Below are 81963 nucleotides of genomic sequence, written 5' to 3'. Positions count from 1 at the left end.
ACGCCGAACCAGCCTACATACAGGCGGTTGTCGGTTGATGTGACCCAATCGCAGAACCGTTGCCATACGTTGGCGCTTTCGCGTCTTTGTAAGGTTGTGGTCATGTTCTTATGAGTGCTTGTTTGTTTGAATTTTCGAGGTTCGAGGTAGTGATTTCTCTACCTTGATCCCAGATTAACCCATCTATTTAGTTTTGTAAAGCTTTTTCAACAAAAATTTTTTTGGCTTCCTGATTCAGCCGGGAGGCCATTTCATCTGGCGTCCGCCCAAAATGTGCAAATGGAGATGGGGTACGGTTTGCCCCCCATCGGAGCCGGTGTTGATGACAACGCGGTAGCCGTTTTGGAGTCCGGCTTTTTCTGCAACATTCTTAACAATCAGTAACAAGTGACCCAGCAGGTCACGATCCTGAGAATCGGCATCGGCAAGCTGAGGAATCGGCTGCTTGGGAATCACGAGGATGTGAATGGGGGCTTGGGGTTGAATATCTTTAAAGGCAAGTGCTAGGTCATCCTCATACACAATATCTGCGGGGATTTCGCGACGGATAATCTTGCTGAAGATGGTTTCTGTGGCTTCACTCATGTTGCTTGGTTATTTCGTTGATTAGCTGTGCTTGCAGCCATTTTAAGCCCCGACGATAAAGCTAAGCGCGATCGCGGGAACTCTAATAAAAGATTCTGTTGGTTGGCTTCTCATAAAACTTGTTACAAACTTGTTTTCTGAATGAAAACGGGTTTGGACCACGGCGAACACCAACAGTATCACCAAATAAGAGTGGGGGATTGCAATGCTGGCTAGGGTTTGGAGTGCATCTATCGTCGGTATCGATGCTGTGAAGGTGGGCGTTGAAGTCGATGTATCCGGAGGATTGCCGGGAATTGTGCTGGTAGGGTTGCCAGATACAGCGGTTCAGGAATCAAAGGAACGGGTGAAGGCGGCACTGAAGAATGCGGGTTATGCCTTTCCGATGAAAAAAATTGTCGTAAATCTGACCCCGGCAGATTTACGAAAGGAAGGACCTAGCTTTGATTTGCCCATCAGTGTGGGCATTATGGCGGCATCTGAACAGGTGAGTGCCCAGTTATTAGGAGATTACTTATTCTTAGGGGAAGTTTCCCTAGATGGGAGTCTGCGTCCGGTTGCTGGTGTGCTGCCAATTGCCGCTGCTGCCCAACGGATGGGAATTGCAGGTTTAGTTGTTCCCGCTAATAATGCGCGGGAAGCAGCAGTTGTCAAAGGTCTAGCAGTCTACGGGTTCAAAAATCTGTCTCAAGTGGCTGATTTTCTAAATGAGCCAGAGCGTTATTCGCCAGTGCAGGTGGATGGTAGAGAAGAGTTAGCCAAAACCCACTTCAGCAGTGCAGACTTAAAAGATGTAAAAGGACAAAGTTTTGCCCGCCGTGCCCTAGAAATTGCGGCGGCGGGTGGACATAACTTAGTATTTGTCGGGCCACCGGGAAGTGGGAAGACGATGCTAGCGCGGCGCTTACCAGGGATATTACCGCCATTAAGCTTTGACGAAGCTCTCGAAGTGACTCAAATTCACTCGGTCGCAGGCTTACTTAAGAATAGAGGATCGCTGGTGAGCGATCGCCCTTACCGCAGTCCTCACCACTCCGCTTCTGGTCCCTCCCTCGTCGGTGGCGGTAGTTTTCCGCGTCCGGGAGAAATATCTTTAGCGCATCGGGGCGTTTTGTTTCTGGACGAACTGACAGAATTTAAGCGAGATGTGCTGGAATTCTTGCGTCAGCCGCTTGAAGATGGCTTTGTCACTATCTCCCGCACTCGCCAATCGGTGATGTTTCCGGCTCAGTTTACCTTAGTTGCGAGTACCAATCCCTGCCCGTGCGGTTACTATGGCGATACGATTCAAGCTTGTACCTGTTCCCCTCGGCAGCGAGAACAATACTGGGCAAAGCTTTCCGGACCGTTGATGGATCGGATCGATCTACAAGTTGCGGTGAATCGCCTCAAGCCAGAGGAAATTACTCAACAACCGACTGGGGAAGATTCGGCACCTGTAAGAGAACGAGTGGAAACAGCACGCGATCGCGCTCATACTCGATTTAAAGCAGATCCATCGGTGCGTTGCAATGCTCAGATGCAAAGTGGTCATTTGCGGCAATGGTGTCAATTAGATGATGCTTCTCGCCATTTATTAGAAGCCGCTATTCGCAAATTGGGGTTATCAGCAAGAGCCAGCGATCGCATTTTAAAAGTAGCGCGTACTATTGCCGATTTAGCTAATGATGAAAACCTCAAAACCCACCACGTTGCCGAAGCGATTCAGTACCGCACGATAGATAGAATGCAGTGATATGGAAACAATCAGCCAGGACATTCTTGAAGTAGAGCGTGGCGTTATCTGTCATCAGGTAAATTGTCAGGGACGCATGGGAGCAGGTTTGGCTCTACAAATTCGCGATCGCTGGCCTATTGTCTACGAAGACTATCGCAAGTATAAGGAGCGATGGCAACTAGGAATGGTGCAGTTTGTTAAGGTTACAGATGCACCCTTATACGTTTGCAACTTGGCAGGGCAGTGGAACTATGGTCGTTCTAAACCTGCTCAAGGTATTATCTACACTGACTATGAAGCGGTGCGGACGGGACTGAAGCAAGTTAATGATTGGTCAACCGAGAATGTTCTTCCGGTTTATATTCCTTCTGGTATGTCCTGCGGGCTTGCAGGTGGAGATTGGAACATTATCCAAGTCATCATCGAACAGGAGTGTCCTCATGCCATCATCTGTCGCAAGCCAGAAGGGGGCTAGAGGCTATTTCTGTTAACAATGAAGTGATTCGTGCGCGACGATTACCAGCACGAGCGAACAGATTTATAGATAAAGAAGTAGTGGTAAAGAGAGGTTAGCGATCGCATTTTTTTGAATCAACCTTAATTTTGCCATTTCAACGGAGATGAAAACCTCAAGACCCACCATCTTGCCGAAGCAATTTAGTACCACACATTCGAGAAAATGCAGTAACTAAGATAGGTTTGTGCCCTGAAAAAGGCACAAGGTATGCATTACAATCTTAATTTCTTGATTTCTTCCAGCAGGTTTTGATACTGTTCTTTGTTTCCTTGCTGCTGAAACAAGTCAGCAGCTTTTTGAAAATCCTCAAGCGCCTTTTTCTTATCTCCTAAACTGCGGCGAGAAATTCCTCGGTCGTAATAACCGTAGGCATAATCAGGATTAATTTCGATAGCTCGATCGAAGTCTTTGATTGATTCTTGATAATTTCCAAGCCGTTGCTGAGCCATTCCTCGATAATCATAGGCGAAGAAATTCATCGGAGAAAGGCGGATTGCCTGACTATAGTCTTCTGCTGCTCCCTGATAATCTCTCAGAAATGTACGGGAAGTACCCCGCTCTAAGTAAGCTAAAACATAATTAGGGTTGCGCTGAATTACTTGGTTGTAATCCTCAATTGCTTGCTGATAATCTTTTAAATCCTGGCGGGACTTCCCTCGATATAAATAAGCTGCAACATAATTAGGATTAAGCTGAAGTGCCTGGTTAAACTCCTCAATGGCTCCTTGCTTATCTCCTTTGTCATAAAGAGTAATCCCTCGTGCGTAGTGCGAGATCGCCTTGTTAGAATTGCTACCCTGAGCCAGGTAATTTTCTGATGGGTCGGCGATCGCTACTAAAGGTGCAGTGCTGATAATTGCTGTTACTGTTACCGAGGTGGCTAAAAAGACAGATAAAAAATTCAAATTGAGAAAATTACAAGTCATCCTGAACTCCTTAATAAATCAAATTAGGGATCTTTCGACAAGAAGCATTTTTTGAGTCGCGGCATATCTGACCGTCAGTTGTACAATAAAACGGTTGTATTCTGCGACACTTGCTGTGATCGAGCGTTATACGTTGCCTGAGATGGGCAACCTGTGGACTGACACCTATAAACTGAAGACGTGGCTCCAGGTTGAAATTGCAGTCTGTGAAGCCCAAGCTGAACTGGGTTATATTCCAACCCAGGCGGTAGAGGAAATTAAGGCGAAGGCTAATTTTGACCCGAAGCGGGTGCTAGAAATTGAGGCTGAAGTCCGCCACGATATGATCGCGTTCTTGACAAACGTCAATGAATATGTAGGCGACGCGGGGCGCTATATTCACCTGGGATTAACCAGTTCGGATGTGCTAGATACAGCTTTAGCACTGCAACTGGTAGCCAGCTTGGATGTGTTGCTGGCGGGTGTGGAAGATTTGATTGCAGCAATTCGCCAGCAGGCGCAGCAGCATAAAAGTACGGTAATGATTGGGCGATCGCACGGCATTCACGCGGAACCGATTACATTTGGCTTTAAGCTGGCGGGATGGTTGGCAGAAGTATTGCGATCGCGCGATCGCCTCCAGCGTCTTCACAAAGAAATTGCTGTCGGCAAGATTTCCGGTGCAGTCGGAACCTACGCCAATATTGAGCCGAGAGTTGAAGCGATCGCTTGCCAAAAACTGGGACTCGAACCGGATACAGCATCGACGCAAGTAATTTCGCGCGATCGCCATGCCGACTTTGTACAAACTTTGGCTTTAGTGGCTGCCTCGATTGAGCGATTTGCGGTCGAAATTCGCAACTTGCAACGCACGGATGTCCTAGAAGTCGAAGAATTCTTCTCTAAAGGACAAAAAGGCTCCTCTGCCATGCCGCACAAGCGCAATCCGATTCGTTCGGAGCGCTTGACAGGGATGGCGCGGGTGGTGCGGGGTCACGCCGTCGCCGCCTTAGAAAATGTTGCCCTTTGGCACGAACGGGACATCTCTCACAGTTCTGTAGAGCGGATGATCCTGCCCGATTCCTGCACCATAACGCACTTCATGTTAGCGGAAATGACCGATTTGGTGAAAAACCTGCTGGTTTATCCCGAAAACATGGAACGGAATATGAATTGTTACGGCGGTGTTGTCTTTAGTCAGCGAGTTATGCTGACGCTGGTAGAAAAGGGAATGAGCCGCGAGGACGCCTATGCAACGGTGCAGTCTTGCGCTCATCAAGCGTGGAATAAAACCGATGGCAATTTCCACGATTTGATTGCCAAAGATAGCCGGGTGACGCAGCATCTTTCTTCAGAAGAAGTTGAGGCGTGTTTCGCTCCGCAGCATCATTTGCAGCATTTAGAGGAGATTTATCAACGTTTGGGAATTTAATATTAACCACGAAGAATATTAACCGCAAAGACGCGTTGGGGTAGCCTGCGCGTTAGCGCTTAGGACACGAAGGAAGAAAGAGAAGAAGAAAACCCTTCTTTTTCTTCCTTCGCGCTCTTTGCGTCTTCGCGGTTTATTCCTGTTCCACCCTGTACCCCAAATCTGCTAGATGTAGTCGAGACTGCCGCCATTTCGGCTGCACTTTAACAAATAACTCCAGATAAACTTTCCCCGCAATTAACTTTTGGATTTGTTCGCGGGCAGCGCTACCAATCGCTTTGAGCATCGTTCCGCCTTTGCCAATCAAAATCCCCTTTTGCGAGTCGCGTTCAACGTAGATAGTGGCGAGAAGGCGAGTAATCGTCGGTTCTTCCTCCACCCTGTCAATGGTAACGGCGACTGAGTGGGGAACTTCTTCGCGGGTTAGCAGCAAAATTTGTTCTCGAATCAGTTCCCCCATGATGAAGCGTTCCGGCTGGTCGGTAACATAATCAGGAGGATAATAGTATGGCCCTGGTTCTAGGCGATCGCTAAGTAATTGCTGCAATGCCTCAACTCCTTCTCCAGTAAGGGCTGAGAACTTCACAATCGGCCAGTTGTAGGGTTCAGCTAGCTGCGTATAACTCTCATCAATTTGTTGGGAATCTGAGGTTCGCAGGTCGATTTTGTTCATCCCCAACATCACAGGCGTCTTGGTGCGGCTAAGAATATCGACAATATAGCGATCGCCTCCTCCAGAGTCTACCGCTCCATCCACCACAAACAGCACCAAATCCACCGACTCAATGGCAATCTGGGCATTTTTCACCAACACCTCTCCTAACTGGTGGTGCGGTTTGTGAATTCCTGGGGTATCAACAAAAATCATCTGTGCCTCTGGCGTCGTCACGATACCCCGGAGTCGGTTGCGCGTCGTCTGCGCCACTGGCGAAGTGATGGCAATTTTTTGCCCCACCATATAGTTCATCAATGTAGACTTACCCACGTTGGGGCGTCCGATAATCCCAATAAAGCCCGACTTATATCCTTCCGGTGCTTTCGGAATGCTAAAAAATGCTGACTCGTCTAGGATATTTCCCTCGCCTTTATTAATTGCTGCGTTTGTCGTCGTCCCATCTTCCATGATGTTTGCGTTTTTAAAAACCCCTACATCACTGATAATACATACTCTCCTTCATTCACTGCATGATTCATCGAAATATCAAAGACTAAACCAGCGTTCTCCGCACAAACATCAATTAATTTTGGTAATTCCTGTTTATTAAAGCTAAGAATTTGATAAAGTCTTTCCCCAGCCTCAATTGAAGCACCTAGTTTGACTCTCGATTGGATCATCCCTCCGCTAGGAGCATAATATTTTTTTAGGGTGCTTTTTGAAACAAAAGTTACTTTGTGGGATGCCGTTTGCGCCAAAGGAAATTCAGGAATCGATAAAACGTCTTTCTGGGCTAAGTAATTTTTAATGCCTTGGACTCCTTTCCCCACTGATTCCGGATTCATTTGCATTCCCGAACCCAGTTCTAGCGTCCAAGATTCTTTATCAAAGACTATCGGTTTTCCTAGAGTTTCTAGCTGATTTTCTAAGGCTAACCAAGGTTTTAGGAAAGCTTCATCAAAAGCATCTCCATCATATTCATTCAGTAAAATTTCCCAATCGAGTAAGAAATACTTGGCACTTTCTTCTCTACGATGGAAGCCATATAAGTAATCTATCGCTTGATTAGAAGAGCTATGAATATCGATTACATAATCAGCATCCAAACATAAAGATTGTAGCTGATAGCGATACCGTTCATTAAAAGGCGCTCCGCTTGGAGACTTGATTTTTTCTAAGAGTTTATCGAAACTATTTTTAATTCTTTTGTAATATTCAATTTCTATAGCATCTATTTCAAAATTTATGTGGGATTTTGCAAATTCTCCTAAATCTTCACATTCCTTTTCATAGTCCCAAAAGATGCGGTTCCAGTCTTTCCCATCAAATATATTGTATCGACCTGTAGAAAAATAATGAGTCCGCTGATTGGTACTGATGGGATTGCAGACAGGAACTAGCCAGATTTCACCATTGAGCTGCGTATCCTTGATAGTAATCAAAAACTCGATTAGTTGGTGAATGACAGCATTGCCAACAATTTCTGCACCGTGCAGATTAGCTTGTAAATATGCCTTTTTACCAGGGTTAGCACCGATAAATTTATAAACTTGAATCGATAAGCGATCGCCTGAAGCTAATTGTTGAATTGGAACCGTAGAAATAGTGGGAATCATGGAAAAATTATCTTACATTAATATGCTTTGGCGAATGTAATTTGCGGCTACACAGACGAAACCTGCCTCCGCAGGTTTTAATGCTATCTCCGAAAGCAGACTTTGTTTGTATAGCCGTGATTTCTAATCACTAGGTAACTTACAAACAAATCATGTACCGGGTAAGGTACGCAAACGCTCATCTAAATGAATGCGATCGCTTAAAGCATGAAGTAATGGCCCATGAGCGCCAAACTCTACTATACTGACCGAACCCACCGGACATCCCAAGCGAAAGCGAAAGCGTCCCACATCAATTCCCAGCAAGCTACACAGCATAATTCGGATAGTAGCTTTGTGTGCAACAATCAAAACATTACCGTTGCTAAACCGCTGCTTGATTTCTTCAATCACTTGTAAAGAACGGTGAGCGATCGCTACCGCTAATTCTCCTTCAGTCGGCGGATACCAAGCTGGATCGGCAGTCCAGCGAATATAATCATCGTGATACTCCCGGTCAACGGTTTCTATAGTTTTTCCTTCCCACTTGCCATAGTTAATCTCTTTCAAACCGTCCCGCAATTCCATCTGCATCCCCACAGCTTCACACAGCGGTTTCGCAGTTGCTACGGTACGCCGCATCGGACTACAAAAAATAGCATTCCAAGGTAGGGAACGATAGGTAACAGCAAAAGCTTTTGCCATCTCTAGACCATCTGGCGTCAAATCTGGATCTATGGAACCACAGAAAACATTATCTCGACTGCGGTCTGTCTGTCCGTGGCGGAGGAAATAAAGCTTTAGACTCAAGGTAGTTTTCTCCGATTATCTGAGTTAAGGATACAACCACCTTTGGTATAACGATGTTTTTAGGCGTACCTTAGCAAAGTCTATTCGTGAGTCGTACCATCAGGCATAATTGCGCCGCCGAGCTTTGCCTTGCGATCTCCTTGTCCCAGAATTACCCCATTTATATTGGCTCCTTTCAGGTTTGCCTTTTCCAGATTTGCCCCTTCCAAATTTGCCCCACGCAGGTCTGCTAAATTAAGATTAGCCCCACTCAATTTTCCCCAACTGAGGTTAACCCCACACAGGTTTGCCCTTTCCAAATTTGCCCCATTCAAATTTGCCGGAAGTGTTAACCCAAGCAGATTTGCCCCAGCTAGATTAGCGCCACTGAAGTTTGTGCGGTCTGAAATTTGTGCGTTTTTTAGATTCACATCACGCATATCTGCCGCTGTTAAGTTTGCTCCAATTAGGTTTGCTGCCGTTAGGTTTACTGTCGTTAAGCTTGCCGCTGTTAGGTTTGCTCCATTTAAATTTGCCTCACTTAAGTTAGCTCCACTCAAATTTGCCTGAAGGAGTTTTGCACTACTCAAATTTGCCTTAGTTAGGTTTGCCCCTGTCAAGTTAGCTGTACTCAAATCGGCACCATTCAGGCTAATTGTATTTAGGTTTGCGCGGTGGAGATTCGCACCAGTTAGGTTTACTTGATTCAGGTTAGTGCCAGCCAAGTTAGCACTTTGCAGCGGCACGCTAGGAGCAATTAAGTAAGCACCTGCTTTAACAGGATCAAAACCTATCGGGAAGACAGTCGCTGCATTATAAAGTGCTTGCTGAAGCTCGACGCCCTGAAGGTTTGCCCCTTCAAGATTGACCTCAAATAGGTCTGCATTACTCAGATTGGCATTACTAAGGTCTGCATTCATCAACTTTGCATTCCTCAAGTTTGCCCTATTCAATTTAACTCCACTGAGATTAGCTGCACTCAGGTCTACCTTGCCGTACAAAGCAGCAGCGATGAGATTTATTCCAGCTAGGTTAATACCAGTAAAATCTCTTTGTCCTTCGTTATAGCGCTTCAAAAATTCTTCAGCACTGATAGGCTTTCCCTGACTCTTTTCTTCGGATAGATAAGCTTCGATTAGCAGCATATCTCCAAAATATCCCAGCAGCAGAGTCATTTTTGCTACTTTGAATTTTTCATCACTGAAAACAGCGACTGTTCGCTCTTGTTGAGCAGATGGATCAATTTTCTCCTCTTGCTCAGTCTCAGCAGCATCCGCATTTCCCAAACTATCAGATGTGTCTACCACCGATTCGCTAGACGGTTCAATTCTTGGTGGTGTCAGCGATTCCTGGTGTTGTTGCAAACAAGCGACTTGCTCAGATAGCTGCGCGATTTGCTGTAACTCAGGGCGAGTGTCGAATTGTTTTTTTAGTTCATCAAAATAGTGTTTAAGCCAGGTAATGTTTTGCTTGCGGACATTTAACCCGTTTTCTAGCCGTTCAATCCTCGAAATCAGCGACGCAATATCCTGTTCTTTGTCAGCCATATTCCTTGATTTCCAGCTAACTTACAAGTTTGGAACCCTTATTTTTATAAGCTTTACATCTAAGCCAGGATTGGGCTACCTAATAAGAACGATCACTCACAACAAAGTCCTAAACTTCTGGCTCAACCAAAACGCTTTGAACGCTGGCAAATTCCAGCGGCTCTGCCGTATCTTTTTCGACTTCTAAACACATCTCGATAGCTTCTCGAATGCGTTCCATGAGTTCACCTAAAGATTTTGCTTATATATGGCAACCAAGAATACTTCGCGCAGAAGCGACAGAGTATCCCTCAGAATCACGCTCAATAATTACGTTAAATTCTCTGCCATTTTTAGCCCTTTACCACTTCAAAAATGCGGCATCGCTTCCCTGTTCGCGCCTAATTTTTGAATCTTTCTCAAACCAAGTGATAATCTGCTCAGGTGTTAAATCTTCAATAACAACCCCGTACTCTTCTGCGATGTGTTTCAATACTCTTAAGGATGAAATTGTTAATCTTGTTATAAATTTTTCATGAGTTTGAAGCAGTGCTGAATCTACCTTAACTGCTTCTTCGTAAGTCAAAAATTGTTCTGATGGTTGCTGTGGTTGAGTCATAAATATTTTTAGTTACTGTTCTTTAATTAAATAGCCGCAGCGATGTTCTCCGTTAATAATCCAGTGCGTCCGTTCTACTTTACAATCTTGCAGAGCAGCAGCAAACATTTCTAACTCATGTCCACAAACGCTGGGGAAAGACGAGGCGACGTGGGAAATGGCACAGTTATGCTCTACCAATATAAATTGAGCATCGTTTTCCTCCAGAGGATACCACTCTGCCATGTAGCCTTCAGCTTTGCGGAGTTCAACTAATTTGGCAACGCGATCGCGCAAATTTCCTTTACCCAGTCTGACTCGATATTCCATCGCCTTGCGTTCCCAATGCTTTCGCAACACGGTACTTGCTTGCTCATAACCGAGCGTTTCTGTCAAGGTGTCTAGGAAATCAACGGCAAACTCTCCGTAACGACTGGGGAAGCGATCGCGTCCTTCTTGACTCAGCTCGTAGACGTGCTGCGGGCGTCCCATCGTCGCAGGCACCGATTGATGGACGATTAGCCCTTCTGCCTCCAAATCCTTCAGATGACGCCGAATCGCCTGCGGACTTACCTCAAAGGCGTCAGCCAGCTCCTGAGCCGTGGCTTGACCTGTTTTCAGTAAATGTTGCAAGATGTCCTGTTTGGTGGAAGGCTGCTGAGTAATCGCCATCGTCTTGCGGTAAAATTCCTACTGGACTTTGACAACATCTATGTTGCTAAAGTATTTTAAAATAGAATTAAGTAAAGCAACAAGCCTGTTGTTTTACTATTGTAGTTGCAGTTTGACTGGGCGATCTACTCCGGACGCCCATGCCCTGAGCCTGCCATCCTGAGAGATTTGTCCGAAAACACGCGAGAACACTTTTATCTATGACTGCTAGCGTTAAAACCTTAGTCAATCAGCCCTATAAATACGGCTTTGTCACTGACATTGAAACAGATAGCATTCCTCGCGGACTCAGTGAGGACGTTGTTCGCCTGATCTCCGCCAAGAAAGAAGAACCGGAGTTCATGCTAGAGTTTCGCCTCAAAGCCTATCGGCAATGGCTGAAGATGACAGAGCCAACTTGGCCTCATGTCAAGTATCCGGCGATTGACTACCAAGACATCATCTACTACTCCGCGCCGAAGCAAAAGCCCAAAAAGCTGGGCAGCCTAGATGAAGTCGATCCAACTTTGTTAGAAGCCTACGAGAAGCTAGGGATTTCGCTTTCAGAGCAAAAGCGGTTGTCTAACGTTGCCGTAGATGCCATCTTCGACAGTGTTTCAGTTGCCACAACATTTAAAGAGAAGCTAGCCAAAGACGGCGTGATCTTCTGTTCCATCTCCGAAGCTTTGCGGGAACACCCCGAACTGGTGCAGAAGTACCTCGGCAGCGTTGTGCCAGTAGCAGATAATTACTTCGCCGCCCTCAACTCAGCCGTATTCAGCGATGGTTCCTTCGTCTACATCCCCAAAGGCACCAAATGCCCGATGGAACTCTCCACCTACTTCCGCATCAACAGCGGCGATACGGGGCAGTTTGAGCGCACGCTGATTATTGCCGAAGAAGGCAGCTCTGTGTCATATCTGGAAGGTTGCACAGCACCAATGTTTGACACCAACCAGCTGCACGCGGCTGTGGTGGAACTGGTTGCCCTCGACAACGCTGAAATTAAATACTCCACGGTACAAAACTGGTACCCCGGAGACGAAAATGGCAAAGGCGGTATTTACAACTTTGTCACCAAGCGTGGGCTGTGTCAGGGAGTCAATTCCAAGATTTCTTGGACGCAGGTAGAAACGGGTTCCGCGATTACCTGGAAATACCCAAGCTGCGTGCTAGTTGGCGATAATTCCGTGGGTGAATTTTACTCCGTTGCGCTGACGAATCATATGCAGCAAGCCGATACTGGAACCAAGATGGTGCATATCGGCAAAAACACTCGCAGCACGATTATTTCCAAGGGAATTTCGGCGGGTAAGTCGGCAAATAGCTATCGCGGCTTGGTGAAAATTGGCCCCAAGGCAAAGGGTGCGAGAAATTATTCTCAGTGCGACTCAATGCTGATTGGCGATAATGCCCAAGCGAATACTTTCCCCTATATCCAGGTGCAGAATAACACTGGAAAAGTGGAGCATGAAGCTTCTACCTCGAAAATTGGGGAAGAACAGCTGTTCTTTTTCTCACAGCGGGGCATTTCGGCAGAAGATGCTATTTCGATGATGATTAGCGGCTTCTGTAAGGATGTGTTTAATCAGCTGCCGATGGAATTTGCTGTTGAAGCTGATAGGTTGTTGAGCATGAAGTTAGAAGGCAGTGTGGGATAAATGAAACTACAGATAAACACAGATAAATGCCGATAAATCATTCGTGTTTATCTGTGTTTATCCACGGTTGAATTTCTTTACTCAAAAAGGTAAGGCGGGCGTTGCCTACTTTTAGGCTGAAATAGAATAAAAAACCGCGAAGACGCTAAGGGCACAAAGGAAGAAGAGAGGAAAGATGATTATTGAAAATAGTGAGGTGATCCTATCAGTTCGGGATCTCACGGCAAATGTTGATGAAACTCCGATTCTTAAGGGTTTGAATCTAGAAGTAAAGGCGGGAGAAATTCATGCCATTATGGGACCAAATGGTTCTGGAAAAAGCACCTTTTCTAAGGTTTTGGCTGGACATCCGGCGTATGAGGTGACGGGCGGCGAGGTAATTTTTCGGGGGAAAAATCTTCTGGAAATGGAAGCCGAAGAACGTGCTAGGGCTGGGATATTTTTGGCGTTTCAATATCCTTTGGAAATTCCTGGTGTTAGTAATGTGGATTTCCTCAGAGTTGCCTATAATTCCCGTCGCAAGGCTGAGGGATTAGAGGAGTTGGATGCTTTTGATTTTGATGAGTTGGTGCATGAAAAGCTGGATGTGGTAAAGATGAATCCTGCTTTTCTTAGCCGCAGTGTGAATGAAGGTTTTTCGGGTGGTGAGAAGAAGCGGAACGAGATTCTGCAAATGGCACTGCTAGAACCAAAGTTAGCAATTTTGGATGAAACGGATTCAGGGTTAGATATTGACGCGCTGAAGATTGTGGCGGATGGTGTAAATCAGCTGGCAAATGCAGAGAATGCGATGCTGGTGATTACTCACTATCAGCGACTACTGAATTACATCGTGCCAGATTTCGTTCACGTCATGGAAGCCGGACGAATTATTACCAGTGGTGGTAAAGAATTGGCACTGGAATTGGAATCTCGCGGTTATGAGTGGGTAAGGGAAGAAGAAGCAGCTGAGGTGGGCGCAAAATGACAATTCAAGTAACTTCTATCCCCAATCCAGAAGAAGTCGGGTTAAAGTCTGCTGCGACTAATCGAGATGCCAAGCTGGTTGAGTTGTCAAACTTGTCTCACAGTCAAGAATTACAGGTACTCGATCCAGAGATGGTTGGCTGGTTGCAAGAATTACGCGATCGCGCTGCTTCCTGGCTACCTCATCTCAAGTTTCCCACCACCCGCGATGAAGAGTGGCGTGTCACAGACATCTCGCCTTTGTTAAAGTTATCTTTCCAAGCTGCGAAATCTGCGGATGTACCCCAGTCAGCAATTGAAGGATTGACTCTAGCAGAAGCAGCCGAAAGTCGTCTAGTTTTCGTTAACGGTGTTTATGCACCTGCGCTGTCATCTGTTGCTAATCTGCCAGATGGGATATTTGCCGGAAATTTAGCCCAACTGCCAATAACTTATCGCACTCGCATCGATAATTATTTTGCCCAACAAAAGGGTTTTGATGAGGTATTCACCGCCTTAAATACAGCAGGCTTAACTGATGCTGCTGTAGTGTGGGTAGCGAAGAATGTGGTAGTTGAAACACCGATTCATTTGCTGTTTCTGTCTACTTTTAGCGATCGCCCTACCCTATCTCAGCCACGCTGTTTGGTCGTCGCTGAATCTAACTCTCAAGTAACCCTAATAGAAGATTATTTGCCAGTCGGCGACTGGTGTGCGGATAAAACTCATCCGTACTTAATCAATACGGTTACAGAGATTTGGGTAGAAGACAATGCTGAAGTCCGCCACAACCGGATACAACGAGATAGTGGCGCAGCGTTTCATATTGGCAAGAGTGCGATCGCGCAATCCCGCAACAGCCGCTACACTTGCAATTCAGTGAGTTTGGGTGGCAAAATATCCCGCCACAACTTAGAAATTTATCAGTTGGGCGAACAAACTGAAACTACCCTCAATGGTTTAACCATGATTTCTGGGGAACAGATTGGCGATACTCACAGCGCCATTATTCTCAACCATCCCCACAGCACCACTCGCCAGTTACAAAAGTGTATCGTGGCTGACAAGGCTCATTCCGTCTTTAACGGTAAAGTCTTAGTTGCCAAAGCAGCGCAATTGACGGATGCGGGACAATTAAATCGTAACTTGCTGTTGTCGCCCAAAGCGAGAGTCGATACTAAACCTCAACTGGAAATTATTGCAGATAACGTGAAATGTACTCACGGTGCAACAGTAAGTCAGTTGGATGATGAGGAAGTCTTTTACCTGCAAAGCCGCGGTTTAGACAAAGCGAGTGCTAATAACTTGTTAGTTGACGCTTTTGCGATAGAAATTATCAACCAGATTCCCATCGCCTCTCTGCAAACAAGTCTCTCTCGATGTGTTGCTTGTAGAACTATCGAATAGTCTGGCATAGGTAATCGGTAATAAGTAATGTAATTTTGAAGAAATAACTTTTACCAGTTACCAATTACCAATTATCAATTACCCATTACCTTTTTACCCATGACTCTCACCAAAGATAGAACACTCGCCGATAAAGTCCGTGCAGATTTTCCAATTCTGCACCAAGAAGTCAACGGCAAACCCTTAGTTTATCTAGACAACGCCGCCACATCCCAAAAACCTCTGGCGGTGCTAAACGCAATTCGGGATTACTACGAGCAGTATAATTCCAACGTACATCGGGGTGTTCACACCCTTAGCGCTAAAGCTACAGACGCTTACGAAGGTGCTAGAGACAAAGTTGCTGCTTTTGTAAATGCTGCTTCGCGTCAAGAAATTATCTACACCCGCAACGCCAGCGAAGCGATTAACTTAATTGCTTACAGTTGGGGGATGAACAATTTGCAGCGAGGGGATGAAATCATCCTCTCCGTAATGGAACACCACAGCAATCTAATTCCTTGGCAGTTCGTGGCGCAAAGAACAGGCGCGGTGCTGAAGTTTGTAGAACTAACGCCAGACGGAATTTTTGATTTAGAACACTTCAAATCTCTAATTTCAGACAAAACTAAACTGGTTAGCACCGTTTACGTCTCTAACACATTGGGATGTATTAATCCCGTTAAGTCGATAACCGAAATCGCTCACAAATACGGTGCCAAAGTCTTAATTGACGCTTGCCAAGCTGCACCTCACATGGTGTTAGACGTGCAAGCCGTAGACTGCGATTGGCTAGTCGCCTCTGGTCACAAAATGTGCGCCCCGACTGGAATTGGTTTCCTCTACGGTAAGTTAGACTTACTGCGTTCCATGCCTCCCTTCTTAGGCGGTGGCGAGATGATTGCTGATGTATTCCTCGACCATGCTACTTATGCAGATTTACCGCATAAGTTTGAGGCAGGAACGCCATCAATTGGGGAAGCGATCGCGCTTGGTGCAGCGGTAGATTACCTCAGTGGTATTGGTATGCACAACATCCATACCTACGAAGCCGAATTAACAGCTTATCTCTTCCAACAGTTGCAGCAAATCCCAGAAATCAAAACTTATGGGCCACAACCCACCAGTACCGGAGAAGGTAGAGCCGCACTCGCTGCGTTCACCGCTGGAGATGTCCACCCTCACGACTTATCAACCATCTTAGATCAAGCTGGCATCGCCATCCGTGCCGGACATCACTGCACCCAACCTCTACACCGCTACCTGAAAGTGCAATCTACTGCACGGGCAAGTTTGTATTTCTACAACACCCATGAAGAGATTGACCTTTTCATCGCATCTTTAAAAGAGGCTGTCGAGTTTTTTGGCAGTATCTTCGGCTAAGTCAACTTAAGCCCTGGCGAATGTAATTCGCGGCTACACAAACAAAGTCCGCCTGCGCGGACTTAAAGAAATACAAGGTTTTGAAACCTGCGTAGGCAGGTTTTGTCTTGTGTAGCTGCGGTTTCAACCGCCCCTTCAAGTTTAATGCCCACCTTATCTACTATTAATAATTAGGCGAATTAAGTGATAATTATCACCTTTACTCTAGCCGAACAAAGAACCGCTATACTCACGAAGATGAATTCAGTAATTACGACTTCAGTCATTACTAAAATATCTTCTTAAATTTAGCGGATCTTTCCTACAAATGATTCTATATCATCTAACGCTTGTGCATAATTAGCAATAGGGAGTTTAACATCAATTCCATCTGGCATTGTATATTTAGACTGATTCGGAAGCTTAGACATAGGTATTCCTAGAGACGACGATACTTTACCAGATGTGTGAAAATCTTTTATATTTGAAACATAATAGTTTTCCCATTCACTAAGAGAAGTGGGCTTATCTTCACAAAGTGCAAATAATGAAGGAAATAATTTAAATTGCTCGTAGCAAAAATTAATTAGCTCTGTTCTTACGGAATCATATGCTGTCGCCACTCCATCTTTAATAGTATAGTTATTAAAAACAAACTCATAAATAACTGGCAATTTGAGAGTAAATGAATCTACTTGTTTATTAAAAGTAATGACATCATCAGCGTACCGCTTTAAAGCAGATGAAGGATATTTCCCAAAAAGCAGCATAAAAAGAGCTTTTATCCCTTCAAGTGAACTAAAATCTGCCATCATTGGAATTACAACTTTATCTGAAGATACTAAAGCCATTTGTGTGTATATAGAAAAGCTAGGATTACAATCTATAAAAACGACCATATTTTCATATTGATCTTTATCAAATTCATACTTACACAACCTTTCTATTGCTGTCATGTATTCTAACCAAGCTTTTGTATTTGCAGGATTAATGACAGCGTAGTTTAATGCTAATGAAAAAGACTCTAGAAAAGAGTCTCCTGCTATCAAATATAAATTTTCTGAAATATTAGGATTAAAAGGAGTAATGGGAACTTTATAGGAAATATTAGGTGTTCGGAAACTTGAGTTTCCCTTGAGAAGCCAATCTATGAATCCGACGATGTTTCTCCGCGTTTTTAAAGATTGTAATCTTTGATTCGTTTCATATCCCAACTTTCCTCCACCAAGCAAAAATTGAGAGATATTTGCTTGAGGGCACATATCAATAACTAAGACTTGGGTAGTTGGGTGCTTTTCCGCATAAAGCGTTGCCGCGTTGGAACAAAGCGTAGTTTTACCAACGCCACCTTTATTATTGTAAAAGGCATAAATATCAATACTCATAAGTTAATTCCTCAAATGCAGATAAAAAGGAAAAATTAATTATATCAAAAAGTCTTATCTATGGCAGTAGTGAGCGCATTCCCAACCACAACACCATTAAACAGCGATCGCATTCCACAACAACAAAATCACGGAAGCATGATCGCATTCTCCACCACAACATAAGTATTGCGATCGCATTCCCAACTCACCAGAACATAAATCAAGCGCGATCGCCTTCCCCAACCACAACACCAGCGATCACATTCCTCAACTCACTAGAACATAAATTAAGCGCGATCGCTTCTTAGTTTCAGACTAGAGGGTGATTACAGCTTCCTCCTGAACTTGACACAATCGCTACAAAGGGCTAGCAGGTCTGGTGGAGCGAAGGGAAGGGGAATGGTTATTAAATCTTGGATGGTGATTGGGGGCGTGACTCTTTTAGTAGCGATGGGGAGTAACATCATTACCCCAAATGATGTTAAGTGGTTCAAACGCCTGCAACGACCGAGGTGGTTAACGTTTGAGCCATTAATTCCGCTCATCTGGACAGTTGTTTTTATTTGCGGTGCTTGGTCAGCTTATATCGTCTGGGAACGCACCAAAAATTGGGGACTGATGGCGTTCTATCTTTTAGTAGAAATTGCAATTGTCGCCTACAACCCAATGATGTTGAGGTTACGCAGTCTAAAAGTTGGCACGATTATTGGTGCAATTGGTTCCGTTTTAGGTCTAATTCTGGCACTAACAGTCTTGCCAATTTCCGGCTGGGCGTCTCTGTTGCTAGTTCCCTATGTGTTATGGAGTCCGGTTGGAACTTTTACCACCTGGAAAATGATGAAGCTTAATCCCGACGATGCTTAGAGACGCGGACGACGCCTCCTGACCGCTTCTTACTAGGTTGAGATGAGTGGTACCAGCGCAAAGGTTTAACTTCTGCCGAAGCATCGAGTTCCATTGTTTCGCGAACTGCCTGATGCAAAATTGTTGAGTATTGCTGTGCAATAATCTCTGGCGTAAAGTTTGACTCCAAGTAGTGACGCCCTGCACGTCCCATTCGATTTACCAAGTTGGGAGAAGCCGCTAAGCTTTGAATAAATTTAGCCAAGCCGTTCGCATCTTCGTTGTTGAAGGCAGCACCACACTTGGCTTCAGAAATTAGCTGGCGAAGATAGGAATGAGGTTCGCAAATGACAGCAAGAGGACGCCCTGCGGCTAAGGCGGCGTAAAGCTTACTGGGAACAACTAATCCTTCCATTCCAGGACTAATGCTGACTAAAGACAAGTCGCAAGCGGTAAGGGAATAAGGTAAATTCTGCTTATTTTGATAGGGCAAGAAGCGACAATTGCGTAAACCCATCATGCTGACTTTATTGATGCAAGTTTGACGCTTGGCACCATTGCCAATAAAGACAAATTGAATGGGTTCATTTTCCAAGAGTCTGGCGGCTTCCAGAATTGTATCCATATCATGACAGCGCCCCATATTGCCGGAGTAGAGGACGGTAAAGGTATCAACTAGATTAAACTCTTGGGCAAACCAATTATCAGGCTTGGGAATCGGGACAATCCGATCTGGATCTGCCCAGTTATGAATTACAGAAATCTTATTGGCAACCTCCGGGCATTTGGCGGTAACGCGATCTTTCATCGAGGGGCTGAGGACGATAATTTTTTGAGCGTTTTTCCAAATGCAGCTGTTGACAAAATCCCAAAATCGAACTAACCAGTTTTGGGGGCGAACGACATTTAGTTCGACGGCAACATCGGGATATAAGTCATACAGCAGGCAAACATAAGGCACACCAAAGCTTAAGTTCGCTAAGTACCCTAGAATCGGCAAGAAGGGGGGGGCGGTCGTGAGGAGCAAAACATCGCCTCGCCCAGCCGTCTGGAGTAGATGAAGTCCAGAACGCACGCAGAATAATAACCCATTGATGGCTTTGCCGCGAATTCGCTGAGGCCACATTCGGGAAGTGCGCGATCGCTGCACTAAAACTTTATTACAATGCTCGATTGCGGGCGCAGAGTGCTTTTTGAAGGCATACCCCGGCTGTCCGGTAAAGATTTGCACCGGCAAACCGAGTTGTCCCAAGTTAGCAGCTAGCTCTTCAATCAGCTGCCCAGTTGCTGCGTAGTCTGGCGGATAAAACTGCGTAATGATAGACAGTCTTACAGGCATTAAAGGAGCCAACGATTCTCGGCTCAATGAGCTTGGCTCTGGAAACCCGCCCCTACCAATATGCTCTTCTGAAATGTTCCCGTTGCTCATGCCGCCTCGCTGACTTCGTAGGGATATCGTGTAATTTACGTTACTGCCGTGCAGGATTGACAATTCGCTCGTAGACCGGCGGATGAGCTAAAGCCAATCAAGAGCTTGAATTTTCCACGTTTTGGCGGTTAATCGCCGTGTATATAAAAATATACTTATCTATCTGCCACAAATTATCCTGCTTCCATCCGAAACCGCCTGTAAAGACTGATTAGAGACTCCCTGTAGATTGATGTCGCCTCTCCAAAGGAGGAGTCCATTTCCCACTTTTTATGCATGATGCCATTTGGTAGATAATTATTCATCAATCGGAGTTTGGAGTATCTTTCGAGCATATCAACTAGATGTAAAACAGTTCTGCCATGTATGTGATGGTTTAAAGGCAGGTAGAAGGATTGTCGATGTGCTTAGGGTGTTTAGGAGAGTATCTGAATCCGGAATCCCGCTCCAACCCTTGTGAATAAAAATTTATTCTCGAGCTTCCCTTGCAAAAGCAGGGGGATAGAGGGGATAGGGGGAGCGAGAAATCCTACTTGCCCCCTTAACGAGGGCTTTTAAGGTGAATGCAGCACCTGTTCGTAACGAGATCCGGCGCTTTCCCAGGTGTACTCTGTTTCGATGAGCGATCGCGCATTTTTCGATAACTGCTCTCGAAGATCGGGGTTTTCAAACAACTTGGCGATCGCATTCACATACTCTTCCACCCGATTAGCCCGTAACGCGCGTAACGGCACGCTTTGCCCGTCCACCGCTAATCCTTCCAAACCGCGATCGCTTCCCACTACGGGCACTCCAGCTGCCATTGCCTCCAGCGTTTTATTTTTGATCCCAAATCCTGTCCGCATCGGCACCACGCAGACGCAAGACTTGTGCAAATACTCTGCCATTGAAGGTACGCGCCCCGTAACCGTAATCCCAGGACGCTTCCCTAAATCTACAACTTCCGTTCCAGGACGAGCGCCCACCAGTTCCAGCGTCGCATCCGGATACTGCTTCTGAACCTCCGGGAACACCTCCAAACTAAAAAAGCGCACCGCATCAATATTCGGCGTGTTATCCATCGCCCCGACAAAAATTAATCGGTGTCCCCCCGGATCGGTGGAACGCATGGGAAACTGAGTAAAATCTACCCCATTCGGAATGACTTGAATTTGGACGTTGGGATTAAATACCTGAATTTGTTGCTTATCTTCCTCCGTCGTCACCACAATTGCCGAAAATTTAGAACAGTAGCGCTGCTCATAGCGGCGCAATAACGGCAAATTTAGCTTATCTCGCAATGGGTTCTCAGATGTCCCCGTTTCTAGCTGGTTTTTGCACGTCCCGTAGACAGAACTATGGATATTCACCAACGTCCGTAGCGGCGGGGTTTTTCCATCCTTGCGCCGCCACTCAGGGCGCACATAGATTTCATTCACGCAATGTTCGCAAGTAATCGCCTCAAACTTGCCAACAGCGACTGCTTCATCCACCCATTTCTGAATCTTTGGTGAGTAGAGAGACAGCACGCTGGGGGGTGTTCCCTCCTGCAAAAACGTACTGAAGCGCCGCAGCTTCCCCAACACTCCTCCTTGAGAATTTTCCCGTGGACGAGGAAAAACTACCAACTCGTCTACCCACTCTTGCAGTCCTTCTATTTCTCCGTCCGTAACATCTTTACTGCGCTGCGTAATTAGAGTAACTGCATGGCTAGACTTGAGATACTTGAGTAAATTAAACGTCCTGACTTGCGTTCCCCCTCGTGTTGGCGGATAGGGAAAGGTGGAAGAGAGCATTAAAATCTTCATCGTAGACTGAGCGTTTGGTTAGATTTTACGGAGAGGGATAATATCGATACTATAGACTTTCGCCTCATACTAGACTTGCCAGAGCGTGTCTCTACTGCGTAAAAATAATCAGTAACAACAACTTCAGCTTATGCCCAAAGTTAGCATTTCCATCCCTACCTACAATCGAGCTAGTTTGTTACCTTATGCAGTAAATAGCGTACTGGCTCAAACTTATACAGATTTTGAACTAATCATCTGTGACGATGGTTCTACTGATGACACCCCAGGAGTCGTGAGTCAATGGAACGATCCGAGAATTCGCTATATCCGCCACCCGGTTAATATTAAGCGCAGCCGAAATATGCGTTCTGGCTTTGATGCCGCTTGTGGAACTTATTTTATTAAATTTGACGATGATGATGCGTTAACGCCTGAATTTTTAGAAAAAACGGTAGTTGTTTTAGACGCTAATCCAACCATAGATTTTGTTTGTACAAACCACTGGATTATAGATGCCAGGGGAGAAAGAAATGAATTAGCTACGTTAGAAAATTCTGCTAAGTGGGGGAAGGACAAACTTAACGAGGGAATGATTCCCGATCTAATTACGGAAACTTTCCAAAAACAAAGCTTACAGGTTGGTTCTACGCTCTTTCGGATGGAGTGTTTGAAAGAAGTTGATTATATGCGCCCGGAAGCAGATGGTTGTGAGGATTTTGATTTACTGGTGAGGTTAGCGATCGCAGGCAAGAATGGATACTTCCTACCAGAATTTTTGATGGAATATCGAATGCATGGCGGTCAAACCAGTCTGAAACAAAATATTCACTTTTTAAAAGCAAAATCTTTATGTCTAAATAGTTACAAATTCCCGGAAGAACAATTAGAAAAAACCCGATTAAATAAACTTGCCGGAACCCGGAAAGCGCTGGGTTTAAGGCTGATTGAAAATGGCGAAACTTCAGAAGGACGCAAACTCCTGCAAGAATCTAGCCAAATTTTGGGAAGTTCGCGCCAAGCAAAATTAGGGATTGTGTTGTCTTATTTGCCTACCAGCTTGCGGCAATTCGCTCTCCAAACTTTTCGTCGAATCCGTCCCAAAGATTACGCCGAGCAAGTTCGAGAAGCCGCTAATTAATGAGAAAGTAAATGGGAGCGATCGCTATTAGCAGTTAACTGCAAGGCGCTGCGTTTATAATGCGTTGCGCCAATTGAAATAATGAGGTTATTAGTTACTTTTGACTGGCATCAGCTTTTTGAAGAGCTGCAATAATGTCATCTTTTTTTATCTTTGAAGGTAGCTTTATATTTCGTTCTGCCGCGAGCGTTTTTAGAGCCGCATTTGTCATTCCAGTGTAGTCCGGTTTTTTAGCCGGAGGTGTATCACCTTCCTCCGTTCCTCCCTTTCCTGGCTGATTCAGGATTGGTTGAATTTTTGTAACAAATTCATTAATATGTTCACTGATTTTGTTGCTAATCAGTTGAAGTTTTCTATCTATCAAACTCTCAATTTCAGGCAATATACTTTCAAGTTGTATTACTCCATTTGATGGTTCAACCGTATTTAAAGGCTGTGTGTCAGCAATTGGTGACTCATTATTAAAATCTCGATTTCTCAGGACTTTAACCTGATCCATGAGAACTCCCTCATTTTCTGATTCAATAATGAAAGCTCCAATCATTTCTCCTTTACGAGGATCTATCTCACGAGCCTTAACAGCGGCGTAGTATTCAAAATGTCCATTAACTACCTCATAGGATTCTAGGCTAGTTCTGCGAATAACTGGGGGATTAATAATACCTTCAGCTTTTAAAATTAACTCAGCAGTCTGATTTAACTCATCCTCTGAGAATTCTGAACGGGGAACATTAGAGTTAATTTTTTTTACTCCTACGAGCGAAGTAGATAATTTCATGCAGTTAGTCCTATTTCTCGCAAAACTTCTTCTGCTAGTAAATTAAATTCCTGAGCGGAGGTAGAATCCGGCTTGAAATCAAGCACCGAGATTGGATCTGGTATTTCCATGTTACCTACAATCTGAACTTTTTCGGTACACTTTGCCAGCTCCTCTCTTTCATAAATAACGCTTTCCATTACTTTCAAATCGTAGCGTTTGGGAATTACCTCTAAGCGCCGTGGTAAAGTATATTGAATAAATCTTGAATTCGTAGATATTTTACTAGGAAGAACACCTAATATTTCAATAGCTGGCTTATTGAGAAATTTTCTGAACTCATTATTTGTTTTAACAAAATCCTTGACGTTTACTAACCCTTGATTAGCAAAGGGTTTTAAATCAGAAGGAATAATTAGATAGTCAGCGGTGATTAGAGCAATTCTGGCATAAAGGTTTAAAGATGGTGGCGTATCAATAATTACAACATCGTATTGAGCTTCTACTGCTTTTAGTTTTTGCAGGAGCATTAGTTTACTAGAATCTTGTTGGTTTAGCTCAATTTCGTATTGCATTAAACTGATGTGGGAAGGCAACACATCAATTTCAGGGTTACTATACTGAGATTTCTTAGCAACTTCGTTTATAGGGTAAAACTCTTCTGACCTCAATAGATGACGAACATTGCAATCTTTTAGCTCATCTAGTTCTTCATCATCAAATTTTGCTAAACCTGCGGCAAAGGTAGTGTTAGCTTGACTATCTAAGTCAACAATCAGGACTTTTTTGCCTTTCTTTCTGATAGCAGCGGCTAGGTTAACAACAGTTGTTGTTTTGCCTACGCCGCCTTTGTTGTGGTAAACCGCAATTGTTTTCACAGTATGTTGCCTTTCTTGTTGAATAATTGGTGTGGATCTGAGTTGAGAATTAATTAATTCAGGTTGTAATGTTTTTTCCTCTACCAAAGGTTCATTTTGAGCGTTTTCAAGATTAATTTTGATATTAGTTGGATCTTCAGTAGTTTTTTCGTTTAAGTTATTTCTACCAATAATAGTTTTTATATTGTCTATTTTAGAGCTAATCTCTCTGCCGGAACAGTGAAATACTAGCTGAATATTATCCTGATTTTTTTTGTAAATTCTAAGTTCCTTGCCATTCGTTAACAATCCATATTCTACATTCAAACTCATTAAGTAGCGCTTGAGTCTGCCAGTATGTCTATTTAAGTTTTGATTGGGATGCTTTGCTTCCATTACAACGCTTAATGGCGAGTTGTCATCCAACACAAATGGGATGACTTGCGCTGCAAATGCCAAAAAGTCTAATCGAATACTGCCAACGGCAATCTCTTGATGCCAAGTTTCTGGAGTATATCCTAGCTGTGGCAGCAGATATTGAACGATGAGTTTACTTTCTACTTCACTCTCATTTCGGCAAAGCTCAGGGTTGAAGTTCAATTGTGTTCTTCCTCTCCACGGCACTCATTGAAACCTTAAACCTATCTGATTGTCCTCAGAGCGAGGTTTTTCGTATTAGGGTATTGACCGCTTCTTAAGGACATGGGTCAAGTTCCTTTTAAAGTTTAGCGTCTGCTCAACTGGCAGTGGCAAAAGTGATTTGGATGCGATCGCTCTGTATGTATGCCCCTATCCGAAGAAAGCGATCGCATCCTTGCACTAAACAAATTAACCCCGTTTCAGGAGAGCAGAGAAGCTGTTTTTCAGCTTATCGATCGTTGCTTGGATCGCGTTCGGTACAGATGGCTGAGGAGGAACGGCAACTTGGATTGGCTCATCTGCATATTCAGAACCCTTGAGGCGATAGCCGTATTCCAAATTGTTCTGGTTCTTGCGGAGGACGGGAAATAGACGGAAGGCTCCTTGGCGTAAGTCTTCCTGGGTGTCGAAGATGGCTTGATTAATCTTACTGGTGCGATTCACCGCTAGGGAACCGACTGGAAACCAGTTTTTTTTACCTTGGATGCGAATGTAAATATTGAATTCGGGTACTCCTTCGCCCTTCATCTTGTCGTACTTTTTGGATGCTTCGGCGCGTTTGGTGGAGCTTTTGGGAGCTTTTTTAGTTTTTTGAACTTTGCCAAATCCACTATTAGTTGTCATAGATACCGATCGCTTTTTTGTTTTATTGATAAAAGTTTACATAATTTTCAGAATTCTGGGAGAGTTGATTTCAGCGCAAGTGCTGGGCAAACGCTGTAGGGTAAGAGAAGCGATCGCGCTTATAATCGCTATTCTGGAGAGATTCCGCTTTGAGAGGCGATATCCATGACCAACGGAACACCGCGATCCCAAATCGTCGCAACTCTCATATCGCACTATTGCCTTACGACGGCGAATCCAAGATTATTATTAAGGCTGTAACAGTTGACCAGGGATTGAGTGACTGCGATTCGCTTTGTATCTAGCGGGGCGTAGGCTTGAGAGGAGCTAATAAATGGGATATGTAATTGCAACGGTAAACATGAAAGGCGGCGTCGGTAAGACGACTCTCAGTGTCAACTTGGCGACTTGTTTAGCCAAACATCATGGGAAGCGGGTTCTAGTCGTCGATTTAGACACGCAGATCAGTGCTACGCTCAGCCTGATGTCCCCACAGGACTTTGGAAAGAGCCGGAAAGAAAAACGCACGTTGAGACAACTGGTTTATAAAGCAGTTAAACCCGATAGTCCAAGCAATCTTTCAATTCAAGATATTATTCAGCCTTACGTTTGCACGGTTAAAGGGCTGGATTTATTACCGGGGGATATAGACCTCTACGATGAATTTTTAGTGTCTGAGATGCTCCATGAAAGAGCGCTAAGGGATGGCAATAGTAATTTCATTCAAGTTTGGAATGAGTTTGAAAAGCAATTAGTCAGAGGGATTTTACAGCCGGTAATTAAAGATTACGACTTCATTATTCTGGACTGCGCTCCTGGCTACAATCTTTTAACTCGTAGCGGGATTGTTGCTAGTAATTTCTACTTGCTACCAGCTAGACCAGAACCTTTATCTGTTGTAGGAATTCAACTGCTAGAAAGACGGATTAATAAGCTCAAAGAAAGCCATAATTTGGATGGCTTACTCAATCTCCGACTGATGGGAATTGTCTTTATTATGTCAGGGAATATACTCACCGGAAGATATTACCAGCAAGTAATGCAGCGAGTCACTGAAGATTTTACCCCGGCTCAAATTTTCAAAACCCGCATTCCAATGGATGTGAATGTCTCTAAGGCGGTTGATAGTTTTACCCCGGTGAGTCTCAACAACCCCAATTCATCTGGCTCTAAAGCATTTTTTAAGTTAACCCAAGAATTTTTGCAGAAGTTACAGGTTTCTGGTGGGGTGTATCAGGCTCCAGAAGCCAAGGTGAACTTAGCCAACCTCGATTAAAGATTCGTAATGAGCAGTTAACGGTGGATTAATTAATCTCCGATTTCTTGGGTAGGGGCTTTTTTATGCCATGCCCCTACTTAATCCACGTTCTGTAGGTTCCTATCGCCCCAGGATTCTCTGCTACGGACTTATATGGGTTTGGTAGATGCGATCGCACTCGTATCCTTCATCCCCACGATTCTTACTTAACTTTGTTTCATAATCTGAATAGTATCTCCCTGCAAATAGATGAATTTTGGTTTCATTTACTGGTGCTTCTGGAGATGCCTGCTAAAGTAAAAATATGAAGCTAAACAGCTTCCCTGACAGATTCTACAGCGCGGTTCACATACGACTTGAGAGGTAAAAACGCTGTTTCATTTAACATCTGTCTCATCCAACAACAGCAGCACTCATCCAGAAGGCTGATATTTCCTAAGCTAGTGACTAGGGAGCGATGCAACTAAACTTTGTAAGTTAGTGCAACTCCACGTCGAATTGCCCATAAGAGGAAATCACTTAGCGAGTCTGGTTGGAGTGCTGTTGTTGTTTTAAAGATTTACATTGAATGAATCAGCTATTTCCGAGTCTAGGAAGCGATTCAAAAATAATGCGATGCGATCGCTGGCAACCAAATGGCAGTAGCGGCAATTTATGAACTTTGCCAGCGTTGATTCACTTAGTCTTCGTAAACCGTTTCGTCTTCCTTACGCCACGCCGGATCGACAATACAGATAAACACCAACGGTTCAGTTCCGCAACTGTGAATAAATTGCTTGGCATTCGGCGGAATATACACCATATCCCCAGGTTCTACCAACTGGGTTTCATCATCAATGTGCATCTCACCAGCACCGCTAAGGATGTAGTAAACCTCGGAAGTTGTTAGCGAATGCGGTGTCGAAGTTTGTCCCACCGGCAGAATCGCGTGAGCCAAGCTGTAACGCAATTCTACCGGCTGTTTATCTGGATGCAATAACTCTCTCAAGTGAGTGGCATCACCAGCAATAAATTCCTCGCAGTCATTGAGCTTTTGAATTAGCATTCTGATTCAGAGAGTAAAAAAACACCCGCTGTAATCTTACCCAAAAATTACGGGTTTAAAGCCCCGTCCTTCTAGGGCAATTTTTCTTTGTTTATAGCCATAAGTTGCTATAAACCCGGTAGGATATTCCCATGATTGTATTAGAGTTCAAGTTAAAAGGTAGACATGAGCAGTATCGGGTCATTGACGACATGATCCGAACCGCGCAGTTTATCCGCAACAAAGCACTCCGGTACTGGATGGACAATCAAGGAATTAAGCTCTCTGACCTCTACAAACAATGTGCTGTATTAGCCAAAAAGTTTGATTGGGCAGGGAAGCTTAACTCAATGGCGCGTCAAGCCTCGGCTGAACGCGCCCTGATTGCAATTCAACGTTTCTTTGCTAATTGCGAAGCGAACTCCCCTGGGAAGAAAGGATTCCCGCAGTTCAAGAAGTGTACTCGCTCTGTAGAGTACAAGACTAGCGGGTGGAAGCTTTCTTCCGATAAGAGACACTTGACTTTCACGGATGGCTTTAAAGCTGGAACGTTTAAGTTAGTCGGCTCTCGCGACCTATATTTCTACGCTTCCGAAGAGATTAAGCGAGTGCGGGTAATCCGTCGCGCTGACGGCTACTACAGCCAGTTCTGCATTAATGTAGAACGAGTAGAAAAAATCGTTCCTACGGGCAAAGCGGTTGGGCTGGATGTGGGATTAGCCCATTTCTACACTGACAATACAGGAGAAACTGTTCCAAACCCTCGGCATCTTCAAAAAAGCGAGAAAGCTCTCAAGCGCTTGCAACGAAGAGTTTCTAAGAAAAAGAAAGGATCAGCCAACCGCCGGAAAGCCATTGATCGGCTAGGAAGAAAACACCTAAAAGTCAGTAGACAGCGTAAAGACTTCGCCGTAAAAACGGCGTTGTGCGTGGTGAAATCTAGCGATTTCGTAGCCTACGAAGACTTGCAGGTGAAGAATATGGTGAAAAACCACAAGCTTGCCAAAAGCATTAGTGATGCAGCGTGGTCACAGTTCGCCCAATGGTTGCAGTATGTAGGGAAGGTGTAAGGGAAAACAGTAGTTGCTGTTGCTCCTCAATATACATCCCAAGATTGTTCTAACTGCGGTGCGACAGTTAAGAAGTCGCTATCAGTCAGGACTCATGTATGTGGCTGTGGAACTGTATTAGACCGCGACCACAACGCCGCACTAAACATTTTGGCTAAAGCTTTAAGGCAAACAGGTATTGATTTAAATACGGCGGGGCACGCCGGAATTAACGCTTTCGGACAGACCGATCTCTACTCGCGGGTGGTGACATCAACGAGCAAATCGACTGGTTGAAGAAAGAATCTCGCGCGTTTACGCCGAGCAGTGTCAAATTGTGTCTTGAGAATGGAACGAAAAACCTGGAATTGGGCGATAGTCAGAGCAGTCAATCGCTTCTTCAGTCTGGGCAATACTCGGTTGCACGGTACACTTAAGCCGATAATCGCCGGTAAAATAGCGACAATTGCTACAGGGTACACTGTGCATTTGTTTAGCTTTGGTAAAACTCGTGGAGATCGTACTAAATAGACTCCAGCCAATCAAAAGGAGCAACATCCACGCACACAAAAAGCATAGAGGTACTAAAACTGGCTGGATTGCATGAACCAGAACGAATAAAAGTTGAAACACAGGCTATTTTTTGAGGAGGAGTGAACAGAGCTACTTAAACAAAATTATTTCACTTCCTCAGAGTTTGCCTCAAACTTAGGGATTAGTTGTAACTTTCTGTAAAGCTTAGTTTGCCTTGTCAAGGTGGCATTGTTTTGTCCCTTATCTTACCCTAAGCCCTCAAAATCTAATTCTAGGGCGATCGCGTTCCCAGTCCATCTAGGCAGATTAACCGAAAATCAAGGGTTTTGTTTGTGTGCTTGCTGTCGCTGTACGGTTTTAACCGCTAGGTTCAAGATGTAAGTTGTGCCTACATAAATTGATAGATAGACACTGGCAGAGCAGAAAGTTAAAATACACTATCCTACCAAGAAAATAATTATTTCGATTGAGGGGTCTTACACTCCTTTGGTGGTGTAAGGGGTTGTGCATCTACTGAACCGACGGACAAGAAAGATCGCTGGCGACTAGAACGGCAAGCCAAATGTTCTGCTGCCGCGAAAGGCAAAGCATTTAATCCGCAGAATCGAGCGATCGCTCTAGATTTTATGCGCGATCGCTTCGCCGATATCGCTGCTGCCGGAGAGTGTCAAAATATGCACCCATGTTTATCCCTTCATTTAGGAACGACAGTATCACCTTTCCCCTAGAACTTGCTCTCTGTCGCTCAAAGCTTGAGCGCGACCCGTCTAGGCGATATGTGGCTGAGCAACACGCTCTGATTTCCTATGACATTTCAACCAATAGCAAAAGCTATGACTTAGGCGCTCAAGGTGCATCACTGATGCCTTTACGAGAGCGAGACGTAACAGCGCTCTCAGAGCTATTTGAACGGGATGACAGCGAAGAAATTGAAGCAGATATTAACCAGAATCTTCTCTGGCTGTGGCCTGAACCTTGCTGGGATGACGAAGACCCCTTTGGTTTTTTGCAGGATTATCTTCACAAATAACTGTTAATTGTGAGTCATTAGCCCTTAGCCATAAGTATGTTGCCAAGATATGTTGCTAAGGATTAATGACTCATGAGCCATAACAGCTAAAAGGGAATGTCGTCGATATCTCCTTGAGGCGGTGGGGTAGAACGGCTGCCCGTTCGGGAGGGGACGCGGCTGGGCGGTGCTTCCTCTGTTGAAAAGTCGCCAGACATTCCCCCATCGCTGTCATCAGCAGGTGCAGATGACGGGCGACGAGAACCCATTGGAACGACATTGCTAGGAGGAGTCGATTCAACTGCCGAAGTGTCAAAATCTGTATCGATTGCCACTTTGTGAATCCGGGAAACCGTTAACTCGGCGCGTTTTTCTTTAAAACGCTCTCCCCGCTCTTCTCGTTCAGTGGTGTTCATCGTCAGGCGACCTTCAAGGACAACGCGATCGCCCTTCTTGAAACTTCCCTGAATTTCTTGCGCTAAATTGCCCCAGCCGACGACCTTCACCGTTGCCGGGGGGTCTTCGGCCCGCAGTCCAGGAAACTGTACCATCATCTCCGTAACCGCCGTTTGGGTATCCGGCGTGTAACGAAGTTGGGGTTCCCGAATAATCTCCGCCATTAAAATGCAGCTGTTCATAACTCCAAGATCCTCGCGCTGAACCGAGCGGCCTCATTCATGATAGAACAAATGTACCAAAGAAGACTCAAAAATGGGTATGGTAACGGGGAACTTGGTTATTCGCGATTAGTCATTCGTCATCAGCGAATAACCAAGGATGAAGGAGCGATCGCTCTTCACCGATTACCGATTACCTAACACCCTACACCAATTGCAATTTAACTTCCTCCACACCTTCCTCTTGGTCAACAAACGATTGAACCCGACCGCGATACTCTCGTAAGGTTTCATCAACCCAATCCCGGTCATTACTATTTGCGAAGATATGCACCTGTGGCTCACCCGCATCGGGCAACACTAGTACCCAGCTATCATCCTGGTAGTTGCAAATCTTCACTCCATCCACTAATTCCAGATGTTCGGCTGGGTGGGTTTCTACTAAATGGCGCATCAAGGCCCCTTTTGCCGTCCAGGGGCAGCGCACCGTGTAGCTCTTGTGGTAAACGCGGGGGAGATCGGCGCGGATTGCCGCTAGATTTCGCTCTTGCATCGTCAGCATCTCCATCATCTTGGCAATGCAGAACATGGCATCAAACCCCGGATGCAGCTGTGGAAAAATAAAGCCCATTTCCCCACTGCCTCCCAATACCACGTTCGGATTCGTTTGAGACGCCTCCATCAACGCCGTGGGATTTGCCTTCGTGCGAATCACCTTAGCATCGTGGCGACGGGCAATCTGTTCTACCGCACTGCTGCTATGCACCGGCACCACTACCGTTCCTCTAGGATGAGCGGTCAGAATCATGTTAACCATCAGCGCCGTCAACATTTCACCGCGAATCGGCGTACCCGATTCATCCACCAAAATTAACTGTTCTCCATTTGCGGATACCTGGACGCCAAAATTAGCTTTTAACGCTTCTACCACATGACCCAGCTGATTGAGCAACGCTTCTCGTTCTGCCGCAGCCAGTCCCGTTTGATTCAAGCTGGCATTCAGTACCACAGCATCGCAGCCAAATTTTGCCAACAGTTGCGGCAGAATGGCTCCTGAAACTGCATAAACGTAGTCAATGACTACCTTTGAGCCTGAGTTACGAATTGCCCCCGTATTGAGATGGTTCTCAAATGCCGTGCTGTAAACATCTAGCACCTGGCTGGGGTAGGCGACATTTCCAGTTTCTTGAATCTGGACTCGCCGTAAGTCTTCCTTAAAATAAGCCCCCTCAATTTTTTTCTCTTGGGCTTTCGAGATATTGATGCCCTGCCGATCAAAAAATTCGATCAAAATGTGGTCGGGTCGATCTGGATGTACCCGCACGTGGATACCCCCTGCTACCGAGTAAGTGGGAATAACCGTGCGGGAAATGGGGATTGCAGTTGCTTCTAGGTTTTGGACGTGGATGCCCACCGACATCAAACCAGCAATCAAAGCGCGACTGACCATGCGGGAAATATTCCGCTGGTCGCGGGAAATGGTGATCTGGGAACCGGGCTTTAATGTGGAACCGTAAGCTGCACCCAGTTTGACGGCAAATTCTGGAGTGATGTCGATATTTGCTAACCCACTCACACCTCGTTGCCCAAACAAATTGCGATGAGCGGTGTGACCCCAAATCAAGTTAATGTTTAATGTCGCGCCTGATTCAATTTGTTTGCTCGGCCAAACACGCACCTGGGGCGAAACTTGCGCTTCTTCCCCAACGGTAGAGAGCGAACCCACTACGGCTCCTTCCAAAACGTGCGATCGCCTATCGACTCTGGTGCCGCGACCAATCACGCAAGCCCGCAGATGCGCTTCCTCGCCAATAATCGCTCCATTCCAGACAATCGGACGCTTCAAGTTTGCGTCAGCTCCAATCGTCACGTTGTCGCCAATTGAGGTTCCTGGTTCGATATGCACTCGTGCCCCAATCCGGCAGTTATTCCCGATCAGTGCAGGCGCTTCAATTTTGGCTGATGGGTCGATATGAGTATTCTGACCTATCCACAATCCTGGAGACACTTGCTCGTAAGCAAAGTCTAATTTAACTTTTTCATGTAAGCCATCATATTGAGACTCTCGATAAGCATCTAAATGACCTACATCACACCAATACCCTTGGGCAACGTAGCCGTACATCGGCTCGTCTCTTTCTAGTAGCAATGGGAATAAGTCTTTCGAGAAGTCAGATTCTTGATTACTGGGGAGATATTGCAGGACTTCTGGTTCCAGAATGTAGGTGCCGGTGTTGACAGTATCCGAGAAAATTTCGCTAGAAGAAGGCTTTTCTAAAAACCGACGAATTCTCTGTTTTTCATCTGTAATTACTACACCAAATTCAATTGGATTTGGAACCTGGGTTAAAATCAGGGTCGCTTTTGACTTCTGTTTTTTGTGAAATTCGATTGCCTGTGTTAAATCAAAATCAGTAACGCTGTCGCCGCTAATGACTAGAAAGGTTTCATCTAGTAACTCAGCAATGTTTTTGACACAACCAGCCGTACCTAAAGGCTGGTCTTCTTCAATCGCATAGGTGATCTGCACTCCAAAGTCGCTGCCGTCCTGGAAGTAGTCTCGCATGACATCAGGGAGATAATGCAGAGTGGCGATAACCTCCGTAATTTGATGCCGCTTGAGCAGATTAATGATGTGTTCTGCAATCGGTCGATTCAGAATGGGCACCATCGGTTTGGGAAGATCGCACGTCAGCGGCCTCAGCCGCGTTCCTGAACCGCCAGCCATCAGCACTGCTCGCATAAGTCCTCCTGATTTTTTGTTATAGTACGGGCGCGGTCTTGATGATTTGAGTAGCTTAAGTCTTTTCTTTTAGTCTCCTATAACCTTGAAAATTAAGGTATCCCTCATAAGATTAGAGTGCCGCCTTGACTCTGGGCAAATCCTTTGAGGCTTTCATTTTAAAACGAATTCTAAATTTAGCGGCAGCCCCGGAATTGTGTCATTGATTTGTCCTCGATTCCTGGTATCTGCTGGCGCATCGTTCCAAAAAATTGCTTTTGTTACATCTGGTGGGTGCAGCTACAACTCAACCTCGAATAGGTTAGAACTGAATCAATGCTACTTTGCCGTGTAGCCGGAATCAATTGCGTAGTCTAGCTTACACTTGAGATAGAAGACAGGATGCTCAAATTTTCTGGGAATCCTCAGGGCGGATGTCTCCCACAGTGTTGGCAAGATTCACAGTTGCGGGTGGCGACAAAAATGCAGCCAGTTTTAATGGGTTAATGAGGATTGTTTGAATGGGTACTTTATTAGGCTTATTATTCCTAGGGGCTTATGGCTACGGCGGCTGGAGGTTCTGGAAAGGCTTTCGCCGGACAAATTTCAGCCAAGGTCGGCTCGTTCTGGCTCTCTTATGGCCTGCTTTGATAATTGGTAATAAATCCTATCGTCAGAACTTTAGAAAAGCACTCAAGGGGTAGGGGAAGAATCAAGGGTGAGGGATAAAGAACAATGAATCCTTCATCCTTTGAGCAACGCCTGTGGCTGATTGGGGGCACTCAGGAGAGTGCTGAGTTAGCAAAGGCGATCGCTCACTTCCATCTACCCTGCATTGTTACTGTCACCACAGAAGCCGCTAGAAGGCTGTATCCATCGATACTCTCCTTACAAATTTGGGTAGGTTATCTGGATGCAGCGCAGTTGGAGCGGTTTTTAAAAGAGCAAGGAATCGTGGCGATTTTAGATGCGTCTCATCCCTATGCGGCGGAGATTTCCAAGCTAGCGATCGCAACTGCCCAAAAGCAACAGATTCCCTATCTCCGCTACGAGCGTCCGGTTATTGATGCAAGCTTACAGAAGCAGCTGGTAATAGAGCTAGATAGTTTCGACACGCTTTTATCTGGAGACTACCTACAAGGGCAACGGGTGCTACTGACAATTGGTTATCGAAGCTTGTCCCGGTTCCGTCCTTGGCAAGAAAAGTCTACTTTGTTTGCCCGAATTCTTCCTTCCGTAACAGCGCTGGAAGCAGCTTTACAATCAGGGTTTACACCCGATAAACTGATTGCGATTCGCCCCCCCATCTCTACTGAATTGGAAACGGCTCTTTGGCGTCAGTGGGACATTTCCCTGGTGGTGACGAAAGCATCGGGAACTGCTGGGGGAGAGGAGATCAAGCGCAGAGTTTCCGCAGAGTTGGGCATTCCTTTAGTGGTAATTACTCGTCCAGAAGTTGCGTATCCGCAGCAAACCAGCGACTTGAAAACAGCGCTAGAGTTTTGCCAAGACATCTTTCGACTGAGTTTAGTCCGCCACAATCTTACCGAGCGTGAATCAAGCGACAATTAAAGAATGCTAGAACTACACTGCCACACCACATACTCAGACGGCACCCTTACACCAAGCGAACTCGTTAACGCGGCGATGAGTGCCGGAGTCCGCGCCCTTGCCATTACCGATCACGATACGATGAACGGCTGGGATGAGGCGTTTGCTGCTGCCGAACAGCATAACCTGGAAATTGTCCCTGGACTGGAACTCAGCACCGTTCACAACAATTGTTCCTTACATATTTTGGGCTTTTACCCGGATGCACAGAAGCTGCGAGAACCTTTAGGCGATCGCCTAGAAGGACGGAAACGGCGATCGCAACAAATGGTCGCCAAACTGGCAGAATTAGGCTACCCGATTCAGTTACCTGAATTAGGTGAAGGCATGGCACCAGGGCGTCCTCATATTGCCAGTGCCCTTGTGAAAGCTGGTTATTTTCAGTCATCGCGGGAAGCTTTCGATCGCCTGCTGGGGGATGATAAACCCGCTTATGTGCATTACGAGAAATTCTCGATTGTTGAAGGGATTGCCATGTTACGTTCTTGCGGTGCCGTGCCTGTGTGGGCGCATCCCTACCTGTTTCGAGGGGGTGATGTGAAGGAAGTGCTGAAAGAATTGGTTGCTGCTGGGTTAATGGGCGTTGAGGTTTATCATCCTAACCACAGCGCCAAAGAAATCCAAAATCTCAAAAAGTTGTGCGCTGAATATGGCTTACTGATGACAGGCGGCAGCGATTATCATGGACCCAGTCCCGATCCGAAAACTCCAGATCGCAGTACGCTGAATATGCTTCAGGTACCTTTAGATTTGCTTGAACCCATCAAACAGGCAGCGGCAAGTTTACGTTAATTTTTAATCGCTAATGTCACCCGAACAATTAGCGATTACCCATTCCCCATAACCCATTCCCCATAACAAATGGCAAGTGCCATCCTACAAGACTTTATCAACGACTTGCATCTCAAGTACAAGTCAATTCATGAAGGTGTATTGGCAAACTATATCCCGGAACTCGCCAAGGCAAACCCGGATTGGTTTGGGATATCCATTGTCACTGTGGATGGTCAACTTTATGAAATCGGCGATTGGGAACAGTTGTTTACGCTTCAGTCAATTTCCAAGGCATTTGTATACGGAATGGCGCTAGAGGATCATGGGCGCGATTATGTTGTGAAGAGGGTGGGAGTGGAACCCACCGGCGATGCTTTCAACTCAATTATTAAGCTGGATGAATCCTCAAAGCGACCGTATAACCCAATGGTAAATGCGGGAGCGATCGCTACCACCAGTTTAATTAAAGGAGTGGGGCCAACTGAGCGGTTAAACCGGATGCTGGATATGTTTCAGCGTTACGTTGGACACAACCTATTTATTGATATGTCCGTGTTCATGTCAGAGCGAACGACCGGACATCGCAACCGAGCAATGGCGCATCTGATGCTCAATTTTGGCATGATCGACGCGAAAATTGATGAGGCACTGGATTTGTACTTCCAGCAGTGTTCTTTGATGGTAAATTGCCGTGATTTGGCAGTAATGGCAGCGACTCTCGCGAACAACGGCATGAACCCCATCACTCAAGAGCGTGCGGTTGATTCCCGTTATATCAGAGATATCTTGACTGTCATGTACACTTGCGGGATGTATGACTTTGCGGGAGAGTGGGCGTATAAAGTGGGTCTTCCCGCTAAAAGTGGCGTATCGGGCGGACTAATTGTGGTGGTGCCACAGCAAATGGGTATTGCGATTTTTTCACCCCCGCTAGACTCGCATGGCAGCAGCGTCAGGGGGATTAAGGTGTCTGAGGAACTGTCAGAGCAGTTCGGGTTACATTTATTCGACTTGCAGACAGATAGATCCCGATTACTAGATACTTTGTGCAACAAGCTAGCAACTTAATCTGAATGGCACCACCGCCATGAACCTGCAAATAAATTCTATAGCTAGAAGCAATGCCAAGCTAAATCAGGCTGACTGAGGGAAAGTTGAACCCGTTTTAACAGGTTTTTGCTTTAAGCCCAAACTTTGGTTCAGGGCTTTAGTTTAAAACTTGAGTCAGTGCCATTCAACTGAACCTGAATAGCACTGATATTTAGTCGAAATTCCGCAGCCTGAACCCTCGGAGCCAAACCTACCACCCATTAGATTCTACTGTCTTAGCTTAAACTGGTAGCCTCTTGCGACTCATCAATCGCTTGAATTGCTTTGGGTTCCGAAGATTCTATACTTGAACCATAAAGGTCTACAAATCTTTGAAAAAGCCACATTGTTTCATGAGTTGAAACCCTATTTAAGCTGACTAAACGCTGTATATTTCTTTCAGCTAGTTTCTGTAGGTAGGGCAAATCTTCAAAGAGTGTCAGGCAAGAGGCAAAATGCAAGATAAATTGCAATAAAGGTCTGGGCCACTCCAAGTCGCTGTAAATGTCTACCAAGAACTTATGTTCGGTGTCGCTGAGCGGAATGGCATTGAAGATGACAACGATCCTTTTGCCATTGTAGACCGGAATGCTGAGTTCAACCGTATAGGGACTATGCAAGGTTAAGTCCACTTCAACGATAGGTTGTCTCCAAATTCTTAAAGGATTGAGTGGAGAATCTAAAACAGTTTGAAATTTTACCATTCCACCGATGGCTGTAGGCTGGAAATGGCTCACATTAATAACCCGTAAGTTATTCAGGCTAAAGTTGTGAATACTTTCCAAATGTTTTAAATTTAATAAATGATAGATTTGGCAGAGATAGGGAAAAGGTAAAATGTATTGCTGCCCTATCAAATGATAATCTTGTAATTCAAGCATTCTGGCTTGAACAGTAGATAGATATTCTTCATCCTGATAAGGATTTGCATCGGATTGATAGTTTTGGATTGTGTCTAAACCATCATTCGCTAAGGCTTGGTCTGGTCTTAAATACAGCCAACTCAGAAAAAAGAAAGAAGCTGTAAATAAGTGTATAACTTCTATCACTGATAGATAGCCATCAGCAAAGGAAGCAACTGTTCTATCGGTAAGTCCGAATAGCCAAGATGGAATTCCAAATACCCAAATTCCATTCTTGAAGTTGGTGATAAACAGAGAGATTTCTAGGTATTGATTATTGTTTATGAGTTTAAAGTCAGTGTTTTGAAGAATATCGCTAGACATAATAATTCAAAAGATTGAGATTTTTTTATTGATTTATCTTTGGCTTTGCACTTCTATAAGCTTTGCACTTCTAATAATGCTTGGCTGCTTGTATAGAAGCGATCGCTATTAGTCAGATCATCTGCTTCATCTTTTGCCTTTCGCACTGAATGCCCTCTGGAAAACTCTCCGCCACCTGTCTCAAACCTGCTTTTGCCTTGAGGTTGGTTTTAAAAGCAGCCAACTTACAAAGAAAAACGTCGCCGTGCCTAGTTGTGCGATGTCGATAACAGAAAGATATCCATCTGACAATGAAGCGATACTTCTATCAGTAATCCCAAATAGCCAGAAGGAAATACCGAAGAACCATAGACCGATTTTGAAGTTTGCTAAGTTCTTAGCAGCTTCTATGGGTTGCTGGTTATTCATCTTTTCAGCCCTTTTCCTAAAGAAACTCAATGGTCATCTAGCAATTAAAGGGCTTGAGGACTTTTGATAACTCCTGACATTCCCCTTGACACTCCCATGTTAAAAAATGTTTCATTTACTTGCCATGTGTCCAAAGAGGGAGTTCGCAAAATACCAGAGAAATCGACAAAAGGCAAGGAAAATGTATATTAAACTACTAAAAAAGCTATAACCTCGACAGCATAGAGGTTTTGCAGCCTTCAATTCAGACAAGAAAAGCGGGAAAACTGAGTTTGAAGGAAAACAGGGATATTCGTTGATAAAATCCTTGAGGACGTGATGCCGGTTTGTCGGTGTGAAGCTGAATGGCGATCGCAATTGATTTTGGAACTAGCAATACAGTTATCGCTCGCTGGAATCCAGCCCTCCAGCAACCAGAAACCTTGAGCCTACCTGGGTTATCGGTCATCGCTGGGCAGAATCCCCCCTTGATTCCCAGTTTGCTCTATGTTGAGGATGCCGCACTCTCGACGGTAGTTGTGGGGCAAGCTGTACGCGATCGCGGTCTCGATCTCACTAGCGATGCCCGCTTTTTCCGCAGCTTTAAACGAGGAATTGGGGCTGATATTCAAGGATTCCTCCCAGAATTAGATGGGCAGTTCGTTACTTTTGAGCAAGTCGGACAATGGTTCCTCAACCAGCTGATTGAGAAACTCCATGCCGTGACCCCCGATGTCGGGCAGTCTCTGGTATTAACGGTGCCAGTAGACAGTTTTGAAGCTTACCGGAAGTGGCTGGGGCAGGTATGCCAATCTCTTCCGGTAGAACAAGTGCGGATGTTGGATGAACCTACAGCCGCTGCCTTGGGCTATGGAATGAAAGATGGGGGCGTGGTACTGGTGGTAGATTTTGGCGGCGGGACGCTGGATCTTTCCCTGGTGCGGCTGGATATGACAGAAACTCAGAAGCCGCTGGGTTTTATTCTCAAATGGGGAAAAAAACAGCTAGCTGAAAAGTCAGGACAGAAGGCAAAAACTGCGCGGGTATTAGCGAAAGCTGGACAAAATTTAGGCGGTTCGGATCTAGATAACTGGGTTGTTGATTATTTTGCCAAAACTCAGGGATTGAATCCGACACCTTTGACGACACGGCTGGCAGAACGGTTAAAGATTCAGTTATCTGTGGAAACCGAGGCGCATGAGGTTTATTTCAATGATGAAACTTTTGAGAGTTACGAACTAGAACTGAATCGCGATCGCTTTGAAGCCATCCTCACAGAACACCAATTTTTTGATCGCTTAGATGAGTCGATGACTCAAGTGTTGCAGCAAGCGCGTCGGCAAGGCATCGAAGTGTCAGATATTGATGCTGTCTTATTAGTGGGCGGGACTGTACAAATCCCCGCTGTACAGACATGGGTGCAGCAATACTTTGACTCCAGCAAAATTCGTTGCGATCGCCCTTTTGAAGCGATCGCCCAAGGTGCCCTGCAACTGAGTCAAGGCGTCGAACTGCAAGATTTTCTCTACCACAGCTATGGCATCCGCTACTGGGATCGCCGGAATAACCGCCACAACTGGCATCAACTGATTAACTCAGGTCAAGCTTACCCGATGAGCCAACCTGTGGAATTAGTTCTGGGTGCTTCGGTGGAAAACCAACCCAGCATCGAATTAATTATCGGAGAGTTAGGCGCTGAAACGGGTGGCACAGAAGTGTATTTCGATGGTGATCGCTTAATCACCCGTCGTTTGGGCAGCGACCAGACATCGGTACAACCCCTCAACGACCGCCAGGGTGCCCGTACCATTGCCAATTTGACACCACCGGGATATCCAGGAAGCGATCGCATTAAACTTCTGTTTCGCGTCGATCGAGAGCGCTTCCTGCGAATCACTGTTGAAGACCTGCTGACCAATCAAACTTTATTAGACAATCAGCCTGTCGTTGAGCTGAGCTAGGTTTCCCTTTTATCAAATCCGGTTGATTACCCGCAATTAAGAAGAACCCCACCATTGAGAGAGCGATCGCCTTGGCTCCCGCTCCCACTCCGGCTCCGGCTCCCCTCCCTGCTTGCGGGGAGGGGCGGGGGGTGGGGTTCTTTGATGACGCATTTGATATTAGCCGTTACCCCTTACCGACGTACAACCACCTTTGTGCCATGTGAGGCGAAGCTGTACAACTTGCGAGCTTGAGCGACTGGCAAATTGACACAGCCGTGGCTGACTGGGGTACCAAAGCGGTTATGCCAGTATGCTCCATGAATGGCATAGCCGCCGGAGTAGTACATCGTGTAGGGCACATTGGGAACGTTGTAGTCCCTGCCTCGCATCCGAGCCGTGCGGTGCTTTGATTGAATTCTGAAAGTCCCGACGCGAGTGGGGGTAGAGCGCTTACCACTGGAAATTCGGACAGAATAAACCCGTCTTCCACCTTCCCAGGCAATTAACCGTTGCTTTGAAAGGTTTACTTCAATCCAGCGCCGTTGCGATCGCCGAGCGCGAAGACTTTTACTGGCGACTCTGGTGCGACGAACCCTGTTGCTGGCGATTCTGCTGCGGCGAACCCTGTTACTGGCGATTCTTCTACGGCGAACACGGTTGCTAGCGATTCTGCTACGGCGAACTCTGTTGCTGGAGGCTGTTCTCCGAACTCGGATGCGCTTCCTCAAGGCTCTGCGCGATCGCACGGATCTTCTCGTCGATGGCTGTTCGGCTGTCTCCCTTGCCCTGACTGACTTTGATGCTGATAGAGCGGGCGTTGACCAAGAAAACACAGTCGCAAAGATCAGGGCGATACTCGCCCAGAAGGTTCCAGAACGACGTAACCAAGCAAAGCAAATTTGGCTTTTAATGACACACCTCACTTTCGGGTTTAGGAAAGTAGCTAAGGTTAGGTTTCCCTATCTGATATTTACCTAAAACTATCTTTAGATAGATTTTGGGAACCCATTCCAGATTTTTCCATAAAAGGGGGTTCTAGAGCCAAAGAAACTATTTATTTTTATTTCCTTTGCTTCTTATTTATTTATGGACAACGACGGGCGTCCCCACCGCAGCCCAGTTAAATAGCCATTTAGAATGATTAACCGCTACATTGATGCAACCGTGGCTAACGGGAGTCCCAAAGCGGCGATGCCAATAAGCACCGTGGATGGCATAACCACCGTGGTAATACATCGTGTAAGGAACATTCGGAACATCATAATCAGCTCCGCGCATCCTGGCAGACCGATGTTTCGACTTAATCGCAAACGTGCCCGTGCGAGTCGGAGTTGAACGTTTGCCGGTGGAAACAACCACTGCATAGACGGGTTTTCCACCTTCCCAGGCAACCAGTCGTTGCTTGGACAGGTCAATCTGAATCCAGCGTTGCTCAGATTGTTGCAACTCCTGCATTTTTGCAGCCACAATTGGCTGCTTTGTTTGAGCAATCGCAGGTGCGATCGCAGCATCCAAAGCCGTAAGCGCCACCATCGCCCCAGCAAATAATGCAACTGGGCGACGCAGCAAAGTAGCAGAAATGATGCTTTTCATGGCAAATCATCTCACTCGGTGGATCGGTTAGGAGAATTCAGCAAAAAGCTCTGAGTAGCTGCTAGGAGCAACTCATGTCGGTCTTTTATTAGCTCAATCGTAACTCAGCTGGTGGAGTCATTCACCAATTGCATCAGAGTTTGAGCGCGTTTTGCGATCGCATCGCATCCAGAGGACGACGCAATGGCTTCCCAGTTTTGGGGAAATAAACTGCCAGAAAGCCCGACCGCGATCGCTCCAGCCGCTAGAAAGGCTTTAGCATTTTCTACCGTCACCCCCCCAGTCGGAATTAAGGGAATATGTCCTAATGGCCCTTGCAGACTTTTGATGTAGCTAGCACCGCCTACCGCTTGGACGGGGAAGACTTTGACACAACTGGCACCTGCTTGCCACGCCGTGACAATTTCCGTTGGAGACAGCGCCCCCGGAACCATCGGCACGCCGCTATCCGTTGCTGTCTGAATCAAGATTGGGTCAACGTGGGGAGTAAAGACGAATTGGGCACCGGCAGCGATCGCGTCTTTAAGCTGTGCCCGATTTAATACAGTACCCGTGCCAATCGTACACGCGGGTAATTCTGCACGCAAATCAGCAATCAATTCTGCTGGGTTGTCGCTATTCCAGGTAATTTCAATCAACTGCATTCCCCCAGACGCAACCGCATGAGCCATTTGGCGACCCAGCTCCATCTGCGGTGCGCGAATGACTGCGATCGCACGGTGCTTTTGCACCTGCTTGAACCACGACTGATTATACATCCTCATTTTCTACCGTTAGGCAGATTATTTTTTGAACTTATTAGATAGTATTAAATATTTTCTGTTTAAAACTTCAAGAACTTTCCCCCTTTAGAAATACCTATTTGCTATTCTTAGCTTTCTCTTAATTAAAATTTCTTAATATTTCTTGCTATCAGTTACTGCTTAAAAACTCAAGCTCAATCACTAAGCTACATTCTCAATCACCCAAGTTTAAATTTTCAACCCTTCGATTGAATGTTTGTATAACTTACTTAAGGTGAGTTAATTCAGTCGCTAGGGAGATGAAGACCAACAAAGAAATTTATAAGATGGCGAATATAGAATACTTTTGAGAGAATCGAATCATGCCTCTTTTAAAACTCACAGAATTTGATCCAAACTACAGCGAGACTTTTGAAGGAGATGACCTTCATGGAATGGGGGTCTATTCAGAAAGTAGCACCGACGATAAAATTGGAACGGTTAGCGAAATTCTGGTTGACGAGGAAGGTCACTTCCGGTATTTAGTTGTTGACCTAGGATTTTGGATTTTTGGCAAAAAAGTTCTACTGCCAATTGGTCGTTCTCGAATTGATTACGACACCGATCGGGTTTATGCCATTGGGATGACCAGAGAGCAAGCAGAAGCTTTACCAGAATTTAATGAAGCGACAGCCACTGATTACGATTACGAAGAACGGGTAAGAGGCGTTTATCGCGCTCCTTCTACAGGAGTTTCTGCTACCTCTACCACTGCAACACCTGTTGATACCTCTTACGCAGCAGGTACGCCTAGCTACGACACTTACAATCGCGATACCTACAACTATCAGCAAGAGCCAGCTTTGTACGGACTCAACGATCGCGATCATCAAACTCTCAGACTGTATCAAGAGCGACTGATTGCTAACAAAACTCGCGTTAAAACCGGGGAAGTAGCAGTTGGTAAGCATATTGAAACTGAAACTGCACGAGTTTCAGTGCCAGTTGAAAAAGAGCGAGTGGTGATTGAACGAGTCACTCCAGCAGATGCGGGAACACCTGTTGCTCCTGGTCAAGCTGATTTCCACGAAGGGGAAGTTGCCCGCATGGAAATCTACGAAGAAACTCCTGACATCCACAAAGAAGCTTTTGTGCGGGAAGAAGTCCGAGTTAAGAAAGTAGTAGACCACGAAACGGTTAACGCAGAAGAAACGATTCGTCGTGAAGAGTTAGATGTGAATACAGATGGTCAAGCTACAATCAACCGTCCTACTAACTTACCTTCCGATCGGATCTAATAAGCCCTCCAACGAGCGGTTAAATCAGTTGATTTGAGCGAATAAAAACCGTGCGGGCAGGGCAATTTATTCGCTCTGCCTGCGCCTTTAGAAGTAGCTTTGCATTTTCAAGGCCACTACCTCGCACTTGATAACCTATTTAGAAAGTCTTCATGTTTCTCAAAAACAAACAAACCGGCGATTTGATAGAAATCCTTAATGTTGAGGAGTTGTTCAATCCTAATCAGGATGCTGTTTCCGGAAAAGATCAAGCAGGGCAGGAAGAACAAGAGAAAGCTTCTTTTGAGAAGAAAGAATTGATTTTCCCTTCTGGAGAAAGCCTACCTCGTTGTTGGATGGATGCAAATTATACAACGAACTAATTTTCAATAAGTGGGTGAATGAGATTCAATTGAAGATGTTCATAGCTTGAGAAAACACGATAAAACCCAATATCTGTATGGGCGATCGAGAAAGCTAGCACATCCTAAAAGTAATTAATCTCACCTACTGAAAACGTTTAAGGATAATGGGTGTTTATTATTCAATTTTTGCTAGCTTACCTTTGATTTTAGAAAAAGGGCTGCAAATTTTGAAAGACTGATGGAGAAGGAGTCATATCATCTTTGTATTTTGTAAGTTGATTTGTAATCGTCTCAGCATTTTGTCTGTTCGGTGGGAAAATGCTGAGTCGCTCACTTCAACCGAAGATTTACTGCTGTGCTGGCAAAACGCAGGTGTTCCCGACGGAGATTCCCTTTCCCCATGCCCAATCCCGAATCTCCGAAATCTAAAATTCCCTCGGGGACAAGGACTTACTTTTTATTTTTGATAAACACCCGTTCATAAATGGAAGGGAAGAAACTGATTTTTAATTCAAGATCATTTAGGAAGTTTTGAAATGAACGATCAAACGTTGGGACAAGGGCAAGGAGCAAGGCGCAATGATATGCGGATCAATGTCTTGCTAAATAAATTGCAAAGTAAACTCAGGGATTTTGCAGTCCAGGATCGGAACAACTTGCTGTTAGGAAAAGTGAAAGATGTAAATCTTGATTCAGAGCGTCAGCTAAACTTAGTTATATCTCAAGAGGGTTTGTATCAAAACTCTCCTCTATTTCTCATCAAAAGCAAGCATATTCAGCAAGTTGACTCGTCGAGAAAAACGCTTTTTGTGGCTCTTAGTAAAGAGGAAACCCAGTATTTGCCTGAATATGTACCATCCGAACAAACGACGGGTGGGGAGCTTTTAGAAACTGCACCTACCTCAAGTACAACTGCATGGGGAGTAACAGATGCCTCGACTGCCTCTGCCATACCAACGGCTGATGAATTAAATAATCACCCAGAAGAACTGGAGCGAGATAGTATGCCAGCAGATGCTTATAATAATTTTAGTACAGAGGCAGAAGTTGTCGAGGAAGAAATCTTTCGGTTGCTAGAAGAGCGACTAATCGTTGACAACAACAAACATAAAGTCGGCGAAGTGATTGTTCGCAAAGAAATCGAAACGCGCATGGTAGAAGTGCCAGTCCGCCGAGAGATTTTAATTGTTGAACAAGTCAGCCCGGAACACAAACAACTTGCAGAAATTGATTTAGGACAAGGAGAAATTCCTAATCTTGAGCTGATTGAAGCAGCTAATTTCAACGCTAAATCTACAAGTGACTCTCAGCTGACAGTCACAGGTGAATTTGATTCACCGAGAACAGCCAGTCGAATTTTAGATGCGATCGCTCATCAGCGTCGTCATGGGTGCGCTAAAGTCCGAGTAGAAATCATTCTCGAAGATGCAGAACATCAGGCAACATACCAGGAATGGTTCGATCGCTGTTCAATCAAGCAATCGTCTAATGGAAAGTAAGGCGGTTCGGATATAAAGTTTGATACCAGTGCCTGGAGATTAGAAACGTGGTACTTGGGTGATAGGGAACTGGGGACTTCCTAATTTCCTATCACAAGCTGATTTCCGACCCTTTTTTATTGCTCTACAATAGCTTCTCCCTTGCCCCCTAAACTTCACAGAGATGGGGGAACTTTTTCATTGGGTCTACTATTTCCTTGTGCATGCAAGAAGATATAGAGCCTTTTATCGTCTTGCTTTTTACCTTCGTAAGGAATCAAGAGAGCAATTCCCAGCCTAAAAGGACTTAGCTAGAAATGGAGAATAGGTTAATAAAAGGGCAAAAGACCTGAAAGGAAAAGCGTGAAGTATACAAGCTCTATTTACCTTTATCCTCGATCCCTAAGTATTTACCCTGAATTCTTTGAGCTTTATTCTGGAAACTTAAAGTTCCCATCTTTGCCAATTGGCAGCTTTAATCTCTGGAAATTATAACCAAAACCGGCTGATTTCGCAGTGATCCCAAAGAAATTACAAAATTAATGAAGAAGTGATCTAATTTACCCATTCTTAGCCGCGCCATCGCTAGACTAAAGCTACAAAAGGAGAAAAAGCTATGGTTACAGCAGCGGCAGAAAGGTCATTGCACTTATCCAAAGAGCGATCGCTAATTCTCTGGTTCGATGAAGTTGGGATTATCGATGTCCCGTTGGTAGGCGGGAAAAATGCTTCCTTAGGAGAAATGATTCAGCAGCTAACCCGCCAGGGAGTCAATGTTCCCAACGGGTTTGCGACAACGGCGTATGCCTACCGCTATTTCATTCAGTCAGCGGGATTAGAAGACAAGCTGCGATCGCTCTTTGCTGACTTGGATGTTGAAGACCTCGACAACCTGCGAGAACGGGGGAAAAAAGCACGAGCATTGTTAATGCATACGCCTTTCCCTGAGGAACTACGGACAGCAATTACCGCAGCTTACCAACAGATGTGCAAGCTTTATGGCGCTGACATGGATGTAGCTGTTCGCTCCTCTGCCACCGCTGAAGATTTGCCCGATGCTAGTTTTGCCGGTCAACAAGAAACCTTCCTAAACGTTCAAACCGCTCCAGGAGTTTTGGCAGCTTGTCATCGATGCTTTGCCTCCCTATTTACCGACCGTGCAATTTCTTACCGCCACATCAAAAACTTCGACCATTTTGATGTGGCGCTTTCCGTCGGCGTGCAAAAAATGGTGCGTTCGGATTTAGCCTCCTCAGGTGTCATGTTCTCGATTGATACCGAAACCGGCTTTAAAAATGCTGCCTTAATTACAGCCGCCTACGGGTTAGGGGAAAATGTCGTTCAAGGGGCAGTCAACCCTGATGAATATCTGGTTTTCAAGCCCACCTTAAAAGATGGATTTCGCCCAATTATTGACAAACGGCTGGGCAGCAAAGAATTCAAATTAGTGTGCGATCAGGGGGGCTGTAAAATCACTAAGAATGAGCGAGTGCCCTTAAGCGATCAACGGAAATTCGCCCTCAACGATGACGAAATTTTGCAACTCGCTGAGTGGGCTTGCTTGATTGAAAATCATTACAGCGATGTCCACGGTAAAGATATGCCGATGGATATTGAGTGGGCAAAAGATGGCGTTACTAATGAGCTTTTCATCGTCCAAGCTCGTCCGGAAACGGTGCAATCTCAAAAGAGTAAAACAGTCCTGCGTAGCTATCATCTGGTAGGGGCACAACAGGTGCCTTTACTAACAGGGCGTAGCGTTGGAGAAGCGATCGGTCAGGGCAAAGCCAGGGTAATTCTCGATGCGAACAAAATTGAGTTGTTCCAAGCCGGGGAAGTTTTAGTCACTGATAAAACTGACCCCGATTGGGAACCAATTATGAAAAAAGCTAGCGCGATTATTACAAATAAAGGAGGGCGTACCTGTCACGCGGCGATTATTGCCAGAGAAATGGGAATTCCAGCCATTGTGGGCTGCGGAAATGGCACGGAAATTTTAAAAACAGGTCAAGAAATTACGGTTTCTTGTTCTGAAGGAGAAGAAGGACGGGTTTATTCGGGATTATTGCCCTACGAAGTTCAAGAAATTCCGCTGGAGAACCTACCCCGCACTCGCACTAAAATTATGATGAATGTAGGAAATCCTGAAGAGGCATTTAGTCTCTCAGCAATTCCTAATGATGGCGTAGGATTAGCTAGACTGGAGTTCATCATTGCTAATCATATCAAAGCCCATCCTTTAGCTTTGATTTATTACGACAAATTAGAGGATGTAGAAGCTAAAGAAAAAATCGCGGAAATGACGGTAGCTTATGAACACAAACCTCAATATTTTGTGGATAAGTTAGCTCAAGGAGCCGCAAGGATTGCCGCCGCTTTTTATCCTAATCCGGTGGTCGTGCGGATGAGCGATTTCAAGAGTAATGAATACGCCAATCTTTTGGGCGGCAGGCAATTTGAACCCAAAGAAGAAAACCCGATGCTTAGCTGGCGAGGGGCGTCTCGTTACTACGATGAAAACTATCGCGATGCTTTCGCCTTAGAGTGTCAAGCCTTGAAGCGGGTAAGAGATGAAATGGGTTTAACCAATGTTATCCCGATGATTCCTTTCTGTCGCACTCCCGAAGAAGGGCGCAAGGTGTTAGCAGAGATGGCGAAGCATGGCTTGGAACAAGGCAAAAACGGTTTGCAAGTTTACGTGATGTGCGAGTTGCCCAGTAACGTCATCATGGCTGAAGAATTTGCCGAGGTTTTTGATGGTTTCTCCATCGGTTCTAACGACTTAACGCAGCTAACGTTAGGTTTAGATCGGGATTCTGCGTTAGTGGCGCATATTTTTGACGAACGCAACGAAGCAGTGAAGCGGATGGTGAAGATGGCGATCGCTGCCGCTAAGAAAACTAATCGCAAAATCGGTATCTGCGGTCAAGCGCCCAGCGATTACCCGGAATTTGCTCGATTCTTGGTAGAGTTGGGGATTGATTCGATCAGTTTAAACCCGGATTCTGTACTGAAGACGCTGTTGATGGTGGCGGAAGTTGAAGGGGTTTAACTCAATCGTTGCAACAACTGAACGTCAAGAAACCCGTTTTCCCCAAGAGAACGGGTTTTTCATGTAGCTGCAAATAAGTAAACAGCAGTGACGCTGATAAGGACGCTCTCCTGCCACAATATCTTTATGAAAAAATACTCATTCACCCAATTCTGCGCTTGGTCGCTGTTTATTTTCCTCCTCTGTGCCTTGCCTGCTTATTCCCAAACAATCTCCAGCCCTCAAACGCAGCAAAGCTATACTGCACCCGAAGTTTTCCAACAACTCGCAAAGGTAAACGTCATTTATTTAGGGGAAACCCACGATAGCCCTGAAGATCACCAAGCTCAACTGGAGATTATTCAGGAACTCTATCGGCGGAATCAGAAAGTAGCGATCGCGATGGAAATGTTCCAGCGTCCCTATCAAGGCGTACTCGATCGCTATCTGGCGGGGAAGATAACCGAAACTCAGTTAATCGAACAAAGCGAATATGAAAAACGCTGGGGTTTTTCTTGGGAATATTATGCCCCAATTCTGGGTTTCGCTAAGGAAAAGAAACTGCCTGTCTTAGCCTTAAATACTCCGAGCGAAGTCACCCGCAAAGTTGCCCGACAAGGATTAGAAAGCCTAAAACCAGCGGAACGGCGCTATATTCCAGCAGAGGCTGAAATTCGTACCGATAATACCGAATATCGCCAAATGGTACAACAGGCTTTTCAACAACATCAAGTAGCGGGGCATGGTTCCAGTGCTAACTTTGAGCGATTTTTCATCGCTCAAGTGCTGTGGGATGAAACAATGGCAGATGCGATCGCGCAGTTTCTAAAAACCCATCCAGATTATCAAGTCGTTGTGCTAGTTGGGCAAGCTCATCTTGTCTACGGCTACGGAATTCCCAGCCGTGTTGCTCGACGCTTGGGCAATCAAATAATCCAGCGCTCGATTCTACTCAATCCTACTGAAGAAGATCCCGCAAAAACCGATCCAGCGATCGCGGATTACTTTTGGGTAACAGCACCAGACAAGTGACTGAGGAATAAGTTATAAACGAATAAATTAAAGCTCTCTCTATGGATAGATTCTTAATCACAGCCATTCTAATAGCGATTCCTACATTTATTTACATCCGCATCGTGATTAGCATCGATCGGTTTGAAAAAGAACCGACACGATACCTGATTGCAGCATTTTTGTGGGGGGCGCTGCCAGCAGTGATTGGTGGCATCATTTTGCAATTAATTTTAAACGTACCTATACAACTGATATTTGGTGCGGAAAGTCTTGGGGGTCAATTCATCACCACTGCTGTCAATGCGCCAGTCACCGAAGAAATCCTCAAAGGCGCTGCTGTAGCAATTATTTACCTGTGGTATCGCAGAGAATTTGATGGGTGGGTAGATGGTATCGTCTACGGGGCGATGGCGGGTTTCGGATTTGCCTATGTAGAAAATATCCTCTACTTGCTGGGTACAAAGACGTGGGAAGAATGGGGACAGCTACTGCTTCTGCGTGTCATCGTCTTAGGCTTCATGCACGGCTTTTGGACAGCCCTCACCGGAATAGGTTTTGGTTTGGCACGGCATCGACATAACCTGCTTGCGAAAATACTGCTAATCTCTGGCGGGTTGATTGCGGCAATGAGTGCCCATTTAATCCACAATGGCGCACTAATTTTAGCAAAAGCCAGCGGTGGTGCGACCGTAGCGATCGCTCTGTGGAATTACGGGTTTCTGGCAGCCTTAATGGTTGTTTTAGGATTTGTCGCCGCCGATCGCGATCGCGAAATGCTCAAAACTTATCTTAGCGACGAAGTACCAACTGTAATTTCAGCCGCTGACTACGAAGCACTGTGTAACAGGCGTTCCAATACCTTAGCGCGGTTGCGCGTAGCACCCAAACAAAAACGCGCTTTCATCCAAACCGCAGCTGAGTTGGCTCAAAAGAAATTTCAGTTATTCAAAATGGGGGAAGAAAGCGGTAACACTACCGAAATCGCTCTACTCCGCAAACAATTAAAGCAATTAAGAAATTAACGCCATCTGCAACTCTTTTTTAGCCCTAAATCCCTGAGCAATTGAGGGCTAAGAAAGCGTCCTAGATATCAATCAACCCTGTCGTGCAAAAAGTCTCTAGAGGCTGATTTTTAGGAGACATTTGTACACGTAGCATTTGCTTTGTCTACTGGTTAGCTTTTATCGCTTTGCTCGGAATTTATAAAAGAAAATTCCTGTGCCTTTGCACTAGGAACCAACGTCCAGCCTGTCCGGATTAGCTTTTGGTAAGTTGCCCACCCCTTAGAAATTCCTGGTTCGCGGTAGTCGGGTACAGCGTATTGTGGAAAGGCTGTGTAAGGTCGCCAGGGTTCATTCGGTTGGTTTTGCAAATACAAAATCTTCTCATCATCCGTCGCAGACTTCGGCAACCAGGACATTTGCTTAGGCATCAGAAAACTCCTTTCTCAAAACAAAGGGGTGAACCCTTGAGCAGATTTTCTTGGAGTAAATGCTTGCAGTAAGCTTTCCTTTACAATAGCTGTCTATACAGCTTAACCAAGAGTTGCTAAGACGGCTCAAGGTCAATCGGCTTAATGAGTTCCTGAAAAGCTCTTAGGATGAACTGCTACTCCAAGGAAACTTGGATTTGTTGATGGTTTAGAATAACATACCTCTAAAGCACTCACAAAATTTTTGCCCCAATCAATCTTTCTAGATCGCGATCATAAAACTTATCATTTTTTATTGACAGAATATGCAAAATAGCTAGTAAAGGATTGGCAACTCAGTTTAGTTGTATATAGCGGCAATTGGGGAATAAGTTGTTTAGTCGTATTCATTCTCAACTCAACATCAAAGCGATCGCTTTGATCCCGAACCGATTGAGACCCACTCTCCACGCCACTCGCCTAATACCTTTAACCTATCGTTATAATTACTTTTGGTTAAAGGGTGTTGCCAGTCGCTTTTTTTGGGGAAACATGATTTAGGTAGCGTAGTTGAGTCTCATCAAATCGGATGAGTTACCATTGATATGAACTCATGAAAAAATCGCGTAGATGATTGCAGAACTTGCCAAAGCGAGAATGGGCAACCCTACTGAAGCTCTACAGTATCTAATGAGTTTAGGTACAAAACCCCGCCTATGGAATGGGAGGAAATTACCGACTGAAGCAGGTCTAAAGAAGATCGCGATCGCACAGCCTAGGTCGGCAGATACGGCATCAGCTATCTTGAAGCGGAAAGAAGCGGGAAAATGGTGAGCGTAGCTTCTTCAAGGTCTTCTACAGTCCAGAAAACTTGTGAGCGATCGCATTCGTGCTGAAGAAGCTAGAAGAAGCGAATCGTAGCACTGTACTTTGCAATGCGGCTAATGATGATGAGCAGATTAAAGCGCAGAATGTCTAGAGAGTTTGAAAGACGGCTTAAAGTACAAACTCCAAAGCTTCTCAAAGCGAAAGAAGCATTGCAAGCTGCTTTAACCCAGTGCCAGCAAACAGAGGCGGCGTTGCACGAAGCTCATGAAGAGTTAGAAAAGCGCGTCAGAGACCGGACTGCGGAACTGGCGCAAGCCAACAAACAATTGCATCGTGAAATCAATGAGTGCCAACAAACAGAGGCAACGCTGCGCCAAAACGAACAGATGTATCGCCGCCTTCTGGATACTACGGGTGAAGGCATTTGGATAATCAACACTGAGGGAAAAACAACCTACGTTAACCAACGAACTGCCGAAATGCTCGGTTATCCGGTTGAGGAAATTCTGAGTCGTTCTGCATTCGATTTCCTGTTTGAGGAAGACGTTTCTGAAGTAAAGTCGTATTACCAACGATTGCAGCAGGGAAGCCAAGAACAGCACGAGTGGCGTTGGCGTTGCAAAAACAATCGAGAGCTGTGGGTAGCTGCTAGAACCCATCTAATCTTTAGCGAAAACGGTCAATTTCAGGGTTTTATCGGCATATTTACCGATATAAGTAACCGTAGGCAAGCGCAAGAGGCAGATAGAGAAAGCGATTCGTTATTCCAAGCGACATTCAACCAAGCTGCTGTCGGCATCGCTCACATCAGCCTCGACGGACAGTGGTTACTGGTTAATCAAAAACTCTGCGATATCGTGGGGTACACGCCAGAGGAACTGCGACAGCGCACTTTTCAGGATATTACTCACCCCGATGATTTGAGTGCGGATCTGGAAAACGTCCGCCAAATGTTGGCATCAGAGATTCAAACCTATTCCATAGAGAAGCGCTACATCCGCAAAGATGGTTCTCACGTCTGGATTAATTTGACTGTATCGCTGGTACGAGAAGCAACGGGTGAGCCGAAGTATTTTATTTCGTTTATCGAAAACATTAATGAACGCAAGCAAGCTGAATCGTCATTAGCACAATCGCTGAAGGAACTATCAGATATTAAGTTTGCTTTAGATCAAGCAGCGATCGCAGTGGCAACTGACGATAAAGGAACGATTAATTATGTCAATGATAAATTCTGTCAAATCTCCAAATATTCTAGGGAAGAATTGATTGGAAAAACTCATCGATTGATTAATTCTGGATTTCATTCAAAAGAGTTTTTTAAAAATCTTTGGGCAACTATTTCCGAGGGAAAAATTTGGCAGGGAGAAATTAAAAATAGAGCCAAAGATGGCACTTGTTACTGGGTCGATACCACCATTGTGCCATTTATAAACGACCAAGGAAAACCCTTCCAGTATTTAGCAATTCGATTTGATATCACGAAACGCAAGCAAGCAGAAGAGGCACTGCGACAAAGTGAGGAGCGATTGAGACTAGCTCTAGAAGCTGCACAAATGGGCATTTGGGACTGGAACATACTCACGAATCAAATGACCTGGACTGACAACAATGAAAAGTTATTTGGTCTAGCTCCGGGTAGCTTTGAAAAAACCTATGACGCCTTTCTCAGATACATTCATCTAGAAGATCGCAAATTTGTACACCAAGCAGCGATTCGTGCCTTGGAAGAAAATCAGGGCTACGAACAGGAATTTCGCATTGTTTGGCCTGATGGTAGCATTCGTTGGATGATGACAAAAAGTCAGTTGCTGTGCAATGAAACTGGCACAGCGGTACGGATGATTGGCACTACCCTCGATATCACCAAACAGAAGCTTGCACAATTTGCGTTAACGCAGCAGACTGAACGACAGCGATTGGTGGCAGCGATCGCTCAACGCATACGCCAATCTCTAGACTTAGACGAGATTCTCAAGACGACCGTTACTGAAGTCCGAGAATTACTCAAGGCCGACCGGGTAATCGTTTGCCGTTTCGAGCCAGACTGGAGTGGAGTTGTGATGATGGAATCGGTTGGTTCTGGTTGGATGTCTCTCCAGGGAACCGCCATTTCAAAGCCGCTGGGAGAAGGTTATGTCCAGCGCCATCAACAAGGGCAAATCATCGCGATAGAAGATATCTATACCGCAGATTTAGATCGATATCATTTTGACATCCTGGCTGAGATTCAAGTCAGGGCGAGTTTGATCGTCCCGATTTTGCAAAGAGGCAGGGACGAAATCTTCACCGTCGCGGAAAATACGGGAGTGAATGCGGTGTTTTGCACTACTTCCCCTGCGCCCGTACTGTGGGGGGTGCTATGTGCCCATGAGTGTTCAGAACCCCGACAGTGGCAGCAATTGGAAATTGACTTGCTCACTTCATTGGCAAATCAGTTAGCGATCGCCATTGAGCAATCGGCACTCTTTAAGCAGGTGCAACAGATGAACTCCAATCTGGAACGCCAAGTGCAACAACGAACCACCCAACTGCAAAAAGCACTCGGTTTTGATGCGGTACTGAAACGCATCACCGACAAAGTCCGCGATAGTTTGGACGAAAGCCAAATTTTACAGGCAGCGGTTCGAGAGTTAGGATTATCTCTCAATATGAGCAGCTGCCATGCTTCGCTTTACAACCTGGAACAAGAAACTGCCACCATTTGCTACGAGTATGTCTCCTCAATGCCTTCCTCGAAGGGTCGCATATTGCAAATGACTGCTTTCCCAGAGATTTACCAACCCCTCCGGCAAGGGAAACATTTTCAATTGTGCTCCTTCGCTGCCAACTCGATCCACGGTCAGGCGGCGATGTTAGCTTGTCCGATGTTCGACGATCAAGGGGTTTTGGGAGATTTGTGGTTATTCCATCGTCCAGACTATATCTTCAAAAAACTAGAGATCCGGCTAGTCAAGCAGGTAGCCACTCAATGCGCGATCGCGATTCGTCAAGCCCGACTTTATCAAGCATCCCTTGCCCAAGTCCAGGAACTGGAGAAACTCAATCAACTCAAAGATGACTTCCTCAGCACTGTTTCCCACGAATTGCGGACTCCTATCGCCAATATGAAAATGGCGATCCAAATGCTCAAAGTTTCTCCACCAGGCGAGCGCACTCAGCGCTATCTACAAATATTACAAGCAGAGTGCAATCGAGAAACTGAGCTAATCAATGACCTTCTAGACTTGCAACGGCTAGCCGCTGCGTCTTATCCCAGTTTTCTTGCCACGGCAATTGACTTACCAGAGTGGTTGCCAAATATTGTTGAGTCATTTCGCTCTCGCATCCAGGAACGCGAACAAATCTTACAGGTGGATATTCCCTCTGATTTGCCTATCCTAGTCTCAGAATTAGCCAGTCTAGAGCGGATTTTGGCAGAATTGCTGAATAATGCGTGCAAATATACTCCACCGGGAGAACGCATTAAAGTAACAGCCCGTGCCACTTCGGCAATGATGCAAATTAAGGTGAGCAATTTTGGTGTAGAGATTCCGCCAGAGGAGCTACCCCGCATTTTTGACAAGTTCTATCGTATTCCCCGTACCGATCGCTGGAAGCAAGGCGGAACTGGTTTAGGATTAGCGCTGGTGCAGAAACTCACCCAACATTTAGGCGGCATTCTTCGAGTCAGGAGTGCTTCTGATGAAACAACGTTTACTCTAGAGTTACCGCTGACACACCCCACGTCTGGGAATGAGAAGTGTGGGGATGGGTAATGGGATACCAAGTACCTATTCATGCGGTGTGCAACTTTTTGTATTTCTCCCCCAATTCATTGGGCAATTCATTGGGGCGCTAGGGAAAGGTTAAGAATAGTCGCACATGGCGTCAATTAGCAATTATCGGACTTACGTAGAGATTCCCCTAAATCCCCCTCTCTCCCTTTTTAAGGGAGAAAGTGGGAGCAAAACGGGACTTGCAAGCTTTCAGTGCATCAGTCCTAAATTCGCAATTTGTCGAATCGTTGTTACTTGCTGGGCATATTCTGCATCATCTAAAACAGGTTTTGCGTCCTCAATGGCGATCGCGCTTGCAAGATCGATCCACGACTTGCAACCTCCATATTCCGGGCGGTAAGCGATAATCTGTGCTTCGGGGAGTTTGTAAGTACGTAGTAGCAGCACATAAATCGGCTGACGCGGCTTCCATTTGAGGCGATCGCTTACAAATTGCTCGTTCCAAATATGGTAAGGTAGCAGCCCTCTCACTGCTGATTCTTCACTCACGGGCAAAATATCAGTAATTTCAGCCCACGCACCGATTCGGATGGTTTCTGGATGCCAACCGGAGGCGACGGGTTGCACTAGATTGGAATATTCGGCTTTCAGCAAATCGGGCTGTTGATGTTCATAAGTTGGGTAGAGCAAAACTTCTGTTTCGGCAACGGTGAAGCGGTTGTTTTCCTCGCGGATGCCGCCTTTGCGTAGCAACATAATCGTTTTGCCTTGTTCTAAGGCATTCACCGCAACTGCCCATTCTTTGAGGGCGTGGGTTGTGGTTGTAGTGGTCGTGGTGGATTGCATAAGTATCGCGTAGAGTTCTTATTCCAGGCTAGCGACACCCTCTCCATCGGTCAGTTAACACCGTTACTTTGAGGCTGATTTGAGGTTGAAAATCAACAAAGCGATCGCGTCCCCTTCCCCCAAGTGTTTCCTAATATGAAGACAGAAGCCAATAAACCAGGATTTACGCATGGAAAGACGACAGTTAGGCACTTCCGACATTCAAATTTCTCCAATTGTCATGGGTACATGGCAAGCTGGCAAGAAGATGTGGGTGGGAATTGAAGACACGGACACGATCAAAGCAATCCAAGGGGCATTTGATGCCGGTATCACCACCGTTGATACCGCTGAAGTCTACGGTGAGGGCCACTCTGAGCAGATTGTCGCCCAAGCGCTCTCAGAGGTGCGCGACCAAGTGGTTTATGCAACTAAGGTGTTTGCCAATCATCTCAAGTACGACCAAGTCATTGAAGCATGCGATCGCTCTCTCAAAAACCTGAAAACCGACTATATCGACCTATACCAAATTCACTGGCCTTCTGGGGTGTTCAAGAGCGAAATAGTCCCCATTGAAGAAACCATGAGCGCCCTCAACCATCTGAAGGAACAAGGTAAAATTCGGGCAATTGGTGTTTCTAATTTCTCCCGCGTCCAATTGGAAGAAGCCGCTCAGTATGGACGCATTGATAGTTTGCAACCGCCTTATTCCCTATTTTGGCGTTGGGTGGAAAAGGATGCCATGCCTTACTGCGTTGAAAACAAGATTTCAATTCTTGCTTATTCGCCCCTCGCTCAAGGATTGTTAACTGGAAAATTCGGTTCCGATCATCAATTCGATCCAGCGGATAATCGTGCGAAAAATAAGCTCTTTCAAAGGGAAAACTACAAACGCGCCCAGCAAGCTTTAGACAAACTGCGTCCGATTGCCGAACGCCATCAGTGTAGCCTTGCTCAACTAGCATTGGCGTGGTTAATTGCCCAACCGCAAGCGAATGCGATCGCTGGTGCGAGAAATACCCAACAAGTTGTGGACAACGCCAAAGCGGGTGATATTCAACTATCGGTTGATGAATTACAGGAAATTGACGCAATTGGGCGGATTGTCACCGATCCTCTAGACGATAGCCCTATCATGTGGAATTGGTAATCAGACGGCAGAAAAATTATCGCATCAGAATTTTAGAGAGTAAGCCGTGAAAGCGATGTATTGGGACAAGACAACAGTAGCGATCGCGGCAACTTTTTCTTATTTAATTCGCGGATTTAAAAATAGAAAACTGCTTGTGGCGAACTATTAGCTGATTCTGACAGCCATAATTCGTAACTGCTGGCGCGAATCGTGTATCTCTACTGAGAGATAGCGTTTCTGGTTAAATTATGGCAAGTTATCGAGCTGTTTTTTGGGTCAATACTTTATCTTTCTTAGCAGTGATTGCTTTGATTGTCTATACTCAGTTCTTGGGTTCTCCAGCAGGAATACTATTCGAGCCGCCGCTTGCCCCAGCCGATCCAAATACGGGTTTGTTAACCCATACCTTTCAATTATTATGTGCGGTACCGCCCATTGTTTGCACTTTTAGTTTTGGATTGCTGAGAACGATTCAACCACAACAAACCCGAAATTCATTTATCCTGTATTCGGCAATCATAACCGGAGGTTTTCTCGTTAATGAAATTTTTCGGATTCATATTATTCTTTTAAGAGCAGGAATTCCCAAATTAATAACCATCGTCGTATATGCCATAGCGACCTTGGGATACGGATTAGCCTTTAGGCGGAAAATACAATCAACGCCCTACATTCTGCTACTGAGTGGTATCGGTTTATTGTTCAGCGCGATCGCTGTAGACTCGCTAAAGTTAAGCGGCGGTGCAGTTCCCGTCTTGCTAGAGGGTGTCCCAAAATTGTTCAGCGAAATTAATATTGCACTTTATTTTTGGTTGGTCTGCTACGGAGAAATATTGCGATCGCGCAATTCTTAACCCTGCGTTACCTCAACATAAATATGCTCTAACCTTACAGGTTGCCGAGCAATCGAATCGAGAGGGATTCCATCAAAACAGGAGATAATTTCCTTCAGTTCTAGATGTTCTGGTAGCCAAAAAGCTAAGTCATTCCCATAGCGCCGAGAAGTGAAATTATATTTTTTAGCGCGAGCGATCGCTTGTTCCTCCTCCGGCGTCTCCACCACCACAACTTCCACTGCTGGCACTAATTTCCGCAGTTCTGTTAAACTTCCCTCCGCCAAAATACTACCGCCTTTAAGAATCCCGATTTTTTGACAAAGGCGTTCGGCTTCATCTAACAAATGAGTCGTGAGCAGAATTGTAATCCCCTGATTTTTCAGATGCCGAATTAACTCCCAAATTTCATAACGCGCTTCAATATCCAACCCAGTCGTGGGTTCATCTAGAACGATCAGCTTAGGCTGATGTACCAAAGCAACAGCAATATTTAACCGCCGCTGCATTCCACCACTCAACGTTTCCACCGGACTTCTCGCTCTATCTAATAAATTGACAGCCGCTAAACTTGCTTCTACCTGTTGACGCCGCTGCTGATTTGTTAAGCCATAAATCCGAGCAAAGAAATGGAGATTTTCCTCACAACTTAGGGTTTTATAAAGTAAATTTTCTTGCGGTGCAACCCCTATCATATTTTTGGTTGCGTTTGAGACAGGTTGGTTATTAATCTTAATTTCTCCACTATCCGCCCGCAATAAATTACAAATTATATTAATTGTTGTGGTTTTTCCCGCTCCATTGGGTCCCAGTAAACCGTAAATTTCGCCAGGGGGAATATGCAGCGTTAAATCCTGTAAAACAGGTCGAGTTCCGTAAGATTTATTTAGCTTCTCAATTCGTAGCACAATATTCCCTAATTGATTACAGGTTGAACAATATTTAGTAAACCCAGAGGTACGGCAAGAGAATCGCCAAGTACGCAAAAAAAAATTAAACTGTGCTGACCTTTACGTAAAAGTTTGCCTACCTTCGTATTAAAAAGCTAGATTTACATTTCTATCTTCAACCAATCACAGTCTTCTTTCAACACTCAGCATCCGCTGGTAGGATAGCCATCCTCCTACAACCATCAAAATTGCAAACACACATAAAAACCAAAAATGAGATGCAATTTCTCCAAATCCACTGCCGTCCGCAGAAACCCCTATTAAGGCTTCATTCATGTGATAAATTGGATTAAACTTAGCAAGTTCTAGCAGCGTCTTAGAAAACAGCGAGGTCGGTAAAAAGGCCCCTCCTAAAATTAATAATGGCACCCCAAATGCTGCCACTAAAGCATTGACATCCTCAGTGCGACGAGCAAACTGCGTACCCAGAATAAACCCGACTCCAACATAGGAAATAATACTTAGAAAGATAATTGCGGTTCCTAACACAATAGAACCCTGAAACCGAGCATTCCAAAAGGCAGCAATCGTATAAACTAAAATGGCTTGACCGACACCAATGCAGCTGTGAGCTAGAAAAATTCCTAAGAAATAAGACGTTCCGCTGAGCGGTGAGATAAAAAGACGTTTGAGCGTTTGCTGTTCTCTCTCTGCCACCACGGTTGCTACACTGCCACCCAAGCAACTAAAAAATAGTGCAGCACCCACCAGTGTTGAGGGAGCAGCCGTTTCAAAAGCCTCAGCCATAGACAGCTTGGCATTTTCTGCCAGAATTACCCCATTAATCAGCAAAACAGAGACTGGAAAAATACACCAAAAAATCAGGCTGCGTCGCCGTCGTAATAATTCAACCAAAATTCGCTGGCAAACTGCCAGCGTTTCACGCCCGTATTTCATGGTGAGAAGTTACCCCAATACCAGATAAGTCAATTATTAAGGTACGCCCTTTTGCAACCTATCTGTAGACGCACGGCTACTTAATATGTTCGTGTCACTGCTGTGAGAATATTAAAATACTCTCGCTTTTCCAAGCCTCCGCCACGGTTTTTCAACCAGATATGCTAGACTTACTGCGCCTTTTGAATCGATGATTGTCATTTAAAGTTTGATTTTGCCGCTCCGGCAAAATCAAACTTTAAATGACAAGTAACTCAATCAAGTTCTAAAACTACTGCGCGAACGCTCAACGAGCTACAAGCATAAGTTGACCAGAGAAAATTACAAGCATAAAGTGACCATTTTGGACAACTTATGGTTGTAGTGACATTTAGCTAGGAAAAAATCTGTACGGAATGTAAGTGGGCGATACTGGATTTGAACCAGTGACCCCTTCCGTGTGAAGGAAGTGCGCTACCACTGTGCTAATCGCCCCAGGCTTTTAAGTGTATCACAGGCATTCACCAGCCAACAACCCTTTTAGAGAAAGGAAGTGCCGAGTAATCTGCAAGTAACCAAAGTTTGCTCAAGGGGGTTTACCTGGAATCTAGAACTGCTGACTCAGTTGCCAATAGCGATCGCAATCTGACGATATCTTACAACCAGACGCTAAAGCTGGGGTTCAAAGCTGCAATCCATTGTTGAGGCGGATGAGCGACGACTCACCCAAGATTACAGCCTTAATGACATCATGCAATTAAGTATTGCCGTAAATGAAGCCAACTTATCGTCGCCATCTTTAGAGAGCGATTCTCCTGCTTCCCTACATACGAAACTTTTTACTTCAAATTTCGCATCATTACTCTGAAAAACCTACTAATTGAGTAGTAAGAGTTATTGGAGTTTCAGTACCTTGTAAGAAAGATTTTGAAAAGCCACAGGAAACGTAGAAGGGTGATTCACTGGAACAATCCAATAGTTAATGATAAAGCGGGATTGAAGCCGTTTAATATCCTCATCTCGAAGTTCTTCATACAGAGTTTTGAGCTTATTTTTAGAATTCTCGGACTCTTCCTTAGTAACATCAAAACCGAGGGCATTCAGGCGTTCTGCCCAAGCTTGTACATAGGGTCGATCCCAAAGTATGCCTGAACCATCTTTCCACGTTACAAAAACCGGGCGCTTTGCCAGACCTCGAAACTCTTCCCAACCAGGCAAGCCTGGATCGGAAACCAACTCTACTAAGAATTGTGCATCTAAGGGAGTATTAGCACTTGCCCAGTTAACAACTTCTTCTATAGAAGATGAAGGTCGCCTAATCAAAGCTGCGTCAAAACTTCCAGTTTGTGATATCCGATATCGAAAGCTCTTAACTCCCATCAGAAAAACTACCAGTGTTAGCAACAAAGCTACACGGTTAGTACTGCCCCGACCAAGAATGTAGTACCATACGGGTCGGAAAGTAAACGCCATCAAACAAACTGCAATGATGTAGGTTCCAACAACTTGATGCCAAATTAGAATGCTGGAGCCGAAGACTAATGCAGCGAGAAGCCACCTTGCTTTACCTCTACTTGCTTCTAGTTGAACGGCACACCCTGAAGTCAGTGCAATTCCCGCTAAGCAGTACCACAAGTCAGTCGCTCTTCCAGGATGCATGACTATCATTGAAGGTGATTTGGCAATGTAGGCAGCTACAAACGCATACAATACCCAAAGGCCGCTTACTCCAGCCCAGATTGCACTATATTTAAATAGCTTTCCAACTCTCTGCCGATTCTGATAGAGGATAGAGATGAGCAATCCAATTAAAATACTAAAACGAGCGAAATTCTCTTTGCCCCAAGCTAGCGGATAAAGATGATGGGGAAAACGAAATTTGCTCGCTGCCAGCCACAATTGTTTATCAACGGCTTCTCGACCAAAGGCAACAGCAGTAAGATATATAACTGGCGAAGCTAACAAGAGGAACAAACCGAAAAATAACGTCCATTTTTTCCAGTCTCTCTGGTAAGTAGAGTCAAGGAGAAACACTGCTCCCAAGTATGTTAAGGCGTAAACTCCATACATACTATTCAGATTAAATCCGATGGCTAGCCAAATAGCGCATGGTAAGGGTCGCTCTTTATAAAATGAAGCGATTCCTAATAAGAAAAAAGGTATAGAAAAGCCTGTTTGCTCAAAGTAGTCTTCAACTACAGTGCCCGAACCAATAATCGGACTGATTGCTAATGCGATTAGTGCCATTGCACCAACAACCGCCAGTTTAGATTGGGGTGCAAAAGCTTGAGCGAGTCGTCCTGCTGCGTAGATGACTAAAAATCTTTCAAATAAAAATAACGTTAGCAGTAAGGGTTCTAGTGGGATAAAGCGATGAAGCAATGCCACTCCATACCAGAGCGTCGAGGAATAGTAGGGTAGAGTGGCACCAAATGGATCGTTTGGATAAAGAGAAGGGTTGTTCAGGAAATGAACAAGGGGGATCTGGAGGGCTTGGTTTTGGACATAAACGGCATATCCTGTTTGAAGTAATGAACAGAGAAAAAATATTAATGTATAGATAGGGATAGATAGTTTTGGCTCAAATACCGATACTCTTTGGCTAGGTGGTGTCAGGATTTTGCTTGCACTCGACATATCTAGTTTTACCGGAATATTGAATTGCTGTTTATAATAACTGTTATTCTGTAATCGTGTCGAGATTATTATATTTTTAAGAGATAATTTATTAGGTAACAGGCACTTGATTTGATATATTAATTTTACTTATTAAGTTTATTGAATATTATACATATATAAAAAATAGCTTTCCATTCCAAAGGAAAGCTTTAAGGCTAATTCCGTCAAAGTTTCAGCTTCTATCAGCCACTGGTCACGATGACCTCATATCTGATTTTAATTAGGAGCGATCGCGCAAACCAGAGCGTATCACAAATTTGTAAGAATTCTAGCCTTTAATCCTCTCCTCGGCTTTCTAACTAAGCAGCCAAATCTGCGACATCCGAAAAGTCTAACAACGCCTCGGCTAAATCTTCTAGCTGGTTGAGGGATCACTGGCGAATTCGCTCTTGCAACTCAGGCTCAACTGTACCGATTCGGCGATTGAGGAAGCGCATAATCACTGCCAACTTTCCTTCTTGCCTTCCTTGTTACAACCTTCGTTCTATACCTTGCTGCATCCAATTGGTGATGATTTCCATCACTACCTCCTGTTGTGCTGGTTCAAATTTAGCTATTTCTGCTTGAAAAATTTCTTCTACTGCATTTAGCTGGAGATAAGTGTCAACAAAACCAGAAACAATCGGTAAGCAGTTCTTTGAGTATAAGCGGTCGTGGTTAATCATGTTAAGATTGCCCCGCCCATTAAGCGCTGGTAACGATAATCTAACTCAGCTTTTAATAAGGGCGATCGCTCTAAGTTGGCATCTTGTGCCATCACTTTCTCAGCAGCATCCCGCGCGATATTCAATACTTCCTGATCTTCCACCAAACTCGCCAAGGCAAAATCTGGCACCCCAGACTGGCGAGTTCCCAGCACTTGACCGGGGCCGCGCAGCCGCATATCCATCTCAGCAATAAAAAAGCCGTCTTGGGATTGTTCTAATACATTGAGCCGGTAACGAGCATCTGCGGTTTTGGTGCTGCTCATCAGAAGGCAGAAAGATTGAGCGGCACCGCGACCGACGCGCCCCCGCAACTGGTGTAACTGCGATAAGCCAAAACGTTCGGCATTCTCAATCATCATCACCGTTGCATTCGGCACATCCACACCCACTTCAATCACCGTAGTAGAGACAATGATTTGAGTCTGGTTATCGCGGAATCGGGTAATTGCCTCATCTTTTTCCGCTGAACTCATACGACCGTGCAGCAATCCTACTTGGAACTGAGGGAAAATACTTTCTGAGAGGCGCTGATGCTCCTCAACTGCCGAACGCACATCCAACTTTTCCGATTCTTCAATCAGGGGTAAGACGATATATGCTTGACGCCCTTGAGCAACTTCGCGGCAGATGAGATCGTAGGCATTGGTGCGTTCTTTGCCCGTGAGTACGGTCGTATGAATTGCTTGCCGACCGGGTGGCATCTCATCAATCTGGCTCACATCCAAATCCCCATGTACTGTCAGCGCCAGGGTGCGGGGAATTGGCGTAGCGGTCATGGTTAATACATGGGGTTGTTCGCCTTTTTGCTGCAACAGCGCCCGTTGTTCCACTCCAAAACGGTGCTGTTCGTCAATCACTACCAATCCCAGCTTATGAAAACTGACTTTCTCTTGAATCAGAGCATGAGTCCCGACTAATAGGGGCAGTTCGCCTGTTTCTAGATGGGCATGAATTTGGCGGCGCTTGGCAGTTTTGGTGGAACCTGTCAGTAGTTCTACGGGCAAGTACAGAAGATTGAACCAACTGACTAACTTGCGATAGTGCTGTTCTGCCAAAACTTCAGTGGGAGCCATCAGCGCCGCTTGGTAGCCGGATTGAATCGCGGCGAGGATGGCAATAACTGCCACGACAGTTTTACCAGAACCGACATCGCCTTGCACCAACCGATTCATTGGGGTGGATGATTGCAAATCGTTGAGGATGTCGTTGAGTACCCGCTGTTGGGCACCCGTTAATCGAAAAGGCAAAACTTCGTGGAATTGTTCAATCAGCTTTCCTCTGGGAGCTAAGATAGCGCTGGACTGCTTTTGGCGTTGGGCTTGGCGACGGAGGAGGAAACCCAATTGAAGGTAGAAAAACTCATCGAAGACTAAACGGCGACGGGCGGCTTCCTTGGCGGCACTGTCAGCAGGAAAATGGATGTTGGCGATCGCATCCGACAACTTCATCAATCCATACCCATCCCGTAAAACCGCGGGTAAAGGATCTTTGAGCTGGGCGGCGGCGGGGAGAGCAGCAATGACCGCCTGCCTCACCATATCTGCCGCTACGCCCTCTGTTAGGGGATACACCGGCACCACCCGACCAATGGTGTGGGAATCAATCGGGTCTCCAGGGTTTGCCAAAACTTCCAGTTGTGGATCGTCCAAAGTCAGACCATATTGGCTTTTCTTCACCAAGCCAGAAGCCGCCACGACTGCCCCTTGGGGATACCGATTTTTGATTCCTTCTTGCCAGCCGCGATTGCTGTAGCGAGAACCTGCAAAAAAGCGGCTGAGGCTGATTTGACCCGTGCGATCTTTCAGCACCACCTGCATTATGGTTAATTTCTTGTTTTTTGGGCTACTAAAGCAGGTACAGCGCTTCACCGTTCCTATCAGTGTCACCGTTTCACCCGCTTCCAGCTCAGAGATATTCACCTGACGCGCATAGTCAATGTGGTCGCGGGGGTAATAAAAGAGGATATCCCGCACTGTATGTAGATCCAGCTTGGCTAAATACCCGCCTTTTCTGATTCCCACATCTGGCAAACTGGTCAGCGGTTGGTCAAGAGAAATCGCTACGTTGGACTGGACAAGGGGCGTGGTGCGCGGAATTGGGGTAGCCGGGGATGGAGACGATTGAAGGGTTTCTACTTCTTGCTGATTGTCTTCATTTCGTTGATGCGATCGCGATCGCTCTTGCCTCTCCATCACTTGTTGCATTTGGTGGAGAAATCGCCGCGTTTCAACGACCAAGTGTTGTCGCTGGGAGAGGGTGAGGTTCGGGTAACGGGCAAACTGAGACGCCATCTCCTGCCACCGATGTCGTTCGATTAGTGGCAAAAACGATGGAGCTTTACCGAACTCTAGGCATAAGAATTCACTGAAACGATATTGTTTCCCCATTAAGTCCGTAAAGCCCCGTTCTGCCTCGACTGAAAGGGCTTTCTGCAATCGCAGCCAATCCGGTGATTCTATTTGCATCTTCTCTCCCCTTTGTTGTTAATTGCTAATCGCAAATAGCCTGATTATTCTTACAACTAGCCATTAACCATTAGCCAATAGCAGTCCTCACCCGGATATTGTCAATCGTTATGACGATTCCCATTATTCTTCAAACCAACAGGCACGCCAAGCGGCTTCTGCCGCAGCTACGGTGCGCTCTCGTTGCTTTTTCTGAAATTCTCGACGCAGCGTGCTAAGTCGTGCGCTAAGGTTCCGAATCTGGTTGCGCCCAGCCATTACCGTTGAATCAGCAAATTCAATCTCAGATAATCGCAGATGGAGCGCGATAATCGGTATCAAAGTTGGTTTTTCTAAAGCCGGGAGATTTGACGTTTCTCCCGGCTCATTTTCCATTTGAACCACAAATTTTAAAAGATTGGGACGTCCCACCACAGGCTCTCCCGATGGCTCCGCTCTAGCAGCAGCTTCCAGAACAGCTTGTGGAAAGTTTTTCGGTAATATCCCCACTTCTTGTAATAGACGATTACTTTGGCAAGAAACGTCGAGTAACGTTTCGCTCATGGCGTTTTCTACCGCTTCCTGCCATCGAGCCAAATCCTCTGGGTTGTCTGTAGGGACGTTAGAAAAGGTAAAGCGACTGGTTGAGCTGTCGCTATTGAGGTTTAGGGTGTCGAGAGTGTCTGGTGGCGCTGGCATCTCGATGGCTAAATCATCAGTTGGGGCGGTAAAACCCTCTTCTGGAGGTAGTTCCCAGTCGGATGTCTGAGAGGGACGACTGCTTTCAAGGGTTCGCAGTTGTGGTTGAGCAAGCCTTACCACTTGCTGAAGGTTCTGTTGCAATTGCTGTCGTTCTCTGACGGACAGGCTGAGAAACGCTTCCGGATAAACTTGGGTGCAAAGATAATAACTCGCCACGATCAACTGCTGCCGCATGGCTTGTCCTAAGGCAGTCAGGTAATCGTTGTATGTATCGTGGAATTCTATAGCGATCGCTTTGATTGCTTCTTCCAGCGCTGCCATATCCCGCTCAATTTCCTCTACTCTTCTCGCCATTGCTGCTTACATCTGTCAATCGGGACGGTACGGGCGTACAGATGTACTCCCCTACTTTAGAATACCGACTCCCCGTCATTCGTTCATTCAGAAACATGAATTTATTCAACCCCAATTCAAAAGCGTAGGGGCATGGCACAGAAAAAGCCCCTACAGAAGGTGAATTTTAGAAGTTATTTAATCCACGACCCTTCTTCATTTGTTATCGGTCAGTAGCAACAGGCTAATGCCTATCGACTAAGGACTAATAATAACGCGATGTACAAGCGAACTACCGCACACTAACCGTCCTTGCGGTGGGACAAATTCAGTACGGATGGTGGAAGACAGTGAAAATGGCAAGAAGGCGACCGATTCCCCTTCCCCTGCCTGTAGATTTAATTACATTTCTCGACTTAGGCACCTCTATCCAATGACGCTGCTTCTCCGATCAACGGCAGCGTCACCGTAAAACTCGTGCCGACTCCGACTTCACTCTTCATTGAAATCTCACCCCCATGTGCCTCTACACACTTTTTGACCATCGCTAACCCCAACCCAGTGCCAGGAATTGTGCCGACGTTTCTAGCACGATTGAAAGGCTGAAACAGCCGAGGTTGATCTTCTTTGGGAATGCCAATTCCTTGATCTTGAATCTGAAAGATGACTGTTTTCTCGTGGCTGCTTAGTTCAAAACGCACTGTGCCGCCTTCTGGTGAATACTTAATCGCGTTAGCGAGTAAATTGTCTAAAATATGCCGCAGTAGGGTTTCATCCCATAACGCCTCTCCCAATTCCTCTTGACAGGTGAAAATAATTTGATATTTTTCAACTGTAAAGAGTTGCAACTCTTCGACCAATTTGTAGCAGAATGATTTCAAATCTAGAGGAATCAGTTGACACTGAAGTTGCCCTGAATCAGCTTTCCCGATGAATGTAATTTCATCTAATAGCTGAGCCAGATTTTTGATTGCTGAACGAATCAGTTTGAGATGAGTATTTTTCTTCTCATCGCTTAGTTTTTGGTCGTAGTCTTGGAGCAATCCAGCAGAAAGGAGAATCCTATTCAGAGGATTGCGGAAATCGTGAGAAAGCATAGAAACAAATTCAGATTTAGACTGATTAATTTCTTGGGCTTTAACTAGCTCAGCCGTTCGTTCCTGAACTCGGATTTCTAACGCCTCATTGACTGTTCGTAATGTTTCCGAAACCTGCTTTCGCTCAATTGCATAGCACAAAGAGCGAACTAGCACCTCTGCATTAACTTGGCGCTTAACCAGATAATCTTGTGCCCCTTGTCGGACTGCTTCTATCGCTAATTCATCGTCATTCGTATTTGTCAGCACAACAATCGGTAAGCCAGAAGCGTGGCTGTTTAGGGGAGCTAGAGAACACAAACCTTGACTGTCAGGTAGGGTCAGATCCAACAAAATTACATCAAAGCAATCTTCATTGAGTCGATTGAGCGCTTCCCTCAATCGTTTGACATGTACCAGACTAAACTGTTTGAACTTGGCTTGTTTCAGAAGCTCTTGCATGAATCTGGCTTCTGCCAAGTTGTCCTCAATCAACAAGATTTTTATAGAGCTTCCAGGCATAATCTTCTGGGATCTCCCCTCCCCTCCTGTCCCCGCTCGGCAACTGCTTGCATTTTAACAAGATACGAAAATTTCTTGTCATCATTCCGATGGCAGGGTAACAGTTTCCAGCCAAAACTCTTCAATTCCTTTAACAATTTTGAAGAGCTGGCTGAGGTTGCGGGATTTGGTGATGTAGCAATTTACGTGCAAGTCATAGCTATGGAAAATATCATCTTCATTTTTTGAAGTTGTCAGCACTACTACTGGGATGCGTTTCAGCTTGGGATCGGCTTTAATTTCCGCCAAAACTTCTCGACCATCCTTCTTCGGCAAGTTCAAATCCAGCAAAATCAGGTCAGGGCGAGGTGCATCAGCATACTCGCCTTCTTGGCGCAAGAAAGCCATCGCATCCACACCATCCCTAACTGTCACGACTTGGTGTGGAAGCGAGCTATTTTTTAAGGCTTCTTGGATTAAGCGGATATCGGCTTTATTGTCCTCGACTAAAAAGATTGTTTTGTGGTTTTCTTCCGTTTCTACGCTCACGATCGCGTCCCCCTACTGGAATCGTAAAGTAGAATGTTGCACCCTGACCTAATTGGGACTCGACCCAGATGCGCCCTCGGTGACACTCGACAATCTTTTTGCAAATTGCTAAACCCATTCCTGTACCTTGATACTCATCCCGCGTGTGCAGACGCTGAAAGATGACAAAAATGCGATCGCTAAACTGCGGATCAATGCCAATGCCATTATCCCGTACTGAGAATAGCCACGCATCCTCTAGCCGAGAAGCTCCTACATGGATTTCTGGCGGTTGCTCACTGCGGAATTTGATGGCGTTGCCAATCAGGTTCTGGAACAGTTGCATTAACTGGGTGCTATCTGCCATAACCGTCGGCAAGGGATCGTGAGCGATCGCAGTTCCTGTTTCCGAGATGCGTCCTCGCAAATTAGCCAAGGCGCGGTCTAAAGCCGTCTCCACCCCAGTCATTTCAAACTCAATGGCCTGCATATCCACCTTAGAGTATGCCAGCACATCATCAATTAGCGTCTGCATTAAGCTGACTCCCTCAACAGTGAAGCCAATAAATTCCTTCGCGTCTTCGTCGAGTTGCTCTTGATAGCGCATCTCTAAAAGTTGCACGTAGTTCGCTACCTGATTGAGTGGCTCTTGCAAGTCATGGGAGGCGACGTAAGCAAACTTTTTCAGCTCAGCATTGGAACGTTCTAAGTCTTGAGCTAATTGGGCAAGTTCATCAGCTTGGCGAAGCACAATGTTAATAATTGCCTTTCTGAGTTCAAGTGCTGCTTTAATTTCTACCTGTTTCCAGGGTAAAGAGGTTAAGCGAACCGTTTCCTTCCATAGCTCAAAGGATTTGCGAGGACACAGACGAATATTTCCCTCTGACTGGGTTACTTCAAACGCCTTATTGGGATCGCCACCCCAATTAACGGTTTGAATCACTTCTGGTCGGAACCACAAAACATAGTTATTCTGAGAAATCGGAATCGCTAATAAGCCACTGGCAACGTTTTTGAACCTTTCCGCATCTGGATAAATATGAGGTAAGGAATCGCTATAGAAGACCTCTTCATCGACGTTATTCTTTAGCCATTGGACTAAAAAATTGACTTCTTCTTCTGTGGGAGTCTCCCCAACCACCGTGCAATTCCCGCCAAAGCATACAGCGGCACCTTTAGCATTCGCGAGATCGAGTAAATTCGGTTGGTGTTTAACTAAACCATCAATGAAGTTTTCTTCTTGGGACATATATTCAACCAAGGCTGATTGGATATATGTCAACCTCATGCGATAGTCGTAATCTTCAGTTTCTTCTCTCGTTGAGATTTCTGAAAAGATAACGCGCCCCAAAAATTCGCAAGCTTTACGCAGCTCATAAGGAACATATTTGGGTGACTGATGATGGCAAGCAATCAGACCCCAAAGTTTTTGATCTTTCATCAATGAAATTGTCAGAGAAGCACCCACACCCATATTGTGTAAGTACTGTATATGACAAGGAGACGCGCTTCTGAGAATAGAGTTCGTTAAATCAAGCGGAAGCTGACTAGCTGGATTAAGAGTCGGAAAAAGTTTAGCAGGCTGAGAAGTAGTATCCGGGATTAATCTGATCCAATTCGAGGTGAATAATTTTCTAGCTGGTTTAGGAATATCTGATTCTGGGTAGTGAAGACCTAAGTAAGGCTCCATACTTTCTAGTTTTTCTTCAGCGATGACCGATCCATGACCATCGTCATCAAATTTATATAGCATCACTCTGTCAAATCCAGTGACTTTTCGCACCTCTTTGACAATAATCTGACAAAAATCACCTAGAGTTGATGTTTTTTCTAACTGGTTGATGGAAGCTCTAGCTAGATGATAAAAGCTTAAGAAGGGGATATTCTCCTGAGAAATTGCAGGCTCTAATTCCAAAACTAAAAACCCATCTGGATTCCGGTGGAAAACACCATCAAACACTAAGTATTCGTCGCCTTTTCTTCTAGCCCAAATCTTAATAGGGTTGATAAAATCAAGATTGTCTTCTAAGAGTCCTGTTTTAATTCTCTCTACCTGGAATGGATCGAGGAGTTCTTCTAATTTTTTTTGCAGTATCTTTTCGGGAGAGATTCCGAAAACTGTAGATATATTGCTGCTAACTTGCAATATGGTTAACTCAGGTTCTGCAAGAACAAACAGTATCCCATGAGGCTGAATTTGACTGGCGGTATGAATCGGTGCCTCTTTCAAGCTAGTTAAATTAATCCCTGGCACTTGTAAATTGATTTTCATTACGATCCTTCCCTCTTCCTAGAACTATCAGAAATAGATTATCAATAGAATTGAATACCCTAACAGGATTTCCCGCACCAGCTAAACGTCACTTCCGTAGCGCTCTAAAATTTACTAGCAAATAGTCAGCTTGATGCTGACTCCAAGATACGCTTCTGTCTATTTAAGGGCTGAAAAAGTCCGTGGCTTTTCTGGTGACTTTGCACTCCTCAGTGGCGTTTCGCAGTGTCCCCTTCATCTACTCGCGCTCAAAAGTCTAACACAAGCAGCGAGAAAACACTCCTAGGGGGGATGTTAAGAATTCCACTGAAACAAAAAGTTTTTCTGCTTTTAGTGTTTCTGTCTTTATAAATGGTTTCAAACGTGTTGATTTTTTGAAATATATAGAATGGTGATGCCCTACCTACAAGCGCTGAAAATCTCTTTAAAATAAAGATAAAAAAAGACAGGTCTCCATGATGGAAACCTGTCTTTTCTAACGATTCAGCCAGAAAACTTGATGATTAATTGCCGCCCATTTGAGCTGCAACTTCCTCAGCAAAATTGCTTTCTTTCTTTTCCAATCCTTCGCCCAGAATAAATCGGACGAAGCGACGGACTTGAATGTTTTCACCCAAAGTCGCAATATTTTGCTTGATCAACTCTTCCACCGTGATACTTTGGTCACGAATGTAGGGCTGATCGATTAAGCTCAACTCTTGCAGGCGCTTGTCAATCCGACCCTGAACAATCTTTTCTTTGATGTTCTGTGGCTTGTTGCCTAGGTCATCCCGCCCCATTTCGATTTCTTTTTCCTTCTCAACGATTTGAGCGGGAATGTCGCCAACCTTTACATATTCAACGTTAGGGCACGCTGCAATCTGCATGGCTATGTTCCGCACCAGAGTTTGGAAAGCTTCGTTGCGGGCGACAAAGTCTGTCTCGCAGTTCACTTCCACCAGGACGCCAACTCGACCTCCGGTATGGATGTAGCTGCCGACAAGTCCTTCTGAGGCTTGGCGTTCGCCTTTTTTCCCCGCGCTAACCATTCCCTTTTGCCGCAGCCATTCCATCGCCTTGGCTATATCGCCATCGGTTTCTATTAGCGCTTTCTTGCAGTCCATCATGCCGACACCAGTTTTTTGGCGCAGCTCGTTCACGAGTTTTGCAGATATTTCCGCCATTTCCTCAGTTCCTAACTAAGAATTGATGTTTCTAACGCTGAATTATCCCTCGGTTTCTTCTTCGTCACCATCAGGAATAGCCGAGTCGATTTCCTCGTATTCGACATCGTCTTCAGCGCCTTCGTAATCTTCGTAATCCTCTTCCGATTCTGCGTCTAGCTGACCGTGACGACCTTCATAGATAGCGTCTGCCAACTTACCCACTATTAGCTTAATCGAGCGGATGGCATCATCATTGGCTGGAACAGGAATATCTACTACATCCGGGTCGCAGTTTGTATCCAACAGCGCGACGATGGGAATTCCCAGTTTCTGGCATTCTTGAACTGCATTATATTCCCGACGCTGATCCACAATCACCACAATGTCAGGAACTTTCCGCATTTGCTTGATACCGCCAAGGTATTTCTGCAATTTGGTCATTTCCCGGCGCAGCATCGAAGCTTCTTTCTTAGGCAGCAAATCAAGGACTCCGGTTTCTTCCCGGCGTTCCAAGTCTTTTAGGCGCTCTACCCGTGTCTTAATGGTCGTCCAGTTGGTGAGCATTCCCCCCAACCAACGTTGGTTGATGTAGTAAGAACCACAACGAGCGGCTTCTTGAGCCACAATTCCTGCGGCTTGACGCTTGGTGCCGATGAAGAGAACCTTTTTGCCCTGTTCGGCTGCGGTTCGCATATAGGTGTAGGCATCTTCCATCAGCTGGGCAGTCTGCACCAAGTCGATGATGTGGACGCCATTGCGGGATGTATAGATGTATGGAGCCATTTTTGGGTTCCACCGGCGGGTCTGGTGCCCAAAGTGAACACCCGACTCCATCATCTGAGCCAAAGAAACAACTGACATATTTATTTTCCTTTCGGGTTAATCCTCCATCCAGGCGTATTTCCAGCGGAAACACCCGAAACCCTGAATGTGCGGAATGTACGAATTTAGACAACTCTTCCAGTCTATCAGAGTTATAAGGGCTTTGATAGAAAAATTTACGGGAAAAACATTGAAAAATAAGCTAGCACCGTTGTATTAGCCTCATTTGTGGATATTTGGCAATGAGGCAATGAAAAGATTACAAAGATTAGCGATCGCGCAAAACAAATCGCTTGCTTGTATCGTTGGCAGTACAAGGGTGTAAATTATGCTTTTTGCCTAGCTTCAGCGTAGGCTGCATAAACACCTTGAACGTTGTACCAATTAAGGAAAATTCGAGCGATTTCTAAGGCTAATTGGGGTTTACCTTGATTAATTAGCCATTGCAAAAAGGGTGCCATTGTGCGCTCGTTGAGCCTGCCACCGAGGGAAAGAAGACCCCAGAGGATGCGGTGAAGTAGGGTCATTTGAATCATCATTTTGACATCCCAGGTAGGATGCTTTTGGTAGAATAAAACGCCCATCCGCCCCCGTTGAATTTCTCGATCAATCATGGGGGGAATTTGTTCTAAGGCAAAGGGAGGATGCCAGTGATAGCCAACGGCGGCTGGACATTTAATCAGTTTTAAACCGAGTTGTTTCAGTCTGATGCCGAGTTCTAAGTCTTCCCAGCCGTAAAGTTGAAAGCGGGTGTCAAATAATCCAGCTTTTTCGAGCCATTTACGAGCGATCGCTACATTCCCCGTGGCAAAGTAAGCAGCGGAAAAATCCGTGATTTTGTAGGGTTCGGAGGTGGGATTATCGAAGTTATTGGTATTGATCACCCAACCGTAGGTAAAAAGGCGATCGCTTCCGAGGTTCTTTTCTCCCTCAACTAAGGCGTCGGCATGTGCTTGGAGAAAATGCTCGGTGACGACTAAATCGCTATCAATAAAGATAATCGTGTCACCCTGAGCCTGTTCTACTCCTAGATTACGGGCGGCGGCTGGCCCTTGATGATCTTGCAAGAGCGATCGCACGTGAGGAAATTCAGCGGCGTGTTGGGATAACCACTCCAACGTGCCATCCGTCGAACCATCATCCACCAGCACCACTTCATAGCCGCTGACAACGCTACCAGCATTCAACTGCTGATGTTCCATTGCTCTGAGGCATTTTTCTAGAATCGGCTTGCGGTTATAAGTTGGAATGACAACGCTAAAAAACACGATTTCCCCCGGATTGCAACACTTTTAGTATCTCTCAAAGAACTATAAGCCACTGAACAGAAAGCATTTTCATCTATCCCTTGGTGCCCCAGATGACTATGGCTGTCGATTAATCTGTGCTATTCCTGACAAGACTTGGCATGGATTAGTTGCATAATAAGAACTCGTTGTTTTGCAGAAGTGAGAGATCAATGGGTCGTGCTACCAAAGTTGTGCTGGCATATTCAGGTGGAGTCGATACCTCCGTCTGTATCCCATACCTGAAGGAGGAGTGGGGAGTTGAAGAGGTGATTACCCTGGCGGCGGATTTGGGACAGGGAGACGAACTAGAGCCAGTCCGGGAAAAAGCGCTAAAATCGGGTGCCAGTGAATCGCTGGTTGCTGATGCTACAGAAAGTTTTGTCAAAGATTATGCATTTCCAGCGATTCAAGCGAACGCTCTCTATGAAAATCGCTATCCCCTCCAGACTGCTTTGGCGCGTCCGCTGATTGCCAAACTTTTAGTCGAAGCGGCTGAAAAATACGGTGCGGATGCGGTGGCGCACGGATGCACCGGGAAGGGGAATGACCAAGTTCGGTTTGATGTATCGATTGCCGCGCTGAACCCAGATTTGAAGGTGTTGGCACCAGCGAGAGAGTGGGGAATGAGCCGAGAGGAAACGATCGCTTATGGTGAGCGTTATGGGATTCCTTCGCCCGTGAAAAAGAAATCTCCCTACAGTATCGATCGCAATTTATTTGGTCGCAGCATTGAGGCAGGACCCCTAGAAGATCCTTGGACGGAACCGCTAGAAGAAATCTATGTGATGACCAAAGCGATCGCTGACACGCCCAACGAGCCAGAATACGTTGAAATTGGTTTTGAAAAAGGCATTCCGATTGCCCTCAACGGTGAAGCTTTGCCGCCTGTCGCGCTAATTACGAAACTCAACGAAATTGCCGGAAATCACGGTGTCGGGCGGATCGATATGATCGAAAACCGCCTGGTTGGTATCAAATCGCGGGAAATCTATGAAGCCCCGGCTTTAATGGTTTTGATTAATGCCCACCGCGACTTAGAAAGTCTCACCTTGACCGCAGATGTGACCCACTACAAGCGTGGTATCGAAGAAACTTATACTCAGCTAGTTTATAACGGTCTTTGGTATAGTCCGCTCAAAGCCGCCCTAGATGCCTTCATTCAACAAACACAGGAGCGGGTATCAGGAACGGTGCGAGTTAAACTCTTTAAGGGCAACGCGATGACTGTGGGGCGTCAGTCTGACAAGTCCCTTTACAGCCCAACGTTAGCAACTTATGGGGCTGAAGACCAGTTTGACCATAAAGCTGCTGAAGGATTTATCTACGTTTGGGGATTGCCGACTCGCGTTTGGTCGCAAAAAGCGAGAGGTTAGTCTGAAAGTTTTGAGTTTTGAGTTTTGAGTTTTGAGTTAGAAAAAAAATTCTTTTTATTTAAAACTTAATTCCTCATCACTCAAAACTTTTTCTAATCTCCCTCGATTGAACGCTTGGCTTCGCGAGACTCCAGCCACAGAGGAACGGCAATCCAGGCAATCAATAGGAATAACGCAATTAAACCAAATTGTGCGACCCACACAACTAATTGTTCCAAGGGTACGAGTCGCCCTGCAAAAAAGGACAACGTGACCATTACCGATGCCCAAGCAGTCGCCCCAGCGATGTTATAAGCCATAAACTTGAGGAAGGGCATTTGGGCAATTCCAGCCAGGGGACTGGCGACAATTCGCAGCAGAGCGAGGAAACGACCGAGAAACACTGTTTTTCCGGCGTTCTCGCTCACTTGTTGCTTGAGTTGTAAGAGTTTTTCTTCGCGGATGCGGAAAAATCCCCCAATTTTCACAAGCAAGGGCCAGCCACCTTTTCTGCCAATCCAGTAACCGCAAGTACCACCGAGAACAGCACCCGCGATCGCACTCCCTAGCACGAACCAGAAATTCAGTTCTTTACTACCCGCCAAGAAGCCCCCGGCGAGGGTAATCGTTTCCCCAGGGATGGGAATGCCAAGATTTTCTAGCAAAATCCCCAAAAAAACTGCCCAGTAACCGTAGTGGTGGGCAATTTCTTTGATATTTTCTACAGATACAAATTCTAAAGACATTTATCTGGGTCTTTACATAGATTCATACTTCTATCATAGTGGCTCGATCCGCTCAGGGTGTCAATCTGGGCGGTAAATCTTGAGATTGTCATCGAGACGGCTACGCGCGAGGATTCTGCCGCTAGCACTCAGGCGCGATCGCTCTCCTGTTCATCGGCAAAGAGGCAACCCAAGATTCTCCTTGAGAACCGGAGGATGTAATAGGCGAGTCTTCGCCTTTTTTATTGGCTGCTTAGCCTTAAAAAATATTTTCAGTAGGTATCTCAACGGAAAGATGCCAAAAGATGCCAAATTTTAATTTGATTCTTCTTAAGCCTGTTAAAAAGTAATACTCGTCAGGACTCAAGCCAAAAACTAGTTGTGAGTGAATTTGCAAATGTGGCTGAGTGCTGACTTCTCTAGCTTTACCCTTGAGGAGAGGAACTCTAAGATAGAGGTATTTTGTTTCTAATACTATTTTATGTCTAAAGACTCAATAAAAGTGCTTTTAATTGAGGATGACGAGGATGACTATGTTCTGACTCGCGATCTCCTCTTAGAAATTGAGAGAGAAAAGTTTGATCTCGAATGGGTAAATAGTTATGATGCTGCCTTAGAAAAAATTCAGATGCATCAACATGATGTCTATTTAGTGGATTATCGTCTTGGCGCACACAATGGCTTGGAATTGTTACAAGAAGCCATTTTAACTAACTGTAAAGCGCCGATCATCTTGCTGACCGGGCAAGGAGATCGGGAAGTAGACGTTGCAGCAATGAAAGCGGGAGCTGCCGATTACTTAGTTAAGGGGAAGATGGACGCGCCGCTGTTGGAGCGAGCGATCCGCTACTCGATCGAGCGAGTCAAAACGTTAGAGGCGCTGCGAGAGAGTGAATCGCGGCTGGAGAATATTCTTGGCTCGCTCGAAGACAGCGTGTGGTCGGTTTCAGCCACTACCGGGGAGCCGATTTACATCAGTCCGGCGGCGGCGGAAATTTATGGTCGTCCAGTCTCTCAGTTCTTTGAGCGCCCGAACCTCTGGCTGGAGGTGATTCACCCAGACGATCGAGAACGAATAGAAGCGATGATGCAAGCGTTACTCCAAGTCGGTGCAGCAGACGAAGAGTATCGCATTTTCCGACCGGACGGGGAAGAACGTTGGGTTCGCAATCGCGCTCATCTAGGGCGTGATGCGAATGGGAATGTCATCCGAATCGATGGTTTGGCTGCCGATATTACCAAACGCAAGCAGGCAGAAGAAGCCTTGCGGTCAGCCATGCGCGAAAACAGCCAGCTAGCGGCGGCGATCGCTAACCTGACAACTGGAGTGACGATCACCGATCCAACTTTACCTGACAATCCAATTATCTTTGTCAATCCTGCTTTTACTGCCATCACTGGCTACTCAGCAGCGGAAGTGATGGGTCGCAATTGCCGCTTCCTACAAGGGAAAGACACCGATTCCTCTGTTGTGAAAGTGATGCGAGAAGCGATCGCATCAAAGCAACCTATTATTTGTGTAGTGCTGAACTACTGCAAAGATGGGACACCGTTCTGGAATGAACTCACCATCAACCCAGTTTTTGATAACGAAGGGAAACTCATCAACTTCATCGGGTTGCAGAACGACATCACGGTTCGCAAGCAAACCGAAGAGGCAATTGAACGACTGCGCCACCAAAACGAACTAATTCTCAACTCAGCGGGTGAAGGAATTTATGGTTTGGATGTTCATGGAAATGCCACCTTTGTCAATCCAGCTGCTGCGAGAATGCTGGGATGGGAAGTCGAAGAACTTATTGGCAAACCCTTACATTTTATCTGCCATCATTCAAAATCTGATGGCGCTCCCTATCCGCGAGAAGCGTGTCCAATTTATGCAGCCTTTCAGGATGGCAAAGTTCAACAAGTAGATGAAGAAGTCTTTTGGCGAAAAGACGGCACAAGTTTTCCCGTTGAGTACATCAGCACCCCTATTCGAGAAAATGGTCAGATGGTGGGTGCAGTTGTTACCTTCCAAGATATTACCGAGCGCGTCAAGGCAGCCCTTGCGGCTGCCCAAACTCAGGAAGCATTGCGTGAGAGTCAAGAACGTTACGAACTCGCCGTTTCTGGTGCTAACGATGGACTTTGGGACTGGAATTTAAAAACAAACGAAATTTATTTTTCTCCCCGATGGAAATCGATGCTGGGCTTTGAGGAGAACGAAATTAACAAGATTCCCAATGCTTGGTTTGAGCGAGTTCATTCTGAGGATATAGAGCGGTTAAAAGGGCAGATTTCTTTACATCTCGAAGGACTGACCCCCCATTTTGAGAACGAACATCGCATCTTACACAAAGACGGGACCTACCGTTGGATGCTCATTCGGGGGATGGCTGTACGAGACGCGAATGGGAAAGCCTCGCGCATGGCTGGCTCTCAAACTGATATCACCGAGCGCAAGCAAGTTGAGAAACAACTCCTCCATGATGCGTTTCATGACGTGTTGACTGGTTTGCCAAATCGAGCCTTGTTTATGGATCGATTGGGACAGGCAATAGAACGTTCAAAACGAACCAATGACTATTTCTTTGCCGTCCTCTTTATCGATATTGACCGCTTCAAGGTGATTAATGACAGCTTGGGACACATGATTGGCGATCAATTGCTGATAGCGATCGCGCAGCGGTTGAAAACTTGCCTGCGGGGTGGCGATACAGTCGCACGGCTAGGCGGAGATGAGTTTACTATCCTGCTCGACGATATCAAAAATATCAACAACGCCACTGACATTGCCGAGCGCATCCACTTAGAACTGATGCATCCTTTCAACCTCAATGAGCAAGAGGTATTCACGACGGCAAGCATCGGCATTGCCATCGGGGGTGGTTCGCAAAGCGCCCCGGAAATCGGATATGACTGTCCAGAAAATCTCCTGCGCGATGCTGACACCGCTATGTATCGTGCTAAATCGATGGGAAGAGCGCGTCATGAAGTCTTTGATACCACCATGCACACCCGCGCCGTGGCACTTTTACAACTGGAAAACGACTTGCGGCGTGCGATCGAGCGGCATGAATTTCAGCTTCACTATCAACCCATTGTGTCTTTGACAACAGGCAGACTGGACGGTTTCGAGGCGCTTGTACGCTGGCATCATCCAGAGCGCGGTTTAATCTCTCCATCGGAATTTATTCCAATTGCCGAAGAAACAGGTTTAATCGTTCCCATCGGACTGTGGGTACTCTGCAAAGCGTGCTACCAAATGCATGATTGGCAGCAAATCTCTCCAGAATTACTATTAACAATCAGTGTTAATCTTTCCAGCAAACAGTTTTTACAACCAGATTTAGTCAAGCAAATCGACCAAATTTTACGGGACACTCGCCTAGATGCGCGAAGTTTAAAATTAGAAATTACTGAAAGTGCAGTCATGGATAACGCCGAATCGGCAATTAAGATGCTTTTCCAATTAAAATCTTTGGGCGTGCATCTGCATATTGATGATTTCGGCACTGGCTATTCATCTTTAAGTTATCTACATCGGTTTCCCATCGATCAGTTAAAAATTGACCGTTCTTTTGTTAGCCGAATGGGAGCAAAAGACGACAGTTTAGAAATTGTTCGCGCTATCGTGACCCTGGCTCATACTTTAGAGTTAAATGTGACAGCAGAAGGGATAGAGACAGCCGAGCAACTTTCCCAACTGAGAGAAATGGAATGCGAATATGGGCAAGGATATTTTTTCGCTAAACCTTTAACTCAAAATGCAGCAGAAGAACTAATTGTTACAGCACAGCAACTTACCACAGATTTTAATGGTTTCGCCTCAAGTTTTACAAAACCCCAATCATTTTGGGGCATGGAAAATGTATAAAAAATAATTACTCGTTTTCCCTGACTCAATTCCCGTAATTTAGGATTGCTCAATGTTTCCCAACATTAAGCAGTATCAAACCCAAGAATTAGGCGGGGCTTTAGTTTAAGTATTTATTTCCCTATTTCATTTAGTGGCAACTCAACAATTTCAAACCAATATTTTCCTAAAGTTTTCATCACGGAAACGAGGGATTCAAATGTAACTGGCTTAGCAATATAAGAGTTTGCACCTAAATCGTAAGTGCGATAAACATCTTCCTCAGCCTTTGATGTCGTCAGCACAACAACTGGAATGGGGCGCAGGTCGGGATCGGCTTTAATTTCTTGGAGAGCCTCTCGCCCATCCTTTTTAGGCATATTCAGATCCAGCAAGATTAAACCTGGGCGGGGCGACTTTATTAACTGAGTATACTTACCCCGATGGTAAAGATAATCCATCAGATCCTCACCATCAATAACAAAGTGCAGATCGTTAGCGAGTCG

General features: G+C 45.4%; 69 protein-coding genes, 1 tRNA gene and 3 pseudogenes (1 of these 73 cut by a window edge). 30 read left to right on the top strand and 43 right to left on the bottom strand.

What is annotated here, in order from left to right; genetic code table 11:
- Nucleotides 1-234: 234 nt before the first annotated feature.
- On the bottom strand, nt 235-585 hold the full coding sequence (locus tag H6H02_RS10760; protein ID WP_190817383.1) for a histidine triad nucleotide-binding protein: 351 nt from the start codon (nt 583-585) through the stop codon (nt 235-237).
- Between the two features lie 205 nt (nt 586-790).
- On the opposite strand from H6H02_RS10760, the gene H6H02_RS10755 reads away from it, so the two are divergent.
- Together H6H02_RS10755 and H6H02_RS10750 are read left to right on the top strand one after the other, a co-directional pair.
- Nucleotides 791-2320 carry a YifB family Mg chelatase-like AAA ATPase gene (locus tag H6H02_RS10755; RefSeq protein WP_190817381.1) on the top strand — a complete coding sequence of 510 codons (1530 nt, stop codon included), beginning with the start codon at nt 791-793 and terminating at the stop codon, nt 2318-2320.
- Nucleotide 2321: 1 nt separating this feature from the next.
- Nucleotides 2322-2777: a hypothetical protein gene (locus H6H02_RS10750; protein WP_190817379.1), complete on the top strand. Its 456-nt coding sequence runs from the start codon at nt 2322-2324 to the stop codon at nt 2775-2777.
- A 254-nt stretch (nt 2778-3031) separates the two neighbouring features.
- Here the strand turns inward: H6H02_RS10750 and H6H02_RS10745 are convergent, their stop codons facing one another.
- The gene (locus tag H6H02_RS10745) at nt 3032-3745 is read right to left on the bottom strand and encodes a tetratricopeptide repeat protein (RefSeq protein ID WP_190817377.1); all 714 of its coding nucleotides are present in this window, start codon (nt 3743-3745) and stop codon (nt 3032-3034) included.
- A 115-nt stretch (nt 3746-3860) separates the two neighbouring features.
- Here H6H02_RS10745 and purB point away from each other — a divergent pair, with 115 nt between their 5' ends.
- Entirely contained in the window at nt 3861-5156 is a 1296-nt protein-coding gene (gene purB, locus H6H02_RS10740; RefSeq protein WP_190817409.1) for an adenylosuccinate lyase, read from the top strand.
- A gap of 133 nt (nt 5157-5289) precedes the next feature.
- On the opposite strand, the gene era is transcribed toward purB, so the two are convergent.
- The 7 genes and pseudogenes from era to sufR form a co-directional block, all read right to left on the bottom strand.
- Entirely contained in the window at nt 5290-6279 is a 990-nt protein-coding gene (gene era / locus H6H02_RS10735; protein WP_190817375.1) for a GTPase Era, read from the bottom strand.
- Between the two features lie 23 nt (nt 6280-6302).
- A complete protein-coding gene (locus tag H6H02_RS10730; protein ID WP_190817373.1) occupies nt 6303-7427 on the bottom strand; it encodes a succinylglutamate desuccinylase/aspartoacylase family protein in 1125 nt (374 codons plus the stop codon).
- A 150-nt stretch (nt 7428-7577) separates the two neighbouring features.
- A complete protein-coding gene (locus H6H02_RS10725) occupies nt 7578-8216 on the bottom strand; it encodes a histidine phosphatase family protein (protein WP_190817371.1) in 639 nt (212 codons plus the stop codon).
- Between the two features lie 80 nt (nt 8217-8296).
- Entirely contained in the window at nt 8297-9742 is a 1446-nt protein-coding gene (locus tag H6H02_RS10720; protein ID WP_242040658.1) for a pentapeptide repeat-containing protein, read from the bottom strand.
- Between the two features lie 109 nt (nt 9743-9851).
- Nucleotides 9852-10052 (bottom strand): annotated as a pseudogene (locus H6H02_RS27875) (type II toxin-antitoxin system HicB family antitoxin).
- A gap of 30 nt (nt 10053-10082) precedes the next feature.
- On the bottom strand, nt 10083-10340 hold the full coding sequence (locus H6H02_RS10710) for a hypothetical protein (RefSeq protein ID WP_190412103.1): 258 nt from the start codon (nt 10338-10340) through the stop codon (nt 10083-10085).
- Nucleotides 10341-10352: 12 nt separating this feature from the next.
- A complete protein-coding gene (sufR, locus tag H6H02_RS10705; protein WP_190817369.1) occupies nt 10353-10991 on the bottom strand; it encodes an iron-sulfur cluster biosynthesis transcriptional regulator SufR in 639 nt (212 codons plus the stop codon).
- A 200-nt stretch (nt 10992-11191) separates the two neighbouring features.
- Here sufR and sufB point away from each other — a divergent pair, with 200 nt between their 5' ends.
- The 4 genes from sufB (at nt 11192) to H6H02_RS10685 (ending at nt 16345) form a co-directional block, all read left to right on the top strand.
- Entirely contained in the window at nt 11192-12631 is a 1440-nt protein-coding gene (gene sufB, locus H6H02_RS10700) for a Fe-S cluster assembly protein SufB (protein ID WP_190412101.1), read from the top strand.
- A gap of 175 nt (nt 12632-12806) precedes the next feature.
- Nucleotides 12807-13598 carry a Fe-S cluster assembly ATPase SufC gene (sufC, locus tag H6H02_RS10695; RefSeq protein WP_190531273.1) on the top strand — a complete coding sequence of 264 codons (792 nt, stop codon included), beginning with the start codon at nt 12807-12809 and terminating at the stop codon, nt 13596-13598.
- Nucleotides 13595-14983, top strand: coding sequence for a Fe-S cluster assembly protein SufD (sufD, locus tag H6H02_RS10690; RefSeq protein WP_190817368.1), 1389 nt, complete (start codon nt 13595-13597; stop codon nt 14981-14983). The genes sufC and sufD overlap by 4 nt, the downstream gene beginning before the upstream one ends.
- Before the next feature lie 99 nt (nt 14984-15082).
- On the top strand, nt 15083-16345 hold the full coding sequence (locus tag H6H02_RS10685; RefSeq protein ID WP_190817365.1) for a SufS family cysteine desulfurase: 1263 nt from the start codon (nt 15083-15085) through the stop codon (nt 16343-16345).
- Between the two features lie 287 nt (nt 16346-16632).
- Here H6H02_RS10685 and H6H02_RS10680 read toward each other — a convergent pair whose 3' ends face one another.
- Nucleotides 16633-17709 (bottom strand): ParA family protein, encoded by a 1077-nt coding sequence (locus H6H02_RS10680; protein ID WP_190817363.1) that lies wholly within the window; start codon nt 17707-17709, stop codon nt 16633-16635.
- A 96-nt stretch (nt 17710-17805) separates the two neighbouring features.
- Nucleotides 17806-17943, bottom strand: a complete 138-nt coding sequence (locus tag H6H02_RS10675; RefSeq protein WP_190817361.1) for a hypothetical protein — start codon at nt 17941-17943, stop codon at nt 17806-17808.
- Between the two features lie 147 nt (nt 17944-18090).
- Here H6H02_RS10675 and H6H02_RS10670 point away from each other — a divergent pair, with 147 nt between their 5' ends.
- Nucleotides 18091-18555: a TspO/MBR family protein gene (locus tag H6H02_RS10670; RefSeq protein WP_190676008.1), complete on the top strand. Its 465-nt coding sequence runs from the start codon at nt 18091-18093 to the stop codon at nt 18553-18555.
- On the opposite strand, the gene H6H02_RS10665 is transcribed toward H6H02_RS10670, so the two are convergent.
- Entirely contained in the window at nt 18536-19873 is a 1338-nt protein-coding gene (locus tag H6H02_RS10665) for a glycosyltransferase family 4 protein (RefSeq protein ID WP_242040662.1), read from the bottom strand. The two genes, H6H02_RS10670 and H6H02_RS10665, sit on opposite strands and share 20 nt — an antisense overlap.
- Before the next feature lie 644 nt (nt 19874-20517).
- On the bottom strand, nt 20518-21750 hold the full coding sequence (locus H6H02_RS10660; RefSeq protein ID WP_190817357.1) for a glycosyltransferase family 4 protein: 1233 nt from the start codon (nt 21748-21750) through the stop codon (nt 20518-20520).
- 130 nt (nt 21751-21880) lie between these two features.
- Here H6H02_RS10660 and H6H02_RS10655 point away from each other — a divergent pair, with 130 nt between their 5' ends.
- Entirely contained in the window at nt 21881-22870 is a 990-nt protein-coding gene (locus H6H02_RS10655; RefSeq protein ID WP_190817355.1) for a glycosyltransferase, read from the top strand.
- 94 nt (nt 22871-22964) lie between these two features.
- On the opposite strand, the gene H6H02_RS10650 is transcribed toward H6H02_RS10655, so the two are convergent.
- The 3 genes from H6H02_RS10650 to H6H02_RS10640 all read right to left on the bottom strand — a co-directional run bounded on the left by H6H02_RS10650 (nt 22965) and on the right by H6H02_RS10640 (nt 25747).
- Nucleotides 22965-23648, bottom strand: a complete 684-nt coding sequence (locus tag H6H02_RS10650) for a hypothetical protein (RefSeq protein WP_190817353.1) — start codon at nt 23646-23648, stop codon at nt 22965-22967.
- On the bottom strand, nt 23645-25084 hold the full coding sequence (locus tag H6H02_RS10645; protein WP_190817350.1) for an AAA family ATPase: 1440 nt from the start codon (nt 25082-25084) through the stop codon (nt 23645-23647). The genes H6H02_RS10650 and H6H02_RS10645 overlap by 4 nt, the downstream gene beginning before the upstream one ends.
- 228 nt (nt 25085-25312) lie before the next feature.
- Nucleotides 25313-25747, bottom strand: a complete 435-nt coding sequence (locus H6H02_RS10640; RefSeq protein ID WP_190817348.1) for an HHL1-like protein — start codon at nt 25745-25747, stop codon at nt 25313-25315.
- Nucleotides 25748-26081: 334 nt separating this feature from the next.
- On the opposite strand from H6H02_RS10640, the gene H6H02_RS10635 reads away from it, so the two are divergent.
- The gene (locus H6H02_RS10635) at nt 26082-27023 is read left to right on the top strand and encodes a ParA family protein (RefSeq protein ID WP_190817346.1); all 942 of its coding nucleotides are present in this window, start codon (nt 26082-26084) and stop codon (nt 27021-27023) included.
- 661 nt (nt 27024-27684) lie between these two features.
- On the opposite strand, the gene H6H02_RS10630 is transcribed toward H6H02_RS10635, so the two are convergent.
- Nucleotides 27685-28050 (bottom strand): cupin domain-containing protein, encoded by a 366-nt coding sequence (locus tag H6H02_RS10630; protein WP_190817344.1) that lies wholly within the window; start codon nt 28048-28050, stop codon nt 27685-27687.
- A 131-nt stretch (nt 28051-28181) separates the two neighbouring features.
- On the opposite strand from H6H02_RS10630, the pseudogene H6H02_RS10625 reads away from it, so the two are divergent.
- Nucleotides 28182-29375 (top strand): annotated as a pseudogene (locus tag H6H02_RS10625) (transposase).
- Between the two features lie 33 nt (nt 29376-29408).
- Here H6H02_RS10625 and H6H02_RS27870 read toward each other — a convergent pair.
- The gene (locus H6H02_RS27870; RefSeq protein ID WP_347342600.1) at nt 29409-29567 is read right to left on the bottom strand and encodes a hypothetical protein; all 159 of its coding nucleotides are present in this window, start codon (nt 29565-29567) and stop codon (nt 29409-29411) included.
- 727 nt (nt 29568-30294) lie between these two features.
- On the opposite strand from H6H02_RS27870, the gene H6H02_RS10615 reads away from it, so the two are divergent.
- Nucleotides 30295-30642, top strand: coding sequence for a hypothetical protein (locus H6H02_RS10615; RefSeq protein WP_190817413.1), 348 nt, complete (start codon nt 30295-30297; stop codon nt 30640-30642).
- Nucleotides 30643-30728: 86 nt separating this feature from the next.
- On the opposite strand, the gene H6H02_RS10610 is transcribed toward H6H02_RS10615, so the two are convergent.
- Complete coding sequence (locus tag H6H02_RS10610) at nt 30729-31259, bottom strand: single-stranded DNA-binding protein (protein ID WP_190817342.1); 531 nt, start codon at nt 31257-31259, stop codon at nt 30729-30731.
- A gap of 51 nt (nt 31260-31310) precedes the next feature.
- Here H6H02_RS10610 and H6H02_RS27610 point away from each other — a divergent pair, with 51 nt between their 5' ends.
- The gene (locus tag H6H02_RS27610; protein ID WP_277922543.1) at nt 31311-31439 is read left to right on the top strand and encodes a hypothetical protein; all 129 of its coding nucleotides are present in this window, start codon (nt 31311-31313) and stop codon (nt 31437-31439) included.
- Between the two features lie 4 nt (nt 31440-31443).
- On the opposite strand, the gene H6H02_RS10600 is transcribed toward H6H02_RS27610, so the two are convergent.
- Nucleotides 31444-33981: a mannose-1-phosphate guanyltransferase gene (locus tag H6H02_RS10600; protein ID WP_190817338.1), complete on the bottom strand. Its 2538-nt coding sequence runs from the start codon at nt 33979-33981 to the stop codon at nt 31444-31446.
- Nucleotides 33982-34481: 500 nt separating this feature from the next.
- On the opposite strand from H6H02_RS10600, the gene H6H02_RS10595 reads away from it, so the two are divergent.
- The 4 genes from H6H02_RS10595 (at nt 34482) to glsA (ending at nt 37413) form a co-directional block, all read left to right on the top strand.
- Entirely contained in the window at nt 34482-34664 is a 183-nt protein-coding gene (locus H6H02_RS10595; protein WP_190682676.1) for a hypothetical protein, read from the top strand.
- Nucleotides 34665-34695: 31 nt separating this feature from the next.
- Nucleotides 34696-35532, top strand: a complete 837-nt coding sequence (locus tag H6H02_RS10590) for a cobalt-precorrin-6A reductase (RefSeq protein ID WP_190817336.1) — start codon at nt 34696-34698, stop codon at nt 35530-35532.
- 3 nt (nt 35533-35535) lie between these two features.
- On the top strand, nt 35536-36363 hold the full coding sequence (locus H6H02_RS10585) for a PHP domain-containing protein (protein WP_190817334.1): 828 nt from the start codon (nt 35536-35538) through the stop codon (nt 36361-36363).
- 69 nt (nt 36364-36432) lie between these two features.
- Nucleotides 36433-37413, top strand: coding sequence for a glutaminase A (gene glsA, locus H6H02_RS10580; RefSeq protein ID WP_190817332.1), 981 nt, complete (start codon nt 36433-36435; stop codon nt 37411-37413).
- 257 nt (nt 37414-37670) lie between these two features.
- Here glsA and H6H02_RS10575 read toward each other — a convergent pair whose 3' ends face one another.
- Nucleotides 37671-38660 carry a hypothetical protein gene (locus H6H02_RS10575; RefSeq protein WP_190817330.1) on the bottom strand — a complete coding sequence of 330 codons (990 nt, stop codon included), beginning with the start codon at nt 38658-38660 and terminating at the stop codon, nt 37671-37673.
- Between the two features lie 180 nt (nt 38661-38840).
- Nucleotides 38841-39068 carry a hypothetical protein gene (locus tag H6H02_RS10570; RefSeq protein WP_190817328.1) on the bottom strand — a complete coding sequence of 76 codons (228 nt, stop codon included), beginning with the start codon at nt 39066-39068 and terminating at the stop codon, nt 38841-38843.
- A 344-nt stretch (nt 39069-39412) separates the two neighbouring features.
- On the opposite strand from H6H02_RS10570, the gene H6H02_RS10565 reads away from it, so the two are divergent.
- Nucleotides 39413-41008 carry an Hsp70 family protein gene (locus H6H02_RS10565; RefSeq protein ID WP_190817326.1) on the top strand — a complete coding sequence of 532 codons (1596 nt, stop codon included), beginning with the start codon at nt 39413-39415 and terminating at the stop codon, nt 41006-41008.
- Nucleotides 41009-41181: 173 nt separating this feature from the next.
- On the opposite strand, the gene H6H02_RS10560 is transcribed toward H6H02_RS10565, so the two are convergent.
- From H6H02_RS10560 to H6H02_RS10550, 3 genes are all read right to left on the bottom strand, one after another.
- Nucleotides 41182-41628 carry a L,D-transpeptidase gene (locus H6H02_RS10560; protein WP_347342601.1) on the bottom strand — a complete coding sequence of 149 codons (447 nt, stop codon included), beginning with the start codon at nt 41626-41628 and terminating at the stop codon, nt 41182-41184.
- A 442-nt stretch (nt 41629-42070) separates the two neighbouring features.
- Nucleotides 42071-42583 (bottom strand): L,D-transpeptidase, encoded by a 513-nt coding sequence (locus tag H6H02_RS10555; protein WP_190817324.1) that lies wholly within the window; start codon nt 42581-42583, stop codon nt 42071-42073.
- Nucleotides 42584-42687: 104 nt separating this feature from the next.
- Nucleotides 42688-43341 (bottom strand): bifunctional 4-hydroxy-2-oxoglutarate aldolase/2-dehydro-3-deoxy-phosphogluconate aldolase, encoded by a 654-nt coding sequence (locus H6H02_RS10550; RefSeq protein WP_190817322.1) that lies wholly within the window; start codon nt 43339-43341, stop codon nt 42688-42690.
- A 347-nt stretch (nt 43342-43688) separates the two neighbouring features.
- Between H6H02_RS10550 and H6H02_RS10545 the strand changes: the two genes are divergently transcribed.
- The 6 genes from H6H02_RS10545 to H6H02_RS10520 all read left to right on the top strand — a co-directional run bounded on the left by H6H02_RS10545 (nt 43689) and on the right by H6H02_RS10520 (nt 51492).
- A complete protein-coding gene (locus H6H02_RS10545) occupies nt 43689-44603 on the top strand; it encodes a DUF2382 domain-containing protein (RefSeq protein ID WP_190817320.1) in 915 nt (304 codons plus the stop codon).
- Between the two features lie 152 nt (nt 44604-44755).
- The gene (locus tag H6H02_RS10540) at nt 44756-44965 is read left to right on the top strand and encodes an acetyltransferase (RefSeq protein ID WP_190817318.1); all 210 of its coding nucleotides are present in this window, start codon (nt 44756-44758) and stop codon (nt 44963-44965) included.
- 518 nt (nt 44966-45483) lie between these two features.
- On the top strand, nt 45484-46446 hold the full coding sequence (locus H6H02_RS27105) for a DUF2382 domain-containing protein (protein WP_190817316.1): 963 nt from the start codon (nt 45484-45486) through the stop codon (nt 46444-46446).
- A 595-nt stretch (nt 46447-47041) separates the two neighbouring features.
- The gene (gene ppsA / locus H6H02_RS10530; RefSeq protein ID WP_190817314.1) at nt 47042-49477 is read left to right on the top strand and encodes a phosphoenolpyruvate synthase; all 2436 of its coding nucleotides are present in this window, start codon (nt 47042-47044) and stop codon (nt 49475-49477) included.
- Nucleotides 49478-49603: 126 nt separating this feature from the next.
- Nucleotides 49604-50488, top strand: a complete 885-nt coding sequence (locus H6H02_RS10525) for a ChaN family lipoprotein (RefSeq protein WP_190817312.1) — start codon at nt 49604-49606, stop codon at nt 50486-50488.
- Between the two features lie 41 nt (nt 50489-50529).
- The gene (locus tag H6H02_RS10520; protein ID WP_190817310.1) at nt 50530-51492 is read left to right on the top strand and encodes a PrsW family intramembrane metalloprotease; all 963 of its coding nucleotides are present in this window, start codon (nt 50530-50532) and stop codon (nt 51490-51492) included.
- 152 nt (nt 51493-51644) lie between these two features.
- On the opposite strand, the gene H6H02_RS10515 is transcribed toward H6H02_RS10520, so the two are convergent.
- Entirely contained in the window at nt 51645-51902 is a 258-nt protein-coding gene (locus H6H02_RS10515; protein ID WP_190817308.1) for a hypothetical protein, read from the bottom strand.
- Between the two features lie 609 nt (nt 51903-52511).
- On the opposite strand from H6H02_RS10515, the gene H6H02_RS10510 reads away from it, so the two are divergent.
- Both H6H02_RS10510 and H6H02_RS10505 read left to right on the top strand, forming a co-directional pair.
- Nucleotides 52512-52715: a hypothetical protein gene (locus H6H02_RS10510; RefSeq protein ID WP_190817306.1), complete on the top strand. Its 204-nt coding sequence runs from the start codon at nt 52512-52514 to the stop codon at nt 52713-52715.
- Nucleotides 52716-52852: 137 nt separating this feature from the next.
- Entirely contained in the window at nt 52853-56467 is a 3615-nt protein-coding gene (locus H6H02_RS10505) for a PAS domain S-box protein (protein WP_190817303.1), read from the top strand.
- 210 nt (nt 56468-56677) lie between these two features.
- On the opposite strand, the gene H6H02_RS10500 is transcribed toward H6H02_RS10505, so the two are convergent.
- Complete coding sequence (locus H6H02_RS10500) at nt 56678-57274, bottom strand: DUF1802 family protein (protein WP_190817301.1); 597 nt, start codon at nt 57272-57274, stop codon at nt 56678-56680.
- Between the two features lie 169 nt (nt 57275-57443).
- On the opposite strand from H6H02_RS10500, the gene H6H02_RS10495 reads away from it, so the two are divergent.
- Both H6H02_RS10495 and H6H02_RS10490 read left to right on the top strand, forming a co-directional pair.
- The gene (locus H6H02_RS10495; RefSeq protein WP_190817299.1) at nt 57444-58403 is read left to right on the top strand and encodes an aldo/keto reductase; all 960 of its coding nucleotides are present in this window, start codon (nt 57444-57446) and stop codon (nt 58401-58403) included.
- Between the two features lie 230 nt (nt 58404-58633).
- On the top strand, nt 58634-59239 hold the full coding sequence (locus H6H02_RS10490; RefSeq protein ID WP_190817296.1) for a hypothetical protein: 606 nt from the start codon (nt 58634-58636) through the stop codon (nt 59237-59239).
- On the opposite strand, the gene H6H02_RS10485 is transcribed toward H6H02_RS10490, so the two are convergent.
- From H6H02_RS10485 to H6H02_RS10425, 14 genes and pseudogenes are all read right to left on the bottom strand, one after another.
- Nucleotides 59236-60126 (bottom strand): ATP-binding cassette domain-containing protein, encoded by an 891-nt coding sequence (locus H6H02_RS10485; protein WP_190817294.1) that lies wholly within the window; start codon nt 60124-60126, stop codon nt 59236-59238. The genes H6H02_RS10490 and H6H02_RS10485 overlap by 4 nt on opposite strands.
- Nucleotides 60127-60291: 165 nt before the next feature.
- Nucleotides 60292-61065 carry an ABC transporter permease gene (locus tag H6H02_RS10480; RefSeq protein WP_190817292.1) on the bottom strand — a complete coding sequence of 258 codons (774 nt, stop codon included), beginning with the start codon at nt 61063-61065 and terminating at the stop codon, nt 60292-60294.
- Between the two features lie 402 nt (nt 61066-61467).
- A tRNA-Val gene (locus H6H02_RS10475) sits at nt 61468-61539 on the bottom strand.
- A gap of 399 nt (nt 61540-61938) precedes the next feature.
- Complete coding sequence (locus H6H02_RS10470; RefSeq protein WP_190817290.1) at nt 61939-63681, bottom strand: DUF6798 domain-containing protein; 1743 nt, start codon at nt 63679-63681, stop codon at nt 61939-61941.
- A 341-nt stretch (nt 63682-64022) separates the two neighbouring features.
- Nucleotides 64023-64181: pseudogene (locus H6H02_RS27100) on the bottom strand (DUF4351 domain-containing protein); the annotation flags it as partial.
- A 12-nt stretch (nt 64182-64193) separates the two neighbouring features.
- The gene (locus tag H6H02_RS27095; protein ID WP_242040657.1) at nt 64194-64388 is read right to left on the bottom strand and encodes a hypothetical protein; all 195 of its coding nucleotides are present in this window, start codon (nt 64386-64388) and stop codon (nt 64194-64196) included.
- Nucleotides 64385-66895, bottom strand: coding sequence for an ATP-dependent DNA helicase RecG (gene recG, locus H6H02_RS10460; protein ID WP_190817288.1), 2511 nt, complete (start codon nt 66893-66895; stop codon nt 64385-64387). Before recG ends, H6H02_RS27095 begins: the two co-directional genes overlap by 4 nt.
- Before the next feature lie 123 nt (nt 66896-67018).
- The gene (locus H6H02_RS10455; protein ID WP_190817286.1) at nt 67019-67930 is read right to left on the bottom strand and encodes a hypothetical protein; all 912 of its coding nucleotides are present in this window, start codon (nt 67928-67930) and stop codon (nt 67019-67021) included.
- Between the two features lie 395 nt (nt 67931-68325).
- A complete protein-coding gene (locus H6H02_RS10450) occupies nt 68326-69507 on the bottom strand; it encodes a hybrid sensor histidine kinase/response regulator (protein ID WP_190817284.1) in 1182 nt (393 codons plus the stop codon).
- Nucleotides 69508-69588: 81 nt separating this feature from the next.
- A complete protein-coding gene (locus tag H6H02_RS10445) occupies nt 69589-70035 on the bottom strand; it encodes a response regulator (protein ID WP_190412061.1) in 447 nt (148 codons plus the stop codon).
- Nucleotides 69980-72286, bottom strand: a complete 2307-nt coding sequence (locus tag H6H02_RS10440) for an ATP-binding protein (protein WP_190817282.1) — start codon at nt 72284-72286, stop codon at nt 69980-69982. The genes H6H02_RS10445 and H6H02_RS10440 overlap by 56 nt, the downstream gene beginning before the upstream one ends.
- Before the next feature lie 503 nt (nt 72287-72789).
- Nucleotides 72790-73449 (bottom strand): translation elongation factor Ts, encoded by a 660-nt coding sequence (gene tsf / locus H6H02_RS10435; protein ID WP_190817280.1) that lies wholly within the window; start codon nt 73447-73449, stop codon nt 72790-72792.
- Between the two features lie 42 nt (nt 73450-73491).
- Nucleotides 73492-74292: a 30S ribosomal protein S2 gene (gene rpsB, locus H6H02_RS10430; RefSeq protein ID WP_190817278.1), complete on the bottom strand. Its 801-nt coding sequence runs from the start codon at nt 74290-74292 to the stop codon at nt 73492-73494.
- A gap of 287 nt (nt 74293-74579) precedes the next feature.
- Nucleotides 74580-75521 (bottom strand): glycosyltransferase, encoded by a 942-nt coding sequence (locus H6H02_RS10425; RefSeq protein WP_190817276.1) that lies wholly within the window; start codon nt 75519-75521, stop codon nt 74580-74582.
- Nucleotides 75522-75712: 191 nt separating this feature from the next.
- Here H6H02_RS10425 and H6H02_RS10420 point away from each other — a divergent pair, with 191 nt between their 5' ends.
- The gene (locus H6H02_RS10420) at nt 75713-76915 is read left to right on the top strand and encodes an argininosuccinate synthase (protein ID WP_190817274.1); all 1203 of its coding nucleotides are present in this window, start codon (nt 75713-75715) and stop codon (nt 76913-76915) included.
- Nucleotides 76916-77007: 92 nt separating this feature from the next.
- Here H6H02_RS10420 and H6H02_RS10415 read toward each other — a convergent pair whose 3' ends face one another.
- Nucleotides 77008-77640 (bottom strand): DedA family protein, encoded by a 633-nt coding sequence (locus H6H02_RS10415; protein WP_190817272.1) that lies wholly within the window; start codon nt 77638-77640, stop codon nt 77008-77010.
- A gap of 460 nt (nt 77641-78100) precedes the next feature.
- On the opposite strand from H6H02_RS10415, the gene H6H02_RS10410 reads away from it, so the two are divergent.
- On the top strand, nt 78101-81478 hold the full coding sequence (locus H6H02_RS10410; RefSeq protein ID WP_190817270.1) for an EAL domain-containing protein: 3378 nt from the start codon (nt 78101-78103) through the stop codon (nt 81476-81478).
- A 113-nt stretch (nt 81479-81591) separates the two neighbouring features.
- Here the strand turns inward: H6H02_RS10410 and H6H02_RS10405 are convergent, their stop codons facing one another.
- Nucleotides 81592-81963, bottom strand: partial view of a response regulator gene (locus H6H02_RS10405; RefSeq protein WP_190817402.1) — the 3' portion only. It continues 57 nt past the right edge of the window; only the last 372 of its 429 coding nucleotides appear in the window; its start codon lies off the right edge, out of view; its stop codon occupies nt 81592-81594.

The organism is Coleofasciculus sp. FACHB-1120 (genome assembly GCF_014698845.1).
Lineage (GTDB): Bacteria > Cyanobacteriota > Cyanobacteriia > Cyanobacteriales > FACHB-T130 > FACHB-T130.
Note: the sequence above shows the minus strand (reverse complement) of the source record. Positions and strands in the feature narration are given on the sequence as shown.

Coding starts and splice junctions, on each gene's coding strand:
- H6H02_RS10760 (WP_190817383.1), bottom strand. CDS start 585: ATGAGTGAAGCCACAGAAACCATCTTCAGCAAGATTATCCGTCGCGAA.
- H6H02_RS10755 (WP_190817381.1), top strand. CDS start 791: ATGCTGGCTAGGGTTTGGAGTGCATCTATCGTCGGTATCGATGCTGTG.
- H6H02_RS10750 (WP_190817379.1), top strand. CDS start 2,322: ATGGAAACAATCAGCCAGGACATTCTTGAAGTAGAGCGTGGCGTTATC.
- H6H02_RS10745 (WP_190817377.1), bottom strand. CDS start 3,745: ATGACTTGTAATTTTCTCAATTTGAATTTTTTATCTGTCTTTTTAGCC.
- era (WP_190817375.1), bottom strand. CDS start 6,279: ATGGAAGATGGGACGACGACAAACGCAGCAATTAATAAAGGCGAGGGA.
- H6H02_RS10730 (WP_190817373.1), bottom strand. CDS start 7,427: ATGATTCCCACTATTTCTACGGTTCCAATTCAACAATTAGCTTCAGGC.
- H6H02_RS10720 (WP_242040658.1), bottom strand. CDS start 9,742: ATGGCTGACAAAGAACAGGATATTGCGTCGCTGATTTCGAGGATTGAA.
- H6H02_RS10710 (WP_190412103.1), bottom strand. CDS start 10,340: ATGACTCAACCACAGCAACCATCAGAACAATTTTTGACTTACGAAGAA.
- sufR (WP_190817369.1), bottom strand. CDS start 10,991: ATGGCGATTACTCAGCAGCCTTCCACCAAACAGGACATCTTGCAACAT.
- sufB (WP_190412101.1), top strand. CDS start 11,192: ATGACTGCTAGCGTTAAAACCTTAGTCAATCAGCCCTATAAATACGGC.
- sufC (WP_190531273.1), top strand. CDS start 12,807: ATGATTATTGAAAATAGTGAGGTGATCCTATCAGTTCGGGATCTCACG.
- sufD (WP_190817368.1), top strand. CDS start 13,595: ATGACAATTCAAGTAACTTCTATCCCCAATCCAGAAGAAGTCGGGTTA.
- H6H02_RS10685 (WP_190817365.1), top strand. CDS start 15,083: ATGACTCTCACCAAAGATAGAACACTCGCCGATAAAGTCCGTGCAGAT.
- H6H02_RS10680 (WP_190817363.1), bottom strand. CDS start 17,709: ATGAGTATTGATATTTATGCCTTTTACAATAATAAAGGTGGCGTTGGT.
- H6H02_RS10670 (WP_190676008.1), top strand. CDS start 18,091: ATGGTTATTAAATCTTGGATGGTGATTGGGGGCGTGACTCTTTTAGTA.
- H6H02_RS10665 (WP_242040662.1), bottom strand. CDS start 19,873: ATGCCTGTAAGACTGTCTATCATTACGCAGTTTTATCCGCCAGACTAC.
- H6H02_RS10660 (WP_190817357.1), bottom strand. CDS start 21,750: ATGAAGATTTTAATGCTCTCTTCCACCTTTCCCTATCCGCCAACACGA.
- H6H02_RS10655 (WP_190817355.1), top strand. CDS start 21,881: ATGCCCAAAGTTAGCATTTCCATCCCTACCTACAATCGAGCTAGTTTG.
- H6H02_RS10650 (WP_190817353.1), bottom strand. CDS start 23,648: ATGAAATTATCTACTTCGCTCGTAGGAGTAAAAAAAATTAACTCTAAT.
- H6H02_RS10640 (WP_190817348.1), bottom strand. CDS start 25,747: ATGACAACTAATAGTGGATTTGGCAAAGTTCAAAAAACTAAAAAAGCT.
- H6H02_RS10635 (WP_190817346.1), top strand. CDS start 26,082: ATGGGATATGTAATTGCAACGGTAAACATGAAAGGCGGCGTCGGTAAG.
- H6H02_RS10630 (WP_190817344.1), bottom strand. CDS start 28,050: ATGCTAATTCAAAAGCTCAATGACTGCGAGGAATTTATTGCTGGTGAT.
- H6H02_RS27870 (WP_347342600.1), bottom strand. CDS start 29,567: ATGCACAGTGTACCCTGTAGCAATTGTCGCTATTTTACCGGCGATTAT.
- H6H02_RS10615 (WP_190817413.1), top strand. CDS start 30,295: ATGTTTATCCCTTCATTTAGGAACGACAGTATCACCTTTCCCCTAGAA.
- H6H02_RS10610 (WP_190817342.1), bottom strand. CDS start 31,259: ATGAACAGCTGCATTTTAATGGCGGAGATTATTCGGGAACCCCAACTT.
- H6H02_RS27610 (WP_277922543.1), top strand. CDS start 31,311: ATGTACCAAAGAAGACTCAAAAATGGGTATGGTAACGGGGAACTTGGT.
- H6H02_RS10600 (WP_190817338.1), bottom strand. CDS start 33,981: ATGCGAGCAGTGCTGATGGCTGGCGGTTCAGGAACGCGGCTGAGGCCG.
- H6H02_RS10595 (WP_190682676.1), top strand. CDS start 34,482: ATGGGTACTTTATTAGGCTTATTATTCCTAGGGGCTTATGGCTACGGC.
- H6H02_RS10590 (WP_190817336.1), top strand. CDS start 34,696: ATGAATCCTTCATCCTTTGAGCAACGCCTGTGGCTGATTGGGGGCACT.
- H6H02_RS10585 (WP_190817334.1), top strand. CDS start 35,536: ATGCTAGAACTACACTGCCACACCACATACTCAGACGGCACCCTTACA.
- glsA (WP_190817332.1), top strand. CDS start 36,433: ATGGCAAGTGCCATCCTACAAGACTTTATCAACGACTTGCATCTCAAG.
- H6H02_RS10575 (WP_190817330.1), bottom strand. CDS start 38,660: ATGTCTAGCGATATTCTTCAAAACACTGACTTTAAACTCATAAACAAT.
- H6H02_RS10570 (WP_190817328.1), bottom strand. CDS start 39,068: ATGAATAACCAGCAACCCATAGAAGCTGCTAAGAACTTAGCAAACTTC.
- H6H02_RS10565 (WP_190817326.1), top strand. CDS start 39,413: ATGGCGATCGCAATTGATTTTGGAACTAGCAATACAGTTATCGCTCGC.
- H6H02_RS10555 (WP_190817324.1), bottom strand. CDS start 42,583: ATGAAAAGCATCATTTCTGCTACTTTGCTGCGTCGCCCAGTTGCATTA.
- H6H02_RS10550 (WP_190817322.1), bottom strand. CDS start 43,341: ATGTATAATCAGTCGTGGTTCAAGCAGGTGCAAAAGCACCGTGCGATC.
- H6H02_RS10545 (WP_190817320.1), top strand. CDS start 43,689: ATGCCTCTTTTAAAACTCACAGAATTTGATCCAAACTACAGCGAGACT.
- H6H02_RS10540 (WP_190817318.1), top strand. CDS start 44,756: ATGTTTCTCAAAAACAAACAAACCGGCGATTTGATAGAAATCCTTAAT.
- H6H02_RS27105 (WP_190817316.1), top strand. CDS start 45,484: ATGAACGATCAAACGTTGGGACAAGGGCAAGGAGCAAGGCGCAATGAT.
- ppsA (WP_190817314.1), top strand. CDS start 47,042: ATGGTTACAGCAGCGGCAGAAAGGTCATTGCACTTATCCAAAGAGCGA.
- H6H02_RS10525 (WP_190817312.1), top strand. CDS start 49,604: ATGAAAAAATACTCATTCACCCAATTCTGCGCTTGGTCGCTGTTTATT.
- H6H02_RS10520 (WP_190817310.1), top strand. CDS start 50,530: ATGGATAGATTCTTAATCACAGCCATTCTAATAGCGATTCCTACATTT.
- H6H02_RS10515 (WP_190817308.1), bottom strand. CDS start 51,902: ATGCCTAAGCAAATGTCCTGGTTGCCGAAGTCTGCGACGGATGATGAG.
- H6H02_RS10510 (WP_190817306.1), top strand. CDS start 52,512: ATGATTGCAGAACTTGCCAAAGCGAGAATGGGCAACCCTACTGAAGCT.
- H6H02_RS10505 (WP_190817303.1), top strand. CDS start 52,853: ATGTCTAGAGAGTTTGAAAGACGGCTTAAAGTACAAACTCCAAAGCTT.
- H6H02_RS10500 (WP_190817301.1), bottom strand. CDS start 57,274: ATGCAATCCACCACGACCACTACAACCACAACCCACGCCCTCAAAGAA.
- H6H02_RS10495 (WP_190817299.1), top strand. CDS start 57,444: ATGGAAAGACGACAGTTAGGCACTTCCGACATTCAAATTTCTCCAATT.
- H6H02_RS10490 (WP_190817296.1), top strand. CDS start 58,634: ATGGCAAGTTATCGAGCTGTTTTTTGGGTCAATACTTTATCTTTCTTA.
- H6H02_RS10480 (WP_190817292.1), bottom strand. CDS start 61,065: ATGAAATACGGGCGTGAAACGCTGGCAGTTTGCCAGCGAATTTTGGTT.
- H6H02_RS10470 (WP_190817290.1), bottom strand. CDS start 63,681: ATGTCGAGTGCAAGCAAAATCCTGACACCACCTAGCCAAAGAGTATCG.
- H6H02_RS27095 (WP_242040657.1), bottom strand. CDS start 64,388: ATGATTAACCACGACCGCTTATACTCAAAGAACTGCTTACCGATTGTT.
- recG (WP_190817288.1), bottom strand. CDS start 66,895: ATGCAAATAGAATCACCGGATTGGCTGCGATTGCAGAAAGCCCTTTCA.
- H6H02_RS10455 (WP_190817286.1), bottom strand. CDS start 67,930: ATGGCGAGAAGAGTAGAGGAAATTGAGCGGGATATGGCAGCGCTGGAA.
- H6H02_RS10450 (WP_190817284.1), bottom strand. CDS start 69,507: ATGCCTGGAAGCTCTATAAAAATCTTGTTGATTGAGGACAACTTGGCA.
- H6H02_RS10440 (WP_190817282.1), bottom strand. CDS start 72,286: ATGAAAATCAATTTACAAGTGCCAGGGATTAATTTAACTAGCTTGAAA.
- tsf (WP_190817280.1), bottom strand. CDS start 73,449: ATGGCGGAAATATCTGCAAAACTCGTGAACGAGCTGCGCCAAAAAACT.
- rpsB (WP_190817278.1), bottom strand. CDS start 74,292: ATGTCAGTTGTTTCTTTGGCTCAGATGATGGAGTCGGGTGTTCACTTT.
- H6H02_RS10420 (WP_190817274.1), top strand. CDS start 75,713: ATGGGTCGTGCTACCAAAGTTGTGCTGGCATATTCAGGTGGAGTCGAT.
- H6H02_RS10415 (WP_190817272.1), bottom strand. CDS start 77,640: ATGTCTTTAGAATTTGTATCTGTAGAAAATATCAAAGAAATTGCCCAC.
- H6H02_RS10410 (WP_190817270.1), top strand. CDS start 78,101: ATGTCTAAAGACTCAATAAAAGTGCTTTTAATTGAGGATGACGAGGAT.